Source organism: Smaragdicoccus niigatensis DSM 44881 = NBRC 103563 (assembly GCF_000380645.1).
Lineage (GTDB): Bacteria > Actinomycetota > Actinomycetes > Mycobacteriales > Mycobacteriaceae > Smaragdicoccus > Smaragdicoccus niigatensis.
Genome location: NZ_AQXZ01000018.1, coordinates 735,003 through 850,345, shown reverse-complemented (window position 1 = coordinate 850,345; position 115,343 = coordinate 735,003). Strand labels below are relative to the sequence as shown.

110 protein-coding genes (1 of these 110 only partly in view) are annotated in these 115,343 nt (G+C 64.8%); 58 read left to right on the top strand and 52 right to left on the bottom strand.

Annotated features, from left to right (window positions below; genetic code table 11):
- Positions 1 to 3: 3 nt before the first annotated feature.
- On the top strand, positions 4 to 1,431 hold the full coding sequence (locus tag F600_RS0120335) for a DUF1254 domain-containing protein (protein ID WP_018162494.1): 1,428 nt from the start codon (positions 4 to 6) through the stop codon (positions 1,429 to 1,431).
- A gap of 4 nt (positions 1,432 to 1,435) precedes the next feature.
- Here the strand turns inward: F600_RS0120335 and F600_RS0120330 are convergent, their stop codons facing one another.
- The 9 genes from F600_RS0120330 to F600_RS0120290 all read right to left on the bottom strand — a co-directional run bounded on the left by F600_RS0120330 (position 1,436) and on the right by F600_RS0120290 (position 9,598).
- Positions 1,436 to 2,527, bottom strand: a complete 1,092-nt coding sequence (locus tag F600_RS0120330; RefSeq protein ID WP_018162493.1) for an MSMEG_0565 family glycosyltransferase — start codon at positions 2,525 to 2,527, stop codon at positions 1,436 to 1,438.
- A 3-nt stretch (positions 2,528 to 2,530) separates the two neighbouring features.
- Positions 2,531 to 3,364, bottom strand: coding sequence for a carbon-nitrogen hydrolase family protein (locus tag F600_RS0120325; RefSeq protein WP_018162492.1), 834 nt, complete (start codon positions 3,362 to 3,364; stop codon positions 2,531 to 2,533).
- Between the two features lie 11 nt (positions 3,365 to 3,375).
- Entirely contained in the window at positions 3,376 to 4,797 is a 1,422-nt protein-coding gene (locus tag F600_RS0120320; RefSeq protein ID WP_040632174.1) for an MSMEG_0567/sll0787 family protein, read from the bottom strand.
- 1 nt (position 4,798) lies between these two features.
- Positions 4,799 to 5,854, bottom strand: coding sequence for an MSMEG_0568 family radical SAM protein (locus tag F600_RS0120315; RefSeq protein WP_018162490.1), 1,056 nt, complete (start codon positions 5,852 to 5,854; stop codon positions 4,799 to 4,801).
- Entirely contained in the window at positions 5,854 to 7,113 is a 1,260-nt protein-coding gene (locus F600_RS0120310) for an MSMEG_0569 family flavin-dependent oxidoreductase (RefSeq protein ID WP_018162489.1), read from the bottom strand. Before F600_RS0120310 ends, F600_RS0120315 begins: the two co-directional genes overlap by 1 nt.
- Positions 7,110 to 7,406: an MSMEG_0570 family nitrogen starvation response protein gene (locus F600_RS0120305; protein WP_026306765.1), complete on the bottom strand. Its 297-nt coding sequence runs from the start codon at positions 7,404 to 7,406 to the stop codon at positions 7,110 to 7,112. The genes F600_RS0120310 and F600_RS0120305 overlap by 4 nt, the downstream gene beginning before the upstream one ends.
- Complete coding sequence (locus F600_RS0120300) at positions 7,399 to 8,295, bottom strand: carbon-nitrogen hydrolase family protein (protein WP_026306764.1); 897 nt, start codon at positions 8,293 to 8,295, stop codon at positions 7,399 to 7,401. Before F600_RS0120300 ends, F600_RS0120305 begins: the two co-directional genes overlap by 8 nt.
- Positions 8,296 to 8,300: 5 nt before the next feature.
- Positions 8,301 to 8,825 (bottom strand): MSMEG_0572/Sll0783 family nitrogen starvation response protein, encoded by a 525-nt coding sequence (locus tag F600_RS0120295; protein ID WP_018162486.1) that lies wholly within the window; start codon positions 8,823 to 8,825, stop codon positions 8,301 to 8,303.
- 293 nt (positions 8,826 to 9,118) lie between these two features.
- Positions 9,119 to 9,598: a hypothetical protein gene (locus F600_RS0120290; protein WP_018162485.1), complete on the bottom strand. Its 480-nt coding sequence runs from the start codon at positions 9,596 to 9,598 to the stop codon at positions 9,119 to 9,121.
- Positions 9,599 to 9,697: 99 nt separating this feature from the next.
- On the opposite strand from F600_RS0120290, the gene F600_RS29195 reads away from it, so the two are divergent.
- Entirely contained in the window at positions 9,698 to 10,423 is a 726-nt protein-coding gene (locus tag F600_RS29195) for an SDR family NAD(P)-dependent oxidoreductase (RefSeq protein ID WP_018162484.1), read from the top strand.
- On the opposite strand, the gene F600_RS0120280 is transcribed toward F600_RS29195, so the two are convergent.
- The gene (locus F600_RS0120280; RefSeq protein ID WP_018162483.1) at positions 10,420 to 10,734 is read right to left on the bottom strand and encodes a DUF6191 domain-containing protein; all 315 of its coding nucleotides are present in this window, start codon (positions 10,732 to 10,734) and stop codon (positions 10,420 to 10,422) included. The two genes, F600_RS29195 and F600_RS0120280, sit on opposite strands and share 4 nt — an antisense overlap.
- 36 nt (positions 10,735 to 10,770) lie before the next feature.
- On the opposite strand from F600_RS0120280, the gene F600_RS0120275 reads away from it, so the two are divergent.
- Positions 10,771 to 11,463 (top strand): type 1 glutamine amidotransferase domain-containing protein, encoded by a 693-nt coding sequence (locus tag F600_RS0120275; RefSeq protein WP_018162482.1) that lies wholly within the window; start codon positions 10,771 to 10,773, stop codon positions 11,461 to 11,463.
- 9 nt (positions 11,464 to 11,472) lie between these two features.
- On the opposite strand, the gene F600_RS29190 is transcribed toward F600_RS0120275, so the two are convergent.
- From F600_RS29190 to F600_RS0120250, 5 genes are all read right to left on the bottom strand, one after another.
- A complete protein-coding gene (locus tag F600_RS29190; RefSeq protein ID WP_156024698.1) occupies positions 11,473 to 12,225 on the bottom strand; it encodes a hypothetical protein in 753 nt (250 codons plus the stop codon).
- Between the two features lie 431 nt (positions 12,226 to 12,656).
- On the bottom strand, positions 12,657 to 13,790 hold the full coding sequence (locus F600_RS0120265) for a lanthionine synthetase LanC family protein (protein ID WP_026306763.1): 1,134 nt from the start codon (positions 13,788 to 13,790) through the stop codon (positions 12,657 to 12,659).
- On the bottom strand, positions 13,787 to 16,843 hold the full coding sequence (locus tag F600_RS0120260) for a lantibiotic dehydratase (RefSeq protein ID WP_018162479.1): 3,057 nt from the start codon (positions 16,841 to 16,843) through the stop codon (positions 13,787 to 13,789). The genes F600_RS0120265 and F600_RS0120260 overlap by 4 nt, the downstream gene beginning before the upstream one ends.
- Positions 16,844 to 16,861: 18 nt before the next feature.
- A complete protein-coding gene (locus F600_RS0120255; RefSeq protein WP_018162478.1) occupies positions 16,862 to 19,009 on the bottom strand; it encodes a peptidase domain-containing ABC transporter in 2,148 nt (715 codons plus the stop codon).
- 10 nt (positions 19,010 to 19,019) lie between these two features.
- On the bottom strand, positions 19,020 to 19,460 hold the full coding sequence (locus F600_RS0120250; RefSeq protein WP_018162477.1) for a hypothetical protein: 441 nt from the start codon (positions 19,458 to 19,460) through the stop codon (positions 19,020 to 19,022).
- Positions 19,461 to 19,555: 95 nt separating this feature from the next.
- Here F600_RS0120250 and F600_RS0120245 point away from each other — a divergent pair, with 95 nt between their 5' ends.
- The gene (locus F600_RS0120245; protein WP_162141455.1) at positions 19,556 to 21,058 is read left to right on the top strand and encodes an FAD-binding oxidoreductase; all 1,503 of its coding nucleotides are present in this window, start codon (positions 19,556 to 19,558) and stop codon (positions 21,056 to 21,058) included.
- Positions 21,059 to 21,122: 64 nt separating this feature from the next.
- Positions 21,123 to 21,953 (top strand): DUF3097 domain-containing protein, encoded by an 831-nt coding sequence (locus F600_RS0120240; protein WP_026306761.1) that lies wholly within the window; start codon positions 21,123 to 21,125, stop codon positions 21,951 to 21,953.
- Here the strand turns inward: F600_RS0120240 and F600_RS29185 are convergent.
- On the bottom strand, positions 21,950 to 22,708 hold the full coding sequence (locus tag F600_RS29185; RefSeq protein ID WP_018162474.1) for an SPFH domain-containing protein: 759 nt from the start codon (positions 22,706 to 22,708) through the stop codon (positions 21,950 to 21,952). The genes F600_RS0120240 and F600_RS29185 overlap by 4 nt on opposite strands.
- Positions 22,709 to 22,824: 116 nt before the next feature.
- On the opposite strand from F600_RS29185, the gene F600_RS0120230 reads away from it, so the two are divergent.
- The 16 genes from F600_RS0120230 to F600_RS30725 all read left to right on the top strand — a co-directional run bounded on the left by F600_RS0120230 (position 22,825) and on the right by F600_RS30725 (position 39,869).
- Entirely contained in the window at positions 22,825 to 23,253 is a 429-nt protein-coding gene (locus F600_RS0120230; protein WP_018162473.1) for an NfeD family protein, read from the top strand.
- Positions 23,253 to 24,389 carry an SPFH domain-containing protein gene (locus F600_RS0120225; RefSeq protein ID WP_018162472.1) on the top strand — a complete coding sequence of 379 codons (1,137 nt, stop codon included), beginning with the start codon at positions 23,253 to 23,255 and terminating at the stop codon, positions 24,387 to 24,389. Before F600_RS0120230 ends, F600_RS0120225 begins: the two co-directional genes overlap by 1 nt.
- 43 nt (positions 24,390 to 24,432) lie before the next feature.
- Positions 24,433 to 26,274 carry a methylmalonyl-CoA mutase family protein gene (locus F600_RS0120220; protein ID WP_026306760.1) on the top strand — a complete coding sequence of 614 codons (1,842 nt, stop codon included), beginning with the start codon at positions 24,433 to 24,435 and terminating at the stop codon, positions 26,272 to 26,274.
- A complete protein-coding gene (gene scpA / locus F600_RS0120215) occupies positions 26,267 to 28,507 on the top strand; it encodes a methylmalonyl-CoA mutase (RefSeq protein WP_018162470.1) in 2,241 nt (746 codons plus the stop codon). The genes F600_RS0120220 and scpA overlap by 8 nt, the downstream gene beginning before the upstream one ends.
- Entirely contained in the window at positions 28,500 to 29,495 is a 996-nt protein-coding gene (meaB, locus tag F600_RS0120210) for a methylmalonyl Co-A mutase-associated GTPase MeaB (protein ID WP_018162469.1), read from the top strand. Before scpA ends, meaB begins: the two co-directional genes overlap by 8 nt.
- 44 nt (positions 29,496 to 29,539) lie before the next feature.
- Positions 29,540 to 30,226 carry a hypothetical protein gene (locus tag F600_RS29180; protein WP_018162468.1) on the top strand — a complete coding sequence of 229 codons (687 nt, stop codon included), beginning with the start codon at positions 29,540 to 29,542 and terminating at the stop codon, positions 30,224 to 30,226.
- A 75-nt stretch (positions 30,227 to 30,301) separates the two neighbouring features.
- Positions 30,302 to 31,528, top strand: a complete 1,227-nt coding sequence (locus F600_RS29175) for a diguanylate cyclase domain-containing protein (protein WP_018162467.1) — start codon at positions 30,302 to 30,304, stop codon at positions 31,526 to 31,528.
- Positions 31,525 to 32,259, top strand: coding sequence for an SIR2 family NAD-dependent protein deacylase (locus F600_RS0120195; RefSeq protein ID WP_018162466.1), 735 nt, complete (start codon positions 31,525 to 31,527; stop codon positions 32,257 to 32,259). The genes F600_RS29175 and F600_RS0120195 overlap by 4 nt, the downstream gene beginning before the upstream one ends.
- Before the next feature lie 75 nt (positions 32,260 to 32,334).
- Positions 32,335 to 33,498 (top strand): NAD(P)/FAD-dependent oxidoreductase, encoded by a 1,164-nt coding sequence (locus F600_RS0120190; RefSeq protein ID WP_018162465.1) that lies wholly within the window; start codon positions 32,335 to 32,337, stop codon positions 33,496 to 33,498.
- A complete protein-coding gene (locus F600_RS0120185; protein WP_018162464.1) occupies positions 33,495 to 34,379 on the top strand; it encodes an RNA polymerase sigma-70 factor in 885 nt (294 codons plus the stop codon). The genes F600_RS0120190 and F600_RS0120185 overlap by 4 nt, the downstream gene beginning before the upstream one ends.
- Positions 34,380 to 34,406: 27 nt before the next feature.
- Positions 34,407 to 35,312, top strand: a complete 906-nt coding sequence (locus F600_RS0120180) for a patatin-like phospholipase family protein (protein WP_018162463.1) — start codon at positions 34,407 to 34,409, stop codon at positions 35,310 to 35,312.
- An 8-nt stretch (positions 35,313 to 35,320) separates the two neighbouring features.
- Complete coding sequence (locus tag F600_RS0120175; protein WP_040631885.1) at positions 35,321 to 35,914, top strand: acyltransferase; 594 nt, start codon at positions 35,321 to 35,323, stop codon at positions 35,912 to 35,914.
- An 8-nt stretch (positions 35,915 to 35,922) separates the two neighbouring features.
- Positions 35,923 to 37,008, top strand: coding sequence for a glycosyltransferase family protein (locus F600_RS29170; protein ID WP_040632163.1), 1,086 nt, complete (start codon positions 35,923 to 35,925; stop codon positions 37,006 to 37,008).
- Entirely contained in the window at positions 37,005 to 38,213 is a 1,209-nt protein-coding gene (locus tag F600_RS29165) for a lipopolysaccharide biosynthesis protein (protein WP_156024696.1), read from the top strand. Before F600_RS29170 ends, F600_RS29165 begins: the two co-directional genes overlap by 4 nt.
- A complete protein-coding gene (locus tag F600_RS0120160) occupies positions 38,206 to 39,303 on the top strand; it encodes a glycosyltransferase (RefSeq protein ID WP_018162459.1) in 1,098 nt (365 codons plus the stop codon). The genes F600_RS29165 and F600_RS0120160 overlap by 8 nt, the downstream gene beginning before the upstream one ends.
- Entirely contained in the window at positions 39,300 to 39,869 is a 570-nt protein-coding gene (locus tag F600_RS30725) for a Wzz/FepE/Etk N-terminal domain-containing protein (RefSeq protein WP_018162458.1), read from the top strand. The genes F600_RS0120160 and F600_RS30725 overlap by 4 nt, the downstream gene beginning before the upstream one ends.
- On the opposite strand, the gene F600_RS31930 is transcribed toward F600_RS30725, so the two are convergent.
- Positions 39,789 to 41,084 carry an O-antigen ligase family protein gene (locus F600_RS31930; RefSeq protein ID WP_018162457.1) on the bottom strand — a complete coding sequence of 432 codons (1,296 nt, stop codon included), beginning with the start codon at positions 41,082 to 41,084 and terminating at the stop codon, positions 39,789 to 39,791. The two genes, F600_RS30725 and F600_RS31930, sit on opposite strands and share 81 nt — an antisense overlap.
- Before the next feature lie 66 nt (positions 41,085 to 41,150).
- Here F600_RS31930 and F600_RS31925 point away from each other — a divergent pair, with 66 nt between their 5' ends.
- Complete coding sequence (locus tag F600_RS31925) at positions 41,151 to 42,113, top strand: class I SAM-dependent methyltransferase (RefSeq protein WP_040631880.1); 963 nt, start codon at positions 41,151 to 41,153, stop codon at positions 42,111 to 42,113.
- A 1-nt stretch (position 42,114) separates the two neighbouring features.
- Here the strand turns inward: F600_RS31925 and F600_RS0120140 are convergent, their stop codons facing one another.
- Genes F600_RS0120140 through F600_RS0120130 form a run of 3 tightly spaced genes read right to left on the bottom strand, consistent with a single transcriptional unit; the run spans position 42,115 to position 44,640 of the window.
- Complete coding sequence (locus F600_RS0120140; RefSeq protein ID WP_040632157.1) at positions 42,115 to 42,771, bottom strand: TVP38/TMEM64 family protein; 657 nt, start codon at positions 42,769 to 42,771, stop codon at positions 42,115 to 42,117.
- Between the two features lie 10 nt (positions 42,772 to 42,781).
- Positions 42,782 to 43,147: a DUF2784 domain-containing protein gene (locus F600_RS0120135; RefSeq protein ID WP_018162454.1), complete on the bottom strand. Its 366-nt coding sequence runs from the start codon at positions 43,145 to 43,147 to the stop codon at positions 42,782 to 42,784.
- Entirely contained in the window at positions 43,147 to 44,640 is a 1,494-nt protein-coding gene (locus tag F600_RS0120130) for a glutamate-cysteine ligase family protein (protein WP_018162453.1), read from the bottom strand. The genes F600_RS0120135 and F600_RS0120130 overlap by 1 nt, the downstream gene beginning before the upstream one ends.
- Positions 44,641 to 44,830: 190 nt before the next feature.
- On the opposite strand from F600_RS0120130, the gene F600_RS0120125 reads away from it, so the two are divergent.
- From F600_RS0120125 to F600_RS0120115, 3 genes are read left to right on the top strand one after another with little or no spacing between them, the layout of a single operon-like run.
- Positions 44,831 to 45,697: a neutral zinc metallopeptidase gene (locus tag F600_RS0120125; RefSeq protein ID WP_156024695.1), complete on the top strand. Its 867-nt coding sequence runs from the start codon at positions 44,831 to 44,833 to the stop codon at positions 45,695 to 45,697.
- Between the two features lie 35 nt (positions 45,698 to 45,732).
- Positions 45,733 to 46,488: an NRDE family protein gene (locus tag F600_RS0120120; RefSeq protein ID WP_018162451.1), complete on the top strand. Its 756-nt coding sequence runs from the start codon at positions 45,733 to 45,735 to the stop codon at positions 46,486 to 46,488.
- A complete protein-coding gene (locus F600_RS0120115) occupies positions 46,485 to 47,999 on the top strand; it encodes an HD domain-containing phosphohydrolase (protein WP_018162450.1) in 1,515 nt (504 codons plus the stop codon). Before F600_RS0120120 ends, F600_RS0120115 begins: the two co-directional genes overlap by 4 nt.
- Here F600_RS0120115 and F600_RS0120110 read toward each other — a convergent pair.
- The 9 genes from F600_RS0120110 to F600_RS0120070 all read right to left on the bottom strand — a co-directional run bounded on the left by F600_RS0120110 (position 47,989) and on the right by F600_RS0120070 (position 56,148).
- Entirely contained in the window at positions 47,989 to 49,212 is a 1,224-nt protein-coding gene (locus F600_RS0120110; RefSeq protein ID WP_018162449.1) for a cytochrome P450 family protein, read from the bottom strand. The genes F600_RS0120115 and F600_RS0120110 overlap by 11 nt on opposite strands.
- A gap of 20 nt (positions 49,213 to 49,232) precedes the next feature.
- Positions 49,233 to 50,000: a DUF1295 domain-containing protein gene (locus tag F600_RS0120105; protein WP_156024694.1), complete on the bottom strand. Its 768-nt coding sequence runs from the start codon at positions 49,998 to 50,000 to the stop codon at positions 49,233 to 49,235.
- Positions 49,997 to 51,253: an SAM-dependent methyltransferase gene (locus F600_RS0120100; protein WP_018162447.1), complete on the bottom strand. Its 1,257-nt coding sequence runs from the start codon at positions 51,251 to 51,253 to the stop codon at positions 49,997 to 49,999. Before F600_RS0120100 ends, F600_RS0120105 begins: the two co-directional genes overlap by 4 nt.
- Positions 51,250 to 52,521: an SAM-dependent methyltransferase gene (locus F600_RS0120095; protein ID WP_018162446.1), complete on the bottom strand. Its 1,272-nt coding sequence runs from the start codon at positions 52,519 to 52,521 to the stop codon at positions 51,250 to 51,252. Before F600_RS0120095 ends, F600_RS0120100 begins: the two co-directional genes overlap by 4 nt.
- Positions 52,518 to 53,237, bottom strand: coding sequence for a DUF1365 domain-containing protein (locus F600_RS29145; RefSeq protein ID WP_040631878.1), 720 nt, complete (start codon positions 53,235 to 53,237; stop codon positions 52,518 to 52,520). The genes F600_RS0120095 and F600_RS29145 overlap by 4 nt, the downstream gene beginning before the upstream one ends.
- The gene (locus F600_RS0120085; RefSeq protein WP_018162444.1) at positions 53,231 to 54,490 is read right to left on the bottom strand and encodes an NAD(P)/FAD-dependent oxidoreductase; all 1,260 of its coding nucleotides are present in this window, start codon (positions 54,488 to 54,490) and stop codon (positions 53,231 to 53,233) included. Before F600_RS0120085 ends, F600_RS29145 begins: the two co-directional genes overlap by 7 nt.
- 227 nt (positions 54,491 to 54,717) lie before the next feature.
- Positions 54,718 to 55,074: a hypothetical protein gene (locus F600_RS0120080; protein ID WP_018162443.1), complete on the bottom strand. Its 357-nt coding sequence runs from the start codon at positions 55,072 to 55,074 to the stop codon at positions 54,718 to 54,720.
- Between the two features lie 27 nt (positions 55,075 to 55,101).
- Positions 55,102 to 55,530, bottom strand: a complete 429-nt coding sequence (locus F600_RS0120075) for a DUF1622 domain-containing protein (protein WP_018162442.1) — start codon at positions 55,528 to 55,530, stop codon at positions 55,102 to 55,104.
- An 87-nt stretch (positions 55,531 to 55,617) separates the two neighbouring features.
- Positions 55,618 to 56,148 carry a potassium channel family protein gene (locus F600_RS0120070; protein ID WP_156024692.1) on the bottom strand — a complete coding sequence of 177 codons (531 nt, stop codon included), beginning with the start codon at positions 56,146 to 56,148 and terminating at the stop codon, positions 55,618 to 55,620.
- Between the two features lie 197 nt (positions 56,149 to 56,345).
- On the opposite strand from F600_RS0120070, the gene F600_RS0120065 reads away from it, so the two are divergent.
- Positions 56,346 to 57,671 carry an amidase gene (locus tag F600_RS0120065; RefSeq protein ID WP_018162440.1) on the top strand — a complete coding sequence of 442 codons (1,326 nt, stop codon included), beginning with the start codon at positions 56,346 to 56,348 and terminating at the stop codon, positions 57,669 to 57,671.
- Positions 57,672 to 57,726: 55 nt separating this feature from the next.
- Positions 57,727 to 58,170 (top strand): DUF4396 domain-containing protein, encoded by a 444-nt coding sequence (locus F600_RS0120060; RefSeq protein ID WP_040632155.1) that lies wholly within the window; start codon positions 57,727 to 57,729, stop codon positions 58,168 to 58,170.
- Here F600_RS0120060 and F600_RS0120055 read toward each other — a convergent pair.
- The gene (locus F600_RS0120055; protein WP_162141454.1) at positions 58,157 to 59,479 is read right to left on the bottom strand and encodes a wax ester/triacylglycerol synthase domain-containing protein; all 1,323 of its coding nucleotides are present in this window, start codon (positions 59,477 to 59,479) and stop codon (positions 58,157 to 58,159) included. The genes F600_RS0120060 and F600_RS0120055 overlap by 14 nt on opposite strands.
- 119 nt (positions 59,480 to 59,598) lie before the next feature.
- Between F600_RS0120055 and F600_RS32580 the strand changes: the two genes are divergently transcribed.
- From F600_RS32580 to F600_RS0120010, 11 genes are all read left to right on the top strand, one after another.
- Positions 59,599 to 59,730 carry a hypothetical protein gene (locus tag F600_RS32580; protein WP_255222417.1) on the top strand — a complete coding sequence of 44 codons (132 nt, stop codon included), beginning with the start codon at positions 59,599 to 59,601 and terminating at the stop codon, positions 59,728 to 59,730.
- 476 nt (positions 59,731 to 60,206) lie between these two features.
- Entirely contained in the window at positions 60,207 to 60,827 is a 621-nt protein-coding gene (locus F600_RS29140; RefSeq protein ID WP_156024691.1) for a hypothetical protein, read from the top strand.
- A complete protein-coding gene (locus tag F600_RS29135) occupies positions 60,824 to 62,272 on the top strand; it encodes a RyR domain-containing protein (RefSeq protein WP_156024690.1) in 1,449 nt (482 codons plus the stop codon). Before F600_RS29140 ends, F600_RS29135 begins: the two co-directional genes overlap by 4 nt.
- A gap of 194 nt (positions 62,273 to 62,466) precedes the next feature.
- On the top strand, positions 62,467 to 64,776 hold the full coding sequence (locus F600_RS0120045) for a TIR domain-containing protein (RefSeq protein ID WP_081628928.1): 2,310 nt from the start codon (positions 62,467 to 62,469) through the stop codon (positions 64,774 to 64,776).
- An 84-nt stretch (positions 64,777 to 64,860) separates the two neighbouring features.
- On the top strand, positions 64,861 to 65,652 hold the full coding sequence (locus tag F600_RS0120040) for a TIGR03084 family metal-binding protein (protein WP_018162436.1): 792 nt from the start codon (positions 64,861 to 64,863) through the stop codon (positions 65,650 to 65,652).
- Positions 65,653 to 65,660: 8 nt separating this feature from the next.
- Positions 65,661 to 67,376, top strand: a complete 1,716-nt coding sequence (locus tag F600_RS0120035) for an acyclic terpene utilization AtuA family protein (protein WP_018162435.1) — start codon at positions 65,661 to 65,663, stop codon at positions 67,374 to 67,376.
- Positions 67,373 to 68,518, top strand: a complete 1,146-nt coding sequence (locus tag F600_RS0120030) for an acyl-CoA dehydrogenase family protein (protein ID WP_018162434.1) — start codon at positions 67,373 to 67,375, stop codon at positions 68,516 to 68,518. The genes F600_RS0120035 and F600_RS0120030 overlap by 4 nt, the downstream gene beginning before the upstream one ends.
- Entirely contained in the window at positions 68,515 to 70,122 is a 1,608-nt protein-coding gene (locus F600_RS0120025) for an acyl-CoA carboxylase subunit beta (RefSeq protein WP_018162433.1), read from the top strand. Before F600_RS0120030 ends, F600_RS0120025 begins: the two co-directional genes overlap by 4 nt.
- Positions 70,123 to 70,129: 7 nt before the next feature.
- Positions 70,130 to 72,106: an acetyl/propionyl/methylcrotonyl-CoA carboxylase subunit alpha gene (locus F600_RS0120020; protein WP_018162432.1), complete on the top strand. Its 1,977-nt coding sequence runs from the start codon at positions 70,130 to 70,132 to the stop codon at positions 72,104 to 72,106.
- A gap of 141 nt (positions 72,107 to 72,247) precedes the next feature.
- Positions 72,248 to 73,252 (top strand): YdcF family protein, encoded by a 1,005-nt coding sequence (locus F600_RS29130; RefSeq protein WP_018162431.1) that lies wholly within the window; start codon positions 72,248 to 72,250, stop codon positions 73,250 to 73,252.
- Positions 73,253 to 73,439: 187 nt separating this feature from the next.
- A complete protein-coding gene (locus F600_RS0120010; protein WP_026306752.1) occupies positions 73,440 to 74,876 on the top strand; it encodes a glyceraldehyde-3-phosphate dehydrogenase in 1,437 nt (478 codons plus the stop codon).
- 163 nt (positions 74,877 to 75,039) lie between these two features.
- Here F600_RS0120010 and rimK read toward each other — a convergent pair whose 3' ends face one another.
- Complete coding sequence (gene rimK / locus F600_RS0120005; protein WP_018162429.1) at positions 75,040 to 76,230, bottom strand: 30S ribosomal protein S6--L-glutamate ligase; 1,191 nt, start codon at positions 76,228 to 76,230, stop codon at positions 75,040 to 75,042.
- Positions 76,231 to 76,264: 34 nt separating this feature from the next.
- On the opposite strand from rimK, the gene F600_RS0120000 reads away from it, so the two are divergent.
- The 3 genes from F600_RS0120000 to F600_RS0119990 are packed head-to-tail and all read left to right on the top strand — an operon-like array spanning position 76,265 to position 78,633.
- A complete protein-coding gene (locus F600_RS0120000) occupies positions 76,265 to 76,735 on the top strand; it encodes an ATP-dependent zinc protease family protein (RefSeq protein ID WP_018162428.1) in 471 nt (156 codons plus the stop codon).
- Positions 76,735 to 77,691: a succinylglutamate desuccinylase/aspartoacylase family protein gene (locus tag F600_RS0119995; RefSeq protein ID WP_018162427.1), complete on the top strand. Its 957-nt coding sequence runs from the start codon at positions 76,735 to 76,737 to the stop codon at positions 77,689 to 77,691. The genes F600_RS0120000 and F600_RS0119995 overlap by 1 nt, the downstream gene beginning before the upstream one ends.
- A 24-nt stretch (positions 77,692 to 77,715) precedes the next feature.
- Positions 77,716 to 78,633 carry an HpcH/HpaI aldolase/citrate lyase family protein gene (locus F600_RS0119990; protein WP_018162426.1) on the top strand — a complete coding sequence of 306 codons (918 nt, stop codon included), beginning with the start codon at positions 77,716 to 77,718 and terminating at the stop codon, positions 78,631 to 78,633.
- Here F600_RS0119990 and F600_RS0119985 read toward each other — a convergent pair.
- The 3 genes from F600_RS0119985 to F600_RS0119975 all read right to left on the bottom strand — a co-directional run bounded on the left by F600_RS0119985 (position 78,630) and on the right by F600_RS0119975 (position 81,043).
- A complete protein-coding gene (locus F600_RS0119985) occupies positions 78,630 to 79,916 on the bottom strand; it encodes a type I glutamate--ammonia ligase (protein WP_018162425.1) in 1,287 nt (428 codons plus the stop codon). The two genes, F600_RS0119990 and F600_RS0119985, sit on opposite strands and share 4 nt — an antisense overlap.
- A 76-nt stretch (positions 79,917 to 79,992) precedes the next feature.
- Complete coding sequence (locus F600_RS30720; protein WP_018162424.1) at positions 79,993 to 80,673, bottom strand: class F sortase; 681 nt, start codon at positions 80,671 to 80,673, stop codon at positions 79,993 to 79,995.
- Positions 80,612 to 81,043 carry a hypothetical protein gene (locus F600_RS0119975; protein WP_018162423.1) on the bottom strand — a complete coding sequence of 144 codons (432 nt, stop codon included), beginning with the start codon at positions 81,041 to 81,043 and terminating at the stop codon, positions 80,612 to 80,614. The genes F600_RS30720 and F600_RS0119975 overlap by 62 nt, the downstream gene beginning before the upstream one ends.
- 280 nt (positions 81,044 to 81,323) lie before the next feature.
- Here F600_RS0119975 and F600_RS30715 point away from each other — a divergent pair, with 280 nt between their 5' ends.
- Positions 81,324 to 82,100, top strand: coding sequence for a nuclear transport factor 2 family protein (locus F600_RS30715; protein ID WP_018162422.1), 777 nt, complete (start codon positions 81,324 to 81,326; stop codon positions 82,098 to 82,100).
- Here F600_RS30715 and F600_RS29110 read toward each other — a convergent pair.
- Positions 82,097 to 82,603: a DUF3291 domain-containing protein gene (locus F600_RS29110; RefSeq protein ID WP_162141453.1), complete on the bottom strand. Its 507-nt coding sequence runs from the start codon at positions 82,601 to 82,603 to the stop codon at positions 82,097 to 82,099. The two genes, F600_RS30715 and F600_RS29110, sit on opposite strands and share 4 nt — an antisense overlap.
- Before the next feature lie 47 nt (positions 82,604 to 82,650).
- Between F600_RS29110 and F600_RS0119955 the strand changes: the two genes are divergently transcribed.
- Positions 82,651 to 83,079 carry a nitroreductase family deazaflavin-dependent oxidoreductase gene (locus F600_RS0119955; RefSeq protein ID WP_018162420.1) on the top strand — a complete coding sequence of 143 codons (429 nt, stop codon included), beginning with the start codon at positions 82,651 to 82,653 and terminating at the stop codon, positions 83,077 to 83,079.
- Here F600_RS0119955 and F600_RS0119950 read toward each other — a convergent pair.
- From F600_RS0119950 to F600_RS30710, 4 genes are all read right to left on the bottom strand, one after another.
- Positions 83,060 to 83,743 (bottom strand): winged helix-turn-helix transcriptional regulator, encoded by a 684-nt coding sequence (locus tag F600_RS0119950; RefSeq protein WP_018162419.1) that lies wholly within the window; start codon positions 83,741 to 83,743, stop codon positions 83,060 to 83,062. The two genes, F600_RS0119955 and F600_RS0119950, sit on opposite strands and share 20 nt — an antisense overlap.
- Positions 83,744 to 84,184, bottom strand: coding sequence for a VOC family protein (locus F600_RS0119945; protein ID WP_018162418.1), 441 nt, complete (start codon positions 84,182 to 84,184; stop codon positions 83,744 to 83,746).
- Between the two features lie 127 nt (positions 84,185 to 84,311).
- The gene (locus F600_RS29105; protein ID WP_018162417.1) at positions 84,312 to 86,627 is read right to left on the bottom strand and encodes an MMPL family transporter; all 2,316 of its coding nucleotides are present in this window, start codon (positions 86,625 to 86,627) and stop codon (positions 84,312 to 84,314) included.
- 49 nt (positions 86,628 to 86,676) lie between these two features.
- Positions 86,677 to 87,261 carry a TetR/AcrR family transcriptional regulator gene (locus F600_RS30710; protein WP_018162416.1) on the bottom strand — a complete coding sequence of 195 codons (585 nt, stop codon included), beginning with the start codon at positions 87,259 to 87,261 and terminating at the stop codon, positions 86,677 to 86,679.
- A gap of 100 nt (positions 87,262 to 87,361) precedes the next feature.
- Here F600_RS30710 and F600_RS0119930 point away from each other — a divergent pair, with 100 nt between their 5' ends.
- Together F600_RS0119930 and F600_RS30705 are read left to right on the top strand one after the other, a co-directional pair.
- Complete coding sequence (locus tag F600_RS0119930; protein WP_018162415.1) at positions 87,362 to 87,586, top strand: hypothetical protein; 225 nt, start codon at positions 87,362 to 87,364, stop codon at positions 87,584 to 87,586.
- On the top strand, positions 87,583 to 89,061 hold the full coding sequence (locus tag F600_RS30705; protein ID WP_018162414.1) for a hypothetical protein: 1,479 nt from the start codon (positions 87,583 to 87,585) through the stop codon (positions 89,059 to 89,061). Before F600_RS0119930 ends, F600_RS30705 begins: the two co-directional genes overlap by 4 nt.
- On the opposite strand, the gene F600_RS0119920 is transcribed toward F600_RS30705, so the two are convergent.
- On the bottom strand, positions 89,052 to 90,020 hold the full coding sequence (locus tag F600_RS0119920; protein ID WP_040632132.1) for a glutathione S-transferase family protein: 969 nt from the start codon (positions 90,018 to 90,020) through the stop codon (positions 89,052 to 89,054). The two genes, F600_RS30705 and F600_RS0119920, sit on opposite strands and share 10 nt — an antisense overlap.
- Positions 90,021 to 90,182: 162 nt before the next feature.
- Here F600_RS0119920 and F600_RS0119915 point away from each other — a divergent pair, with 162 nt between their 5' ends.
- The 6 genes from F600_RS0119915 (at position 90,183) to F600_RS0119890 (ending at position 96,083) form a co-directional block, all read left to right on the top strand.
- Positions 90,183 to 91,355: an acyl-CoA dehydrogenase family protein gene (locus F600_RS0119915; protein WP_018162412.1), complete on the top strand. Its 1,173-nt coding sequence runs from the start codon at positions 90,183 to 90,185 to the stop codon at positions 91,353 to 91,355.
- A 1-nt stretch (position 91,356) separates the two neighbouring features.
- Complete coding sequence (locus F600_RS0119910; RefSeq protein WP_018162411.1) at positions 91,357 to 92,124, top strand: enoyl-CoA hydratase family protein; 768 nt, start codon at positions 91,357 to 91,359, stop codon at positions 92,122 to 92,124.
- A gap of 11 nt (positions 92,125 to 92,135) precedes the next feature.
- Positions 92,136 to 92,741 (top strand): TetR/AcrR family transcriptional regulator, encoded by a 606-nt coding sequence (locus F600_RS0119905; protein ID WP_018162410.1) that lies wholly within the window; start codon positions 92,136 to 92,138, stop codon positions 92,739 to 92,741.
- Positions 92,742 to 92,836: 95 nt separating this feature from the next.
- Complete coding sequence (locus F600_RS0119900; protein WP_245541576.1) at positions 92,837 to 94,024, top strand: PP2C family protein-serine/threonine phosphatase; 1,188 nt, start codon at positions 92,837 to 92,839, stop codon at positions 94,022 to 94,024.
- Complete coding sequence (locus F600_RS0119895) at positions 94,021 to 95,646, top strand: sensor histidine kinase (protein WP_018162408.1); 1,626 nt, start codon at positions 94,021 to 94,023, stop codon at positions 95,644 to 95,646. The genes F600_RS0119900 and F600_RS0119895 overlap by 4 nt, the downstream gene beginning before the upstream one ends.
- Positions 95,643 to 96,083: a response regulator gene (locus tag F600_RS0119890; RefSeq protein WP_018162407.1), complete on the top strand. Its 441-nt coding sequence runs from the start codon at positions 95,643 to 95,645 to the stop codon at positions 96,081 to 96,083. Before F600_RS0119895 ends, F600_RS0119890 begins: the two co-directional genes overlap by 4 nt.
- Before the next feature lie 3 nt (positions 96,084 to 96,086).
- Here F600_RS0119890 and F600_RS29090 read toward each other — a convergent pair whose 3' ends face one another.
- From F600_RS29090 to F600_RS0119870, 4 genes are all read right to left on the bottom strand, one after another.
- Positions 96,087 to 96,479: a hypothetical protein gene (locus tag F600_RS29090; protein ID WP_018162406.1), complete on the bottom strand. Its 393-nt coding sequence runs from the start codon at positions 96,477 to 96,479 to the stop codon at positions 96,087 to 96,089.
- A gap of 95 nt (positions 96,480 to 96,574) precedes the next feature.
- Entirely contained in the window at positions 96,575 to 97,060 is a 486-nt protein-coding gene (gene bfr / locus F600_RS0119880) for a bacterioferritin (RefSeq protein ID WP_018162405.1), read from the bottom strand.
- 60 nt (positions 97,061 to 97,120) lie between these two features.
- Entirely contained in the window at positions 97,121 to 97,318 is a 198-nt protein-coding gene (locus F600_RS0119875) for a (2Fe-2S)-binding protein (RefSeq protein WP_018162404.1), read from the bottom strand.
- 41 nt (positions 97,319 to 97,359) lie between these two features.
- Positions 97,360 to 98,718, bottom strand: a complete 1,359-nt coding sequence (locus F600_RS0119870) for a cytochrome P450 (protein WP_051090881.1) — start codon at positions 98,716 to 98,718, stop codon at positions 97,360 to 97,362.
- A 110-nt stretch (positions 98,719 to 98,828) separates the two neighbouring features.
- Here F600_RS0119870 and F600_RS0119865 point away from each other — a divergent pair, with 110 nt between their 5' ends.
- Positions 98,829 to 99,431: a TetR/AcrR family transcriptional regulator gene (locus F600_RS0119865; protein WP_018162402.1), complete on the top strand. Its 603-nt coding sequence runs from the start codon at positions 98,829 to 98,831 to the stop codon at positions 99,429 to 99,431.
- Between the two features lies 1 nt (position 99,432).
- Here the strand turns inward: F600_RS0119865 and F600_RS0119860 are convergent, their stop codons facing one another.
- Positions 99,433 to 99,885 carry a GNAT family N-acetyltransferase gene (locus F600_RS0119860; RefSeq protein WP_156024689.1) on the bottom strand — a complete coding sequence of 151 codons (453 nt, stop codon included), beginning with the start codon at positions 99,883 to 99,885 and terminating at the stop codon, positions 99,433 to 99,435.
- A 40-nt stretch (positions 99,886 to 99,925) separates the two neighbouring features.
- Between F600_RS0119860 and F600_RS0119855 the strand changes: the two genes are divergently transcribed.
- The gene (locus F600_RS0119855) at positions 99,926 to 101,599 is read left to right on the top strand and encodes a fumarate hydratase (RefSeq protein WP_018162400.1); all 1,674 of its coding nucleotides are present in this window, start codon (positions 99,926 to 99,928) and stop codon (positions 101,597 to 101,599) included.
- Here the strand turns inward: F600_RS0119855 and F600_RS29085 are convergent.
- The 3 genes from F600_RS29085 to F600_RS0119840 are packed head-to-tail and all read right to left on the bottom strand — an operon-like array spanning position 101,550 to position 105,443.
- Entirely contained in the window at positions 101,550 to 102,956 is a 1,407-nt protein-coding gene (locus F600_RS29085; protein ID WP_018162399.1) for an MFS transporter, read from the bottom strand. The genes F600_RS0119855 and F600_RS29085 overlap by 50 nt on opposite strands.
- Positions 102,949 to 103,752: a PEP/pyruvate-binding domain-containing protein gene (locus tag F600_RS0119845; RefSeq protein ID WP_018162398.1), complete on the bottom strand. Its 804-nt coding sequence runs from the start codon at positions 103,750 to 103,752 to the stop codon at positions 102,949 to 102,951. The genes F600_RS29085 and F600_RS0119845 overlap by 8 nt, the downstream gene beginning before the upstream one ends.
- A gap of 5 nt (positions 103,753 to 103,757) precedes the next feature.
- Positions 103,758 to 105,443, bottom strand: coding sequence for a PEP-utilizing enzyme (locus F600_RS0119840; protein ID WP_162141452.1), 1,686 nt, complete (start codon positions 105,441 to 105,443; stop codon positions 103,758 to 103,760).
- 222 nt (positions 105,444 to 105,665) lie between these two features.
- Here F600_RS0119840 and F600_RS0119835 point away from each other — a divergent pair, with 222 nt between their 5' ends.
- Together F600_RS0119835 and F600_RS0119830 are read left to right on the top strand one after the other, a co-directional pair.
- Positions 105,666 to 106,871, top strand: coding sequence for a wax ester/triacylglycerol synthase domain-containing protein (locus F600_RS0119835; protein WP_156024688.1), 1,206 nt, complete (start codon positions 105,666 to 105,668; stop codon positions 106,869 to 106,871).
- Between the two features lie 20 nt (positions 106,872 to 106,891).
- A complete protein-coding gene (locus F600_RS0119830; protein WP_018162395.1) occupies positions 106,892 to 107,728 on the top strand; it encodes an alpha/beta hydrolase in 837 nt (278 codons plus the stop codon).
- Here the strand turns inward: F600_RS0119830 and F600_RS0119825 are convergent.
- The 4 genes from F600_RS0119825 to F600_RS0119810 form a co-directional block, all read right to left on the bottom strand.
- A complete protein-coding gene (locus tag F600_RS0119825) occupies positions 107,716 to 109,107 on the bottom strand; it encodes a WS/DGAT/MGAT family O-acyltransferase (RefSeq protein ID WP_018162394.1) in 1,392 nt (463 codons plus the stop codon). The genes F600_RS0119830 and F600_RS0119825 overlap by 13 nt on opposite strands.
- Before the next feature lie 178 nt (positions 109,108 to 109,285).
- A complete protein-coding gene (gene ligD, locus F600_RS0119820; RefSeq protein WP_018162393.1) occupies positions 109,286 to 110,266 on the bottom strand; it encodes a non-homologous end-joining DNA ligase in 981 nt (326 codons plus the stop codon).
- On the bottom strand, positions 110,263 to 111,342 hold the full coding sequence (locus F600_RS0119815; protein WP_026306747.1) for an ATP-dependent DNA ligase: 1,080 nt from the start codon (positions 111,340 to 111,342) through the stop codon (positions 110,263 to 110,265). The genes ligD and F600_RS0119815 overlap by 4 nt, the downstream gene beginning before the upstream one ends.
- 45 nt (positions 111,343 to 111,387) lie before the next feature.
- On the bottom strand, positions 111,388 to 112,752 hold the full coding sequence (locus tag F600_RS0119810; protein WP_018162391.1) for a cytochrome P450: 1,365 nt from the start codon (positions 112,750 to 112,752) through the stop codon (positions 111,388 to 111,390).
- 123 nt (positions 112,753 to 112,875) lie between these two features.
- Between F600_RS0119810 and F600_RS29080 the strand changes: the two genes are divergently transcribed.
- The 3 genes in view from F600_RS29080 to F600_RS29075 are tightly spaced (at most 34 nt apart) and all read left to right on the top strand, a layout consistent with a single transcriptional unit that may run on beyond the window.
- Positions 112,876 to 114,222: an allophanate hydrolase gene (locus tag F600_RS29080; RefSeq protein ID WP_051090856.1), complete on the top strand. Its 1,347-nt coding sequence runs from the start codon at positions 112,876 to 112,878 to the stop codon at positions 114,220 to 114,222.
- 34 nt (positions 114,223 to 114,256) lie between these two features.
- A complete protein-coding gene (locus F600_RS0119800) occupies positions 114,257 to 114,937 on the top strand; it encodes a cysteine hydrolase family protein (RefSeq protein WP_018162389.1) in 681 nt (226 codons plus the stop codon).
- Positions 114,934 to 115,343 carry the beginning of a SulP family inorganic anion transporter gene (locus F600_RS29075; protein WP_018162388.1) on the top strand. Its footprint extends 1,147 nt past the window's final position, so only the first 410 of its 1,557 coding nucleotides appear in the window; it begins with the start codon at positions 114,934 to 114,936; its stop codon lies beyond the right edge, outside the window. The genes F600_RS0119800 and F600_RS29075 overlap by 4 nt, the downstream gene beginning before the upstream one ends.

Here is a 115,343-nt window from a genome sequence, read left to right as displayed (position 1 = left end):
ATCATGTCGCCTGCGAAAATCTCCCCGATTCCCTCCGGTATCGCGATACCGGACGAGGTCCGCACCCGATACGGCACGCTGCGGTTTTTCGACGGAATGCCCGACGAGGCCACGGCGAAGACGCTGTTCGACAACCTCGACTTTCAGCGGGCCTCGCAGGCCTACCAGCTGGGGCTGGCGCCGGTAGCGATCGCGGCGATGCGCGATGCGCTGCTGGAGTGGGGCCCGGCCAACGGCACGCTTGTGATCTGGGAAGACCTCGTCTATCCACGGTTCATCGGCCCGGTGTACAACACCAGCACCTCGTACAGCTATGCGTGGCTCGACCTGCATGACGGGCCTGTCGTGGTCGAAGTACCCGCGAAGGTGTACGGGTTCGTCAACGACTCGTGGTGCCGGTGGGTCGTCGACGTCGGCATCACGGGACCGGACGAGGGTCGCGGCGGCCGCTATCTGTTCGTGCCGCCCGATCACACTGGCGAGGTTCCGGACGGATTTCTGGTGGTGCGTTCTCGCACGTTCGGCATCTGGGTGGGCTGGAGGGGTTTCCGGGACGAGCATGGTGATCCGCACCCGGCCGTGGAGATGATCAAGGCCCACACCCGGATCCACCTTCTCTCGCAAGCCGCCGACCCGCCGCCGACGCGGTTCGTCAACGCCTCGCCCGCGCCAATGTGCGCGACCGCCCCGGCAGACGACCGATTCTGGGAGATGCTGCACGAGGTGGTGGAGTTCGAGCCGCCGGAATCGGCGGACCCCCTCACCTTGGGAATGTTCGCTTCGGTCGGGATTCAGCGCGGAAAACCGTTCAATCCGGACGAGCGGATGCGCGCAATCCTGTCCGAGGCTGCCACGATCGGGGACGCGACCGCCCGCGCGGTGACCTACCGGTACCGTGCGCCGGAGGCGTACTGCTACCCAGGCAGCGCCTGGCGCTTGGGCATCCTCGGCGGCTATAGCTGCACGGAGAACGGGGTGTTGCTGCTCGACTCCGCCACCGCCCTCTACTTTCTGGTAGCCGGCACGAGCCCGTCCTGGGATCAGAAGATGGTCGGGACCGGGTCGCAGTACGCCGTTGCCAACGTCGACGCCACCGGTGCGCCGTTCGACGGTGCCCGGAACTACCGGCTGCACGTGCTTCCGAACGTGCCGGCCGCCAACTTCTGGTCGATCCTGGTTTACGACACCCAGACCCGATCGATGCTGCAGACCGATCAGCAATGGCCGTCGGTGACCAGTCAGGACGCTGATCTGACCACCAACGAGGACGGCTCGGTCGACATCTACTTCGGACCCGAGCCGCCCACAGAGGGTCGGAACTGGATCCAGACGCTCCCCGGCAAGGGTTGGTTCGCGATGTTCCGTTTGTACGCGCCCCTGGAGCCATGGTTCGACAAGACTTGGCGGCTGTCGGAGATCGAGAGCGCGTAATGACCTATCGATACAGATGCGCGGCGTAGAAGCGGAGATGTTCAGCGGCCGCATCCTGCCACGTCATCGACATGGCAAGGCGGCGTCCGACGTCGGCCTGAGTGGTATCGGTCAGAGCACTGGCAAGTTGCGCGGCCAGCGATTCGACATCGGACGCGTACCGGACCGTCTCACCGAACACTTCGCGTAAGACCGGGAGGTCTCGGGTGACGACGGGCCGACCCGCGGCGAGTGCTTCCATCGCGGCCAGGCCGAAGCCTTCCTTGACGGATGGGAACGCGAAAACGTCGGCCGCGGCAACCAGACTCGGCAGGTCATCATCGGCAATCGCACCCAGAACCACCGGTTCGACAGCAAGCTCCTCGGCCAAGCGCTCGAACTCCGCTCGATAGTCGCGGTAGTCGAAGAGCGTCTCGCCACCCGCGAACACGAGCTGCACGTCGGGGTGCAGGCGGCGAAGCGTCGCGTAGGCCGCGAGGAGGTCGATGCTGCCCTTGCGCGGTTCGATTCCGCCCACCGCGAGGACGAACGTTCCGAACTCGTCGCGCCACCGCTTTCGCGCGGCGCTCGCGTCCTGGGTGTCGGCCGCGGCCGCGGCGAACCGGCTGGCCTGGACTCCGTTTGGGATCACGGTCGGCTGGAAGCCCCACTTGTGCTCGACTTCCGCCGCGACCGCGCGGGACACGCAGATTCGGGCGTAGGGCTGAACCACTGCACGCTCATGGCACTCGGCAAGTACGGGAGTGGTGAATTCGTCGAGATGATGAATCGTCCGAATGCAGCGACCGACGGCGCTGGCACTGATGCAGTCCTGCGCGTGCACGATGTCGAAATCCGCCGGATCGAAGTTCACACGCATCGTTTCGATCGATCGGAGAATGCGGTCGGTGACGGATTCGTCCGGGACATCTGGAAATGCGATCAGCTGCAACGTGACTCGTGGGTCGACCGCCCGAAAGAAGCCTTCGTCACCGCCGCGCGCCAGCGTCCACACGGTGACCGCCGCCCCGAGTTCGGCGAGCGCTTCGGCCAGATTGAGCGTGTGGACGACACCTCCGCGAGGTTTCGTCGAATACGTGAGCAGGGCGATTCGCACTCTTCACTCCGACAGTCGGTAGGTCTCGGGGCGGCGTTCGGCAAGATGGTTAAGCACGCTGCGGGCGCGGGTGATCTCGGCTTCGGCATCGATCTCGACGCGTGCCAGTCCGCCCACGGAGCGAGTGGTGGCGAGCACGTCGCCACCGGGCCCGACGACCTTCGCCTGCCCGAGGAACCGCAACGAGCCGGTCACTCCGGTCTGGTTTGACGACACCACGACGACTTGGTTCTCAGCGGCCCGCGCACAGTCGTACAGATCGAACAAGCGCGACTGACGGTCCGCGGGCAGACGTGACGCGCGGTCGGTCACGCTGGCCGGCCACGCGGACAGCGTCGCAATGATGTGGGCGCCCTGTAGTGCCAGGCTGCGGGCCGCTTCGGGAAACGTCTTGTCGTAGTCGATGAGCATTCCCAGGCGGCCGACCGGAGTGTCGAACGCGTCGAACCGATCGCCGCCGGTGAAGACATCGGACTCGTGCACCGGAAGATGCACCTTCCGGTGCACGCCGAGCACTCCGTCGCCAGTGATGCACGCGGCCGTGTTGTATCGCTTACCGTCCCGCATCTCCGCGAACCCGAAACAGACGGTCAGGTCGCCGGAAGCCTCGGCAAGCGCTGCGATTTCGGGTCCGTCGAGCTCGATGGACGGGGGCAGATCATCGGGATCCGGGGTTCTCAGGTCGCCGATATAGCCGCCCAGGACGGCGTGAGGGAGGGCCAGCAACTGCACGCCGTCGCGGCGCGCCGATTCGATGATGCCGAGCGCCTTCTCCACGGACCTGTCGAGATCGCGGCCGAAATGTGCTGCGACGGCGCCGATCGTCACCACTGCCATGTTTGCGGAGCCTAGCTGACGCGAGCAGCGCCGAGCCCGGTCACCGACGAGGGCACGGCCGTGGTGACGAGTCCGTCCGGCCAGCGGAGATGAACGCCCGCACCGGGGACGAGTTCACCGCACTCTGCGCTGGTCACGCCGTCCGGGAGCGGTTGCGGCTCACCGGCGACGGTCAGCATCCCGAAACCAGGGAAACAGGTGAGCCAGGACGCCATGTCGGCCGCCGCCGGGCGAGGTACGGATGCCACGTCGAGCACCACCCCGGTCCCCGAGGCTTCGGCGAGCATTCCGGCGGTGCCGGCGATTCCGGCCATGCTCACGTCCTTCGCGGCGGCCGGTTGCATCCGGGCCACGAGAGAGTTCATCGCCCGGAGGTCCTCGGTACTACGGAGACTGGTCGAATCCCATTGCCTGCCGCTGTGGCCGGGACGCCACCGGCCCGAGACGTCGGCCGTGAGGCGAAGCCGATCTCCCGGCCGGCCGCCGCCGGAACGAATCGGCGAATTCGTGAAACCGAGAGCTGTCACGGCAAGGCTCGCCGGAACACCGACTTGCGTGTGACCGCCGAGAACCGGCACACCCCACGCCTCCGCCGCGCGCGCGATTCCACGCACGATGCGGGTGAGGTGGGACGTCGTCGGCGCGCCGATCGCGTCGAGAAGTCCGGTCGGCGCGGCGCCCATCGCGGCGAGGTCATTCAGATTCACCAGCACCGAGCACCAACCCGCCCATTCCGGGTCCCGCTCGACCATCGACGGGATGATCGCGTCGCACGCGGCGATCATCCCGTGGCTGCCCGGCACGGGCACCCCGTCATCGCCGCGGAACTCGCTCGGTCCCAGGCCGCCGGGCATTCCCCGGAAGGGCTCGAGAACGGGTGCGAGCATCGCCTTGGTGGAGTGGGCCAGCCGGCGGATCCGGCCGATCGGCCATTGCATCCGGGTGTGGCGGACACCGCGAAAAATGTTCGTGTCCAACGTTTCCCAACCGAGGCGAGCAAAGGCGTGCGCGTGCCGGGATTGAACGTTCGCATCGAACCGAAGGACGCCGTGGGACTCTGCGTACGCACACGCCGCGCGGATCAGGGCAGGTCCGACGCCGCTGTTTCGTGCCCGCGCACTCACGGTCAGTCGACCACCAACCCACCAGCCGATGTCCGGTGACTGCATGGGCGACAGTCGCACCCCGCCCAGCACCTCTCGGTCGGCACCTACGGCGACCAGGACCACGGTTCGCACATCGTCGTCGACATCGTCGTGATCGGTCCCGGCGAACAACTGCTGGCGCTCGACGAACTCTTCGTGCCGCAGCCTTCGGTAGGCGGCGAGCGCTGCACCCGACTCCGCGCGCTGGATCAGGAAGCCGGCCCGATCCGGTACCGGCTCTCCCGCCAGCAATGCCATCGCACCGTAGGTTTCGAACCCGTCGTACATCTCAACCTCCGACCGCTTGAAGAATCCCGCAGGCACCGCACGCAGCACATCCGGCCTTCTGGTCCGTGCCCTGCATCGACGCATGAGCCAACTGTCGCGCGACCTCGCGCGACACCTTTTCCAGGACGTCCGGGGCCGGTCCGGACGCTCCGTCGACGTCGACCGCCAACGTTCCCGCGACCGGCCGGAACGGAACCACGAAGGGGTAGACGCCCATCTCGATGAGCTCCCGGGCCCCGGCGACGAGCTCATCCGGATCTTCCCCAAGGCCGACGAGGAGATACGTCGACACCTGGTTTCGACCGAACACCCGGACTGCCTCCCGCCACGCTGCTCGGTACTCGTCGAGCGACACTGTCGACTTGCCCGGCATCCAGCGCTGACGGACGGCGTCGTCCAGCGACTCGACGTGGATCCCGATCGAGTCCGCGCCGGCCGCCTTGAGTTCGGCGATGGTCTCCAGGTCCGCTGGGGGTTCGATCTGCACTTGGATGGGTAGTTGCGGAACCGCCTCTTTGACCGCCTTGACACATCGCGCGACATGCCGAGCGCCCCGGTCCTTGCCGGCGGACGTGCCGGTCGTCATCACCATGTTGGTGACGCCGTCGAGGCGCACTGCCGCCGCAGCGACCTCGGCGAGCTGGTCGGGCCGTTTGACTGCGATGGTGGCGCCCGAGCGCAGGGACTCCTCGATCGAGCAGAACCGGCACCGCTGGGATTCCTCGTAGCGGATGCACGTCTGCACCACCGTCGTGGCGAGCACGTTGGTGCCGTGCAGGCGTGCGATCTTCTCGTAGCTCACGCCGTCGACGGTCTCCAGGTCGTAGAACCGCGGTCGCGAGACGGTGCGCAGATCGATGCCAGTGTCTTTGCCGTCGAAGAGGATGCGGTCGCCGTCATAGACGTACGGACTCAGCGGGTTGCGGGGGAGCGCGGCCGCCAGTCCGTCCAGGACCACGTGCCCGTCGTCGCTCGGTCCGGCACCTGCGGATCGGTTGACCGGGGGCGTGCCGCGTACCCCGAGAAGTGTCAGGTCAACCCGCGTGGAGATGGACATCAGGTCCCCGCAGTCGCCAGTGACCGCGCGATGATCGCGTCTGCGATGTGCTTGGCGTCGCGGTCGATACCGAGGAACCGGCCTGACCCCCAGGTGTGCATCCACGGCAATCCCACGAAACTGAGTCCGGGAACGCTGGTCAGGCCGCGGTTCTGCAGCGGGCGCCCGGCGCCGTCGAACGCGCTCGCCTCGATCCACCGGTAATCGGGTCGATAGCCGATCGCCCACACGATGCTCGTGACACCTTCGGCCGCGAGGTCGAGCAGCAGCGGGTCTTCGTCCGGTGTCCAGACCGGTTCGTAGCGCGATGGTGCACCGGCCTTGACGCCGGTCCGCGCGATGTACGCATCGATGTCGGAGCAGATCGAGTTGTAGACCGAGTCGGCCTTGTCGAGGGCACTTGTGAGCGTCGGCTTGAAGTCAAGGGATGAGTCCTTGCCGTTGACGAGCAGCCCGTACAACTTCATGCCCTCGAGCGCGAATTGCCGCAGATCGATGTCCCGTCCACCGTCGCGGCCAGTGACGTAGTGGTTCGTCTTCTCGCGAGCGGCCTTACCACCGGGGTAGACACCCGCCGGAATGTCGTACAAACCCATCTCCGCGAGCCAGGTCATCACGTCCTTGCCGCGATAGAAGCGCGCGACCCGTGGTGCGTCGCCGCAGGCCAGGTGCACTTGGCGACCAGCGAGATGTAGATCCTCCGCGATCTGGGCACCAGACTGCCCAGTCCCCACCACGAGGACCGCTCCATCGGGGAGTTGTTCGGGATTGCGGTACAGCTCGGAGTGGATCTGGACGATCGACGGATCCAGCGAACCTGCCCAGGGCGGCATGATCGGCAAAGGGTATCCGCCGGTCGCGATCACGACCTCTTCCGCGACGACAGTTGCGTCAACACCGTTGTGAACGTAGGTCAGCTCGAATCCGCCCGCCTCGGCAACCCGCAGCCGGCTGACTGTGGTGTGGGTCTGAATCGGCGGGTCGAAGGTGTCGAGCCAGCCCGCGAGCCATTCGACTACCTCGTCCCGCTTCATGAACCCGTCGGGGTCCGGTCCGGCGTAGGCGTAGCCCGGAAGCTTGCAATGCCAGTTGGGCGTGACGAGCGTGAAGTTGTCCCAGCGCGTCGAGGCCCACGCATGGGTCGGAGTCTTCGCCTCGAAAACGATGTGCTCGACTCCGGCGCGCCCGAGGTACCAGGAAACGGACAGGCCGGCCTGGCCACCGCCGATGATCGCGACCGGGATTCTGTTCTCGGTCATGACGTCACCAACGGGGGATGCATCGATACGACGGTGACTTCGGCATGCGGCGGAAAGTTGGCCGCAGCGGCGGTGATCTGACTGGTCGTTTCCGCGGCCGACGTGCAGTAGAAGCCGAACTTCGCCTTCACGCGTTCCGCCGCTTCTCCCAATGCCGTTGTCGACCGGGCGACGAACTCCGAGACGGTATAAGTGGCGCCGGTCTGCAGATGGTCGTGCATGACCAGACTCGGTGAGTAGCAACTCGCGGTCGTGCCGTCCGGCCAGCGGACGTCGAAGGTCATTTCAGGCATGAGCCAACTCCTTCCATGCGGTGGACAGTCCGTCCGTCTGGGTGAGGGCGCCATAGACGTCGGGCCGGCGGTCGCGGAGGTGGAACATGCCGGCCCGCATGGTCCGGAATGTCTCGTCGATGTCGACGTCGGCGACCGCCATGCCACTGCCCAGCAGCGTGGTGGCGAGGACGTTGCCACCCGGGTCGACGACTTTCGCGTTGCCTACGTAGCGCAGCGAGCCGAACGTTCCGGACTGGTTCGCCGCCACCCAGAAGATCTGGTTGTCGAGAGCGCGGGCGATGTCGAACTGGTTGAAGCGGTAGGTCCACCGGTCGGCCTGCAGGTCCTCGGCAGTCGCGGTTCGGGCGGCCGGCCAGGCCGACAGGCTCGCCACGATCTCTGCACCGCGCAGCGCCATGGTGCGCGCCGCCTCGGGGAATGCCTTGTCGTAGCAGATCTGCAGGCCGACCCGGCCGACCGGAGTGTCGAAGACGCCGTAGTCGTGGCCCGCGGAATACGACATCGCCTCCCCAAGTGGCTGGTGGACCTTGCGGTAGGAGCCGTAGATCTGCCCCCCGTCGAGGACGGCAGCGGCGTTGTACCGGGTTTCGCCGTCATCAGCGAGTTCGCAGAAGCCGATCGCGACGACCAGATCTCCGACGAGGCTCTGCACCTTTTTTAATTCCGGCCCGTCCAAGGAAATTGCGGGCGGAAGGGATCGCTTTGTGGTCTTGAGGGAATCGCCATGATTTCCCAAGGACGAAAGATAACCCCCGATCGCGGCTTCCGGAAAAGCGACGAAATCGACTTTCCGTTCCCTGGCTTCGCGCACGAATTCACTGATCACCGCGTAGTTCTGATCGAGGTCGCGGGTGAAATTCGCGGACACTGCACCTAATGTCGTCATCAGGGTCACACCATGTAGGTCGAATTGATGATGGCACCCTTGCGGGCGTAGTGGATGAGCGCGTCCTGGACGTCGAGCGGGTGCGCCGGAATGACACCCGCGATCAGGTCTTCCTCGCGCCCGCCGTGCAACGCCAGGCCGAATCGGCAGCAGAACACCGTCCCGCCTTCTTTGATGAACGTTTCGAGTGCGTTGTTGATGTTCTGCTCGCCCGGGAAGCCCGAGTCGCCGGTGGTCGGAAAACCGCGTGTGGCCAGGCAGTTGATGGCGCCGGGGCCGTAGAAGTACATGGCCGACTCGAAACCCTTGCGGAGCGCTCGGGTGGCCTGCAGAACGGCGACGAAGCTGACCGACGATTCGTGCGCGATGCCATGAACGAGGGTGAAATACGATTCGCCGTTCTCGGCCTTGTAGTCCGGGAAGATCTTCGTCCCGCCGTAGATGTTGCTGCCTTTGGGCAGTGCGGGGTGCGGAATCTCGGCGAGCGAGGTCTTGATGTTCTCGGAAATGGCGTCGTCGAATTCAGGCATGGTAATCTCCTCTGTGGGAATGAATTCCGCGAACTGTGGCGGTGGGCGGATTCATTGCGAATCTCGAACTGATGTGTCAGACCCATCGCTGACACTTCATAGTTCACTCCCGAATTGTTTCGCGGTGGTTGCCGTTGTAATAATTGGCGCCCGGTAATGTTTCGGATGATTAACCCGCACGAAACAACAATTCCGTGTCGTCCGTTTGACGGAACGACTCGGACCACTTATGCACGGACAAAACCGCCGACCCCGGAGTGGGGTCGGCGGTGGGTGCAGGCGTGAACGCGAGGCTAGCGTCGGAAGCGGAAGGGCAGGTTCGCTCCGCCTTCTCGTGCGGCCACCGCGGCGAAATACGTCATTGCGCCGGTCGCGATCAGGGCGAGGAAGAGTCCGAACGACGGTCCCGATGACGCCAGGGTGTCGCCACCGCCAAGCGGGCCGGAGTCACCCAGCCGCACTGCGTCGGTGCCTTCGACCAAGATGTCGATCAGGATGATCAGAGTCAGCACGAAACTGATCAGGGCTGCGATCGGCAATGCCATGCGCGGCAGCCGCGTTCCATTGAGCGCGCCGAGAAGGTAGACAACCGCGACTCCGATGGCCACGACGATCGGCAGCCACCAGAAGCTGTTCCACGCGTTGGCCGTCGCGGTGAGGCCGAAAATCGTGATCGAGTACCACGGCAACAAGCTGGCCACGACGGTCACTGCCACGGCGCCGAGCAAGCACCACCCGGCGACGGTGATTCCCTTGGTTGTTGTTATCGACATTGTCGTCCACCTTCTCGATGCGAAAACTCAGCGAATGAGCGCACGCTGAGAATTCCCACGCAGTGACCTTTCAAACTGTGTGGCAGTACTTTTGAGCCCGTGACGGATTCACTGAGAGGCCGCGTCGGCATCGTGACGGGAGCCGGTCGGGGTATTGGGCGTGCGATCGCAGCGAACCTGGCTGCCGAGGGAATGGCTCTTGTGCTCATCTCGCGGACCGGTGCCCAGGTCCGCCAACTCGCCGACGAACTCGCTGAGCAGTTCGGCACTCGGTGTCTGCCGGCCGCGATCGATGTCACCGATCACGCCGCGATCGAGCGAGTGATGATGCACGCGGAACAACAGCTAGGCGCCATTGATCTACTGGTCAACAGTGCGGGGATCGTGGAGGAAGCTCCGACCCCGCTGTGGCTGACCGACCCGGACGTGACGTGGCGCGTTGTCGAGACCAACCTCCGCGGGCCCATGCTCATGGCACACGCCGTCTTGCCGGCGATGATCGCTCGGGGTCGCGGTCACATCGTCAATCTCGGCAGCCGAACTCGGGCCGCCACGCTGACCGGCGGCTACACCGGATACGCGGTGTCGAAAAGAGCGCTCACCGCGCTCACGGAGTCACTGGCGCCGGCACTGCAGAACACTGGGGTCGTCGTCGTCGACGTGCTTCCCGGGCTGGTCCGGACTGGCCTGACGACGTCAATGCCGGTGTGGGACAACGTCACCGAATGGAACTCAGGGAGCGACACCGCACGTGTGGTCGCTGATGTCGCCCGCGGGTGCTACGACGAACGATCTGGCGAGGTCATCGACGCGACTCAGAATTAGAACGAGGTCCGGTCGACGAGCCGGGCTGCTCCGGTTCGAAGGTCGACCTCGTCTCTGGGCGGTGCTCCGGTTTCCGCGTCGTCTCGGTGCATGAGTGTGGTCAGCCGTTGCTCGAACTCAATGTTCTTGCTGCCTTGGAAGAATGCGGTGATCTGCTCGAAGCCCGCAGCCGAGACGGGTGAACCGGATCGGTGCCGCTGCCAGGGCAGGACCCGTCTGCCGCTGAGTCGATTGAAGCCCACTTCCACGAAAGCCAGGGAGATCAGCAGCAAGACCAAACCCGGAATCGTGAGAAAGACCAGCGTGCCCATCTTCTCGATTCTAGGGAATTGGGTAAGCCTGAGAACATGACCAAGCGAATCCTGCACGTCGTCACCAACGTCGACCACTACGACGACCCATCGCACCCGACCGGCCTGTGGCTGTCGGAGCTGACGCACGCCTGGCACGTCTTCGAGAAGGCGGGTTACGAGCAGCACATCGTCAGTCCCAAGGGCGGGCTGTCCCCGCTCGAGCCGCGATCGCTGAAGTTCCCGAACGTCGACAAGACGGCGAAGGAATGGGAGGCCGATCCCGCCCGGATGGCGCTGCTCGAGAACACCAAGTCGCCCGACGAGATCAATCCGGCGGACTACGACGCGATCTACTTCACCGGGGGTCACGCCGTCATGTACGACTTCCCGGACAGCGAAGGCCTGCAGCGCATCACGCGCGAAATCTGGGAGAACGGCGGTGTCGTGTCCTCGGTGTGCCACGGCTACTGCGGTTTGCTCAACACCCAGCTTTCCGATGGAAACCTGCTCGTGGCGGGGCGCAAGCTGACCGGGTTCGCGTGGACCGAGGAAGTGGTGGCCCGCGTCGACAAGCTCGTGCCGTACAACGTCGAGGAAGAGATGAAAAAGCGCGGTGCCCTGTACGAGAAGGCCCTCGTGCCGTTCGTCCCCAATGTCGTCGTCGACGGCCGTCTCGTGACCGGCCAGAACCCGCAGTCGGCGAAGGCGACCGCCAAGAAGGTCGTGTCGGTGCTCGAAGGCAGCTAGCCAGCTCGGCTAAGGCGACCCGGCCAGCGCGGTGTGAATGGCGACCAGTTGAGCGACTCTCACCTGCGTCCGCAGATCCTGAATCGGGACGGCGAACAGTTCGGGGAAGTGGTTCTGCGCAACAGTCAGGATCGCGGCGACGTGATCGGCCTTGCGCAGAATCCGCTGGGCGCGCACGGGCATCGACGGCGGTAGGTCGTGCATGGTCGACTCGGCCAATTCCGACTGGACGAGGTCGCGCACATTCGACGTCGTGCGCCAGTCCCGCGCGGCCATGGTCTTCGCCATGGCGACAGTCGTCGCTGAAATTGCCTCGTCCATGCGGACTTCGGCGTCCAGCAGGCTGTCATTGGACAGGAAATCCGGGACGGCCACATCGCCCACGTAGTAGACCCGCCACGCGATCGAGTCAGTCGACACGACGGGCACGGTGCCGACGTCGCCGGCGATGAGTCCCTCGCCGATTTCCATCGCCGCGACCGCGAAATCACCACCCGGCGGAAGTCCGCGCGGATCGCCGGGAACGGGACGCACGTACCGGACCGGCTTACCCGCGCGCAGAATCTTGAGCAGCATGGGGAGAGCGGGGTCGATGGTGTCGACCATCGGCAGGCCGAACTCGGTCGTCGCGTTGCGATGACCGGCCAGGATCGTGTGTCGGGGCGTCCAGGCCCGCATCGCATCGACGACGTCATCGGGCGCACAGCGACCGGACCGCCACTCGGCGGTCCAGAGAGCTAATGACGCAGCAGGCGTAACCATAGAACTCGAATGTAGCGCGTTCGGAGCTTGCTGCCGCGGCGTTGGCATGCAGCCCCCGCAGGGTGGGCAAGACCTAACCCCAGGGTCCCTGGCAGGGGGTTCCGCCACGCCACACCATTGCGTGTAGGCGCTTCCGACGATTGGCAGCGTCGACTTGGCCCCCACAAGGAGACACTCATGAACACCAACAAAGACACCAAACTGGCCCTGCGTCGCAGCAGCATCCGCACCCTGACGGCTGACGAGCTGAAGACCGCGCACGGTGGCCGGGCATTCTCGGACCACGGCTCCGGCTGTGCGACTTCGGACAGGTGCGCAACCTACGCGTGTCCTCGGTCGTCGTCTTCTTGGTAAGAGTGACACCGTCTCCGACTACCGCCGTCCATGACCACCGCTGAAGGTTGTGGGCGGCGGTTTCTTGTCGAAACCCTTTAACCAGACGACAGCAACAAGCACCGATCCCAGCCGGGGTCCTCGTCCGCGGCGGCGGCGAGGAGGGCAAGAGCGACACCCGCCTGGCCGGTGAGGAATCCCGGCTCCCCGGGCAACTTTCCCGCCTCGGCTTCACCCAACAATCGGACCGCCCAGGCTCGCGCAGCGGGTGCGACGGACTCGTCGAGGCAGGCCAGACGGCCCATCGTTTGTGCGACCCCTGCGGTTCCGTGGCACAGGCCCAGATCAACGACTCCCGACTGTTCGAACGTCCGGGCCGCTGCTGCCTTCGCGGCACGAGTGGCGGCTTCCGACAGCACTGCCCCTCCGGCGGCAAGTGCTACCGCCACGCTCGCGTCCCCGTAGCACCACGCCAGATGGGTCGGCCTCGGAGTCTCGCCCGGTTCGACCACCGCCGGGTAGCGACTCAACGGGTCAGGCGGAAACTCGTGAGCGAGCAGGCACTTTGCCGCCGATTCAGCCAGCAGGGCTCCCCGGGCACTTCCAAGACCGGCCGCCGCACTGCACAACGCAAGGGCGCCGGGCACGCCATGCGCCATCCCGAGGTCGAGGTATCGCGGGGGCCGACCGGATTCCGGCCCAAACAGCCGGACAGTGTCGGTGACCCACTCGCCGTCTTCATCGGGAACCTCAGCCAGTCGTTCGAGCACCCGAGCAAGGCAGCTCGAACTGCCCGCTTCCAGCGCATACGCCCCGACGCCGATCAAGCCATAGAACAGTTCCCACGGTCCGGGCCACGCACCTTCTTCGAGCACGGGGAGCAGGAGATGATCCATGTCGCCGCCGGATTCCGCCGGGGTCCCCGCCAACCGGTCGAAATGCGCTCCGACCCAGCCGATTCCGGATATCCCGTTCGCGAGGCCGGCTCCTACGGAACCAGGATTCGCGCTGACGGATTCGTAGGCCGCGCCCAGAAACTCGTCAGCGTCCGAACCATCACCGCCACTAACTCGGTCCAAATACATGAGCGCAAGTGCGATCCCGGCTGATCCTTCGCAGAGCCCCGGATTCAGCTCATTCATATTCAGCGCTCGTAACCGCGCACCGATATCGGCGGCGACTCCAACCGCTCGTTGCCGTTCCTCACCGCGCAGCAAGCCACGCCAAGTCATGGTGAGACTCGCGTTCGGGCGATCAGACTGCCGTAGTGGCGATCGAGGAAGTTCAGGAGAACCAGCTCGTGGGTGCGCGCGGCCGACCGCAGTAGGCGAATCGCGTTGAGGTGGCTGAAGCTGCGCACGATGTCCTGGAATGGCGCCGTCAACAACCCGCTCCGGGCGCGCTCGGACAGCTCGGCAAGCAACGGCGCAAGCCGCGCAGATCGCTGACGGAAGACTTCGCGACCCGCTTCGTAGGGATGCGGGGTTGCGTCGTCGAGCAGCCGGGTGAGGTCTGCGCGCTCGACGCGCCAGCGCTGCCCGATACTCGGGTCCAGGTTGGGGGCTTCGGGGTATTCCGTGCGGTATCCGGCGGCACCGGTTCTCGCCCACTCACGCCGCGCCGGTAGATCGAACCCAGCGTCGGCCAATAACCGATCGGTCGCGTACAGGCACAGCTTCCAGCGGGCGTCCGCCGCTTCGTCGCCTTCGAGCATGCCCAGCACCTGCACCTCCGCATCGCTGTCGACGCCGTGAATCTGCTCAGCCAGTGCAATGCCGGCGTCGCCGCCGTAGCGCTCGACCTCGCGGTGGTACGTGTCGACCACGACGTTCCACACCGTTCGATCGTCGAGCCGCGGCGCGAGAGCGTCCGTCAACGCTGGCAGGGCCTCGCTCTGCAGTGCAGAAGGGTTGCCGTGCAATCTGATTCGAAGATGGTGCTCGGGGTCGGCGTAGCGCAGGAAAAACCAGTGATCGATCACTCCGGACTCGCGAAGCCGGGCGATCACAGGTCCCATGGTGTCGGTCAGGATTCTGTCGGCCGACGCAGTGCCCGTGTAGATCTTGAGATACAGCCACTCGGAGCCGGGGGCGAAGCTCCGACGGATCTCGACGTGAACGTTTGGCCGGGGGAGTGAAGCAGGTTCTCGGCGGCGAACAAACGGGACGATCAATTCGTGTGCGAAATGTCCTTGCGGACCGACCGCGACGCGTGAGGAAAGAACCTCCTCGAGAACTGCTGTCTTTCGTCCGCGCAACGTCTTGGCCGCCATCGCGGTGAGCGACGCGCTGGTCGTGTCGACATAGAGGCGGTTGTCATTGTCGACGACGAGCAGTTCGCGCGGGACACCACGGCTGCGGGCGAGCGCAGACCATCCGGCCATGGGCTCTGGTCCCGTCACGCTGCCGATTTCCTCGGCAGATAGTCGCCAGCGGGCCCGGGCGAACACGACGTCACCGGCGCTGACCCGAGGCAGCGTCGGCGACGTCGACAGCGCACCCCAATCCCAACTACTCCAGGCCGCTACTCCCTGGTTCCGCAGCGCGGTGAGGAACCGATACACGCCGAAGCCACGCCACGCCGGATTGTGCGCAGTGGTGAGCCGTGGCCGGACTTCGGCGTTGAGCCGCGGGCTGAACAGGACTACCCGGTCGCCGTCGAGGCGGACCGTCAACTCATCAACGCTGATCTGGTGATCCGCCGGCGCACCGGAACGACCCAGCAGGATCAATTCATAGTCACGCAAGACGGGTCGGGCCAGTACGTTGCCGACGCGTCCTTCCGGCAGGTGAATGATTTCCGGAAACACGACACCGGGCGCAAGCGTCTCCTCCGCGCGCAGATGGCTTTTCACCGCCTCGGCCAGCCGCGGATCACCATGGCAGAAACGTCCCAGAAGCTCAGCGCCGGACGGGCCCCGGACGCCCTCGATTTCCACTGCGTCGTCGAGCAGATTGGCGAAGACCGCGAACGCGTCGGGCAGCGGCAACGAGCTCTCGGCTGTCTCGAGTCGTGCGACTGTCGGTGGGTCCAGCTCGAGGCGGCCCGTGTCGCTCGCAAGTGTGCGGATCAACAGGTCGAGCAGAACTGAGTCACGCGCGGTGAACGACGACTCGGCGGCATCACCGCCCAGGTCGATCCCGGCCAACAGCGGGGATTCGTCGGCCGCGGGATGCGCCGACCGGTCGAACCCGACTCCCATCTCCTCGTCGAGCGCCTCCATCAGCGGGACTTCGCGACTTTCATAGCGAGCTGCGAATTCGGTCGTGAATCGGGCCAGCGCGGCATCCTCACGCCTCGGGGACACCCGGTGGAGCAGCTCCGCGCCTTCCGTGAGACGTCGCATGGTGTCCGGCCCGAGCGTCAAACCAGATCCCGCCCGGTGCAGATCCACCTGGATCAGCCGAGCGTCGTCGCCACCACCCGCCAGTTCGAGGAGAGTCGCCGTCGGGGCTTCGTAGACCTCGATCGGGTTGCCGATTCCGGCGGCATCGAGATCAGCGAGCTCGTTCGATATCCGCTCCAATGCCTCGGTCGTTTCCGTGAAGCCGTTCTCTCGGAGAGACGCCAGCACGTGCGTCAGCGGTTCGGGTCCCGTCACTGCCGGCTCGGCCACCGGGGTCAGTACCTTGGCGTCGATCAGGGCGTCGACGTAGTCGCGCGCCTCGTCGACATCCACCTCGGCGTGCCGCATGACCGCGTCGACAACCTTTTCCACCAAACACCCATCCGCAGCGGCTTCCAGCGCACATTGCAAGGCCGTGTCCTCCTCGACGACCACCAGATGGTGCGTGCGGCGTCCGTCTCGAAGCCGGCTTTCGATGAGCCGCAAGCCACCCGCCGTGTGATAGCGACTCGAGTTGGGTTCCACTTCCATCAGCGGTCGCGTCGAGGCGTCCGCGATCAGCCTCTCGACGAGCAGCGTCAGAACCTCAGTGTCTGGTCGACTGTGTCGGTTTGTGCCCTCCGGACCGTCGACCGCCAATGCCGTCTCGTCTCCCGTCACGCCCAATGAGCAGCCCGCGAACAGTCCGAACGGCGTTGAGCGGGTGCACATCCGGACCAGATACGCCGTCACCGAGGCGATCATCCGGTCGTCGGGCTCGCCCGCCGCCACGCGCCGCATCAATCCGGGCGAGGCAAGGTACAGCGCTTCACGGACCGCGGGCCGCGACACCAGCGTGCGCCAATACGTCGGATCTGTGCGCAGCCCTTCTAATTCTTCCAGCGGCAGCAGTGGAGCACGCATGACGAAGAATTGACTCGCGGTCAGCAACTGGCGCATTCCCGATCCCTCACCTCGTTATTCGCTCACGACTTGGCTGGCAATGAGTTTCGAATATTGACCGCCGGCTGCCATCAGATCGGCGTGACGGCCGGACTCGACTACTCGCCCCGCGTCCAGAACCACAATGTGGTCGGCGCCGATCACCGTGGCGAGCCGATGCGCGATGAGAATGACGGTGCACCCGAGGCGCGCGATATTGGCGTGAACTCTGGCCTCGGTGACGGTGTCGAGATTGCTCGTCGCTTCGTCGAGAAGCAGGATTCGTGGCTCCGGGGCGAGCGCACGCGCCAGGGCAAGCCGCTGGCGTTGGCCACCCGACAAGGACGCGCCCGCATCGACGAGAGGGGTTTCCCAACCCATCGGCATCGCCCGGATCTCGGCAGCGATTTCGGCGGCCTCGGCGGCGGCTTCGAGCCGGTCCATCGACAGGTTGGGGTCCGCCACCAGCAGATTGTCGCGAACCGACAGCCCGAAGATGTAAGGGTCTTGAGTGACGACCCCGATCTGGGAGCGCACACTGCGCGGGTACAGCGTGGCGAGGTCTAGGTCGTCCAGCAGCACGCGCCCGCTCGACGGTGTATACAGGCCGAGCAGCAGGCGACCGAGAGTGGACTTACCCGAACCCGAGCGTCCGACGATGGCCAGAACCTGGCCGGGCTCCACCGTGAGGTCGACGCCGTCGACGATCAACGGACCGTGCGGGTGGTAGCGGAAGTCGAGTCCTTCGGCGCGCATCGCTCCGGTGAGCTTCGGCGCATGCCGCAGGTCACGGCCCTCCGTTTCCGTCGCCGTATCGAAGACATCGTTGAGCCGCGCGAGGTAACTGCCGAGCAATTGAAGCTGCAGCGCGGTCCCGATCAAAACCCCCAGCGGTTCGAGGAATCCGGCCGCGAGAGCGGCGAGGGCAAGCATCGAACCGAGTGACAGCGAACCACTATCCACCAAGTACGCCCCGACCAGGAGAACAGAGATCGGGGAGAGCAACGCCAGTCCGTGGATCGCCGTCTCGACCACGGCTTCGAGGCGGCCGCGACGGACCGAGACGTTGAGTTCGGCGACGAACAAGTTGGTCCAGTGCGATACCGCGCGCCGCTCGGCACCGGCGGCCTTGAGCGTTTCGACGGCGGCGAACATCTCATAGGCGTAGGACTGCGCCTTGGCCTCGGTGGCGAGTGCCTCGCCCATGAGCTGCTGGTTCCGGCGTCGAGCCGCCAGGAGCACCATGACCTGCGCAGCTCCGAGGACGATGACCAGAAGCCCGAGCGTGGGCGACAACGCAAACAGGATGACCAAATACAACGTGGCCAGCGCGCCGTCGAGGAGCGCTGCGATGGTGCCGGTGGTCAGGATCTCGCGCACGGTCGAATTGCTGTTCAAACGCATCATGAGGTCGCCCGACGAGCGCTTGAGAAAGAACGCATACGGCAGGTCGACCAGGTGCTCGAGGAAGTCCAACGTCATGTTGACGTCTAACTGGCTCCGCAGTCGCAGCAGGAGTTGAGCGCGCAGAAAACTCGCAAGAACGGAATATGCGATCAGGGCAGCCATCACGGCCGCCAGGACTTTGAGCAGGTGCCCATCGCCGTTGGGCACCACCTGATCGACCACGACGCCCGTCAGCACCGGGACGGCCAGGGCCATGAACCGGACCACCACGGACGTGGCGAGCACCGGACCGATTCCACTCGATCGGGTGATCAGCCGGCGCGCGTGGTGCACGGCGCCGGGAGCCCGACGGCCACCCGCGGAAAATGACTCGGTCGGTTCGAACATGATCGCGACACCGCTGTACAGGTCGCTGGCGGCTCCCCAGGTCACGGTGTAGCGGCCGACGACGGGATCGACGATGGTGACGCCGCGCCGGGACGTCGTGTCGAGAACGACGAAATGAGACTCGCCCCAATGCAATACGGATCCGCGGGGGAGCGCGCGGAGGTCACCGAGTTCCGTGGAGACCCCGCGGGCGCGCAATCCGTAGGTGGTCGCCGCTTCGGCCAGTCGCAGTGCGTCGATCCCATCGCGCCCGGTGCCGGTCGCCTCATGCATCTCGGCGAGCGACACATGTCGACCGTGATAGCCCAGCGTCATCGCCAGTGCGGCGGCACCGCAGTCGGCCATCTCGGCCTGACCGATGAAGGGAATCGTGCGCCGGCGGAGCTTCATGGATGGAGCCTCACAGCAGCCTCGACAGCAGGACATCGATCAGTCGTTGACGCCCCGACGGCACGACGAGCACGCCGGCCGGTGACGAACTCGGGTGCTCCAACTGCGCAAGTACCTCGGTAGCCGTCACCTCGCTGACGGTCGCATTGATCGTCACCCCGGAAGCATCGCGGAACTGAGCCACCGTCCCCGGATCGGGCGCCGAGTCGCCGGACCGCACGGCCGTCACCGAAGTACTTTGTACCGCTGCGGGCAGCGCCGCGGTCTGCGCGATGGTGATCGTGAAGCCTGCAGTGAGTCCGGCGGCGATCAACAATCCCAGCGCGAGAACACCCGCGGTGATCCATCTCGGCTGCTTGACCAGTTCGCCAAACGGTGACGACGCGGACCGTCGTTCTCGCCAGCGATCGCGAAACACCGACTCGGAACGGAGATCGCCATCGTCAGTCACCGCCTCACCTCCACCCTGGCAGCAACAAGACCAGCGTAGGACGCCCTCACTCGATCCGAGCCTCAACCAGCATCTTTCGGGCATACCCTCAAATGATGTTGGATGCCGCGGTCGCCCGGTGGCGTGCGCTGATCGGCGACGAACACGTCTGGACCGACGACGAGCGGCTGCGCGCTACGGGCACAGCGACATTCGCGACCAAGCAGCGAGTCCTCGCGGTCATCCGCCCCGCCAACCGCGAACAAGTGCAGGCCTGCGTGAAGGTCGCGCATGAGCTGCGCGTGCCGCTGCATCCCACGAGTCGCGGCCGGAACTGGGGCTACGGCTCGCGCGTGCCGCATCGCGATGCCGTCGTCCTCGATCTCGCACGCCTCGACCGCATCGTCGACTTCGACGAGCGCATGTCCTACGTGACCGTCGAGCCGGGCGTCACCTTTCGGCAACTGGCGACGTTCCTACGCTCCACTGGCGCCCGCGTCTTCGCGAGCGTGACCGGCGGCACCGGCGGCGGCAGCGTCATCGCGAACGCGCTCGAACGTGGCGACGGCACCGGCCCGCTTGGCGATCGCTTCGGCTACATCTGCGCGCTCGAAGTCGTGCTGCCCGACGGTGACGTCATCCATACGGGCTTCGCACGATTCGGCGACGCGCCCATCGCACCGCTGGCGCGCTGGGGAGTCGGTCCGTATCTGGACGGTCTGTTCTCCCAGTCGACGTTCGGCGTGGTCACCCGCGCCACGATCTGGCTTGCGCCGTACCCCGCCCGCTTCGTGCTGGCTCTTTTCAGCGGTCCTGAACTACCTCCTCTGGTCGACGAATTGCGCAAGCTCAAGCTCGCGGGTGTCACGACTGCAACGACTCCGGTGTGGAACGACATCAAAGCGCTGTCGTTCTACTTCGGTCAGTACCCGTGGAGCGACACCGACATCACGCCACTGCCGGCGGACATGCGCGAGATGATGCGCGAGGGCGTCGGGCTCGGTCGCTGGAATGGCACAGTCTCGCTCTACGGTGCGAGTTCAGCGCACGGCGATGCCCTGCGGGACCTGGTTCAGGACGCACTCGCACCAATCGCCGACGTCCGATTTCGGGAAGGCCCGGACGATCCGCTCGAGGCCGACGAAGAACTGTGCGCTCCCAATCTCGGCGTCCCACACGATTTCAGCGCCGCCACGACCTACTGGCGCAAGACGAATCCGATCCCGGCAGACCTCGATCCCGACCGCGATCGCTGCGGCTTCATCTGGCTTTCACACGCGGTGCCGTTCGACGGCGCGCACGCCTACGTCGTTGATGAGATCGTCGAACGCGAATTCTCGAGCGCCGGTTTCGAACCGAACCTTGCGTTACTCGGAGTGACCGAACGGGCGTTGTCGGCGGTCGCCGCGATCGTGTACGACCGTGACGTCGACGGTGAAGACGAGCGCGCAATGAAGTGCCATGATCGCGTGCATTCGTTGCTCGTCGAGCGCGGCTACCCGCCGTTCCGCCGCGGCGTGCAAACACCGGCACCGGTCGGCGAACCGCGATACGCGCAGCTCGTCGACGACATCGCCAGGGTTATCGACCCGCATGGCGTCTTCGGCACCCGTGGGTAGCGGTTCGGCATAGTTGCGCGTGTTGCGTTCGTGGCATCTGGCCGACCTTCCTAGCGTCGAAGCCATGACCACACGGAACATGTACGGCGGCGACATCTACGCAGGTCACGTGCGGAAGCAGAAGCAAAAAGCACCCGAGATCGCGGCCGACAAAGACCTCGTCGTCGAAGACGCGGCGACCGGATTCTGCGGTGCCGTGGTCGGCTTCGAGAAAACCTACGACGGGCTCTTCGTGCGCCTCGAGGACGGTCGCGGCAACCGGCGGATCTTCGCCATGCGCGAAGCCGCCTTCCTGATCGACGGAAAGCCGGTGACGCTCGTCCGGCCCACGGTCGAAGGTCCGAAGAAGCCGACGCAGTCGGCATCCGGTTCGGTGCGCGTCGAGAACCTCAAAGCCAAGGTCGCGCGGGGCTCTCGCATCTGGGTCGAAGGTATTCACGACGCGGCGCTCGTCGAACGCGTGTGGGGCCACGACCTCCGCGTCGAGGGTGTGGTCGTCGAGCAGTTGGAAGGTCTGGACAACCTCGCCGACCGGCTCGCGGTCTTCGGCCCGAGCCGTCAGCAGCGAGTGGGGGTACTCGCCGACCACCTTGTCGAAGGGTCGAAGGAGACGCGCATGGTGCAGGGCCTCGGCCCGCATGTGCTCGTCACCGGTCACCCTTACATCGACATCTGGCAGGCGGTGCGCCCAGCGGCCGTGAAGATCAAAGAGTGGCCGACGGTGCCGCGCGGCGAGGACTGGAAGACCGGTGTCTGCAAGCGCCTCGGATGGGGTACGCCGCAAGACGGTTGGCGCCGGGTGTACTCGGCGGTCACCTCGTTCCGCGACCTCGAAGCACCGCTCATCGGTGCGGTGGAGCGGCTCGTGGACTTCGTGACCGAACCGGAGGGCTAGTCCGGCGTCGACTTGTCCAGGAAGCGCAGCAGCTCGATCGGGAACGGCAGCACGAGCGTCGAGTTCTTCTCCGAGGCAACCTGAACGACCGTCTCGAGTAGCCGGAGCTGAAGCGCGCCGGGAGCGTCCGCCATCGTCTGGGCAGCGGCCGCCAGCTTGTTCGAGGCCGCGAGTTCGCCGTCCGCCGAGATCACCCGCGCACGCCGTTCGCGCTCGGCCTCGGCCTGGCGTGACATCGAGCGTTTCATCGTCTCGGGCAGGGCAACGTCCTTGATCTCCACGCGGTCGATCTCGATGCCCCACTCGAGCGCCGGACTGTCGATCATGATCTCGAGGCCCTTGTTGAGCTGCTCGCGATTCGACAGCAGGTCGTCGAGATCGCTCTTGCCGATGATCGACCGCAGTGAGGTCTGCGCAACCTGTCCCATCGCGAACCGGTAGTCCTCGACTTTGATGACCGCCGCAATCGGGTCGCTGACCCGGAAGTAGACGACGGCATCGACCCGCACGGTGACGTTGTCGCGGGTGATTCCGTCCTGGCCCGGCACCGGCATCGTGACGATCTGCATGTTGACCTTCTGCAGTCGATCGACGACCGGAATGATCATCGCGAGCCCGGGTCCGCGCACCGCGGATCGCACTTTGCCGAAACGGAACACCAGTCCCCGTTCGAATTGCTGAACGACCCGAAGACTGGTTGCGGCACACGCCGCCAGAGCGCCAGTTGCGCCGAGAAGTATGTAGAGCACGTCCATGACGATCGCCCCCGCTATCGATGCTAGTCACGGCGCGGGGAAGTTGCCGGTCAAGAAGCCCTGGGGGTGGAACTTCGACCCCCACGGAGATCAAAATCTCGTCTACATTTGGTGGCGTGGCTCCGCTCATCTGGCTTGTTGCAGCAATTTTGCTGGTGGCCGCCGAGGCTGCCAGCGGTGATTTCTTCCTGCTGATGCTCGGCGGCGGTGCGTTGGGTGCGGCGGGGGTGTCGCTGGTCGGCACTCCGGTGTGGGTCGACGGCATTGTGTTCGCCGTTGTCTCGATCCTGCTGATCTTCCTCGTGCGGCCGGCGCTGCTGCGCCGCTTCGCCAGGACGCCGATTCATGCGACGAACGTCGAAGCATTGCCGGGTAAGCACGCCCTCGTACTCGAGGAAGTCAACGAACATGCCGGGCAGGTCAAACTCGCCGGCGAGGTATGGACCGCGCGTCCTGCGGACCCGGAACAGGTATACGAGCCGGGAACCAAAGTCACTGTCGTAGAAATCAGTGGCGCGACCGCCATTGTCGGGAAGGAAGCGTAATGACCGCTGGGCTTGTCGTATTGCTGGTGCTCGTCCTGCTGGCCGCAGTTGTGGTCTTCAAATCGGTGGCACTCGTGCCACAGGCGGAAGCCGCCGTGATCGAGCGGCTGGGTCGCTATCAGCGGACCGTTTCGGGTCAGCTGACGTTCCTCGTGCCATTCGTGGACGTCGTCCGCGCCAAGGTCGACCTGCGGGAGCGCGTCGTGTCGTTCGCGCCGCAGTCGGTCATCACCCAGGACAACCTGACCCTCCTGATCGACACCGTCGTCTACTTCCAGGTGACGACTCCGCAGGCTGCGGTGTATGAGATTAGTAACTACATCGCCGCCGTCGAACAGCTCACGGTGACCACTCTCCGCAACGTCGTCGGTGGCATGACGCTCGAGGAAACGCTCACCTCGCGAGACCAGATCAACCGCCAGTTGCGCGGTGTTCTCGACGAAGCGACCGGGCGCTGGGGCCTTCGCGTGGCGCGTGTCGAACTCAAGAGCATCGACCCGCCGCCGTCGATCCAGGAGTCGATGGAAAAGCAGATGAAGGCCGACCGCGAGAAGCGCGCGATCATCCTCAGTGCTGAAGGCCACCGGGAAGCCGCCATCAAAACGGCCGAGGGTAATAAGGCCGCGCAAGTGCTCGCGGCCGAAGGTGCGAAGACGTCGGCGATCCTCGCCGCCGAGGCCGAACGCCAGTCCCGAATCCTCCGAGCTCAGGGTGAGCGCGCCGCGAAATACCTTCAGGCACAAGGTCAAGCGAAAGCGATCGAGAAGGTGTTCGCCGCGATCAAGGCCGGCAAGCCGACTCCGGAATTGCTCGCCTACCAGTACATGCAGACGCTGCCGCAGATGGCGCAGGGTGACGCGAACAAGATGTGGATCGTCCCGAGCGACTTCGGTGAGGCGTTGAAGGGCTTCGCGAAGCAGTTCGGCACCCAGGGATCAGATGGAGTCTTCCGTTACGAATCGAGCTCGAACAACGACGACGTCGCCACGGCAGATGACGATGCGGATGATGTCTCAGGTTGGTTCGATGTCCCTGCGCAGCCTGCTGATTATGGGACAACCCTCCCGGCTGCCGGCGATGGCGACACGACTTCTGCGCTTCCCGGTTTTCCGCCTCCTCCGCCACTTCAGCAGTAGCCGATGGTCCGCGGGGATGGGTGCGCCAGTTAGCATCCATGGTGTGACTCAACGTGGAGAAACCGCGTCGCCCGACCAATGGCGAAAAGCGGTTGCAAGCGTGTTGGCAAAGTCGCGTCGGGTAGATCCCTCGACGCTTGGAGCCGCACCAGAAGATCTCCTGGCCACCCACACGGTGGACGGGCTCGATATTGCCGCGCTCTATACGAGCGCCGACGAACTGCCGGAACCACCTCTCCCCGGGGCGTTTCCGTATGTTCGGGGCCGCGACGCGAATCGTGACGTCTCGCGCGGCTGGCTGGTCAACGAATACGTTGTCGCGCCAGACGCCAAGACAGCCAACGAACGCATCATCGACGCGCTCAACAACGGCGCCGGCGCGATCACCCTGCAGGTCGGTGCTGGTGGAGTGCCCGCCTCCGGAGTGGGGCGCGCGCTCGAAGGAGTGCTCGTCGACCTCGCGCCGATCAGTCTCTATGCCGGTGAAAGTGCGCTCGACGCCAGCGTCCAGATCCTCAACGTCATCGGTTCCCTGGGCCAGTCGCCGATGTCGATCTGCCTCGGCGTCTCGCCGCTGACCAGCGAGTTCAGCGGACGCCCGGACGTTTCGTTTGTCGCAGCGCTCGAGATCGCCTCGCGTGCCAAGGAGCGGTTCGACACGGTTCGCGCGATCCTCGTCGACGGATTGGCGTTCCATAACGCCGGTGCCGGCGATGCCGAGGAAATCGGCGCGAGCATCGCGGCCGGACTCGCCTACGTTCGTGCACTCACCGAGGTCGGTTTCGACATCGACGCGGCGTTTCGGCAGATCGAGTTCTGTTTCGCCGCCACGGACGACCAGTTCGCGACGATCGCCAAGTTCCGCGCTGCCCGCCAGCTGTGGGCCCGCGTCTGCGAGGTCGCGGGAGTTCCGGAACTCGGCGGAGTCGTCCAGCGCGCGGTCACGTCCCCGGCGATGATGACGCAGCGCGACCCGTGGGTGAACCTCCTGCGTACGACGGTGGCATCGTTTGCGGCCGGCGTCGGCGGTGCCGACATCGTCACCACGCTGCCGTTCGATTCGGCGCTCGCACCCGGCGCTTTGGGCCTGCCCGAGGGATTCTCGGCACGGCTCGCGCGCAACCTCCAGCTGATTCTGCTCGAAGAGTCGAACCTCGGCCGGGTCATGGACCCAGGCGCGGGCTCGTGGTTCCTCGAGAAGCTGACGTCCGACATCGCCGAGCAGGCGTGGGCCTTCTTCCAGGAGACCGAAAAGGTCGGCGGCTACCAGGCGGCGTTCCGCGACGGCCTGATCAGAGACCGGATCGCGGAGACCAAAGCCAAGCGCGACGCGGCGATTGCGAAGCGCAAGATTCCGATCACGGGTGTCAGCGAGTTCCCGAACCTCAGTGAAGAGCCGCTTGCGGGGCGCACCGGGTCGAAGGTTGCCCGCTATGCCCAGCAGTTCGAGTCGTTGCGCGATCGTTCGGACGCGTACCTCGCGGCCAACGGTGTGCGCCCGAAGGTGTTCCTCGCGCCGCTCGGTCCGGTCGCTGAGCACAACACGCGTGGAATGTGGATCACGAACCTGCTGGCGGCCGGCGGTATCGCCGTCGACAACCCCGGCGTGACCACAGTCGAGGGGCTCCGACATGCCGCCACGGCGTCGCGCTCACCGATCGCGGTGATCGTGGGTACCGATGCCCGGTACGCCGAGTGTGTCGAGAAGGCCGTGGCCGGATTGCGTGCCGCGGGTGTGAAGGAAGTCCTGCTGGCCGGGCCGGAGACGGCCGTGTCCGAGATCCCCGAGAAGAAGCGGCCCGACGGCTACGTCACGGCGAAGATCAACGCCGCCGCCGAGTTGGACCGACTGCTGACCGTGCTGGGGGCTGGTGCAAATGCGTGAGATCCGTCATGTGATCGGCAGCTTCGCCGAAGTGTCGCTTGAAGGTGACGACCCGGCGGGTCCGACTCTGGCCGAAGCGCAGGCTCTCGGTGTCGCCGCCGCAGAGGCCAACGGCTACTCCGAGCACGATGCCGTGTGGACGACGCCCGAGGGCATCGACGTGAAGTCGGTGTACGTCAAGGAAGACCGCGATGCCGCGGCCGCCGCCGGCTACCCGGTGGACAGCTTCCCGGGGCTCGCTCCGTTCATCCGCGGCCCGTACCCGACGATGTACGTCAACCAGCCGTGGACGATCCGTCAGTACGCCGGATTCTCGACCGCTGCCGATTCGAACGCCTTCTACCGCCGCAACCTCGCGGCCGGGCAAAAGGGTCTGTCGGTTGCGTTCGACCTCGCCACCCACCGCGGTTACGACTCGGACCACCCGCGTGTGCAGGGCGACGTCGGTATGGCGGGTGTCGCGATCGACTCGATCCTGGACATGCGTCAGCTGTTTGACCACATCCCGCTCGACCAGGTCAGCGTCTCGATGACGATGAACGGTGCCGTGCTCCCGATCCTCGCGCTCTACATCGTGGCCGCCGAGGAACAGGGCGTTGCGCCCGAGCAGCTGGCCGGAACGATTCAGAACGACATTCTGAAAGAGTTCATGGTCCGCAACACCTACATCTATCCGCCGAAGCCGTCGATGCGAATCATCTCCGACATCTTCGCGTTCACCAGCGCAAAGATGCCGCGATTCAACTCGATCTCCATCTCCGGCTACCACATCCAGGAAGCCGGCGCGACGGCCGATCTCGAGCTCGCGTACACGCTTGCCGACGGTGTCGAGTACATCAAGGCGGGCCTCGATGCGGGCATGGACATCGACTCGTTCGCGCCGCGTCTGAGCTTCTTCTGGGGCATCGGCATGAACTTCTTCATGGAGGTCGCGAAGCTGCGGGCGGGTCGCCTGCTGTGGAGCGAGCTGGTGAGCAAGTTCGACCCGAAGTCGGCGAAATCGCTGTCGCTGCGTGCACATTCGCAGACGTCCGGATGGTCGCTGACCGCGCAGGACGCCTACAACAACGTCGCTCGCACGTGCATCGAGGCGATGGCCGCAACCCAGGGTCACACGCAGTCGCTGCACACGAACGCCCTCGACGAGGCGCTCGCGCTGCCGACCGACTTCAGTGCGCGTATTGCCCGTAACACCCAGCTGCTGCTGCAGCAGGAATCGGGCACGACGCGCCCGATCGACCCGTGGGGTGGTTCGTACTACGTCGAGACGCTGACGCACCTGCTCGCCGAGCGGGCCCGTCAGCACATCGCGGAGATCGAAGCGCACGGCGGAATGGCCCAGGCCATCAACGACGGCATCCCGAAGCTGCGGATCGAAGAGGCCGCCGCGCGTACACAGGCACGTATCGACTCGGGACGTCAGCCGCTCATCGGCGTGAACAAGTACCAGCCGGAGCACGACCACGCGGTCGAGGTTCTCAAGGTTGACAACACGCGGGTGCGCGCCGAACAGATCGACAAGCTGAACCGTTTGCGCGCGGACCGCGACCAGGCCGACGTCGAGAAGGCGCTGGCTGAGCTGACCCGAGCGGCCGGTTCGAGCGAGGGCGGGATGGACAACAACCTCCTCGCGCTCGCGGTGAACGCGGCTCGCGCCAAGGCAACGGTCGGCGAGATCTCCGATGCTCTCGAGAAGGTCTTCGGCCGCCACCAGGCCGAAATCCGTACGCTTTCAGGCGTGTACCGAGAAGAGTCCGGAAAGTCGGACAAGGTCGCCGAGGCGATCGCTATCGTCGACAAGTTCGCCGAAGCGGACGGTCGCCGTCCCCGCGTGCTCGTCGCGAAGATGGGCCAGGACGGACACGACCGCGGCCAGAAGGTCATCGCGACCGCCTTTGCCGACCTCGGCTTCGACGTCGACGTGGGCCCGCTGTTCTCCACGCCCGAGGAGGTCGCCCAGCAGGCGGCCGACAACGACGTGCATGTCGTCGGAGCTTCGTCGCTCGCGGCTGGTCACCTCACCCTCGTCCCCGCCCTGCGCGAGGCACTGGCGAAAGAGGGCCGCTCCGACATCATGATCGTCGTGGGTGGAGTCATCCCGCCGGGTGACTTCGACGAACTGTACGAAGCGGGTGCCGCCGCGATCTTCCCGCCGGGAACGGTCATCGCGGACGCGGCAGTCGGCCTCATCCAGAAGCTCGCCGACAAGTTGGGCTACCAACTCGATGCCTGAGAGTCCTCAAACGGGCTCTAGTCTCGCGCAGGAGATTCTCGCGGGGAACCGCGCGGCTCTCTCTCGCGGGATCACTCTCGTCGAGTCGACGCGCGCCGATCATCGCGAGCAGGCGCAGGAACTGCTGCTCGAATTGCTGCCGCATTCGGGCAAGGCGAATCGGATCGGTATCACGGGCGTGCCGGGCGTCGGGAAGTCGACGTTTATCGACGCGTTCGGCATGTTTTTGCTGGAGAAGGGCCACCGGGTCGCGGTGCTGGCGGTTGACCCGTCGTCCACGCGCACCGGCGGCTCGATCCTCGGCGACAAGACCCGGATGACCCATCTGGCCGCGGACCGCCGGTCGTACATCCGCCCGTCACCGACTGCCGGGACCCTCGGCGGTGTCGCGAAGGCGACCCGGGAAACGATGGTGCTGCTCGAAGCGGCCGGGTACGACGTGATCCTGATCGAAACGGTCGGTGTTGGGCAGTCCGAGGTGACGGTCGCGGGCATGGTCGACGTGTTCTGCTTCCTGACGTTGGCCCGGACCGGTGACCAACTCCAAGGCATCAAGAAGGGTGTTCTCGAGCTCGCGGACCTGGTGGCGGTCAACAAGGCCGACGGCCAGTACGCGACCCAGGCGAAGGCTGCCGCGAAGGAACTCGCGGGTGCATTGCGCCTCATTCATCCGCGCGATTCGTTGTGGCGTCCGCCGGTCATCACGATGAGCGGGCTCGAAGGGGTCGGCCTCGACACGTTCTGGGACACGATCGTCAAGCACCGGCAGGTGTTGACCGATGCGGGCCAGTTCGACGAGAACCGCCGACGCCAGCAGGTCGAGTGGATGTGGTCGATGGTGCATGACCAGCTCCTGCGGCGATTGGCGAGCAACCCGAACGTCAAGAAGATCCGTCGCGAGGTTGAGCAATCGGTTCGCGACGGCGGCCTCACGGCAGCGCTGGCCGCGCAGCGGATTCTGGACGCGTTCGACGGGCAGAAGGAATAGCGTCGGTCTGAAGGCTTCAACCCGCGTTTGGTAGGAGGCGGCAGGTGGCCGAAATTCCGGAGCCAACCCGTCGGTCGGTGCTTCAGATCCTCGCCATCGGTACCGCCGGTGCGGTGCTGGCCGGATGCAGCGAGTCCAAGTCGACGGGCCCTGATCAATCGACAGCTCCGGCGACGGGCGACGCGGCGGGTGTCCAACGGATCATGATCATCCGGCATGCCGAGAAGCAAGACGCGGCTCCGGGCCCGGGTTTGACTCAGGACGGTGTGCCCAACGACAAAGCTCTGACCATCCGCGGATGGACCCGGGCCGGCGGACTGGCACAGCTTTTCGCACCCAGTTACGGTCAGCCGCCTGAGGGGTTGCAGCGGCCCGACCGGGTGTGGTCACCCACACCGCAAGACAACAGCGGGGTTCGCTGCACCGAAACTGTCATGCCGGTTGCCGCCAAACTCGGCCTGAAGATCAACGACACGCATCCGCTCGGTGACGAGGCCGGGGTCGCAGCCGAACTGGTCGGTCTGCCGGGTGTCACGCTGGTGGCGTGGGAGCACAACCACATCCCGGCCCTCGTCCACGCGCTTGGTCACATCACGCCCGAACCGCCGAAACTATGGGCGGACAATGTGTTCGACATCGTTTTCGTCTTCACACGCAGCGGTGATGGATGGACGTACCGCCAAGTTCCGCAACTACTTCTGGCGGGCGACCGCCGCGAACCGATGCTGTGACTGTGCTGGCAAATCGCCAGTGAACCATAGCGGCCCTTTAGAATTGATTCCGCAGGGCTGGTTCGAGGAGGTCGATTGGACGGCAACGAAGCCGCACAGCGCGCAACCACATGGTGGGAGTCGCTGAGTTCCGATGCGGCGTGGGCTGGTCCGGACATTCTCGCGGGCCTCATCACCGACTTGGCGCAGGCGGTCGAGGACGGTTCCGAACACCCCGTCGTAAAGGTGACTGGACTTCTCTCCGGCCTGGGTGGATTGGTGCAATCGCGGGCGCAGGGGTTCATCGACACTGCTGCGGTGCCGGTGCAGACCATCGCTCACGAACTCGGTTCGATGGCAAAGACCAACCGGCAATCGTTGCTGCGCGTCGCGGACGCGTTGCGCCACAAGACCGACGGCGAAACGGTCGACAGCGAATCCGTGGACCGCTTCCGGATGGTGTTCGACAACACCGCGGTGGCGATCGCCGTCGCGACCGGTGCGGTCGACGGCAAGATCGTCGAGGTCAACCGAGCGTTTGCGGATATGTTCTCCACGACCGTCGAGCGCCTTCGCGGGGTGTCGATCTCGCAGTTCGCCGACGTCGAGAAGATCGGCGCCGACATTCGCGAATGGGTCAGCCTGCTGCGTTCGGGCGGTGGTTCCCGACGTTTCGAAGCCCCCTACCGCCTCCCGGACGGCACCTTACGCTGGGCGTTGTTCATCATGACGTTCGTATCGCATGGCGACCACGAGGATGACTACGTTCTCGCTGTCGCCGAAGACATCACCGCGCAGCGCACCCGTGCCGAGGAGTTGCAGTGGCAGGCCCAGCATGACCCGCTGACGGGTCTTCCGAACCGGCGCTACCTACAGGAACAGCTGCGTTCGGCAGCCGACGAGGCGAGTGCGGGGGACGTCGCCGGACTGTGCTTTGTGGACGTCGACGCGTTCAAGGCTGTCAACGATGCGCATGGGCACGCCACCGGCGACCTCGTGCTGCGGACCATCGCCGAGCGACTGCAGGAGGCGGCCCGGTCGACTGGGAATGCCGTTGTTCGCGTCGGTGGCGATGAGTTCATCACCTTCGTTCGCCCGCCGACATCTCGCCAGGCCGTCCTCGAACTGGCGCACCGACTTCTCGCGACGTTCGACGATCCGATCTCCGTCGATGGTCAGTCGCTCCATGTCCGGGCCAGCATTGGAGTGGACGTCGTCGACCTCGCCGATACCGACCCGACCGAATTGCTCGATGGTGCCGATCGCGCTCTGTACGAGACGAAGGCCGAAGGTCGCGGCGTGGTGGTATACCAGCGTTCGTGACCGTCCCGGCTGAACTTCTCGAGCGGGCCCGTGCGGCCCGTTCCATCACCGTCCTGACCGGCGCCGGCATGTCCGCCGAAAGTGGAGTGCCGACCTTCCGGGACGTGCAGACCGGACTCTGGGCCAAGTACGACCCGATGACGCTGGCGACGCCTGAAGCATGGCGCGAAGACCCGGCGCTGGTGTGGGCGTGGTACCAGCGGCGGTGCGCGATGCTCTTGGCCGTCCAGCCCAATGCCGGCCATCGTGCACTAGCCGATTGGGGACAGAAAGCCGACGTCCGGATCGTCACCCAGAACGTCGACGATCTACACGAGCGGGCGGGCAGTTCCGGCGTCGTCCACGTGCACGGAAGTCTGCGCACTCCACGATGTGACACGTGCTGGACCGTGCACACGGTCGAGGTCGTCGAGCCCGACTCCGAACGCGTCCAGCCGTCGTCGTGCGAATGCGGGGGACTCGTCCGCCCCGGTGTCGTCTGGTTCGGAGAGGCCCTGCCCGAGGACGCGTGGAACGCCGCCGCCGATGCGGCCGCGTCGTGCGACCTCATGCTCGTCGTCGGAACCTCGTCGATCGTCTATCCGGCGGCCGGATTGCCCAGGATCGCAATGGAATTCGGAGTCTTCGTGGCGGAGATCAATCCGGAACGGACCGACCTTTCGCGGGCCGTCGACGTCCATTGGGAGTCCACCGCGGCGACGGGTCTGCCGCGGCTGCTCGAAGCAATCTGAAAGTTTTTTCGCCCGGATGTCACACATCCCCCTCCGCTGGTGTCTTGATTCCGACACCTCGAGAAAGGGAGTGCTGTGAACACCTCAAACCGTGTGAAAACCGAAAACCGCCCACACGTCATCATCGTCGGCGCCGGATATGCGGGAACGATCGCGGCCAACAAGCTCGCGTCGAGTGGCGACGTCACCGTCACGGTCATCAACCCGCGGCCGGACTTCGTCGAGCGCATCCGACTGCACCAGTTCGTCGCCGCGACTCACCCGGCCGTCCGTCCGCTGGCGGACGTGCTGTTGCCCGACGTCGAGCTCGTGATCGATTCCGTCGCTCGGATCGGCACCGACTCGGTCGACCTCAAGAGCGGGGGACGACGCACGTTCGACTACCTGATCTACGCCGTCGGATCGCATTCGAGGTACCTCGCCGGGTCGGAGGCGGCCTACTCGGTCGCCGACTTCACGGCCGCGACCGCGCTCCGCAAGCGCATCGACGAGCTCGGCGAGGGTGCCCGAGTGAGCGTCATCGGCGGCGGCCTCACCGCGATCGAGGCGGCCAGCGAACTCGCGGAAGCCAAGCCCGGACTTCGGGTTTCGCTGTTCTCGGATCGCCCGATTGTCGAGTCCTACCCCGAGCGCAGCCGTCGGTATGTCGAGCAGACGCTCGTGCGCCTCGGCGTCACGATTCAAATCGGTTCGTCGGTCGAACGCGTCCACGCCGACCGCGTCGTGCTGAGCGACGGCACCGAGCACGCGAGCGATTGCACGATCCTCGCCGCGGGCATGACCACTCCGGACCTCGCGCGGGACAGCGGCTTCACCGTCGACGACATCGGCCGGGTGCGGACCGACGCGTCGCTGCGGTCGATCGACAACCCGCGGGTGTTCGCGGTCGGCGATGCTGCCGCACTCCCGGTGGAGGTCGGGACCCACATCCGGATGGCGTGTGCGACCGCGATTCCGACCGGTGCGCACGCCGCCGACTCGATCCTCGCGCAGATCGCGGGCGACGACACCGACGTGTTCTCGCTCGGCTACCTCGGCCAGTGCGTCAGCCTGGGACGGCACGCGGGAATCCTGCAGCTCTCGCATCGCGATGAAACGGCGAGCGGGTTCGCGTTCAAGCGCGGCACCGCGGCGAAGATCAAGGAGTCGATCTGCAAGGGCACGGTCACGTTCCTCACCAAGCCGCGCTTCGTGGCGTGGGTGCGCGGGCCGAAGACGGGGGAGATGATCAACGCATGAGCGACGACTCCGCTGCGACCTTCGCGCGGTACCGGCCCCTGCTGTTCTCGATCGCCTACGAGATGCTCGGATCGGCCGCTGATGCCGAGGACGTCGTCCAGGAAAGCTACCTGCGCTGGGCGAACACCGATCGGTCGACCATCGAGAACGAGAAGTCGTACCTCACGCAGATCGTCACGCGGCAGTCGCTCAATCACATGCGGACGCTGGCCCGGCGTAAGGAGACCTACCTCGGGCCCTGGTTGCCCGAGCCGATCGGCACGCAGGACGACGCGAGCACCGATGTCATCCTCGCCGAGTCGTTGTCGTTCGCGATGCTGCTGGTCCTGGAGTCACTGTCCCCAGCCGAGCGCGCGGTTTTCGTGCTTCGGGAGGTGTTCGATTACCCGCATTCGGACATCGCCGAGATGCTCGGGAAATCGGATGCGGCAGTTCGGCAGCTTGCGAGCCGCGCGCGCGAGCACGTGACGCAGCGACGGAAGCGCTTCGACGCGGACCAACAGGTCGCGCAGAACGTGCTGGGTGAGTTTCTGACGTCGGCGGCAACCGGCGACGTCGATCGCCTCGTTGAGATGCTGACCGAAGACGTCGTCGCGTACTCCGATGGTGGTGGTCTGGTGAGCGCGGCCCGGCGCCCGATCCATGGCGCCGACAAGGTCTCCCGGTGGATGGCGGGTGCAGCCCGAAAGGGCGGCGCGGCGGCCACGATCGAATTCGCGCACGTCAATGCGCTGCCGGCGGCGTTGGTGAAGATCGACGGGCAGATTGTGTCGGCGATCCTGGCCGACGTCGAAGACGGCAAGATCAGCGCGCTGTACTTCGTGGCCAACCCCGAGAAGCTGTCCTTCGCTGACGCCTTACAGCCGGTCTCCCGAGTCTGAGGAACTCCGCGGAACTAGGCTCGGTCCGTGGAATCTGTCATCGAGGTGTTGGGGACCCGGGCGCACCGGGTCCCGGACCGCTTTCGCGTCGTCCTCATCATCGAGGGTGGCGGAGCACGCGGAATGTTCACTGCGGGAATGTGTCTGGGTCTGGAGGAAGTCGGGCTGCAGAACGCTTTCGATGCGGTCTACGCCACGTCGGCGGGTGCACTGAACGGTGCGTGGTTCCTGTCCGGGCAAGCCGTCGACCGGATGCCGCTCATGGCCGACGAGAACATCCTGGCGCGCGTGATCGACCCGCGCCGAATGCTGTGGGGGAAGCCCGTCTTCGACACGTATCACCTGATCCATGAGGTGTATGACAAGACCTGGCGGCTCGACACCAACGCGATCCTGTCGCACCGGACGTCGTTCCATCCGATCGCCACGAACGCGAAGACCGGCAAGCCCGTGGACCTGCACACCAAGATCAAAGACAAGAAGACCCTGCTCCACGCCCTGCGGGCCGCCTGCAACATCCCGCTTCTCGCCGGTGCTCCGCTGAAGTTCGCGGGCGAGAAGTACGTCGACGGCGGCATGAGCGAGTCCGTTCCGATTCGCACGGCGATGATCGGCGGCGCGACCCACGCGCTGGTGTTGCGCACACTCAAGGACGGCGAGATCGAGGCACCGGGTCCGTGGCTGCAACAGAAGATCGGCGACACCTACATGCGCTGGAAGGCTCCGGGCGCGTACCGAACGTGGCAGCACAAGCCGGAGATCAATGCGCTCGAAGAGCAGTACTTGGTCGACCTGGGGCCCGCGGTGAAGCAGGTCCGACCGCCCGCCGACGCACTGTTCGTCGACAGTGCCGAACGGAATCCGGAGGTCCTCACCCAAGCGCTCGAGGTTGGGCGGAAGACCGTCGTCGAACTTTTGGGCGGTCTGATCTAATAGGCGACATGTTCGAGGGGCACCCTAACCGCGAGTTATGGGCGCCTCGACGAGGTGGATTCCGGGACCTCATTGCGCGCAAGTGGCAGGGCATCGGAATGGTTCTGTTCAATTCCATCTGGACGTTCATTCCCTCGCACGCTTTTCGCCAGGCGATGCTGCGACTGTGGGGCGCCACGATCGGACGCGGTTCGTCGATCCTGCGGGGCACGACCGTGCTGGGAATCAGCAACCTCGTCATCGGCAACAACACGACGATTGGCTTTCGGTGCGTGCTCGACGCGCGCCGCAGCGTGGTGATCGGAGACAACGTCGTAATCGCCAGCGATGTCCATCTCATCGGCGGTGGACACGACATCAACTCACCCGATTTCGCAGCCTGGGCGGTGCCGATCCGAATCGAGGATTATGCGTGGCTGGCCGTCCGGTCGACGGTCGTCGCCGCCACGATCGGACGCGGAGCAGTGGTCGCTGCGTGTGCGCTCGTGCTGGAGGATGTCCCGCCGCTCGCGGTTGTCGGCGGTGTTCCCGCCAAGCAGATATCGACCCGCGATGGTGACGCTCTCCAGTACACCGTCGATTACCGCCCCCTCTTCCAGTGAGTGCGTGGGTGACTGAGTCGGCGCTGCGTGAGCACACCCTCGTCTACATCGCGCCGCACGTCGGGTCCGGGGGACCCGGGGACTACGCAACGGGCTTCGTCGAAGCGGCCCGTCCCTACTTCGGCGACGTCGTCGAAATTCGGCATCGGGGTCCAGGCGGAGACACCGTGCGTGATGTCCGGAAGGCTCGAGCCCAGATCCGCGACGTCGTCGCCGCTTTTGGTACGGACCGGACCATCGTGCACGGCGAACTGAGCGGCGGGTCACTCGTGCCGTTCTGGGCGCTCCCGACCGACCCGGACATCCGAGTCACCGCGACACTTCACGACGCGCCGCGCCCGGTGTGGCAACCCTTCCGGACGCCGGCGGTCGCTCGAACTCGGGGCGCGTTTCACCTCGTGCAATTCCCCGTGGACCGCTGGGTTCGGCAGCTCGAGAGTCGCCGAATGCGGAACACGTCGGTGTTCGTGCTGAGTACGTGTGGCAGCCGAAGTGCGCAAGCGATGTTTCCCGACTGGCGAGTCATCGCCACGGAAATCTACGTTCCGCCGCGCGGTGACCTGCCGCCGCCGAGCCAGCGCCCGCTCGCGGTGGGCATGTTCGGCTACGTCTACCGGGGTAAGGGCTTCGACGAGCTCACGCGTCTGCGCGAGTTGATCGATCCGGCGGTCGAAATTCGGATCGCAGGGCGCGGGACCGAGGCACTGCCCCCGATGGACGGAGTCCGTGTCCTCGGGGCCGTCGAAGGAGCGGCCGAAGACGAATTCTTCGGTTCGATCCGGATGCTTCTGGCACCCTACGGAGCACGCAGCCTTTACGGCGGCTATGCGGTGCCCGCGTCGGCCACGGCAGCGCGCAGCCTGGCCTATCTGACGCCGGTCGCCGCCTACGCCGAGGGGGCCCTCGCCGAGCTCGCCGCCACCGGCGCCGCGCAGGTCGTGCCGCCCAAGCCCGAGAACCTCGCTGCGTGGGTGAACGCTTCGATCGCCAACGGGCGGCTTCTCGACGAGATGTCGCAGGCAGCCCGCACAACGCGAACCGTTCGCGCCCCGGACCGCGTGATCGGCGACTTCGTGCGCGAATGGTCGCGGTGAGTACGCCGCCGCGGGCAAGCCTCCGCGATCGCATCACCGCGGCTCCCGACTTCGGCAACCTCGCCAAGACCGGGGTGTCGATGGCGTGGATGGTTTCCGGCCGCGGACTGGGCCTGGTGTGGACCGCGGCCATGTTGGCGTTTCTCGGTCTGAACGACTACGGCCGCTACACGATCGCCACCGCGCTCAGCGTGATCATTGCGCTGACTGTCGATCATCCGTTCAACGTCCGGGCCGTCCGGGTCGACGAAGAAGCCTTCGTCCGAGAACGCGCGACTCGAGCGCTCGTCGGTGTGGCGCTGGGCGCGGCCTCGATCGGGTCCTACCTGCTGGGTGGCGGCTATGTCGTGACGTTCGGTCTGGCGTTTGCCGGGGTGGAGATCCTGCTGGTCAGCGTCATGAGCCGCGCGACCCGAAGGGGTGACCCGCGGCGGCTGACGCGGGCGACGGCCCTCCGGCAGGCGGCATCCGTGGCCTCCGGCCTCGCGGTGCTGGTCGGGGTGCCCGAAGCGACCCTCGAGCAGGTGACCCTTGCCTATCTGATGCCGATGGTGGTCGCTGCGTGCTGGGCGATTCCGCTGGTCAGGGGAGTCAAACCGGCCTGGCCGGGCCCATTCCGAACCGCGGCGATGATGTCGTTCGAGAACTTCGCGAACGGCGTCTACCTGCAGGGCGACGTGCTGCTCGTCGGTGCACTCGCCGGGGACCGCAGCGCGGGAATCTATGCCCTCGCGAGCACGATCGCATGGGCACCGACCGCCATCGGACAGTTCTTCGGGCAGACCTACCACGAATCGCTGCGCAACAGTCGAGGCCATCTCGCCGGCGGTCCCTCGATTCGGACGACGGCTCTGCTGGCCTTCGGCGCGGGAGCGCTGGTCCTCGGTGTCGCCGGAGTCATGGCCGCGTACTCGGCCGAGCGATCGCTCGTGGACGCGACGGCGATCATGGCCGTCTTCACGGCTTTGCGCGTGGTCTCGTGGGTGCGCACGGTGGCGCTTTTCATCCAGGAACGGGATGGCACGCGAGCGTTGTCGAGCGCCGTTGGTGCGGCGCTGAAGCTGGGTGCGATCGCTGTTTTGGTGTGCTGGGTCTTTCCCACGGGCTGGTCGGCTCCCGCAGCCGCGCTCGGCGCGGTCATCGCCGAGTCGGTGGTCTTCGTGTGGCTCGTCCGGGCATCGCGGGGAGTGCGTGCGGATGGCTGACCGGACCGCGGTTTTTCTGCTCTCTAAAGACCCCGAGAACGACCACGGCGGCGATGTCACGCTGTCCCGGGCGTTGGTCCGGCTCGCGCGCGAGGTGACCGCCGTCCGCGTCATCTGCCTGTCCCGAACGGACGGCTCGACCGACGGTGTCCTCCGAGTTCGCAAACCGGCCGTCCAGACACCATCGTTGGTGTGGCAGAGCCTGCGAACGCGTCGCTCGCTGATCCACACCCGTTTTGATCTGCCGCAATTGCGTGCAGCGGTCGAATCGACGCACGCCGACGTCTACGTCACCGACCACAGTTACATGGCGGAGTCTTACCTCGCGTCCGGGCGACGAGCGACGGGGCGACTGGTCGTCACGACCGGAGTCTCCGAAGCCGACGTGTGGCGAGCCACCCGCCACCTCGCCCTCGCGCCCGAGGCACTGCGCCTCGCTCGTGACGAAGTCCGGGTCGCGCGTGCGGCGAACATCGTCGGGACGTTCGACGCCGAGGAAGCGGTGCGATACCGCGCCGCCGGAATCCGCGACGCACGCTGGCTGGACGTGACTCTGGCACCGGGCAAGAAACTCGACCTGACACACAGCGGACCACGGCTCGTGTTCATGGGCTCGCGGGACTGGCGCCCGAATGCCGAGGCTCTCGACGTTCTCCTCGACGCGTGGCCGAAGATCTCGCACGGTATTCCGGGTGCGGAACTGACGATCATCGGTCCTGGGAGCTCGGACGGCAGAATGCTTTCGGACGGCGTCGTCGATGGAGGTTTCGTCAGCGATCTACCGGCGTTCTTGAGTACGTGCCGCGGTTTGGTCGCGCCGATCGTCACCGGTGGCGGAGTTCGGGTGAAGATGCTCGAAGCGGCCAGTCACGGTCTACCGGTGATCGGCACGTCGGCTGCACTTGGATCGCACGGCGGCTTGCTGGGGCTCGCACCGCGGGACGCTAGCGAGGAGTTCATTGCGGGGTGTCGGTTGCTGCTGATGGACCGAAGCGCGGCGGTGACGGCCGGTGCGGAGATTCATGCCCGTAATGCCGAACGATGGCATTCCGGGATTCCGCACCGAGCCGTCGAGGGGCTGGTCACATGAGCTTGGCGGTCACTGACTACGCCCGCCTGCTTCGCGACCGATGGCGGATGGTCGCACTGGTGACCCTCGTCGGGATAATTGCCGGGATCGCCGTGGCGATGATCCGCGATCGACCGGTGTCGGCGTCGGTGGATATCCAGGTTCCGTTGTATTCGGCGGGCGGCAGTCCGTCCGCGGTCGAGTTGGCCGAGGAACGGCAACGGGTGCGCAAGTACGTCGAATTGGCCCGCAGCGAGCAGGTGGCCACGCCGGTGGCGCGGCAATTCGGGATGAGTGCGGAGGATGTCCGGTCCGCAGTGGCCGCGTTGTCCGCGCCTGATGCGGCGATGTTCCGGCTCACCGCCTCCGATCCAGACCCGGTTCGGGCCGTCGCCATCGCGCAGGCCGTGTCGTTCAAGGTGGTCGCTGCGGGACGGGCGGACCACCTGTGGGCGACCTTCGTCAAACTCGACGAGCGGCCGCCGGCGCGTGTGGTCGTGCTCGGCTCAGCGGGTGTGGCCGGCGGGATCGCGGGCTTGATCGCGAGCGTCTTCGTCGTCGCCTGGAGTGACCAGCGCCGGAAGTGACTCGTCGTCGCCTCTCCGCGACAGGTCGGCGACGAATGCGAGGAGCAGTGCGAACGCGGACACACTGACCGGGTGGGTGACGATCGGGTGATCGAGTTCTGCGCCGACGACGATGAATCCGATGAAGCCGGCGCCCAGGATCGCGGCATCCCACTGTCCAGACCGAATCGCTCGGTAGCTGATGACCAACGCGAAGGCCAGGACCACGCAGAACGCCAGCCCGACGACGATCCCACCGCGGTACGCCGCGACCAGGGGAGCGTTCGCCACGTAGTTGGTGATGTAACCAGTCGTCGGATCCCAGAACTGTTTGCGACCCCAGCCGACGCCGAACAGCCAATGGCCGTTCATGACCTGGGGGTAGTCGACGAGCGCCTGCCAGCGCGCGGACGATCCAACATCGCTCGACGTGAACGAGCCGAGGATGCGCGCGCGGACTGCGGGGACCGCGAAGGCGGCGGCCGCGCCAGCGAGGAGCGTTCCACCAATGGCGAGTCGTGCCGTTCGGCCGCGGCTTTGGAACACGATGAGGACGATCGCTGCCGCGATTAGCGACAAGCCGATCGCCCGGCTCACTGTCAGGCCCGTTGCGGCGAGCAGGAACACCACCAGACCGGCACGAAGCCAGCCCGTGTAGGCGACGACGGCGATGAGCAGCGCCACGAGCAGCAGAACGGCCGCGGAGTTCGGATGGCCGAACGGCCCGGTCAGCCGGTGGATGCCACGATCGGCGCCCGTCGCATAGATCTCGCTCGAGAAGACGCTGGCCGGGTAACCCAGGATTTCGAACGCTCGGACGACCACGGCTGGCAGCGCGGAGAACATCTGCAGCAGGCCGACCGCGGCGCCGACCGTGGCACCGCCGACGAACCATCGACCGCACTGCATCAAGCGTTCTCGGCTGAGCCGCAGCAGGATCACCGTGATCGACGTCGCGGCGTCCCATTGCACAAAGAGTCGCAGGTCCATCAGGCCGCCGATGTTCGCTGCCGCCGAGAACGCGGAAACTCCGATGAGCGCGACGATCGCGACCTCGATCGGGAGCACCCGGTCGACATCAGGTCTGCGGGTCAGGGCGGCCAGTGCGATGGCTGCGGTCAAACCCAGGACGACGGGGACACCCAACCCGGGCACCTTGGCGAGCGGAAACGCGCCAAGCGCGAAACCGAGGCCATTACTCAACCACCATGGCCGCCGGAACCGCTGCATGGCCATGAGTATGCTCCAACAAAATCAGTGAGCGACGACGGGTCGGGAGCGAATGATTTCACCGGAGATGGCATGAAGGCGGTCCTACGCCGACTCATCCCTGCATTCGACCTGGTCCTGTGGCTTCCCGCGTTGCTGAGCGCGCTGGTGATGCGAGTGGTCCGTCGGATCGGCCTCGGGCGGATGCCGCTGGTCGGACGAGCGTTGTCGTCGGTCGGCGTGACGCCGGCAGTGCGCCGATACTACGACCCGTTCTTCGACGAACGACAGGCGATCTATCCGCTGGGCACGGTTCGCGAACTCCCGGGAATCGATCTCGCGACCGAGCGGCAACTCGGGTTGCTCGCTGAGTTGGACTACGCGGACGAGTTCGTGGCTGCGCTCGCCAACCAGGACGCGCACGCTCGCATGTTCAGCTTTGACAACGACTTCTACGGAGCGGGCGACGCCGAACTGCTGTACGCGATGATTCGGCGGTTGCGCCCGCGAACCATCATCGAGGTCGGCAGCGGCAACTCCACGCTGATCGTTCGCCTCGCGCTGGCGGCGAACGAGCGCGACGACGCCGGTTACCGGTGCCGTCACGTGTGCATCGAGCCGTTCGAAGCTCGGTGGCTTCCCGAAACGGGCGCCGAGGTCATTCGCGAACGGGTCGAATCCGTCGATCGCGGGTTGTTCGACCAACTCGGCCCCAACGACCTTCTCTTCATCGATTCGTCCCACACGATTCGCCCGCAAGGCGACGTCGTCGTCGAGTATCTGGAGATTCTTCCGCGACTCGCTCCCGGGGTCATCGTGCACATCCACGACATCTTCACCCCGCGCGACTATCCGCGGGAGTGGGTCGTCGGGCGGCGCGACATGTGGGACGAGCAGTACCTCGTCGAGGCGTTCCTGACCCACAACTTGCACTGGGAAGTCGTGCTCGCGACGAACCATCTCTACCGCGATCACCACGCAGCGCTCGCCCGGGTGTGCCCGTATCTGCGGCCCGGCGAACACCCGTCGTCGATGTACCTGCGGCGAACCAGCTGAACTATTCCTCGTGCACCGGCGTCTTCGCGTCGACCACGAGGCCGATGACGCCGACGATCGTGCACACGGCAACCGCGGCGAACATCTTGAGGCTGAACCCGGTGAGGATCGAGTCGCCGACGATGACCCCGGCGACCGTCGTGGGGATGACTCCGAAGAACGTCGCCACGGTGTACGGGACGCCGTGCAGACCGGACAGTCCGCACAAGTAATTGACCGGCGCGAATGGCAGAGCGGTGAGGCGAATCGATAGGACCGCGAGCCAGCCTCGACGCTCGAGGTGATGGTCGATCGCGGTCATCGTCTTGTGGTCGGGCAGGTGTTCGACGACCCATTCGCGGCCGAGGTAGCGCACGAGCAGGAAGGCCAGCGCGGCGGCAACGGTCGTGGCGGTGACGGCGAGACAGACGCCGAGAACCGGTCCGAACAGTAGGCCGGCCGACACGGTGAAGGCCGTCCGGGGGATTGGCGGGACGGTCAGGATCGCGTAGGCGAGAAAGAACAGGACGGGACCGACAGGCCCCAACTCCTCGACTCTGGCGTGCAGGTCGGCGGGCTTCGGCAGATCCACGAACAGCACCAGAAGGACGAATCCGGCGAAGATCGCGCCGAGGGCGAGCAGTCGCCGATTCGCGCTACTCGACCGCTGCTTCGCCACGCCGATCACACTAGCTTCCGGCCACACGCTTTCGCCGATAGACGAATCCGACCCACGACACCACGACCACGACGAAGACCAGAATGCGAACTTCGACGAGCATGCTCTCGGGGTAGATGACGCCGGTCAGGTAGTGATCGATGAACCCCGAGGGCGGCAGTCGCTGTTCGCCGGCCTTGTGGCGCGACCAGTTCTCCAGACCCGTGAGTGGGCAGTCGATGCCGATGAGTACGGTCGAGAATCCCCACGCGGCCGCGATGAGGTGCAGCCAGATGGTTCGCCGCCACCGCCAGGCCAGATATCCACCGACGACGACATACGCCACGAAAGTCAGGTGAACGACCACCGTGGCGTCGGCCAGCAGCCGATAGCCCATCACCAGGTCCAGGTGTGCACGGGTTCTCCGGCGTGCATGAGTTCCATGTAGGCACGGAGCATTGCCGTCAGTGCTTGGTCACGCGTGTCGCCGGCAGCCTCGCGGGCGACGACGGCGCCGCGCTGCCAGGTCGCGCCACACTTCTGGGCGATGCAGCGCTTTTCGATGATGCCGAGGTAGCGGTCGCGAACCTCCGGATCGACTCCGTACGCGTCGAGCCCGGCGTGCGCGAGTGGAAGCAGCTTGCGCAGCACGAGTTCCTGCGGACTGACCCATCCGAAGTCGGGCCAGTACAGCTGCGAGTCGAATCCCCGCTGCGCACCGGACCGCAGGTTGTCCGCGGCGGCGTCGAACGACATCCTCGCCCAGATCGGTTGCTCCGCGTGGACCAGGCTGCGGAGGACGCCGTAGTAGAACGCCGTGTCGGCGAGGATGTCGACGACCGTGGGTCCCGCGGGCAACACGCGATTCTCCAGGCGCAGGTGGTGCCGCCCATTGGCGATGTCGTACACCGGCCGGTTCCAGCGGTAGATCGTCCCGTTGTGCAGTTTCAGTTCGGCGAGCGATGGCGGTTCACCCCGGGACAACATCTCGCGCGGGTCTTCGTCCGTGCACACCGGAAGCAGCGCGGGGAAGTAGCGGGAGTTTTCTTCGAACAGATCGAAGATCGAGGTGATCCAGCGTTCGCCGAACCACACCCGCGGCCGGACGCCCTGATTCATCAATTCCGGCGGTCGGGTATCGGTCGCCTGCTCGAACAGGGGAATACGAGTCTCATGCCACAGTGCGCGACCGAGCAGGAACGGCGAGTTCGAGGAGATCGCGACCTGCACGCCCGCGATCGCCTGTGCGGCGTTCCAGTAGGCAGCGAACTGATCGGGTGCGATCTGCAGGTGCAGCTGCGTCGATGTGCACGCGGCCTCGGGCAGGATCGTTTCGCAGATGGTGTTCAGATGTTCCGGTGCGGATCCCGGGAGTGCGACGCCCGCGATCCGGAGTTCGATGTCCTCGCCGCGTGCGGCCAGGATCTGTTCGCTGAGGAGGTCGTACCGCGGGTTGGTCGAAATCCACTGCTGCTCGAAGTTGGACTGCTTGAGAGTCGGCAGCATTCCGATGATCGCGAGGTGCCCGCCGACCGTCCGCGCTTTGGAATCGGCCGCATTGAGCGAGCCACGCAGCGATTCCTCCACCGTGCGGAGATTGTCGCCGCGAATCGGGGTCGGCGGGAGGTTGATCTCGATGTTGAACTGACCGAGTTCGGTCTGGAAGTCCGGGTCCGCAATCGCGCTGAGCACCCGCTCATTCGCCATCGCCGGCGCCATGTCCGAACCAACGATGTTGAGCTCGACCTCCATGCCGACCTGCGGCTCGCCGGCTTCGAACTGGCCCTCGGCGAGCATCGTGCCGAGGGCGTCGAGGCAGTCCCGGACCTTCGCGCGGAACTGCTGTCGGTCCCGTCGGGTGAAGGTGCGCTGTTCGACCTTTTCGCCCATATCTTCGACGGTACTGGGGGATTGGCGGGTAGTTACCACTTCGGCACCAAGCGCCCCGAATATCGGTCGGGGCGTAACGATCCGGCATATTCGCGGGGCGTTGGGTTGCGATAGAGGAACTTTCGGCCGGGCTGCGCGGCGGGTTGAACACGATGTGCTGAACCAACCGACCCAACCGAACGAGGGAACGATGAGGACGTTAGGAACGGCCGCCGCCTTAGCTGTCGCTATTGGCATCGCTTCGTCCGGAGTCGCACACGCCGCCGCCAGCAGCGGCGATGTCAACACGGTGGCGAAGGCGGCCGAGGATGTGGTCAACAAATACTGGGCGGCCAACTTCACCGCACTGTTCGGGGGGACTTACTCGCCGCCGAAGGTCATCGGACCGGGCAATGGCGGGAGCACGGTGTGCGGAAACGCCGGTTCGAATGACGCGATGTATTGCGACGGCGACGACACGATCTCGTTGGGCGCCCAGTTCCTGAGCAAGGCGGACACTCTCGGCGACATCTGGATCTACGACGTCGTAGCGCACGAGACCGGACACGCGATTCAGCAACGCACCAACAAGGTGTTCAGCGAACTCGGCGCGGAATGTTTTTCGGGCGCGGCGCTCGGCGGGAGCGCGAAGACCACCCCGGCGATCGCGAATGGTTGGGATGACATCGTGGCCGTCGAGAAGACGGTGGGGGACAGCCACGCCGCCACCCGGCCCGGCGATCACGGCACCGCCGAGCAGCAGTTGAATGCGTTCCGCCTGGGCTGGAGCCAGGGTCCGAAGGCGTGCACGGACGCGGCCGCGCTGTATAACGCCCCGCCGAGCACGAAGCCCGCGCCGGATGCCACGACCGATCCGACCCCCGTGCCGACCAAGCCGCCGGTGACGGACCCGGCTCCGCAACCGTCGACGGACCCGGCACCGAAACCTGAGCCTCCGCAACCGGCGCCCGTAGCGCAGCCGAGCGTCGTGCCGACCCAGCAGCAGGTCCAGCAGCCGACGGTCACCACCGCGGTCGAACCCAATCCGATCCTCGAGGTCTTCAACTCGTTGAGCTGACGTCGGGCCGTCCCGCCGTAGCGCACAATCGGGGTATGTGCCTCATTCTGACGGCGTGGGATGCACACCCCGAGTACCAGCTCGTGGTGGCGGCCAACCGGGACGAGTTCTTCGCGCGCGAGTCCGCGCCGATGGCGTGGTGGGAGGATCAGCCGATCCTCGCTGGTCGCGATCTCTCGGTGCCCAACGGCGGCACGTGGTTGGCGCTGGCCCGGACTGGACGCTTCGCGGCAGTGACGAATGTGCGGGACTTCGAGCGTCAGGTCCCGGGCGCACGGACGCGCGGTCAGTTGCCGGTGCGCTACGTCGTCGGTGACGATTCGCCCGGTGCGTACCTCCACAGCATCGAGGGCGAGCACTTCAACGGCTACAACCTCCTGGTCAGCGACCTGAACGAACTCTGGTGGGCGAGTAACTGGTGGGGCGAACCGACCAAGCTCGACTCCGGCATCTACGGTCTCTCGAACGCCGCGCTCGATACACCGTGGCCCAAGGTGACCGAGGGCAAGCGCATGTTCACCGACGCGCTCGAGGCAGACGATGTCGAGGCTTTCTTCGCGTCGCTCGCCAACGACACCCAAGCGCCCGACGACCAACTGCCGGACACCGGAATTCCCCTCGAACTCGAACGTCTCGCGTCGTCCGCGTTCATCGTGTCGCCGGACTACGGCACCAACGCGAGCACTCTGCTGCGCGTCCGCCACGATGGCACGTTCGACGTCGAGGAGCGGCGCTTCGCGGTCGGACAGGAAACCGGTCGGGTGCGATTCGAAGGCCGGGTGCCCGCGTGACCGTTCGCCTCGCGGAGTTGGTCGCCGGGTTGAGTGTGGCCAGCGATCTGGGAAAGGGCCTGACCGACGGTCAGGGCTTGCGATCGACGATCCTGGCGATGCAACTGGCGGACGAGATCGCGCTCCCCGAAGCCGATCGTGAAGCGTTGTACTGGGTCGGACTGCTGCGGTTCGTCGGCTGTACCGCCACGGCGAGCGAAATGGCCGAAGGGCTCGGCGACGAGATCGCCGTCAGCGCTGCCTTTGCGGCGGCCGACACCAAAGACATCCGAGACGCTCTGCGACGCGTGGTCGGGCTCGTCGGCAAGCGGCCCGACAAGGTAGCGAGTTTCGTCGCGAAGGTCCCGAGCATCATTGCCGAGCACGAGACTGCGAGTTGCGAAGTCGCGCAGGTGATTGCCACACAGCTGGGACTGCCCGAAACGGTGTCGGACGCGTTGGCTGCGGTGTTCGAGCGCTACGACGGAAAGGGAACCCCGGGCCGGCGCAGTGGCAACGACATCCCGCTCGCCACCCGGGTCTGGCAATTGGCGCACACGATCGACGTCCTGGCCGAGACCGAGAGTGCCGGTGAGATCGCGAAGCAGTTGATCCACCGGGCCGGTTCGGCGCTCGATCCGCACCTGGCCCGCGGAGTCGCGGCTCGACTCGAGTGGCTCGAAGGGCCGCGGCCAGCGGCAACGATCGCGGCGGTGCTCGATGTCGAGCCGACCCCGCATCGCACGGTCGAGGACGCCGGTCTGGACTCGGTGCTCGCGGTATTCGGCGAGATCGCGGATCTGAAGTCGCCCTATTTCCGCGGGCACTGCGGGCGGGTGTCGGAACTGGCCGCGCGGGCGGCGGCTGCGGCTGGCTTCTCCGGCGCCGACATCACGCGGGTCCGCCGCGCCGGTCTGGTCCAGGACGTGGGCCGGGTGGCGGTGTCGTCGCGTATCTGGAACCAGGAGCGGCCGCTGAGCGAGGGCGAACGCGTGCACGTCGAGTCCCACAGTTACTACACGCAGCGCATTCTCGGTCGGGTTCCCGCGCTGTCCGAACTGGCCGACCTGGCCTGCGGACACCATGAGCGCAGTGATGGCAGCGGCTACCATCGACAGCTGTCCGGAACAGCGTTGTCGCCGCTGGCGGCATTGCTCGCGGCCGCCGAAACGTACGTGACGTGGGGCGAGGAACGCCCGCATCGAGTGCCCCTCACGACCGCGGACCGGCATCGACAACTGCGCGAACTTGCGCGCTCGGGTGCGCTACCTGAGGACGCGGTCGACGCCGTCCTGGCGGGTGCTGGCGAGACTCCATTGCCCACGCGCCCGAAGGCCGGGTTGACCGATCGCGAACGCGAGGTTCTCGAGGTCGTGGCGCAAGGCCTGACGAACGCGGCGGCCGCGCGCCGGCTCGGTATCTCGGCGAAGACGGTGAACACGCACCTCGAGCACGTGTACTCGAAGCTCGGCGTCTCGACCCGGGCATCAGCGGTCGTCGCCGCGACTCAGCGCGGCTGGATCAGCGTTTAGTCAGTCGCACGGGCAGGTTCTCCATGCCGTGAATGAGGAATCCCGGCCGCCACTGCGGTTCGAAGGCCGGCTCCGCGAGAGTGATGTCGGGGAAGCGCTCAAGGAGCGCGGTGAACGCGATCTGGCCTTCGAGTCGCGCGAGCGGCGCCCCGAGGCAGTAGTGAATGCCGTGGCCGAAGGCCAGGTGGCCGCCGGTGTCTCGATCGATCTCCACGATAGCGGGCGAGGCAAACCGGTCCGGATCGCGATTCGCGGCCGAGAGGGCGATGAACACGATTTCGCCGGCCGGGATTTCCTTGTCGCCGATTGTCAGCGGTGCGGTGGTCACTCGGGTGAGTGCCCAGTTGACCGGCCCGCTGTGGCGAAGCAGTTCTTCGACCGCGGCCGACGCGTGAGCCGCTGGGGCAGAGAGCAGTTCGGCGTACCGGTCTCGATCGCGCAGCAGGGCGTACGTACCGTTGGCGATGAGGTTGACGGTGGTCTCGTGGCCGGCGACGAGCAGGAGGAAGGCCATCGAGAGAAGTTCGAGTTCGGTGAGACGGTCCCCGTCGCTCTGCACGGCCAACGCGGAGAGAAGATCGCTGCCGGGGTTGGCGCGTTTCGCCGCGATGAGTTCCTGCAGGAAGGTCGCCATCGCGAACCCGGCGGCCTGCCGGTCTTCGATGGTGCCCGGCCCGCCGACGAGCGTGTGACTCCAGGCGCGGAACCGGTCCCGGTCCGCGTAGGGGACTCCCAGCAGTTCGCAGATCACTGAGACCGGCAAGGGGAAGGCGAACTCTTCGATCAGATCGATGGGTTCATCAGCGCGGCTGGCCATCGCGTCCACGAGTCCCGCGGTGATCTGTTCGATCCGCGGACGCAATGCCGCGATGCGCCGACTGGTGAATTCCTTGCTGACCAGATGCCGTAGTCGCGTGTGGTCCGGCGGATCGCTGGCCAGCATGTGGGCCGTGAGGATGTTGTTGGCGTCTCCGACGTACGCGGTACCGCCCTTTGCCTCGACCGCGTCCTTGATGAGCGCCGGTGACCGAGACAGCCGCGGGTCGGACAATGCGGCGCGGGCTTCGGAGTACCCGATGATCACCCAGCCTGCCCAGCCTTCGGGTAGCAGGACGCGATGAACGGGCCCACCCGCCCGCCAGCGTTCGTGGTACGTGTGCGGATCGGTGAAGAAATCCTCCCCGACAACCTCAATCGCATCGGCAGCGGTCACAATTCTGACCGTACTCGCAGTTACCGCGGTCTTCCCGGGATGAAGCCGGGCGTCCGGCGGATGTATTCCGCGTAACCCGGCCGGTCCGCGAGATGCCGTTCGAGCAGATCCTTTCCCGACACTCGAACGAGCAGGACGGTCAGGACGATCGGCGAGGCGATCGCCAGAAGAACCGTGGGACCCGCCGTGACCGCGATGACAAACAGGCCCCACCACATGCACGCCTCGCCGAAGTAGTTCGGGTGCCGGGTATATCGCCACAGTCCGCGGTCCATGACCTGGCCGGCATTGGCGCGGTCGAGTTTGAACGCACGAAGCTGTGCGTCGCCGACGGCCTCGAAGAAGAACCCGACGAGCCACAACCCGACGCCGATCACCGACCACCACGGCAACCCTCGCGTGCTGCTCGCACTCAGCTGAATCGGCAGGGAGATGAACCAGATCAGAAGCCCTTGCAAGAGATAGACGCGCGAGATGATGGCGACCACCCGCGAGCGCCGCGATTTTGCGAGAAGTGCTTCATAGCGGGGGTCTTCGCCGTGACCCCGAGATCGGACGCCCAGGTAGACCGAAAGGCGCAATCCCCAGGCCGCGACCAGCACCGCGATCAGCCAATTCCGCGCACTGTCGCCGTCGCCGAGCAGCGCCGATGTGACGGCCACCAAGGCGAATGCCACACCCCACGCGACGTCGACCACGTTGTGGCGTCGCAGCCGTTCCCCGACGAGGAACGTCACACCGAGGACGATCGCCACGACGGCGAGGTTGGTCAAGAGCACGACAGTCATCGCACGTGCCATTCCGGAGTCGGGGGCGGCGTTCCGCCGGGCTTGACGGACAGGATCTGGTCAACGCCCATGCGGCCGTCTTCGAAGGCGAGCGATCCGCCGACGAGGTAGAGCCGCCACACGCGGGCGACCTCCTCGCCGACCAGTCCTACGACTCGGTCCCAGTTGCGTTCGAAGGTGTCGTACCAGGCATCCGCCGTGCGCGCGTAGTGCTCACGAAGAGCCTGCACGTCTCGAACTTCGAGGCCGGCGTCTTCGATCATGGCCACCGTCTCACCGACCGGCCGCATGTCCATGTCCGGTGCGATGAACGCTTCGATGAACGGTCCGCCGCCCGGTTTCGAGCGACGGGACATCTGCTGGATGAGAACCCGGCCGCCCGGCTTCAGGAGGTCCGCGATGCGCGAGGTGAAGGCAGGGTAGTTACCGGCGCCAACGTGCTCGCCCATCTCGATTGAGGACACCGAGTCGAACTGACCATCGGGAATGTCGCGGTAATCCTGGCGCCGCACCTCGACGAGCCCCTGCAGGCCTCGTTCGCGGATGCGGGCCTGCACGTACTCCTGCTGCTGTTCGGACAGCGTCACCGCCAGAACGTTTGCACCGAAGTGCTCGGCTGCGTGCAGTGACAACGAGCCCCACCCACACCCGATGTCGAGGTGCCGGGTACCCCGGCGCATACCGAGCTTGCGGCAGATGAGATCAAGCTTGTCGCGCTGCGCGTCGGCGAGTGAGTAATCCGGATCGTCGGACCGCCAGTAACCGCATGAGTACGCCATGGATTCGTCGAGGATCAGTGAGTAGAACTCGTTCGACAGGTCGTAGTGGTGAGCGATGACCGCAGCGTCGCGGCGCTTGCTGTGCAGTCGTCCGCGAAGATGAGCCTGACTCACGGGCGGTTCAGGCCGCGGTCCGATCGCGCCCCACATCATGAGTTGCGCGAGTAGACGGGCAATCGGCGGCTTCTGCTGGATTGCCCCGCGGATGAGCCGAAGTCCGCCGCGCAAGTCGCCGTGGAAGTCGATCTCACCGGTCACGTACGCCTGCGCGACAGCGAGTTCGGGTGGTGCCCAAAGTAACCGGCGGAGCGCTTGGCGGTTGGCGAGGACGAGCGTCGGCGCGATGTCGGGTCCGGCGATGGCGCCGTCCCAGGTTTGAATCCGGATGGGCAACTGCCCGCCGAAGGTCGGTGCGAGCAGAGCCGCGATGGTGTGCGCCGCACCGCCCGCCGGGCGTGTACCGAGGTCGGTCATCGGGTGCCTTCCAAGAGGAACTGCTGGACGTCGAGGTACCCGGATTCGAATCCGGCGCGGGCGTAGCACAGGTAGAACTGCCACATCCGGCGGAACACCTCGTCGCCGAAGACCGTCGAATCGGCAGCGTCGAAGCGTTCTCGCCACAGTCGGAGCGTGGCCGCGTAGTGCGGGCCGAACTCCAGACGATCGGTGATCCAAAGACTGGTGTGACTGCGGAGGGTGCGCGCGATCGCCTCGGTCGACAGCAGCAGTCCGCCGGGGAAGATGTATTTCTGAATCCAGGTGTAGGTGTGGCGGGTGGCTTCGAGCCGGTCATCCGGCATGGTGATGGCCTGCAGCCCGATCTTGCCGCCGGGCGCGAGCAGGCGATCGAGAGTCGAGAAGTACGTGGGCCATTGGTCGTAGCCGACGGCTTCGACCATCTCGACCGAGACGATCGCATCGAATTGACCAGCCACGTCGCGGTAATCCTGCAGTCGGACCTCGACGCGGTCGCCGACGCCAGCCTCCGTGATCCGCTGGCGGGCCAACGACGCCTGCTCCGCAGAGAGCGTCACGGTCGTCACGTGTGCTCCGCGCTGAGCGGCCCGAAGCGCGAGTTCGCCCCAGCCCGTTCCGATTTCGAGCAAGCGAGTGCCAGCGCCGACCACGGCTCCGTCGAGGAGGCGGTCGATCTTCGCGTGCTGCGCCGGGATGAGATCGCTCCAGGAGGCCGCCAACGGATCGTCGAACAGCGCCGACGAATAGGTCATCGTCGAATCGAGAAACGACGCAAACATGTCATTGGACAGGTCGTAATGTGCCGCGATGTCCTCTCTCGCCGCGCGCCGCCAGTCGCGGGTCTCGAGCGGACTGTGTCGTACCGCGAAACGGCGCAGCCGCTGCCACGAAGCGGGAACGAGCGTCGCCACGTTGGACGCGAGAATCGTCAGCACCGCAGTCAGGCTCTCCGCATCAGCCGTGTACCACTCGCCGGCCATGAATGACTCTCCGAATCCGATGAGTCCATCGCGACCAAGACGTGCGTAGAACGCCTCGGGGTTGGTTACGAAAATCGTGGGGGAGTCCGACGATCCGCCGCCCAAGATCTCACCTCCAGGCAGTTCGATGCGCAGCGGCAGGCCCTGGACCGCGTGGCGGACCAGTATCCGCGCGATGGAACTCCGCCAGGTGTAGCGCGGAACCCTGGAGACGTCGGGCCAGTTGGTCGTCGCGGCGACCGGGTCCGATGGCCGGCTGGTCGTCGTTACGGCGAGGTCGGTCACGGGCGGACTCCTTCGGATCGTCGGGATCGGGGGTGGATTTCAAGGCCCTTGCGCCACAGGGTGATTCCTTGACGTCGAATGCGTGCACTGGTCAGCAGTGCCGTGCCGATCGCAAGGGCCGCAGCGATGTTGCGCGTGGTGATCGGGACGCGTTCGCCCGTGACGACGGCGACGAATGGCGGTTCGCCGCGGCGATGCAGATTGACGCTCAACAGCAGCGATGCGGTAGGCAACGGCGAGTGGATGCGGTACTCACCGGAGATGTCGTAGAACGGCGAGACGTAGAGACGCTTGCTCGTCTCCGACTGGTCGTTCGCGTCGGGGCGTAGCAAGTACCGCTGCCGGTCGCCGTAGGTGTTGTGTACTTCGGCGATGACGGCGACCGGATCGTCGCCGCGGTGGCAGTAGAACACCGTGATCGGATTGAACGAGTAGCCCAACTGGCGCGGAGTGGTGAGCATTCGGATGGTCAATCCGGTCGCATCGATACCGGAGTGGCGCAGAAACTCGCGCACATTGGTGCTGATCGACGCGTTCGGGTCGCCGCAATAGTCGCGAGACTCGAACCGGACCACCGATCGGGCTGGCGGCGGTAGTTCGTCGAGGTGGTCGACGTCGACCAGCCACCAATAGCCGCGATAGCTGAATTCGTGCTCCACAGGGTGCCTCCGACGATGGCGAATACGGGTGCGGTACAGCGCGATCGAGCTCACCATCGGGCCCCCAAGGCGCGGGCGGCAGCCAATCCGGAGCGCGCTCCGTCTTCGTGGAAACCCCAGCCGTGGTACGCGCCCGCGAACACCGTCCGTCCGGTGTTCAGCTCGGGCAGTCGCCGCTGCGCGGCAACCGAGCCGGGAGTGTATTGCGGATGTGCATACGACATTTCGTCGTAAACGGACGTTGGGTCAACCGCATCGTCGGCGGCGTTGAGGCTCACGAGGAAGCGGTTCGGAGATTCGATCCGCTGGAGACGATTCATGTCATAGGTGATGACCGGCGGCTCGTTCACCGCGCCACAGCTCGAACTCCAGTAGTTCCAGGACGCGCGCGCCTTACCGATCATCGGAAGCACGCTTTCGTCGGAGTGAAGCCGCACGGAGTTCGGTGAGTATTCGAATGCCCCGAGGACGTCGTGTTCGAGTTCGGTCGGATCGGCGAGCATCGAGAGTGCTTGGTCGGGATGGGTGGCGATGACGACGGCGTCGAAGCTTTCCGGCGGTAGGTCCGCAGTGCGGATCTCGACCCCGTCCTCCTTGCGGATCACGGTCGCGACCGGGCTGTTCAGCCGGATGTCCGGTAGGACGCCGGCAATCCGGTTGACGTACTCGCGGGAGCCGCCGACCACCGTCTGCCACTGCGGTGATCCCCAGATCCGCAGCATGCCGTGGTTGTCCAGGAACGAGAACAGGTAGGCGGCGGGGTAGTCGAGCGCGATCGATTCCGGGCATGACCAGACGCACGAGACGAGGGGGATGGCGAAGTGGTCGACGAAGTACGGGCTGAATCGGTGCTCGTCGAGGAATTCGCGCAACGTCTGAGTCGGTGCGATCGGCGCGGCCACCAGTGCCCGCGCCGCGCGATGGAAGCGGGGAATCTCGGGAAGCATCCGGAGGTAGCGACGGTTTCGCCGCGTGCGTGAGCTGGGAAAGAGTCCACCGATTTTGCGGGCGCCGGCGTACTCGAGCCCGCAGCCGCTGCACGTCACCGACATCGACATCTCGGTCGGTTGGGTACGGACGCCCAACTCGTTGAACAGCCGCACGAGCGTCGGGTAGGTCGTTTCGTTCATGACGATGAAGCCTGTGTCGACGACGTCGGTACCCCCGTCCGGGCGCTCGATGACGTGGGAGTGTGCGTGTCCACCGAGGCGGCCGTCCGCTTCGAAAACGGTCACATCGGCGGTGCTGCGCAACGCCCAAGCGGCGGTGAGTCCGGAGACTCCGCTGCCGATGACGGCGATTCGTGTCATGCCGATTGCCTTTCTGTTGGAAGAAGCCCGGCTGCTCCCCTCGACCAGCCGGGCCCGGTCCAACCGCTTGAGCCGGAGCTCATGCTTCAAACCTATGCAAAACCTATGCAGAGCGAAAGGGCGAATTTTTCCAGCCGGGCCCGGAAGGCATGCCGAAGGTGCCAGAGGGCAGGTCGAATCAGCTCTGGATCGTCAAAGACGGAGCACAGCTTGGAGGGCGGGCGGGCTTACCCGAGAAGTGCGAAAGAACCGGCGACGGCGTAGATTGCCGCGATGCCTCCGATGACGAGCGCGCCCTTACCGGCTCCGTGCCGGCTCCCGAACACGAGGGAGATCACGTCGACTGAGTCGACGAATATTCCGGTGGCCACCCCGAATTGGCGTCCCATGGGGTCCGATTGCAAAGCCGACGCGGCCACTGCGACCTCGCGGATGGCGAACAGTCGTGCCACTGCGTCGCCGTCGTCGGCTGCGCCGACTCCGAGGCACCGATACACCAGCCGAGGACGAACGAGGATTCCGAAACCCGCGGCCGCACGGGTGACGCCGAGGAACCGAACCAGACGATCGTGGGTTGGATTCATGACGCCTTTCCGTTCACCCGACCTGGGCTAGTTCGGCGTCGAGGATTCGGCGGTGACCGTTGGCTGCTGCGACGATTTGCGCGCGGCCTGTGCAAGGACCTGGGGGCCGGTGACGAGCGCCTTCTTCCAGGGTGTGACGCCGTCGATCTCCGTTTCGATGGACACGCTCAGAACGGTCCGGATGAGCACGATCAACCCCAGGATTGCGGCATCGGTGAGCGACGGTGTGGAGGTGATGGTCTTGACAATGTCTGCCGCGACCAGCAGTTCGAGCCCGAGCAGGATCGCCCCGCCGAGCGAATGACGCAGCACGTCGAAGGCCCCGGCGCCGTCGCCTGTTCGCTTCCAGGTCTGCGCCGCGAGAACGAAAGCAAAGAGAAATCCGATAACCATCGACAGGACGCCGAGCACTTCGAAGGATTCTGTCGTCAACTCGAAGAATCTGGGAGTTTCCATGACGGGTTCCTGTCCGGAATTGGTTTCCACAGGGGATACCTATGGAGAACATTTCCGCAGTGTGGCCGCAGTCGTCAAGTAGCCATATCAGCTGCGTTCGAGACCGGTCCGTGCGGCTCCGAGGAGGACTTTCACCACGGACCCGAGGAGGACAAGATCGAGGAGCATCTGCACACTGACCAGGATTCGCGCCGGGTTGGTGCCCGGGATGATGTCACCGAATCCGGCGGTCGAGAAGATCGAGATGGTGAAGTACAAAGCCTGGGTGTGGTCGAGATGCTCGTTGAACGAGACGGGGTTCGTGTGTGATAGCGCCAGATATGTGGTGGAGAAGAGGATCAGGAAGAGGGCGATGACCGCGCCGAGAGCTTCGATCGCGCGCAGCTCCGGCAGTGGGGCCCGCACGATCCGGCGGATCTGCCACGCCAGCACGCCGATGAGGAGCGCGCCGCCGGTCACCAGGCGGATGGCGGCGCCACCTTCGAGGTAGTCCTTGGCCGGCACCAGGTAATAGATTGCGCCGAGCAGCGTCCAGGTTGCAGCCACCGCCAGCGCGGTCCGCAGTACGGCCCGCCGCCAGCTGCGATGATCCAGGTCGGACAATCGCCGGGCTGTCACCGCGGGGCTCGATCCAGATCGCGTCGTCCGTAAACGATGGAACTGAGCACCCCGCTGTGCGGGTCCGCCATAGGCCAATTATGGGCCGAAGTCGGGTGTGAGAGCCAGCAGGCTCGGCACCCATATGCAACACCGACCGTGGCGCCTCGGGAGAACGCCCGATACCGCCCGGCATCGAAAAGCGAGACGGTGGAGGTATGAGAAAAACACTGTCTGCTGTCGAGATCGCCGCAAACGTCCGCGCTGGTCGCGTCCGCGCGGCGGACGTCGCGCGAGCCTCGCTGGACCGGATTGCCGAACTCGACGGAACGCTCAACGCCTTCCAGACCGTCCTTGCCGACCAGGCGATCGCGGACGCACAGGCCGTCGATGCGCATCCAGATCGAGCGAACCTGCCACTGGCCGGCGTGCCCGTCGCCGTGAAGGACAACTTCGCGGTTGCGGGTGCACCGCTGCGCAATGGCAGCGCGGCCACGAATGGTGCGCCCCGCACCACCGATGACCTCCTCGTTCAGCGCCTGCGGGAAGCGGGTGCGGTCATCGTCGGCACGACGCGCATGCCTGAACTCGCAGCGTGGGCGTTCACGAGTTCGACCGCCTTCGGCGTGACGAGAAACCCGCTCGATGAGCGACTCGACCCGGGTGGTTCGAGCGGCGGGTCCGCGGTAGCGGTGGCGTCGGGGATGGCGGCTCTCGCGTTGGGCACCGACGGCGGCGGCTCGATTCGGGTGCCGTCAGCCTTCTGCGGACTCACGGGACTCAAGCCCACGCGCGGCCGGTTGCCGTTGCCGGGCAAGGCCGACGAGCACTGGTTCGGGATGACCGTCTCGGGGCCCATCGCCTCGAACGCGACCGACGCGGCGCTCGCGCTTTCGGTGCTGGCCGCTGAGCCTGGCTTGGCGACGCTTCCCGCTCTGGGAAGACTCCGCATCGCGACGTCCACGCATGCGGTCACTCCGTTGGCACTGCCGGATTCCCCTCAACGACGAGCGGTCGAACTGGCCGCCAAGCAGTTCGTCGCCGCGGGCCACAGCGTTGATTCCAAGAAGCCCCCCTACCCGATGACACTCATCCAGCACTGGGCCCGGTTCTGGCTGGCGGGTATCGCGCAGGACGTCGACGACCTGGGACTAGACGTTTCGAAGCTCGAGTCGCGCACGGCGGAGATGGCGAAACAAGGGAGGAAAATCCTGCGCAAGGGCGGACCGAAACCGTCATCCGACACGTGGCGCGACCGCGCACTCGATTGGTTCAGAGACATCGACGTCTTGGTTCAGCCGGTGACGGCGAAAGGACCTGGACCTGCAGGTTCTCTCAACGGCGCGGGGTACTGGAAGACCTACTTGGCGTCCGCCCGCTCGATCGCCTACACGCAGGCCTGGAACCTCGCGGGCTTCCCAGCGGTCACCGCAATGGTGGGCGAGTCGAACGGTCTGCCGCTGGCTGTCCAGCTCGTGGGGAAGCCGGGTTCGGAGTCGATGTTGTTGGCCGCGGCGCACGAGATCGAGCAGACAAAGTCTTGACCGGTATACCCCATAGGGGTATACCGAGACCATGGACCACGAACACCATCACGAGATGTCGACTTCTGGGTGGCGGACCGCCATGAGCGCCACGCAACACTGTCTGACCGGTTGTGCGATCGGTGAGGTGCTGGGCATGGTGATCGGTACTGCGCTCGGTCTGCACGGTGCGATCACTGTCGTGCTGGCGATCGCCTTGGCATTCTTCTGCGGTTACCTGTTGACGATTCGCTCGGTGCTGCGGTCGGGCGCCGGGCTGGCCGCCGCACTGCGCATCGCGCTGGTCGCTGACACCGTTTCGATCACGGTCATGGAGATCGTCGACAACACGATCGTCGTGGGCATTCCAGGGGCGATGAACGCAGGCCTGACGAGCGCACTGTTCTGGGGCTCACTGGTGTTGTCGCTGGCGATCGCGTTCGTCGTGACGGTGCCGGTCAACAAGTGGATGATCGATCGCGGCCTCGGCCACGCGAAGGTGCACGCTATAGCGCACTGATCGTGGCGATTGCCTCGTGCAGCAGATCGGCGAAGCTCTGCGGATCAGGCATGCTGCTGTCCGCGGCGACGCTGACCGCCGTGACGTCACCCAGTCCGTTGACCTGGACCGTCAGGGAGACGCGTGGATTGACGATGGCTGCGGCACCGATGTAGCGAACGGCGTCGCCGCACAGCGTCAAAGTCGCCGGGCCGCGATGGTATGAGTTCACGTTCACGCTCGCGGATGGCTTTGTGGGACTTCGCTTCGCCGAGGCCTTCGCAGACAGCGCCAACAGGAATGGTGGCGTGGCCTCGAAGCCGTACCGCACGGCGATGACTTCTTCGCTTTCGCACATCACGAGTTGATTCCGCAGATCCGCCTTGATCTGCTCTGCACGCTCGTGTGGATCATCGATCGTCAGGTGGAGTCCGACGATCGCGCGCGCACCGGCGGTATTCGCGGCCGGGACCGGAAGCTTGACGCCGCGAAAGGATTTCGGCGCGACGGGGAGTACCGCGGTGATGCCTTCCACGGCTTCGCCTTGTTCGATCAGGTAACGCGACAAGGCGATGGATACTGCGACCAAGGTGGATTCGGTGACGCCGCCGACGGTCTTCAGCTGAGCTGTCGAAACCGGACGTATGTCGATGAAGTTCCGACCGGTCCCCAGCGTGTTGAGGGCGGGGCTTACTCGTGGCTCGGGGGCGTCATTCATCTGCCGGAGGCGCCGGCCGGCCGGGGTCGCCTTCGCTGCCGTGCGCAGATCGCGGGGGAGTCGGCGCAGTCCGTGCAGCGCGGCGCGGAATCCGACCTTGTCGCTGGGGTTGCCATGGCCGGGGATTCGCGCGAGCGCGTCGTCGTCGCCGAACAGTGCGCGCATCACCTGCGAGCTGCCGCCGCCGGCGGTGATGGCGTGGTTGGCCTGGTGCATCACGACCGTCGCGGTGCCCTTGATGTCGGGAGCGCCGGTCACGTTGCGGAACACCACGAGCCGCCAACCGGTCTGGTCGGCGTCGACGCCCTCGAGCGACAGTTCGGTGATCGCAGCGAGAACGTCGGTCCACGTGTTGGCGGGGTGTTCGAGAATCAGCCGTTCGACGGGCCGCTCGTCGCGAACCCAGTGCGGGTAGTCGAGGTTCAGTGGCACGGTCTGCGCCAGTTCGCGCAGGGTGGGAATGCGTTCGGCGCGCGCCGCGATGACGTCGCGGATCTGCTCGAACGACGGCGATCCGTTGGGGGAGTCGATGACTGCCACCGGCACGACGTCACCGGGATAATCCGGAATCTCACCAAAGAAGTGCAGTGCGTCAATCGCAGCCATCCGCATGTCGACAGCGTCCCATGTTCGGCGAGAACGTGCCGAGATGGGGGTCACGATGATTCGAATCACATGCGCCAACACAGGGCCGCGAACTCTCACCACCCTCGACTGGGACATGGAGGAAAGTGGCCGCATTCGATCCGCTCAATGCCCTTCCGTACGCGCACTGGTTTATTACCGCGTGGGAGTCCGCGGACTCCGGCGATCCCGACGAGCGTCCCGCGCTATCGTGTCCGGCGTCGTGGGACATGTGCTGACCGCGGTCAGCTTCGAAGTCGTACCGCGGTTGCGTTTGGTGCGGTATGCCTTAGTCATGGCGCCGTCAAAGGCTGCTTCCGGCAAACGATTTAGACCGGTGGTGGACCGGCTCCGGGCATGGTTGAAACACCCGGGGACGACGGTCGTGTTTCGGCGAGTGATCCTCCTGGTTGCGGTGTTCGAGATCGGTTACCTGTCGTTCCTCGCACTGAATACGCCACCTGATGACCGGACGCGCAACAATCGTTTTCGCGATGGGCTCTGGGATTGGGTCCGTTGGTTCGGAGAGCCGAATTCGCTCCCGAGCACGTTGGTGGTCGTCGCAACCATAGTGCTTGCCTGTGTACTGGCGTATCGAGCGCGTGCGGTCACCCGCGACAAAACAGTTCCGATAGTCGTCGTGGTCGGGTTGTTGGGCGTCTGCGCGGTTCTTGGCTTCAGTTCGTTTTTTCGATGTGGAAACAAGGCCACCTCAGTGTTCTCGCCCATTCTGTGGACGACGTGGCTCATGAAGGGCAACATCGACGATCGAACCTTCGAGAACGGTGCCCGGTGTCCCGCCGCGACGCCAGTGGCGCTTGATGTCGCCAGGTTTGCGGCAGTCGGAGCCCTCGCCGTCGCGGTTGTCAGCGCCGCGTTGATCACGATTCTGCAGGTGCAGGCCGACAAGTTCAGCGTTTTCTTCGCCAAGAGGCTGACCATCGTGATCGGTATCGACGATGACACCGAGTCGATCATCAGGCAGGTGGCAAGTTCGTTAGAAGGCCGCAGCAGACTCCTCCTCCTGACGTCGGTACCGGACCGTCCGTGTGTCAAGAAGGCCCGGGCCGCTGGAGCCCGTGTGATTGCGGCAGACCTGGACCTTCAAGACCTTCGGCGAATGCGGTGCTGGAAGAAGATTGAATCGCTGTACATCCTGTCGCCCGACCCGGCCGCGAACCTCGCGCGGCTAAGCGAATCACCCCCGTCGTCCGGGAGTTACAAAGGAAGCGCCGGTTACCGCTGGTCCTCCGGATCGATGACCCGTGGCAGGCGGAGGCGATTCGCACCGAACATCGTGGCCGCGATGATGACGACCAGTGGGCTGCCGATGTGATTGGCAAGTACGGCGTTACAGCACGGCGACTGGTCGACGACATCGTCGCCCTGGGCAATGTTGGTCGAGTCATTGTCTGTGGCATGTCGCCGCTCACGCTCGCGCTTTGCTCTGAATTCAGCCACCGACAGATCGAGCGCGAGTTTTGTTCTGCGCCGGATTCGCCACACCTTCCCCGCGTTGTCCTTGTGGGTAAAGGTGCCACGGAATTTCACGAGGATCATCGGCTACATCAGTTGCGCACCGGATCTGGGTCGGAGCCTCTTTCCATTGAGCCGGAGGACGAGCCGCCAAGTTTGCGTGTGTTGCATCGGGTTCTGGCGCCTGCGGACAACAGCATAAATACGAACGATGTTGTAGTTCTGGTCGACGACTTGGTTCGCCGGGACGCCACTTTGGGTACGCGGTTGGCAGCACGCCATCCACAGGTGACGATCTTTGCCTGGGATCCGTCCGTCGAAGTTGCGGAGCGCGCACCGGTCGTTGGTCGGCTGCACAGTTTCGCACTGACGTTGGAACTCCTGGGGGGAGTCGAACCCGACGTATGGAGTAGGGCTGCGCGACTGATTCATGAGCGGTACCGGATTGCGTATCCGGGCGATCAAGACAGCCGTAAGCCCTGGTCGCAGCTAGACAAGTTCTACAAAGGGTCGAATTACCGGCAGGTCAAGATGGCCCTCTGGATGGTCGAGGTGATGGGCGATCACACGCTCAGCGCGTTCGATGGAACGGTGCCGGGCATCAAACGGAGAAGCGGTGGCACGCCGATTGAACGACTCGCTGCTCTTGGCTTCGATGAACCCGCAGCGATGGAGATGGCAAAGGCTGAACACGAGGACTGGTGCCGGTATTACGAAGACGCTGACTGGTCGTTCGGAGTAGAGCGAGACGAGAAGGCGAAGAAGAACGAGAACCTTGTGCCGTGGAAAGAGGTTCTGGATAGCAGAAAGCGCCAGGACCGAGCTCTCGACAGCGTCGCCGGAACGCTTGAGGCTCTTCGTGACCTCGGGTATCGATCACGTCCACACGTTTGGTCGTGGTATCGAAATGTAGGAGAGGTTACAGCCGTGCGCCAAAAAGAAACGTGGACGTGGACGAGCGGGACGGGTGCACTGATGGAAGGCATGGCGGGTGACTGGGACGTCACCGATCCCGCAAGTGGCAGGCGATCAGCAGACGACGCTGCCTTTCATAAGAATTACCAGCAGATTGACGACAAGCGGTGGCGGGGAAACAGCGACGTTGAGGCGCGTCGGGCGCGAACAGGCGAGGCGATCAAGCTGCACTGCGGAATCGAACGTGCAGCCGAGGGGTCGTGGGTTATTCGGGGTGCTGACCGAGAACGGTGGATTGTGCCAGGCGATTTGTTCGAGTCGGCATTCATTGGCCCGATCGCCCCCGATGCCCGCAGGCGAGCAAGGAACGACGGTTCTCTGGGTCTGTAATCGTGAATTGAGACGTCGCCGCGACAGCCCGAACTCCCGATTTGGCGTGATTTCGGTTCGGCATTGCCCTGAAGTTCAACGCTGCATGATGGACGAGTGGGGTGCGTGGCGTTCGACCGAACGACGTCTCTGCGATTGACTTTCGATCGACAGACCGTGGACATGCGGATCCCCCAGATATCTGGCTGCCTCTAATGACCCAACCCGTCGCATGTCCTTCCTGTGGGTCGGAGCGGATCCGGTTTCGCAACCACCGCGGGGATTGGTTCTGCGACGACTGCGACCAACGGTGGGTGGTCGGGCCAGACGTTGGTACGCAGCCTCTGGTGTTCCTCAGCTATGCCCGCCGCGATGCGAGCGACTTGGCGACCCGCCTCGCTGCCGATCTGGAACGACATGGCTACCGAATCTGGCTCGATCGGCCAAAGATTGTCGCCGGTAGCGACTGGGAGGTGAAGATCCGCGACGGCTTGCGAAGCTCTCAACTGGTGGTCGCAGTGCTGACCCCTTCAGCGGTGCGGACGACTAACAACCCGGTGGCCGATGCGGCGGGCGACAGCGTCTGCCTTGATGAGATCAGCTTTGCGCGGTTCGCTGAACCGCCCACCGCGATTGTTCCGGTGATGGCCGAGATGTGCGAGCCGCCGTTCAGTATCTTCCGGCTCGACTATGTCGACATGTGCCGGTGGCGTGACTCGCAGGAGCACTACGAAGGCGGTCTCAGGCGGCTCCTTCGTGGTATCGCCGACGCGCTCGCTGGCAAGGTCGCATATCGCACCGACGTCACCAACTTGAAGCCGTGGGACTTCGCGGCGTTCCTTTACGAGAAACACCGAGACTTCTGTGGCCGGGAATGGCTGTTAACCGAGATCGAGTTGTGGCTCAGGACGAGCCGTGAGCCCGCGCTATTGGTTGCCGGTGACCCGGGTGTGGGAAAGTCTGCACTGGTCGCAGAACTGGTTCATCGAAATCCGGGTGGTCGAGTACTCGCCTACCACTGCTGTCAGGCCGACGTGCGGGCAACATTGGAGACGGCTGGATTCGTCCGAAGCATCGCCGCGATGATCGCAAGCCAGCTACCCGAATACGCGGCATTTCTCACCGAGTTGGCCGTCCGGTCGGCGCTGGACTGGGACTCATGCCGTGCGGATCCCGTTGGCTCGTTCGACATCGGTGTGGTCGCGCCACTGCAAAGACTTCGCGCGCCCGACGGGAAAGTGCGTTTCTTGCTAGTGGACGCACTGGACGAAGCCTTGCCGTTTGGAGTGCAAAGTGCAGGCGGAACCATCGTGGACTTGCTGGCGACGTTTGTCGAGCGTCTGCCGCCGTGGTTACGACTTGTCGCGACGACGCGAAATGAGCCGGGAGTGATCCAGCGGATGTCGGGTCTCCGCGCTTACCGGCTGGACGTCTCGGATCGGCGGAACGTCGCCGACATCCGGAAGTTTCTGCGGCAGCAGTTCCATACGCCCAATCTCAGCCAGTGGGCGGCTATGGAGGGACTCTCGGTCGACGACTGTATCGACGAAATAGCACCACACTGCGGTGGAAATTTCCTCTACGCACGGCAGCTGTGCGATGGATTGGTCCGCGGCTTGATGAACTATGCCGAACTCGGCACCCGCCCGCCCGGTCTGAATTCATATTATCTACGTTTCTTCCAACGCCAATTCCCGGATTCGCGCTCGTTCGAGGAATTTCGTCCGACGCTTGAGGTGCTGGTCGCAGCAGACCAACCGATTGCCCGCGAAATACTCGATGCGGCGGCGGGCGCCGACGGGGAGCGACACGTCGCAACGGCATTGCGGGCAATCGGCGAATTCGTTGTTTGGGACGCCACCGCGGTGACACCTGGATTTCGGCTGTACCACAAGTCGCTGTCGGACTGGCTGGCAGATCCTGCACGCTGCGGGGATCGCTTCTGGGTAGATGCGGCCAAGGGCAGATCGAGGCTGGCGCAGCAGTTACTCGAACGGCGGGCAACGCCGTCGCTGGCTGCGGAGGCCGAACCCGGTCGAATACTGCAATTGCTGGCCGGGGCTGGAGATTGGAACCAATTCTATGATTTGGTTCGAACCTTTGAATTCATTCAGCCGATCGATTCTTCCCAGTGGGCCTCGCTCTACCCGGTTCTCATTCAGAACGCGATTCCTGCGGAGCGATATCGGCTGCAGCGACTACCGAGCGAACTCGTCGCCGTCGGGCAGACGTTGTCCGACGTCCAATGGAAGGTTTTTATGTACTACCGTGCCCATTCTGCGATCGTGGGGGCGATGCGGTCCGATTCCGCGACGGCGCCCTGGCTGATCGACTTCTTGGCCGAAGTTGGATGGATGGCGAAGATGCTTGCGCACCCGATTGTTCAGCACTTTAGCGAACGCTCTTCGTACGCCTTTCATATCCAGTCGCTCTGGGATGAAGCGATTCAGCTCCTCGACAACGCGCAGGTCGCCGTGCCCCTGCCCGTCCGGGAGTACAACAGAGTCATGCAGTCGGCCTTCTGATTTTCGCTACGGTGACCTGCGCCACTCCCCAAAAACAATCAAGCGTGCTTGATTTTGTTTCCGAACGCTGGTTTGCTGTGTCGCATGGCTGAGCTCGTAGATGTGCTCGCGGATCTCGCGGCTGAAGGCGCGGATCTCGAGAAGATGGTGACGGGACTGGACTCGACCGGTTGGCAGACGCCGACTCCGGCCGCGGGCTGGACGATCGCGCACCAGATTGGCCACTTGGCCTGGACGGATGACATCGCCTACGTATCGGCGACCGACCCCGAGCTGTTCATGCAAAGGCTGCAGGAGGCGATCGCCGCCGGAGACATCGACAAGTACGTCGACAACGAGGCAACGGCGTGGGCCGCCAAGCCGGACCTGCTGCAGGTCTGGCAGGACGGCCGCGACAAGCTCGTCGAGGCCCTCAAGAACGTCCCGGCTGGGACGAAGCTCACGTGGTTCGGTCCGCCGATGAGCGCGATGTCGATGGCGACCGCTCGAATGATGGAGACCTGGGCGCACGGTCAGGACGTCTTCGACGCACTCGGCATCACGCGCGAGCCGACCGACCGGCTCAAGCACGTCACGCACCTCGCGGTCCGGACACGCAACTTCGCGTACCTGGTTCGCGGCGAGACTGCGCCCGCTGCAGAGTTCCGCATCGAGCTCGCGGCGCCGAGCGGTGAGGTGTGGTCGTGGGGTCCGGAAGATTCCGCCGACAAGCTGACTGGCTCCGCACTCGACTTCTGCCTCCTGGCCACGCAGCGCCGCCACCGCCTCGACACCGATCTCGTCGCGAGCACGGATGCGGTCGAACACTGGCTCTCCATTGCACAGGTTTTCGCTGGCCCGCCCGGTGAGGGTCGTCAGCCCGGACAGTTCTCGTAGGGAGACAGATGCTTTCGAACAATCCTGACGTCATCCGGATCGGAAACTGTTCCGGTTTCTACGGTGACCGCATCTCTGCCATGAAGGAGATGCTCGAGGGCGGCGAACTCGACGTCCTCACCGGTGACTACCTCGCCGAGCTGACGATGCTCATCCTCGGCAAGGACCGTATGCGCGACCCATCGCTCGGGTACGCCAAGACGTTCCTCACGCAGGTCGAGCAGTGCCTCGGTCTCGCGCTCGAGAAGAATGTGCAGATCGTCGCCAACGCCGGTGGCCTCAACACCGCGGGCCTCGCGGCAAAGCTGCAGGAAGTGGCCGACAAGCTCGGACTCGCACCCAAGATCGCGTACGTCGAGGGTGACAACATCATCGACAAGGCCGCCGACCTCGGTTTCGCCGGATCGTTGACCGCCAACGCGTACCTCGGCGGTTGGGGCATCGTCGAGTGCCTCAACGCGGGTGCGGACATCGTCGTGACTGGTCGCGTCACCGACGCGGCTGTCATCGTCGGGCCCGCCGCCGCGCACTTCGGCTGGAGCCGCACCGACTACGACGCCCTCGCGGGTGCCGTCGTCGCCGGCCACATCATCGAATGCGGCACGCAGGCGACCGGTGGAAACTACTCGTTCTTCACCGAGATCAACGGCGGCATGATCGGCCGCCCCGGATTTCCGTACGCCGACATCCGCCGCGACGGATCGTTCGTCATCGGTAAGCACGAAGGAACGGGCGGCGCGGTCACGGTCGATACCGTGAAGTCGCAGCTGATGTACGAAATCCAGGGCACGCGCTACGCGAACCCGGACGTCACGACGCGTCTCGACAGCTTCACGGTGAGCCAAGAAGGTGAAGACCGCGTTCTGGTCGAGGGCGTCAAGGGTGAGGCTCCGCCGCCGCAACTCAAGGTTTCGCTCAACTCGTTCGGTGGGTTCCGCAACGAGATGACCCTCATCCTCACCGGCCTCGACATTGAGAAGAAGGCCGAACTCGCAATCAGTCAGTTCCGCGAATGGCTGCCGGTGCAGCCGGCGGAATTGTCGACCGAGGTCATCCGGCTGGACCGTCCGAACGCCGAGACCGAGGAGCAGGGTTCCGCGCTCCTGCGCCTGGTCGCCCGTGACCCGGACCCGAACAAGATCGGCAAGCCGTTCTCCGCCGTCGCCGTCGAACTCGCGCTCGCCAGCTACCCGGGCTGCACGTTCACCGCGCCGCCCGGGAACGCCTCGCCGTACGGCTTCTTCACCCCGGGTTATGTCGACCGCGACAAGGTTTCGCACATTGCCGTGCTGCCGGACGGAACGCGCGTCGACGTCGCGAACGTCCAGGACACACAGCCGCTCGAGGATGTCGCTGAGCCGGCACTCCCGCAGTTTTCGTACGAAGGTGCCACCAAGACCGTGCCGCTCGGCACGATCGCGTTGGCTCGCTCGGGCGACAAGGGCGGCAACGCCAACATCGGCGTGTGGGTCCGCACCGACGCGCAGTGGGCCTGGCTCGCGAATGAGCTGACCACCGACAAGCTTCGGGAGCTGCTCCCAGAAGCCAAGTCGCTCAACATCACTCGCACGGTTCTCCCGAACCTGCGAGCGCTCAACTTCGTCATCGAGGGCATTCTCGGCAAGGGCGTTGCCGAGCAGGTCCGGTTCGACCCGCAGGCCAAGGGCCTTGGTGAGTGGCTGCGGTCCCGTCATATCGAGATTCCGGAAGGACTCCTCAAGTGATCAACCCACCTGTTTGGGAGAACAAGGAACTCCGTGCCACGGCACGCGGTTTCGCCGAGCGCGAGATCATGCCCTATATCGACCAGTGGGAGGCCGACGGCCTGCTCCCTCGTGCTCTGCACAAGAAGGCTGGCGAACTGGGCTTACTCGGCATTTCGAAGCCGGAAGCCGTGGGTGGTTCGGGCGGCTCGATGATCGAGGACACGATCATGAGCGAGGAACTCGGCTACGCCGGCGCGCCTGGTGGTCTCTGGGCGTCGCTGTTCACGTGTGCGATCGCGTGCCCGCACATCATCGCTTCGGGCGACCAGCGTCTGATCGACAAGTACGTCAAGCCGACCTTCAATGGCGACATGATCGGTTCGCTCGCGATCACCGAGCCGGGTGGCGGTTCCGACGTCAACAACCTCCGCACAACGGCCAAGCGCGAAGGCGACCACTACATCATCAATGGCTCGAAGACGTTCATCACGTCTGGTGTGCGCGCCGACTACGTGACGACTGCTGTGCGCACCGGCGGTCCTGGTGCGGGCGGAATCTCGCTCATCGTCGTCGACAAAGACACGCCCGGATTCACCGTGTCCCGCAAGCTCGACAAGATGGGCTGGCTGTGCAGCGACACCGCCGAGCTGTCGTACGTCGACGTCAAGGTTCCGGTCGAGAACCTCGTGGGTCCGGAGAACTCAGGATTCGCCGCCATCGCCGGCGCGTTCGTGTCCGAGCGCATTGGACTCGCAGTGCTGGCTTACTCGACCGCCCAGCGCGCACTCGACCTCACCGTCGAGTGGTGCCGCAACCGCGAGACCTTCGGTAAGCCGCTCATCAAGCGTCAGCACGTGCAGATGAAGCTCGCCGACATGCAGCGCAAGATCGACGTCGCCCGGGTTTACACGCGTGCGATCGTCGAGCGGGCGGAAGCGGGCGAGGCGAACCTTCTCGCCGAGGTGTGCTTCGCGAAGAACACCGCCGTCGAGAACGGTGCGTGGGTCGTCAACGAAGCCGTTCAGCTCCACGGCGGTATGGGCTACATGCGCGAGTCCGAAGTCGAGCGCATCTACCGCGACTTCCGCATCATCGGCATCGGTGGCGGCACCGACGAGATCATGACCATGTTGGCTTCGAAGCTCCTGGGGTACGCGTGACCACTCTGAAGACCGCGCTGGACAAGAACAGCGCTGATTACATCGCCAATACGGAGTCGATGAACGAGAAGTTGGCTGCTCTCGACGTCGAGTACCAGAAGAACATCGCCGGTGGCGGTCCGAAGTACGTCGAGCGTCAGCACAAGCGGGGCAAGATGACCGCTCGCGAGCGCATCGAACTCCTCATCGACGAGGACACCCCGTTCCTCGAACTCCTTCCGCTTGCGGGTTGGGGCAGCGAATACCACGTCGGTGGCTCGATCATCGCTGGCATCGGCATCGTCGAGGGCGTCGAGTGCATGGTCATCGCACCCGATTCGACGGTCAAGGGCGGCGCCATGAACGGCTTCTCGCTCAAGAAGTCGCTCCGGATCAACGACATCATCCGCGAGAACCCGATGCCGGTCATCTCGCTCACCGAGTCGGGTGGCGCCGACCTGCCGTCGCAGAAGGACGTGTTCGTGCCGGGTGGTGCGATGTTCCGCGACATCACGCAGGCCTCGGCCAACAAGATCCCGACGATCTCGCTCGTGTTCGGAAACTCCACCGCGGGTGGTGCCTACATCCCGGGCATGTCCGACTACGTCGTCATGGTCAAGGGCGGCGCGAAGGTGTTCCTTGCCGGCCCGCCGTTGGTCAAGATGGCCACGGGTGAAGAGACCGACGACGAGACCCTCGGTGGTGCCGAGATGCACGCCAAGATCTCGGGTCTCGCCGACTACCTCGCGCAGGACGAGCAGGACGCGATCCGCATCGGTCGCAACATCGTCAAGCGCCTGAACTGGCGGAAGAAGGGTCCGGAGCCGCGCGCCGAGGTCATCGAGCCGCTGTACGACCAGGAAGAACTGCTCGGCATCGTCCCGGGCGATCTCAAGATCCCCTTTGACCCGCGCGAGGTCATCGCCCGCGTCGTCGACGGTTCGGACTTCGACGAGTTCAAGCCGCTCTACGGTTCGGCGCTCGCGACCGGTTGGGCCGAGATCCACGGCTACAAGGTCGGCATTCTCGCGAACACCCGCGGCGTGCTGATGAGCGAGGAGTCGCAGAAGGCGACCCAGTTCATCCAGCTGTGCAATCAGATCGACACTCCGCTGATCTTCCTGCACAACACCACCGGCTACATGGTCGGTAAGGAATATGAGCAGAAGGGCATCATCAAGCACGGAGCCCAGATGATCAACGCGGTCGCCAACTCGAAGGTCCCGGCGATCTCGGTGCTCATGGGTGCCTCCTACGGTGCGGGTCACTACGGCATGTGCGGCCGCGCGTTCAACCCGCGGTTCGTGTTTGCGTGGCCGTCTTCGAAGTGCGCGGTCATGGGTGCGGCCCAGCTCGCTGGTGTCGTCAAGATCGTCGCGCGCCAGGCACACGAGGGCCGGGGCAATGTGTGGGACGACCAGGCTGAGGCCTTTGCCTCGATGATCGCGAAGCAGACCGAGGACACCATCGAAAAGGAGTCGACCCCGATGTTCATGTCGGGTCGCCTCATGGACGACGGCATCATCGACCCGCGCGACACCCGCACCGTGCTCGGCATGGCGCTGTCCGCAATCCACGTCAACCCAATCGAGGGCACCGATCGCTTCGGTGTCTTCCGGATGTGAGGCTCTCGTGATTACTTCTGTCCTCGTCGCCAACCGCGGCGAAATTGCACGTCGAGTCTTCGCCACCTGTCGTCGACTCGGTCTTGGCACGGTCGCTGTGTACTCGGACGCCGACGCTCAGGCTCCGTTCGTTTCCGAAGCCGACGCCGCGGTGCGTTTGCCCGGTAACACCCCGGGCGAAACCTACCTGCGCGGTGATCTCATCATCGCTGCAGCTCAGGCTGCCGGCGCCGACGCCATCCACCCCGGGTACGGGTTCCTGTCCGAGAACGCAGAGTTCGCCAAGGCAGTCATCGACGCGGGGCTGACGTGGATCGGCCCGCCGGTCAAGTCCATCGAGCAGATGGGTTCGAAGATCGAGTCGAAGAAGATGATGGACGCCGCCGGCGTTCCCGTCCTCAAGGAACTCTCGCCCGAGGAAGTCACCGAGGACATGCTCCCGGTGCTCGTTAAGGCGTCTGCCGGTGGTGGCGGTCGCGGTATGCGCGTTGTCCGCTCGCTCGATGCGTTGGCGGGCGAGGTCGCGGGCGCATCGCGCGAGGCCGGATCGGCATTCGGTGACGCGACGGTCTTCGTCGAGCGCTACATCGAGACCGGCCGTCACATCGAGGTCCAGGTCATGGCGGACCAGCACGGCACCGTGTGGGCCGTCGGCGAGCGTGAGTGCTCGATTCAGCGCCGGCACCAGAAGGTTGTCGAAGAGGCACCGTCGCCGCTTGTCGAGAAGATCTCGGGCATGCGGGCCGAGCTGTTCAAGGCCGCCAAGCTCGCGACCGAGGCGATCGGTTACGAGGGCGCGGGCACGGTCGAGTTCCTGGCGGACGAGAAGGGCAACTTCTTCTTCCTCGAGATGAACACGCGTCTGCAGGTCGAGCATCCGGTCACCGAAATGACCACGGGTCTCGATCTCGTTCGTACTCAGATCCAGGTCGCCAACGGCGACGAGCTCCCGGCCGAGCCGCCGGCGCTGCGCGGTCACTCGATCGAGGTCCGTCTGTACGCCGAAGACCCGATGCACGATTGGCAGCCGCAGTCGGGCACCGTGCACAAGATCGAGATCCCCGGCACGATCACCGAGTTCGATCTGTTCGACCGTCCGGGCGTGCGCCTGGACACCGGTATCGAAGACGGTTCGGTCGTCGGCGTGCACTACGACCCGATGCTGTCGAAGGTCATCTCGTACGGCGAGACGCGGCGTGAAGCCGCGACCATCCTGGCCAACGCGTTGTCGCGCAGCAAGATTCACGGCCTCATCACCAACCGCGACCTGCTCGTGCGCGTCCTTCGGCATGAGGCGTTCCTCGCGGGGGACACCGACACGGCGTTCTTCAACACACACGGTCTCGACTCGTTGTCGGCGCCTCTGGTCGATGCGGCACAGGAGAAGCTGTCGATTGTCGCGGCTGCTCTGGCCGAGTCGGCGGCGAACCGTGCGGCCTCGAAGTTCGGCGGACGTTTCCCGAACGGCTGGCGAAACCTCCAGTCGCTTCCGCAGGTCAAGAAGTACGACAGCCGCCACACCGGCGAGCACGTGGTCAAGTACAACTTCGACCGCAACGGGAAGATCAGCGTCGAGGGTTTCGAGGGGCTGGAACTGATCTCGCTGTCGCCGTCTCACGTCGTTCTCAATGTGGGCGGCGTGGCCCGGATGTTCGATGTGGCCCGCTACGGTGACGTCGTCTGCGTTGATTCGCCGTTCGGTCCGGTGACTGTCCGTCGTGTCCCGCGCTACGAGGATCCGGCCGACCATGTCGCCGAGGGCTCGCTCCTCGCGCCGATGCCGGGTTCGGTCATTCGCCTCGGTGCTGCTGTCGGTGACACCGTCAAGGCCGGGCAGGCGATCCTCTGGTTGGAGGCCATGAAGATGGAACACACGATCTCGACGCCGACCGCAGGTGTGCTGACCGAGCTCAACGTCGCGGTCGGCCAGCAGGTCGAGGTCGGTGCCGTGCTTGCCGTCGTGGAGGTACCTGAGGCGGAGTAGCTCCGCCTTTCGTTACCGAGCTGGGTTGCGGCCGGGATTGTGACGTAGCTAACACTGCCTACGCTGATCTTGGTGAGGCATCGTCGCCGTGCCACTGCCGGGATCAGGTTCGCCCTGATCCCGGCAGTCGCGTGCGCGGCGGTGATCGGTCTGGTGATCGAGGCTCCGACAACCGGGTCGCTACCCGGGATCTTCGCGGTCGCTGCCGAGGACGATGCTGCTGGTTTGTACAACCAGGCCCAGCAGAAATTCACCAACCGAGAAGCGGCCGGCGGACTGGCGGCGTTGCAGCAGATGCTCGCGCTGACCCCAAATAACGCGGATGCGCTTGCGCTGCAAGCGATCTGGTCCGAGCAACTGGACGACACCGGTACCCGCGATGCCGCTCTCAGTCGCCTCGCGCAGGTGGATTCGGCGAAGGCTCAGACCGCGCGGAACGTCATCGACGGCGTGAACTTCGCCGCGGCGATCGTGCCCTCGACGCAACCGGTTCCCGCTGACTCGTCGATGGCGATCGTCATCCTCGGATTCGGCCTGCTCGACGACGGATCGATGCGTCCCGAACTCGTCAGCCGGTTGAGTACTGGCCTGTTGCAGGCGAATACGGTTCCCGATATTCCCATCGTCGTCACGGGTGGAAACCCGAAGCGAGGCATTTCCGAGGGTGCCGCGATGCAGAAGTGGCTCCTCGACCAGGGCGTACCCGAATCTCGAATTCTCGTCGAGGACAAGGCTCCGTCGACGGTCGGCAATGCGCAGAACTCGACAGCACTTCTTCAACAGCGGGGCATTTCCAAGGTCGTGCTGGTGACGTCGCCGAATCACATTCGGCGTGCGGCCGCGGATTTCGCGGGCGCTGGAACGAAGGTGGTAGGCACAGTCACGACCGACACCGACCTGGCTGCGAGCCTCACTCCGTACACGCGAGAGCAGCAGGCCGGAATTCGACTCGAGGCGACCCGTGCGGCCGCCTTCCCCGTGACGAAGACTGCGGAACAGGTCGTGGAAGCCGCACCAGAATTGCCGACACCCGATGCGGTCAATGCGGCGCCGACCCCCGGTTCGAAGGAGACGACGACGGAAACTGTGCCAGAGAGCAGTCCGGGTCTCCTCGATGATTTGATCGCGACCGGTTCATTGCGCTAACCATCCAGACCGCGGACTTCACACTCGGAAAGTGCGGTTTGTGCGTTTCCTGAGGTCAAAAGGCATTCGCTGTGACGTTGACCTCGCCGAGGCCCAATAAGTCGTGGATTGCTTTGATGCGAAGCGTTTTCCCTGACTAGCATTCAGATTGATCGACGGCGGAACGCCCTTAGCGCTGGAGTCTGGATTGCCTAGTCAAGAGCTGGATAGTTGGAATACACGCGAAGCCATCGCGGAGTCGATGATCCCGATAATCGGGTCGTTGTACCGCGAAAAAGGCGTGACGATTTTGCTGCACAGCCGGTCGTTGGTGAACAAATCAGTGATCAGCATTCTGCAGACGCACCGGTTTACGCGCCAGATCACCGACGAGGTGTCGGTGAACGACTCGTTCCCGTTCCTTCAGGCGCTCACCGAGTTGGACCTGTGCAGCGCGAAGATCGACCTGGGCCGCTTGGTTCTGGCGTACAACGCCGACAACCGTGGACTGTCGATTCCGGAGTTCACCGCACAAGCACTCGCGGACGTGACCGGTGAGAACAAGCCCGCCACGCAGGCCCCGCGTGACGTGGTTTTGTACGGCTTCGGTCGCATCGGACGCCTCGTGACGCGCCTGCTCATCGAGAAGGCGGGCTCGGGGAACGGGCTGAACATCCGCGCGGTCGTGGTCCGCAAGGGCGGCGACGGTGACCTCGCCAAGCGCGCCTCGCTGCTTCGACGCGACTCGGTGCACGGCCACTTCAAGGGCTCGATCACGGTCGACAACGAGGCCAGCACGATCACCGCCAACGGCAACGTGATCAAGTTCATCTACAGCAACTCGCCGGCTGAGATCGACTACACCGAGTACGGGATCAACGACGCGATTCTCATCGACAACACCGGTAAGTGGCGCGACCGCGCCGGCCTCTCGGAGCACCTGCGCCCCGGCATCTCGAAGGTTCTGCTGACGGCACCGGGTAAGGGTGACGTCCCGAACATCGTGCACGGCGTCAACCACCTCGACCAGGACGTCACGCAGCAGATCTTCTCGTGCGCTTCGTGCACGACGAACGCGATCGTCCCGCCGCTCAAGGCGATGGACGACGGGTTCGGCATCATCCGCGGTCACGTCGAGACGGTGCACTCGTTCACCAACGACCAGAACTTGCTGGACAACTATCACAAGGCCGACCGTCGTGGTCGTGCTGCACCGTTCAACCTGGTCCTGACCGAGACCGGTGCCGCATCAGCCGTGGCGAAGGCGCTGCCAGACTTCAAGGCCAAGATCACCGGTAACTCGGTGCGCGTGCCCACGCCGGACGTGTCGATCGCGATCCTGAGCCTCACGCTCAAGCGCGAGACCACCCGCGAAGAAGTTCTGGATTACCTGCGCAAGGCGTCGCTGTTCGGGCCGCTGAGCCGCAACCTCGACTACACCGCGGCAAGCGATGCAGTTTCGAGCGACTTCATCGGTTCGCGTGCGGCCTCGATCATCGACGCCAACGCGGCGATCGTCGACGGCGACCAAGCGATCCTCTACTGCTGGTACGACAACGAGTTCGGTTACTCGTGCCAGGTCGTGCGGACGGTCCAGTTCATCTCCGGCATCGAGTACCCGACGTACCCGAAGGTCGCGGAGTAGACCGGTACAGCTGACGAGGGGCCTCACCGTTTGCGGTGAGGCCCCTCGTCCGTTCGGCAGGTCCGTGGATATCCATCCCGGGCCTAATGTCTCCCATTTCGGGCCTTGTACGAAAGTGGACTTTTGTACAAGCCGCCGTGCGGGAGACTCTTTCCCCGGAAGGTCAGCTCTCCGGAACCGGATGTTTCGGCAGCTTCCGAACCCGCGGTCGCCGTTTCGGTCGGGCCGGGATCATCGACCGCATCTCCTCGAGCTTGCCGAAGCACAGCATGCGGTCCTCGGCTTCGAGGACCTGGGACACCTTGGGATTCGGCATCACCTTGATGCCCCGATGCAGCGTCAGCACGAGGATGTCGCGCTCCAGAAGTCCGGACTCACCGATCGTCGTACCGACGAGTTTGGCATCGCTGTGCACGACGAGCTCGGCGACGCCGTACCCCGTCGACACCGAAAGCCGTTCGCGCACATCGATTTGCGGGAAGGCGACCTGATTGTCGATGTAGTCGACGATGGCCCCGGCGACGTCGAGCTTGGTGGCCGTCTCGATGCCCTCGAGGCCAGGGGAGGAGTTGACCTCCATGACCAGCGGGCCGTGGTTGCCTTCGAGCATGTCGACGCCGGCGACCTTGAGTCCCATGATCTGCGCGGCGCGAACGGCCGTCCGCTCGTACGCCTCATCGAGTCTGACCGCTTCGACGCTGCCGCCGCGGTGCACGTTCGAGCGGAACTCGTCGCCCTTTGCCGTGCGGCGCATCGCCGCGACTACTCGATCACCGACGACGAGCGCGCGGATGTCGCGACCCTTCGACTCCTTGACGAACCGCTGAATCAGCACGTTCTGCCGGGTCGACTGCAGTGTCTCGATGATCGCCTCGGCGACCTTGAGTGACGGCGCGAGGATGACGCCGATACCCTGCGTCCCCTCGAGCAGCTTGATGACGACCGGAGCCCCACCGACCCGCTCGATTGCGGGGATCACGTCGGCGCGGTCGCGCACGAACGTCGTGGCGGGCATGCCGATGTTGTGCCGAGACAGGATCTGGAAGCAACGCAGCTTGTCGCGCGAGTTTCCGATTCCGTTCGCCGTGTTCGGGGTGTAGACGTCCATCTGCTCGAACTGGCGCACCACAGCCGTGCCGAAGTAGGTGATCGAGTTGCCGATCCGCGGCAGGATCGCGTCGTAGTCGGACAGCTGACGACCGCGATACTGCAGGTCAGGCAGGTCGCTCGAGAGGTCAATGCCGAATCGGAGCGTATCGAGGACCTTGACGTTATGCCCTCGGTCGAGGGCTGCAGCACGAAGCCGCTTCGTGCTGTAGGAACCGGGCGCGCGGGAAAGAATCGCGAGCTTCACTGGAGTGCTCTAGCTACTTTCTATGCTGAGGCGTATGGGACTCCATTCAACCTCCGTTGCCGGATGGCGCGAATGGGTGAGCTTGCCGGACGCGGACGTCCGTTGGATCAAGGCGAAGCTCGATTCTGGGGCCCGCACGTCGTCTCTCCATGCTTTCGACATCGAGGAGTTCGAGCGTGACGGCCAGCGTTGGGTGCGGTTCAGTGTGCACCCTTGGCAGCGATCCGCACTGGACTCGCGTGAGCACGAGCTTCCCGTGCACGATATCCGTCCGGTCCGGAGTTCATCCGGGCACACAGAGACACGGTACGTCGTCGTGATGGACATCGCCCTTCTCGATCGGCGCGTGACGGCAGAAGTCACATTAGCGCGCCGCGACGAGATGGGTTTTCGCATGTTGATCGGCCGACAGGCCCTGCGCCAGGGATTCCTGGTGGACTCTGGAAAGTCGTATGTCGGGGGTCGGCCGAAGCGAGTGGTGCGACGGAAGAACCGGGGGGTGTGATGCGGCGGGAATCGTTCCCGATCGGCGGTGTGCGAGTTCGTCCGGGTAAGGCGAAGAACGTCGAATTGCCGATCACCCGCCTGATCACGGGCCAGGATGCATCGCTGCCGGTGCGCGTCGTGCACGGGCGGGAGGACGGGCCGGCGGTGTGGCTCGACGCTGCGATCCATGGCGACGAGATCAATGGAATCGAGGTCATCTCGCAGGTTCTCGCGGGGCTGGACGCGCGGACTCTGCGCGGAACGGTGGTCGCTGTCCCGGTCGTGAACGTGCTCGGCTTCATGATCGGCAGCCGGTACCTGCCGGATCGGCGGGACCTCAATCGGTCGTTCCCCGGATCGGCTCGCGGATCGACCGCCGCACGCATTGCACACCTCTTGATCGAGGAGGTCGTCTCGAAGTGCGAGGTCGGCATCGACCTCCACACCGGATCGGATCGCCGCACGAACCTGCCCCAGATCCGCGGTGATCTGTCCGACCCCCGCACGCGCGAACTCGCGGAAGCCTTCGGTGCGCCAGTCATGCTCGATGCGAAACTTCGCTCCGGCTCACTGCGTGCGGAGGCACGAAAGCGCGGGGCGACGGTGCTGCTGTACGAGGCGGGCGAGGCCGGCCGATTCGACCACTGGGCGATCGATGCCGGGGTGGTGGGCGTCCGCCGTGTTCTCGCCAAACTGGGCATGATCGACGAGGACACCGTCGAGCCCGGAGCCTTGCCGGCAATGTGCACGAACAGTGGCTGGGTGCGCGCGCGACGGACCGGTTTGCTCGCCCTGGACGTCGAATTGGGGGACCTCGTCACCGAGGGTCAGCGCATCGGCGGCCTGTCCGACACGTTCGGACGACGCGTGCGACTGGTGCACGCCGACCGGTCCGGAGTGGTGATCGGCCTGACTCGGCAACCGTCGGTCAATTCCGGAGATGCGCTTGTCCACATCGCTTCGGTACTGGACTGAGCTCACAGCCGTTAACCTCTTTCTGTGACCACCTCAGGCAACGGCGATCATTCCGAAATCCACGGATTCCGGATCGACCCGGTTCTCGCGCGTAGCTGGCTGCTCGTCAACGGAGCGCAGCCGCATCGATTCGATCGCGCGGCGAAGTCCCGTGCAGACATCGTCGTTCTCGACATCGAGGACGCCGTCGCGCCCAGCGGCAAAGCCGAAGCGCGTGCAAACGTGTGCGACTGGCTGTCCGCCGGCAACGACGGCTGGGTGCGCGTCAACGGTTTCGGCACCGAGTGGTGGGCGGGCGACCTCGAGGCGCTGGCGAAGGTCCCGGTCAGCGGCATCATGCTCGCGATGGTCGAGTCGGTCGACCACATCGTCGAGACCGCCAAGCGCCTGCCCGGCGTCAAGATCGTGGCGCTCGTCGAGACCGCGCGCGGCATGGAGCGCATCAGCGAGATCGCTTCGGCGAAAGGCACTTTCCGCCTCGCCTTCGGTATCGGTGACTTCCGCCGCGACACCGGTTTCGGCGGCGACCCGATGACACTGGCCTACGCGCGCTCGCGCTTCACGATCGCCTCAACCGCCGCCGGGCTCCCGCCGGCCATCGACGGCCCCACGGTCGGGTCGTCGGGCCTGTTGCTGTCCGAGGCGACCGCGGTGTCCGGGGAGTTCGGCATGACCGGAAAGATCTGCCTGTCGCCGGACCAGTGCCACCCGGTCAACGAGGGTCTGTCTCCGTCGAAGGACGAGATCGCCTGGGCGGTCGAGTTCCTCGCCGAGTTCGATCGCGACGGTGGAACCATCCGCAACGGTTCGGACCTGCCTCGTATCGCGCGTGCGAACAAGATCCTCGATCTCGCGCGCTCCTACGACCTGCCGATCGAGTACGAGGACGAGACGATCGAGCGCGACCACACCGCCGCGCCGTCGGACACGTACCACTACTAGAAACTCCAGGCCTCACGGAACATCTCCGTGACGTCCTCGAGCGGCAGCCTCGAAAACTGCTCGACCTCGTAGCTGCGCGCGCTCACCAGAGCCTCGACGATCGCCTCGCCGAGAATCTCCTTCGCGACCGGCGAATCGGCAAATGCGGCAATGATGTCCGCTTGAGTTCCGGTGAGGGTCTCGACAGCCTGGGGCGCGGCAGGCTCTTCGGGCGGCAGGGGAGTTTGCTGGCTGATCCCACGCAGCGCCGACCCGAGGAAGGCAGCGATCGCAAGGTAGGGGTTGGCGCTCGGGTCGACCACCTTGAGTTCGATGTTCGCGCCGCGCGGATTACTCGGCGTTGCGGCGACGAACCGGACGGCGGCTTCCCGATTCTCCAGTCCCCAGCAGCGTGCTGCGCCCGACCACTTGCCGGGGCCGATGCGGGCCGGGGACAACACCGACCCGGCGAAAACCGCTTGCAACTCAGGCAGCGACTCGAGGACGCCGCCGATCGCGTTTCCACCCTCGAGAGTGAGCCCGTGCGGACCGTCCCCGCCGGAGAACACCAGCGTTCCGTTCGTCTGAAGCGACATGTGCAGGTGCGCACCGTTTCCGGCGCCACCGGCGAAAGGCAGCGGAGAGAACGAAACGCGCATGCCGTGTTCGGCAGCCGCACGTCCGATGAGAATGCGGGCGAGAACGACCGCGTCGGCGGCCGCAACGGGGTCCGCGGGGGACAGCGAGACCTCGAACTGATCGACACCTGCTTCGGCATGGAACTGTTCGATCCCGAGTCCAGCTCGTTGGGCGCGCCGGAGCAGACTGGCGAAGAATGGTGCTTGTTCAAGCGAGGAACGAGCGCCGTACCCCGTCCACCCCGTCGAGGTGACGGGCTGTCCGTTGGCCCCGAGCAGCGCGAATTCGAGTTCCGCACCGACGGTGGCGCGGAGGCTCGTCCGATTGCAAATGTCGGCCAGTCGAGTGCGTGCGCAGTTCGCGCTCGGCGTCCCGTCCTGATTGAAGAACGATCCCGGCGCCCACGCGACGCCATCGTCGATGACCGCGAGGCGATCGGTGTCGATCCGAATGCGGAGGTCGCCGATGACGTTCAGGTCCTTGGTGAACGCAAGTGTCGAATCGATGCAGAAGACGTTCCAGGACGGGCACGCGCCCATCCCGTTGGCTTGGAAATCGCCGATCCGCGAGACCGGAACCCACTTGGCACGCGCGACTCCGGCCATGTCGACAACCGTGCCGAGAACCATGGTGACGCCTTGTCCACGCAGCTCTGACGCAAGCATCGCGGCCCCTTCCGGTCGACTCAGAAGTCAGTCTAGGAGTGGAGATTTCGCGGCGGAAGGATGCGTGAAACCGAAACTACAGTGACCGCCTGGCGAAAACCACGACGTTCTCGTCGGTCGCCATGGCTGAATAGTCCGCTTCACCACCACACGTGATGAGCGCCAGGTTGGCGTCGGCAGGCGGGTTGGTGAGGACATTTCGCAGTGCGTCGGGGTCGCGTTTGGAGATGTGGTCGATGACCGCGATGACCTGGAAGACCGCGCGTTCGGTGCCCTGCGGGTTCTCGACCGTCACCACGTCTTTGGGCTTCAACTCATGCAACCGGTCGAACACGGCATAGCCTCGGCCGGATTGCGCATGTCCCAACACGATCGCCATGCCATCGCTGCCGATCTGGGGACCGTCCGACCACCACGCGAGCGATGACCGGTCCTTGGGGACGCCGAACGAGGTCATCTCTTTACCGCCGGCGAACGGGTTGGGTTCGGTGACCGTTCCTCGCGCGTGGATTGGTGCATTCACCGCGATCTTCGGAATGTAGAGCTGACCTGCGGCGATCGCCCCATCGATCGACGCCGCTGCAGCGTTCGAGGCACGCGCTGACCCCGCTGGATCGCCGAGCGGAACGGTGCCGCCCGGGTCGCTGTCACCGCACCCGGCGAGGAGGGCCGCGGCGATCAGCGCGATGCCGAAGCTAGCGCTTCCTCGTCCGCCGAACGGCTGCCGTGCCCAGGATCGCTGCCGAAGCGAGTGCAATCGGTACCCCCTGGTTCGGCTGCGGAACCTCTATGGAATCAGTCGCCGCCGTTTGCGGCATCTGAATCGGCTCGCGACCTGACGGGAAGACGGTCGTGATCTCGTTCGACGACTTCTTCTTCTCGTGCTTGAAGTGAATGTGGAAGTCGTCGAAATCCGGAAGATGGCTGAGATCAGGCAGCTTGGCGTGATCGATGTGGATGTCGTCGTTGCCGATCGTCGACTCCGGTGGCCGGTAGACGTGTTCGCCGGGCGGAACCTGGATTGGGTCGCGGGGGATGTCATCTGCAGCGGCGACTGCGGGCGTGAGAATCAGTCCGGAAACTGCCGCAGCGAACGCTGTGGCGGCGACTTTTCGGTTCACCGTCATGGGCTGACTCCTCAATTGACCGGCAATTTCTCCGGTGGCGCAATACGTGAACTAGATCACAAAAGTTATTGATCTTCTGTTGGGCACGCAATGGCTTTTTGAGGCGTGCGGGAATCCCGGTGCAGGAGTTGGTATGGGGACAACAGTGACAAATTGTGATGGTGGGAAGCGGGCGAAATATGTCCATTGAAGAGCGCTTTCGCGACCTCACGGACAGGAGTAGGTTCCGCGATAGGGCACTCGCTCTACCTGCTCTGTTCGTTCCTGAAAGGACCCGACCATGGGCGTATCCGAAAACCTCCGCGTCGTCGAAGATGCGTATGCGGCGTTTGGCCGCGGGGACATTCCAGCTCTTCTCTCGCACCTCACCGACGACATCGACTGGGCCGTCGACACCGAGAGTGCGATCGCGCCGTGGCACGGCGAACGGCACAGCCTCGCCGAGGTCGCCGCGTTCTTCACCGATCTCAACAATTCCCTCGAGTTCGACGAGTTCACACCGACCTCGATGACGGCCAACGACAACGAGGTCATCGCCGTGATCTCCTCGCGTAATCGGTCACGCGAAACCGGACTCGGCGGATCGTCGACGGAGTACCACCACTTCACCCTCCGCGACGGAAAGATCTGCCGGTTCCACTGCTCGGAAGACAGCTTGCAGACCTATCGCACCCTGCCCCGGCAAAGCCTCACGTGGATCGCGCCGATCGTCGCCGGCCAGACCGAGGCGTGGCGCCAGTTCGCGAGCGAACTCAGCGGCGCGCGCCGCGACGAGCACCAGGAAGCGATGCGGCGCTGGGGTATGCGGCACGAAGTGGCGTCGCTCATGAACACGCCGATGGGCGACGTCGTGTGCCTCTACCACGAGTCCGCGGACCTGGCGGCGATGTTCCGCGCGATGGCGGAATCGAACGAACCGCACGACGTGTGGTTCCGGGAACGCGTTTCGGAGATTCACGGCATGACGACCGAGATGCTCGGTTCGGTCCCACCCGCGCAGAAGATCACGGACATGTTCTCCACGAGCAGTGGGCAGAAGAAGTCCCAGCCGGTTTAGTTGGCCCGGAACCGTCCGGTGCGTTCCGGCCGGCCATCCGGCGTATAGCGGCGCAGCAGTGAGAATGCACGAGGGCTGGACCCGTGCTTGCGGAGGTAGGCGAGCCGGGCCCGGCCCTCGGCTGCGGTCGGGCGCGCATCGACTCCGATCCACCACAGCACACTCGACGGCTCTTCGCCTGGTTCGAACCATTCAGCGCGCTCTCGCATCGCCTTCGCGTGGATGCTTCGATTCACGAACGAGTGGAGGCTCGTGTAGTTGAGCCAGCAGGTCAGGCTGATCATCACGAGGCCGCTTTTCGTGCGGATCGTGACGGGCTCACCAGGGTTGTCAGCTGCCAATTGCCAGCAGAAGCCCGGCGCCTGCGCGGCCGCATCGGTGACGAGCGCGCACAGTGCGAGCGCCTGCGTCATCGCCGGGTCACTCGGCGCGACGCGAAGGCGCGATTCGGTCAGGTGTGCGAGGACGACCGCTTGGCGAGCGGACGAATCCCGTCGGTCCACGACGTCCACTCTTGCGCACCGCGGCCCGAAATCACAGACTGACGAGTATGGCTGACCCCTTCATCACGTTGCTGAAAGCGCATCAGGCGGTTTACGAGCGCACCGGCGGACTTTTCGGACATCGACTGCTCTTCGGCATGCCGTCGCTGCTGCTGTATACGGTCGGCCGGAAGACCGGCCAGCCCAGGACATCGGCGCTCATCTACGGCCGCGACGGCGACAGCTACCTCGTGACGGCGTCGAACGGTGGCGCCAAGCGTCCGCCGGGCTGGCTGCCGAACGTCAAGGCGCAGCCGCAATGCGAAATCCAGATCGGCCGCAAGAAGATCCCGGTGACCGCGGAGGCGATCTACTCCGACGACCCGCGCTTTGAGAAACTGTGGGACGAGGTCAATCGCGCCAACCACGGCCAGTACCGCAAATATCAGGAGAACACGACCCGGCGCATTCCGGTCGTCAAGCTGACTCCGCGCTGATCCGAAAGAGGTCCGCGAATCGTTCGAGCAGCGGGAGGTCGCCGCGCAGGATGGTGACCACCCCCTGCTCGACGGCTTCGGCGGCCGTCAGCTTTCCGGCGATCAGGTACCGAATGTCGGGCCCGGAGGCGAACCGAAGTTCGGCCTCCCCGACGGGCAGTGCACCGCCCACCGGGGGTGCCGGGGGAGCGACCTGGACGATCTTCAGCCCGCCGTCGGAAACCTGGGCCCGCAATTCGACCTCACCCACCTGGATCTGGAAGTCCAGTGGCGTGGTAGCGAACTCCGGCCGGAACGCGGTGCGCAGAGCCATCGTCAGCGAGTCGGCGGTGACGATGTCGTCCTCCGCCGGGTCGCCCATCGCCTGGAATCCCCACCGGCCGAGCGCCAACACGATCGGCTCGAGCTCGTGTCCGTATTCGGTGAGCTCGTAGAGAAGTCCGCACCGAGGCAGTGCAACCCGGCGGACGACTCCGCCCTCCTGTAACTCCTTCAGGCGAGCGGAGAGGATGTTGGTCGGAATCTTGGGCAGGCCTTGCTTGAGGTCGGTGTAGCGACGGGGACCGACGAGCAGGTCACGGATGATGAGCAGCGCCCAACGCTCGGTGACCAGCTCGACGGCGGTGGTGATTCCGCAGTACTGCCCGTAGCTGCGGGCAGCCACTCAGACCTGAGCCTGCTCGGCCATGAATGCCTCCGGGCCCTTCTCGACGGCCTCAGGCGCCATCCACAGGAACGACACGACGTTGCCGTCCGGGTCCTCCAGATCGCGGGCGTACATGAATCCATAGTCCTGCGGGGATCCCGCTTCGGTTCCGCCGGCGGCCAGTCCGGCCTCGATCACTGCGTCGACCTCTTCGCGAGAATCGCGCGAAAACGAAATCTGCATCTGCGCAGCTGTTTTGGGGTCGATGATCTGCTTGGTGGTGAAGGTGGCGAAGAACTCGCGCTTGAGAACCATCGTGTAGATGTTGGTGTCCCACACGAAGCACGCAGCGTTGTCGTCCGTGAAGTTCGGATTGAGGGTCGCGCCGAGCGCGGTATAGAAGACCTTGCTGCGCTCGAGGTCGTCGGATGGGTAGTTCACGAAGATGTTGGTCGCCATGACGGTTGCTCCTGGTGCTGATCTGGTCCGGTGAACCGATACTTGCAAAAAGCAAGCAGACTTGTCAATAGCAAGTAGACGACGAAAGTGCTCCCCGAAATAATTCGGGGAGCACTTCGCTGAGAGGTTAGCCTCGGACGAGAACGAGTTCCTTTTCGTCGTCCTTGTCGCCGTCGATGGCGCTGTCGACGACCTTCGCCTTCTGCAGGCTCTCGCCTTCGACGTCGACCTTCGGCAGAATCCGGTCGAGCCACTTTGGCAGGTACCAGGCCTTCTCGCCCATGAGGAACATGAGCGCCGGGATGAGCGCCATGCGGACGATGAAGGCGTCGAAGAAGACTGCCACCGCCAGGGCGAAGCCCATCGACTGGACGATCGGCTCGTCCATCAGCATGAATCCGCTGAAGACGGAGATCATGATGAGCGCGGCCGCCGTGACGACCCGTGCGCTGCTGCGGAAACCGTCGATGACCGCTTCGCGTGCCGACATCCCGTGGACGTGCGCTTCCCGCATCCGGGTCACGAGGAACACCTGGTAGTCCATCGCCAGACCGAACACCAGACCGATGAGGAAGATCGGCATGAAGCTGATGATCGGCTGTCCGTGGAACCAACCGAACGCACCTTCCTGGAAGACCAGGACCGTCGCACCCAGGGTGGCGAGCACCGAGAGCAGGAACCCGAGAGTCGCGGTGAGCGGCACGAGCAGCGAGCGGAACACGACCATGAGCAGAACGAACGCGAGTCCGATGACCACCGCGAGGTAGACCGGGAGCGCGTCGGCGAGCTTCTTCGACACGTCCGTCTGAATCGCGGTCAGGCCGGTGACACCGATCGTGGTGCCGGTCTTGCTTTCGATCGAGGGCTGACCTTCACGCAGGGAGTCGAGCAGCATCTCGGTGGCGACCGACTCCGGCCCGGACTTCGGCGTGATCATGATCTGCGCACCGCTGCCGTCCGCGTTCGATGCGACGATTTGCGCGTTCGCGACATCGTCGTGCAGGTCGATCCAGTTGAGGATCTGACCGTAGGCGCCCGGCCGATCAGCGGCGTTCAGGGCGCGACCATCGACCACGACCAGCATCGGAGCCTGACGGCCCGGACCGAACGACTCGCTGATGAGGTCCGACGCCTTGCGCTGCGTGGTTTGCTCCGAGGCCGTGCTGTCACCCGGCAGGGCGAGGTGCAGGTCCTTGAGCGGCAGTGCAATCGCACCGAGTCCGATGAAGACGATCATCGCGACCGCGATCGGCGCACGGCCAACCAGTCGGGCCCATCGGACACCGTTGGTTTCGCCGCTCGCGTGCTTCGGCTTCTCGCGACGGATGCGGCCGGCGAAGGCCTTCGACTTGAAGATGCCGAGCACAGCCGGCAGCAGCGTCAGCGCGACGAACACGGCGACGGTGACGGTTGCGGCAGCGCCCCAACCCATCGCCGCGAGGAACGGAATGCCCGTGACGCTCAGTGCCGCGAGGGCGATGATGACGGTCGCACCGGCGAACACGACGGCCGAACCGGCGGTACCGACGGCGATGCCGATGGCCTCGGCGCGGTCATCTGTCTTCTCGAGTTCACTCCGGTAGCGGGCGAGGATGAAGAGCGCGTAGTCGATACCGACACCCAAGCCGATCATCGTGGCGAGCATCGGGGTCGAAGCGCCGACCTCGGTGAACGCGGTCATCGCGGTGATGCCGCTGACGCCGAGTCCGACACCGATCAGGGCGGTGATCAGGGGGAGTCCAGCTGCGACCAGCGACCCGAAGGTCAGGGCGAGTACGACGAGCGCAACGGCAACACCGAGCATTTCCGAGCTGGCGCCGGCCTGCTCCTGCGACTGCATGCCGGGTCCGCTGGCCTCGACGGTCAGACCGGTCTTACGGGCGGCGTCCATCGCTGCGGTGACGTCCTTCTGGGCCTCCGGCTTCACGTCGGTGATCGTCGGAACATCGAAGGCAAAGTTGATCGTGCCAACCCGTTCGTCGGGGGACAGCGGCGACATCGCGGCCGCATTCGCCTCGGCGACGTCGGCGGGTGTGCCCCTCGCCTCCGCAGCGGTGACCATCATCTGCTTCTGGCCGGCAGCTGCCTCGACCGGTCCGACAAGCGGGGTCTTCGGCATCTGCGAACCGTCGGCCAGGTCTGTCAGGAGTCCGTTGACTGCGTCGGCGTATTTCGGCTCGGTCAGTGTGTGACCTTCCGGAGCTGCGACGACGAGCGACACCGACGCCTGGTCCATCGCCGACTTCCCGCCGCCGAACAATTCGGACTGCAGGTTGGCGGCCTTCTCGGATTCGATCCCCGGTATCGAGAACGAGTTGGACATCGGATTCGACATCGTGCCGGCGACAGCGCCGACTCCGATGATCGCGATAAGCCAGACGGCGATAGCGATCGGCCAGCGCCGGTAGGCGCCTTTGCCGAGGCGGTAGAGCAAGGTAGCCATGGGTGGACTCGTTTCTTTCTATTGACTCGGCTTGTTTATTCGGGTGGGTTCAGCCGAGAAGTTCTTGGATGGTGCTGAAGGTTCGCGAAAACTGTTCCGCGAGAGTGGCTTCGCCGGGCTGCTCGAGGAAGTCGTCGAGCGCCAGGTCGAACGCCGTGAGAATCAGTCGAACGGCGATGCGCGCTCGGCGCGGGTCTTTGTCGGCGCCCTCGCGCTCTCCGATCAGGGAGACCATGAGCTCGGATTTCTCTTCGAATCGAGCGTGCGCGGCGTGCAGAATGCGCGGTTCGGACTTGAGGAGACGACGGAACCGGGCGAACTCCTGAACGCCGACTTCGGCGCTGGCCAACACATCCAGCGTCAGCTCTTTGATGTCGGCCATGAGATTCCCGGTCGGTCCACCGGCGCGAAAGGTCTCGAGCGCTTCGGTGTTCTGCTCAGGCGGATTGCCGAGGATCGCGTCGATCTTGCCGGGGAAATAGTTGAAGAGCGTGCGTCGGGAGACGCCGGCGGCTTCGGCGAGGGTGTCCATCGTGAAGCCGTCGAGTCCGCGCTCATCAGCGAGCGCCAGCGCAGCGGTGTTGATGGCCAACGCCGTGGCCTCACGCTTGCTGAGTTTTGCACTCTTTGTCATACAGTGCAGTTTTGCACTCTATAAGTAGGAGTGCAATTAGACTTTGGTATGTCTACCGGTAGCCGAAGGTGTTCCAATGGGAACGGCTAGGGGGCATGAGATGAGCGGTGAGCGACGTCGGCAACTGAAGAACGAGCTCCACGGGGACGTGGGGGCGCTATCGGACTTCACCGATGACGAGGTGGAGAAGATGCTGCGGCTCATCAAGGACGCACACACCAAAGAACGCAAGGCCCTTATCCATTCGATCGACGAGACGATCGCTGCGCTGCCCTGGGTGTTCCGTGGACCGGTTCGTTCGGTGCTGTTTGGTGGATTGAAGTGAGCGAACTCGTCGTCCGCGCGCAGATGATGCTGCTCGCCACGTTGCTCCACGTCGACCAGTCGGAGATCGCCGGGCTCGAGCGCCTCGGCGCGGACAAGCTCAATGAGCTGCGGGAACGCATCTCCGGCATCCTCTTCGACGAAAACGCCGACGTCTTCAAGCTGATGAGCATGATGGTGCCGCTCGTGCCGCTGCGCATCGCGCTGCCGATCGTGCAGAAGATCGTGCCGCCGGAGATGGCGGGACGTGCCGCTGGTGCAATCGCCATGGCGCACCCGAAGAAGGTTGCGGTCGCGATGCCGATGCTCAAGCCTGCCTATGCCGCCTCCGCCGCGCCCTATATCGATCCGCGCGCGGTCGATCACGTTGCGCACCTTGCGCCGCCCGGACCGGTCGTCGAGATTGCGCGAGAGATTCTCCGGCGCGGCGACTACACCACGGGCGGACTTTTCGTGGCGTCGGCGACGCACGAGCTGATCCTTGCCGTCGAAGCCGGGATCGACGACGACGAAGCTCTCATCCGGTCGGGTGCGTACGTCTACGACGCGCGCGTGCTCAGCGAGGTCGTCGGCGTGGTTTTGTCGGCATCGAAGGATCGCATTCACCGCATGATCAGGACCGTCGCCAACGGACCGAAAGACCTTCGACTTGCGGCGTTGTCGGTCATGTCGCGGATCGATCCGCCGCTCATCGGCATCGTCGGTGACGTGCTGTTCGGCGAGACCGAACAGGCGGTCGTCACTGATCTCATTCGCACCTTCATCGCCGAGGGCGTGCTCGACGACCTTTTTGTCCTGGTCAAGAGCCTGACGCCATTTGCGATGGATCGAGTTGCCGAGAACCCGATCATCGCCGAGCCGGACTTCCTCGATCTTGCGGTGCGAACGGCGGCGCAGCACACGGACGACAGCATCTGGGGCGGTCTCATTAGCGTTATGTCGCGGACGACGCCGGATCTGCAGCAAGGGGTGCTGGAGCGGGTCCTCGCATTCGGCGGGGGATTGCCGGAGCGCATCGCCGGCTTGGCCACGGAACAGGAATTGTGGGCGCCGTTGCTCAAGATGTTCGCCGGGCAGTCCGTCAAGCTGCAGGAGCGCGTCGCGAAGGCTTGGGCACCGCTGCTGCATGACCGTGAGATCCTCGCCGGTGCGGTCGACGCGATCGCGACCTACCCGAACGACACGGTGTGGAATGGCCTGCTCGCGATCGGGGAGCGGACCGATCCGCAGATCCAGACGTTGATCCTCGAGATGCTGCTCGAGCGAGGCGACGGACTGGCCGTCCGCATTGCGCCGCTGGCGACCGCGGAACAGTTGTGGCCGCCGCTGCTGAGAATGCTCGCGGGCCAGAAAGAGGACCTTCGGCAGCGGGCGGTGGACGCCTGGATGCAGCACCTCATCCCGTCGGATCGGGAGATCGTGCTGGCCACCATCAAGCGCGAAGGGCTTGGGCGGAAGCTGAGTTCCTACTTCTGACCGCGCCGGTGTGGCGTGTGCCAGCCACTCACGTCCGGGCCATCCGGGACGATTCCGCTCGGGTTGATCTCGCTGTGAACGATGTAGTAGTGCTGCTTGATCTGCTCGAAATCGATCGTCTCGCCGAATCCCGGGGTCTGAAACAGATCGCGCGCATAGCCCCAGAGGTTCGGCATTTCGGTCAGCTTGTTCCGATTGCACTTGAAGTGGCCGTGGTAGACCGCGTCAAACCTGGCAAGAGTGGTGAACAACCGCACGTCGGCCTCGGTGATCGCGTCGCCCAGGAGGTACCGCCGATCGGCCAATCGCTCTTCGAGCCAGTCCATCGCCGCCCACAGGCGGTGGAACGCCTCGTCGTATGCCTCTTGTGAGCCTGCGAATCCGCACCGGTAGACACCGTTGTTGACCTCGGTGAACACCCGTTCCATGACCTGATCCATCTCCTCGCGGCAGTCGTCGGGCCAGAGGCTCGGGGCGGTTGGGGAGTGGTGATCGCGCCACTCGAAGAACATGTCGTGTGTGATCCACGGAAAGTCGTTGGTGACGACCGAACGCGTCGGGATGTCGACGATGGCCGGCACCGTGATGCCCCGCGGATAGTCCGGGATGCGCGCGAAATACGCCTCCTGGAGGCGTTCGTAACCGAGAACCGGATCGACGTTGCCGGGGTCCAGGCCGAAGTTCCAGCTTCGGTCGTCATGCGTGGGCGCGCACAGGCCCATCGAGATCGCATCTTCGAGTCCCAGAAGTTTGCGCACGATGATGGCACGGTTGGCCCACGGACAGGCGCGCGCGGCAATCAGCCGATACCGGTCCGGTTCGACCGGCCAGGTCGGCGCGTGCACTTCGGGATGAAACGGATCTGCCGAGCATCCCTTGTGTGCGGTGATCCGATCCGGGATGTACTTCATATCCCGTTCGAAGCCACGCCCCTTGGTCACGAACGTCGCCTGTGCCATGACTTCGAGCGTACGGATCAAGAGATTTGTCGACCGGCGCCGCAAAAAACAATCAAGCATGCTTGATTTTCTTTCGAGCGAGTGGTTGGCTCATCGTCGAGCCGGTCCGTGTGTCTGACGACCGTGCCGGCGAGGCTGACGCACCGACGAAAGTGACGAGCAATGACGCAGACGTTCATCGAGACGCAAGAGCAGAAGGACCTCCGCGAGGCGGTCCGTTCGCTGGCCAAGAAGTACACCTTCGAGGACTATGTCCGGGCGAAGGTCAAGGCCCATGAGCCGCTCACCGAGCTGTGGAAGGACGCTGGTCAGGCCGGTTTCCTTGGTGTCAACCTGCCCGAGGAGTACGGCGGCGGTGGCGCAGGGCTCTATGAACTCGCGCTCGTCGAGGAGGAACTCGCCACGCAGACCGGCGCTGGTCTGCTCATGATGGTCGTGTCCCCGGCGATCGTCGGCACGATCCTCGCGAAGTACGGCACCGAGGAGCAGAAGAAGGAGTGGCTGCCGGGTATGGCCGACGGCTCCAAGATCTGTGCCTTCGGTATCACCGAACCCGATGCCGGCTCGAACAGCCACAAGATCACCACCACCGCGACCCGCGACGGCTCGGACTGGATTCTGCGCGGGCAGAAGATCTACATCACCGGGGTCGACCAGTCGGATGCTGTCCTCATCGTCTCGCGCACCGCGGACAACAAGACCGGGCACCTCAAGCCGGCACTGTTCCTCGTCGACCCGAACCTGCCGGGCTTCAACAAGACCGTGCAGGAGCTCGACATCTGGGAGCCGGACAACCAGTTCACTCTCTTCCTCGACGACGTCCGAGTTCCGGCCGATGCTCTCGTCGGTCAGGAAGATGCTGCGCTGATGCAGCTGTTCGCGGGGCTGAACCCGGAGCGCGTCATGGGTGCGGCGTTCGGCATCGGTCTCGGTAACTTCGCCGTCAATCGCGCCGTGCAGTACGCGAAGGAGCGCACGGTGTGGAAGGGGCAGCCGATCGGTTCGCACCAGGGCATCTCGCACCCGCTTGCGCAGAACAAGATCGAGCTCGAACTCGCCAAGCTGATGATGCAGAAGGCGGCCTCGCTGTACGACGCGGGCGACGACTTCGGCGCGGCCGAGTGCGCGAACATGGCGAAGTATGCCGGCGCGGAAGCCGCCATCTCGGCCCTCGACCGGGCGATTCAGACGCACGGTGGTTCGGGTCTGACCAGCGACGTCGGCCTCGCCTCGCTGCTCGGTGCACTCCGCATCATGCGGGTTGCTCCGGTCAGCCGCGAGATGATCCTGAACTTCGTCTCGATGCACACGCTCGGCCTGCCGAAGAGCTACTGACATGGGCGACCGCGTCAAGCTGGCGATCGAGGGTGGCATCGCGACCATCACCCTCGATTCGCCGCAGAATCGCAACGCGTTGTCGTCGGTGCTGGTCCGCGAACTCCTCGAGTTCATCGAGACCGCCAACGCCGACGACTCGGCCCGCGTGATCGTGCTGACCCACACGGGAAACACGTTCTGCGCCGGTGCTGACCTCAAGGAGGCCGTCGGCAGCGATCCGGCGTCGGCGGCCGACACCCGAGTGCGCTGGATGATCGACATCCTGCGGGCGATCGTGGCCTCGCCGAAGCCGGTCGTGGCTGTGATCGACGGCAACGTTCGCGCAGGTGGGATGGGCATTGTCGGTGCGTGCGACCTTGTCGTCGCGGGTCCGCAGAGTACCTTCGCTCTCACCGAGGTCCGGATCGGCGTCGTCGTGTTCATGATCTCGCTGACGCTCAAGCCCCGCCTGACGTCACGGGCGTGGACGCGGTATGTCCTGACCGGAGAGAAGTTCGACGCGGCGACGGCCGAGCAGATCGGGCTCATCACGGCTGCGGTCGACGACCCGCAGACCGAAGCGAAGAAGCTCTGCGACGAACTCCGGCAGGGTGGCCCGATCGCGCTCGCTGAGGCGAAGAAGCTCGTCAACGGGCCGATTCTCGCCGAGATCGACAGCACGGCTGAGGACCTTGCACGCAAATCGGCGGCGTTCTTCGGCAGCCCGGAGTCCATCGAGGGCATCACCGCCTTCTTCCAGAAGCGGCCGCCGAGCTGGGCACAGTAGGGTCAGTTGTCGTGACCCAAACTCGTGAGCCGAAGCAGGACCGCAGCCGGGCGACCCGGCAGCGGCTCCTCGAGGCCACGATCGAGTCGTTGGCCGACCAGGGATGGGGTCCGACGACGGTGGCAGTGGTGGCTGAGCGCGCCGGCGTTTCGCGCGGCGCGGCTCAGCATCACTTTCCGACGAGGGAAGACCTCATCACGGCCGCGCTCGAGTACATGTTCGAGATCCGAATGGGCCAGGCGATGGCCGAAGCTCAAAGCCTGCCCGTGGGTACTAACAAGACCGAGGCTGTCGTGCGCGCGATCATCGAGTACTACACGAGTCCAATGTTCAAAGCGGCGCTGCACGTCTGGACCGCCGCGGCCGCCGACCCGGCGCTCAAGGAGCGCATCGTCCCCCTTGAGGCGAAGTTCGGACGGGTTGCGCACAAGATGACGGCTACCGCTCTTGGCGTCGCCAAGGACGACCGCGTTGGTCATGAACTCGTTCAAGCGACCCTCGACCTCGCGCGCGGTCTTGGGCTGGCCGACATGCTCACCGATGACTCGGTCCGTCGAGGTCAGGTCACGCGTCGGTGGGCAAAGACGGTCGATCAGGCGTTGACGCTGCGGGATTGATGTTCGTCTTTGGATTTTGGTAGAGCCTTTCCCGCATACTGAGTTTCGCTCTCAAGCAGTCGGGGGCATCATTTCGTCTGCGCAAAGGAGTGGTGGTGGCACCAACCAGCGATAGCGGTGCCCGGCCGCCGCTTATCTCGGTTCTGTTGGTCGAGGACGACGAAGGCGACGCCATCCTCGCCGAAGACCTGATCGCCGATGTCGCTCCCGAAATCCGCATCGAGTGGGTTGCCTCTGCCGGTGCGGCGCGCGATCGTCTCGCGGTAACCATTCCCGATTGCGTTCTCCTCGATCTGCACCTTCCGGACGCGGATGGCATCGGCGCCTTGAAGCTCATCCAGGAGTCGGCTCCGCAAGTGCCCGTGGTGGTGTTCACGGGGCTTGCAGACCAGGGCTTCGGTGCCAGCGCGGTCGCTGCGGGTGCGCAAGACTACTTGGTCAAGGGCCGCGTCGAGGCCGATGGTCTGCGCCGCGCGTTGCACTACGCGATCGAGCGCAAGAACGCCGAAAAGACGGCGGCGGCACTGCAGGCGAGCCAACTCCGTGCCGAGGAGAACGCACGGCTCGAACGCGGTCTGCTCCCGACGCCGTGTATCAACTCTGGTGTCGAGGTCGTGGCTCGCTATCGGCCAGGCGCGGCCAGTGCCCTGCTTGGCGGTGACTTCTACGACGTCGTGCAGACCGATGATGGCCTGGTGCACGTGATCATCGGAGACGTGTGCGGCCACGGGCCGGACGCCGCCGCACTCGGTGTCGCCCTTCGCATCGGTTGGCGGGCGCTCGTCATCGCCAATGTCATCGGTGCGCCGTGCCTGCGGCACCTGGATCGGCTCCTCGAAGCGGAACGGTCCGGCAGGTTCACGTTCGCGACGGTGATGACGTTGACGATCGATCCGCGCACGGGGTGGGTTGACGCCGTCCGTGCGGGGCATCCCCCGATGATGATGCATGGACCCACAACCGTCGATTGGTTGGAGACGGCAAGGGGGCGGGCGCTCGGCATTCCGGGTACCTCCGAGCGTCCGGTTCATCGCCTGCAATTACGCGCGGACCAAGCGCTCGTTCTGCTCACCGACGGCGTCTTCGAGGGCCATTCCGGTCCGCGTGAGCGCCTGGGCGAAGCGGGATTGCTTTGTCTTGCTCAGCCGCTGGCGTCGTTGGGCGGCAGCGCCTTCGTCGATGAACTCATCTCCGCGGCAGAGGCGGTCGCTGCCCCTTACGGCGGATTCGGCGATGATGTCGCCGTCCTGCGGCTGCAAATCAAGGAGGACGGCGCGCGATGACCGACATGTCGGACCTGATCGACCGCAAGCGTCGCAAGCGCTCGCGGCTCTCCGTCCAGGGCTGGCTCTATGTGGTGCTGGGGATCATGGGCGCTGTCGTGTTGGTCGGCATGGTGGCCGGGATCGCGCTTCTCCAGCAGTCGAACGACCGGTCCAATGCATTGGTTCTCACCGTTCAACCGGCGCGAATCGCGGCCCTCCAACTCCAAAGCGCGCTGATCGACCAGGAGACGGCCACTCGCGGCTACGCCATCACCGCTGATCCGCAATTCCTCGAACCGTACGAGACCGGCCGCAAAACCGAGGACACGCATGTCCGAGAACTCGAGCAGTTACTCGTCGACGACCCGGGACTCGTGAAGTCGGTCATCGAGGTCGAGCGCGCGGCCGACACCTGGCGTGCCGATTATGTCGATCCGGTGCTTGCCAACGTCGTGCCGGGTTCGCCGAAACTCATCGACGCCCAGCTCGCAATGGCCGGCAAGTCGGCGTTCGACACGGTGCGGGCGAAGATGGATCAGCTGAACGCCCAGATCAGCGACGTACGCGCCGTCCGCATCGGTGAGCTCACGCAGACCCGGCACCTTCGAGACAGTGTCTTGGCGGCGACGGTCGGGGTGTTCTTCGCGACGTCGATACTGCTGGCGGTCCTGGTTCGCGTTGCGGTGACGCGGCCACTGGCCAATCTCGCGGCCGCGTGTCGACGGACGACGGAGGGAAACTTCGACGAGTCCATCGATCCGCAGGGTCCACGGGACATCTTCGACATCGGGGTGGCGGTCGAAGCCATGCGCGGCCGCTTGGTCGCCGCGCTTCAGCTTTCGCAAGAGCAGCATCGAACCGTCGAGCGGCAGGCGCGATTCCTCGATGCGCAATCCGTCGAGCTACGACGGTCGAACGCCGAACTCGAACAGTTCGCCTTCACCGCGTCGCATGACCTGCAGGAACCACTGCGCAAAGTGGCATCGTTCTGCCAGCTGTTGCAGAAGCGGTACGCGGACAAACTCGACGAGCGGGGAATCCAGTACATCGACTTCGCCGTCGATGGTGCCCGCCGGATGCAGACGCTGATCAATGATCTGCTCTCGTTCTCCCGTGTCGGTCGGCAGTCGGTCACCTCGGAAGACGTCGCCCTCGACGCAACCGTCGACGATGCGATGCGAAATCTGTCGACGGCGATCCGCGAGAACGACGCCACAATCGTTTGTAGTCATCGACCGCTGCCGCATGTGACCGGCGACCCCACGCTCCTTACGATGCTGTGGCAGAACCTCATCGCCAATGGCATGAAGTTCCATCGGCCAGGCACCGCGCCGACCATCGTGATCGACTGGCACGCCGGCGAAGGCCCGGATGATTCACTCGTGCTGATGGTGTCCGACAATGGAATCGGTATCGCGGAAGAGTTCAGCGACAAGGTTTTCATCATCTTCCAGCGCCTGCACAGCCGCGAGGCATACCCAGGCACGGGAATCGGTCTGGCAATGTGCAAGAAGATCGTCGAGCATCACGGCGGCCGAATCTGGATCGACAACGAGCACACCGACGGCACCCGCTTCTGCTTCACCCTCCCCGGGGCTAGTTACACCTCCCTCGAAATGATGAAAGGAATTGCCCCGTGATTTCCTCTGGCAAGCCGATCGACATCCTGTTGGTCGAAGACGATGCCGGCGATGAGCTCATCACGCGAGAAGCTTTCGCGGACAACAAGATAAAGAACACCCTGCACGTCGCGCGGGATGGCGAAGAGGGACTGGACTTTCTCTTTCGACGCGGACAATTCGCCGACGCACCACGCCCGGACCTGGTTTTACTGGATTTGAACCTGCCCAAGTACGACGGGCGCGAACTGCTGGAGAGGATCAAATCCAACCCGGAACTCTGCGACATTCCGGTCGTCATTCTCACGACCTCGTCAGCCGAGGAAGACATCGTGCGCAGCTACAAATTGCACGCCAACGCCTACGTCACCAAGCCGGTCGATCTGGATCAGTTCATCAACGCGGTTCGTCAGATCGACGAGTTCTTCGTGCAAGTGGTGCGGTTGCCGTCGCGCTAGGTGCTACGCCGCTTGGGCCGCCTGCTGCCGGCAGGCCGGCTTCTTCGGCCTCGGCTTCGCGTCACTGGACACCGATCGAACGGCAGCGGCGATGACGACAACCGGTGGAATCGACGGCGGTTCGGCGTCGGCAAGAACGGCCGCTGCGGGGAACGGCAAGCGGTCGCCGTTGGCGTGGATGATGGCACCAAATTCACGCAGAGCCTCAATCGCGCGCTTGGCGCGGCGGTGGCCCTGGGCGACGTGAATCTGGCGTCCGTTGTCGAGCTCGATCATCAGTCCGTCGAGTTCGTTCGTGCGTAGAAAGGCGGTGACCGCCGGCGCCAGGTGCTGGGGGAGCTCGATACCGCAAACGACGTCGTTGGTGACCAGGTACTCCGAGGTCAGGGCGTTCATGCGAGAGGTCCTATCTAGGTGGATGTGCCTCTACTTTTGATCATGAACTCCTGATCTTGAAGCCACCCTAGGGGTGGTGTCTTGTCACCCTTTTGTTATCCCGCAGTCGGTGGCTGCTCGACGCACTGCGCGAAATAGAGCTGTTCCCCAAGTCGATCCATGAGTTCGAGCTGGGTCTCGAGGTAGTCGATGTGGTGCTCCTCATCGGCGAGAATCTTCTCGAAGAGCGCAGCGCTGATGTGGTCGCCCTTCTCGCGGCACATCGTGATCCCCGGACGCAGGCGCTCGACGACCTCGACTTCGATCGCGAGGTCGGATTCGAACTGCTCTTTCAGGTTCTGGCCGATCCGCAGGGGGAGAAGACGCTGGTAGTTCGGCAGTCCCTCGAGCAGCAGGATTCGATCGGTGATGATCTCCGCGTGAGTCATTTCTTCGATCGACTCAGCGCGGGTGTGCGCGGCGAGCTTGGTGAGACCCCAGTTGGCCTGCATCTTCGCGTGCAGGAAGTACTGGTTGATGGCGGTCAGTTCACTGGTGAGCTGCTCGTTGAGCAGGGCGATAACCTCGGCGTCTCCGCGCATGTTGAGTTCTCCGAAGGCTGGGCTGACGGGTCGCGTCCAGCCTAGTGAGGCTGTTCGGAGCTAGCCGGTCATTCCCAAAGATGCCGTGTCGGCGGCACGATGCGCCAGGAGCATGGCCTGAAGGCGGTCGTGGCAGGTACCGCAACCGGTTCCTGCGCCGCACTTCTCACCGATGTCGTCAACGGTCGTGGCGCCGTCGTGAACGATGCATGCGCGCACCTCGGTCTGCGTGACCCCTCGACAGATGCAGGCGTACATCGAACCCCTTCCCGGCATCGTTGACTTAGGTAAGGGTACCTTTAATGCGCAGTTTGTCGAGACCCCTGAGATTCAGTCCACATGGTTGGTCGGGTGACTGCAGTCTTGCGGCTGACCTTGAGCTTTCCGCCGTCTGCCGGTGAGTACGCAACGCCGCGGAAGTGGGACCGTTCGCTGGGTGCGGTCGTTGTCGCGACATCAAAGTCCCGCAAGAGGTTCCGCAGCACCACGTCCATCTCCATGCTGGCGAAGGCGGCACCGATGCACCGGCGAGTTCCGCCACCAAACGGAATGAGCGCTGCCGTGTTCGCTTTCCCGGTGAGGAATCGGTCTGGGTCGAAGCGATGCGGGTCGGGAAAGTATTCGGGGTTGCTCTGGGCCAAGCGGATGGCGCAGATGATGTTCGTGCCGTGTGGAATCGTCCACTCGCCCAGCGTCAGTGATGGAGCGAGGACGTTCCGTCCGGCGAAGTCGATCACGGTCCGAGTGCGCTGAACTTCCCAAATCGTCGCTTGGCGCAATTCCGAACCGCCTTCGTTTGCTTCTTCCACGAGGCGTTCAAGAAGTGCAGGATGCCGCCGCAGTCGTTCGACGGCCCACGCGAGCGTCGAGGCGGTGGTTTCATGGCCGGCAGCCAAGAGGGCGGCGAGCTCGTCGGCGATGTCGCTCCGCGCCATGGGCTCACCGTTGTCGTATCGGCTTTGCAGCATGAGCGCGAGGATGTCTTCGCGTTCGGACAGGTTCGGGTCGGCAAGTGCCTTCTCCACGAGCCGATCGATGATTCCTTCGTACGCGCGTCGCGCCTTCTTGAATCGACCCCACGGGCTCCACGGGCCGAGATCGACGGGCGGTTCCGGAAGCGCGGCCAGCCTCGACGCCAAGGCGACCCACGGCGGCAGGAGTTTGCGCAGTTCCTCGAACTCAGCACCCTCGGCGCCGAAGACGGCGCGCAGGATCGCGTTCAGCGTGATGCGGGTCATCGGCCCGATTGAGTCGAATTCCCGTCCGACCGGCCAGGTTGCGCTTTCCCGGCGGAATTCTTCCTCGATGACGGCCTCGTAGTTGTGCATACGTTTGCCGTGAAAGGGCGGCGTGAGCAGCTTCCGCTGCTGACGGTGCGCTTCGCCCTCCAGGTTGAACATCGAGCCCTTGCCGACGACGCGGCCGAGGTTTGGCTTGATATTGCCGGCGACGGCCGGGCTGGTCTGGAACAGCTGCTTGATCAGCGCCGGGTCCGAGAGGACGACCGTTTGTCCGAAGACAGGGATGTGAAGCGTGAACTCCGAGCCATATCGGTCTTGCAGGAACTGCAGCGATCGGGGCCTGGCACCCAGGAATGCGATTCCCTGAACGAACGTGGGCAGGTTTGGTCCGGGCGGAAGTTTCGTTTCGACGCTCATCGTGCCGCTCACTCCTATGTGATGGTAATCACGCGTACCACTCGGACGGTACTCGCGATTACCGCGGTGCTGCAAGCATCCACGGGCGGAAATTGATTAAGGTTCCGAAGATGACGAATGAACCGGTGAGCGCGTTCCGGCAGCGACTGCTGGACGGTCTCGCCGCGTCCATCGAGGAGCGCGGGTACACCGCCACGAAGATCGACGACATCGTCCGATTCGCAAAGACCTCCAAGCGCACTTTCTACGCCGAGTTCGGCAGCAAAAGGGAGTGCTATCTCGAAGTGCTCGCCGCTTCGCAAGAAGGCATGCGCCTGTCGATCGAGCAGGCTGTCGACGCAGAAGCGCCGTGGCCGGAGCAGGTTCGGCAGGGGGTGACGGCCTGGCTGGAGTCTGTTCGGCCGCACCCGAGACTCACATTGAGCGGTATTCGCGACCTGCCGACCATCGACGAGCATGGTCTCGAAATGCAGCGGCGGACGACTCAGTCGATGACGGAAGCGATCCTTCGGATCGTCGATGTCGGCATCCTGCGCGAGGCGGGAATCGAGCCAAGCTCGCGGCCGGTGGCGATCATTCTGATCGGTGGCTTGCGCGAACTGGTGGCCACGGCGATCGAGGATGGCACTGATGTCATGTCTCTGGCCGACGTGAGCGTCGATGTCTGCCTCGCGCTGGTAGAACTACTGCACTCATCGCGCGTTCAAAGCTGACTCAGCCCAGCGACTTCGCGAACCAATGCGTCGGGTTCGGGTTGTCGTTGTAGGGCGGCACGGATTCGTACCCCAGCGCGACGTACATCTTCATCGCCGCCTCGAGGACCTCATGGGTATCGAGCACGATCTCCCGCGCGCCCAAGCCCACGGCCCGCACCTCGAGTTCTGCCATGAGTCTTCGACCGAGACCTTGCCCACGGATCGACGAGTCGACCCACACGTCCTTCGCCTCGTACCGGACGAGGCCGGCCGGCGAATCCGGAATTCGGCGAATCCCGCCGCATGCGACAACCGCATCATCGATCTCGCCGACGACGAATTCCCCACCCGGAGGCGTGAATTCGCTCGTCGGTGGAAATGGAATGTCCGTTGGCATCCACGGCATGAAGGCTGCGCGATCGGAAAAGTAGCGACTCAATGCATAACGAGCTGCCGGACTTTCTACGTCCACCGCACGAAATGTCAGCACCCTCAAACGATACGATGAGCCCGTGGCCGCACCGGACTTCAACTACTCAGACCTGCTTCCGATCGGTAAGGACGACACCCCTTACCGGCTGATCACCAAGGAAGGCGTCAGCACCGTTGAAGTCAACGGCCGGACGTTCCTTCAGGTCGAGCCGTGGGTGCTGCAGAAGCTCACCGAAGAGGCGATGCACGACATCAGCCACTACCTGCGGCCGGCTCACCTCGCACAGCTGCGCAAGATCATCGACGACCCGGAGTCGAGCGGCAACGACCGCTTCGTCGCGCTCGACCTGCTCAAGAACGTGAACATCTCGGCCGGCGGCATCCTGCCGATGTGTCAGGACACCGGCACGGCGATCGTCATGGGCAAGAAGTCCGAGGGCGTGCTGACTGGCGTCGACGACGCCGAGTGGATCAGCAAGGGTGTCTTCGACGCCTACACCAAGCTCAACCTGCGCTACTCACAGCTCGCACCGATCACGATGTGGGACGAGAAGAACACCGGCACCAACTTGCCCGCGCAGATCGAGCTCTACGCGACTGAACAGCACGGACAGCCCGAGTACAAGTTCCTCTTCATGGCCAAGGGCGGCGGCTCGGCCAACAAGTCGTTCCTGTACCAGGAGACCAAGGCCGTCCTGAACCCCGACTCGATGCTGAACTTCCTCGACGAGAAGCTTCGCTCGCTCGGAACCGCGGCCTGCCCGCCGTACCACTTGGCCGTCGTCATCGGTGGTACGAGCGCGGAGTTCGCTCTCAAGACCGCGAAGTACGCCTCGGCGCACTACCTCGACACGCTCCCGACCGAGGGTTCGATGGCGGCGCACGCCTTCCGTGACGTCGAGCTGGAGAAGGAAGTCTTCAAGCTCACGCAGGAATTCGGCATCGGCGCCCAGTTCGGTGGCAAGTACTTCTGTCACGATGTTCGCGTCATCCGGCTCCCGCGCCACGGTGCCTCGTGCCCGGTCGCGATCGCCGTCTCGTGTTCGGCCGACCGCCAGGCGCTCGCCAAGATCACGCCCGAAGGCGTATTCCTCGAGCAGCTCGAGACCGAGCCCGGCCACTACCTGCCCGAGCAGACCGACGAGATCCTCGGCGGCGACGTCGTGAACATCGACCTCAACCAGCCGATGGACGACATCCGCGCCGAGCTGTCGAAGTACCCGGTCAAGACGCGTCTGGCGCTCACCGGAACGCTTGTCGTCGCGCGCGACATCGCGCACGCGAAGATCAAGGAACTCCTTGACTCCGGCCAGCCGATGCCCGAGTACATGAAGAACCACCCCGTCTACTACGCGGGTCCGGCGAAGACCCCGGACGGTTACGCATCGGGTTCCTTCGGTCCGACCACCGCGGGCCGCATGGACTCCTACGTCGATGAGTTCCAAGCCGCCGGCGGCTCGCTGGTCATGCTGGCCAAGGGCAACCGGTCCGCGCAGGTCACGCGCGCGTGCAACGACCACGGCGGTTTCTACCTCGGCTCGATCGGTGGTCCGGCCGCCTCTCTCGCGCTGAACTGCATCAAGCATGTCGAGGTCCTCGAATACCCCGAGCTCGGGATGGAAGCCGTCTGGCGCATCGAGGTCGAGAACTTCCCGGCCTTCATCGTCGTCGACGACAAGGGCAACGACTTCTTCGCCGAGACCGTTAAGCCGATCGCCCTTCGGGTGCGGGTTCGTTCGAAGGAACGCGTGTAGGACTCACGGGCTCGGGCGCCTTGGCCGGTAATGCCAGGGCGCTCAGCCCACTGAGCACGACGGACGCGCAGTAGAACCCGAGCAATATGCGGTGGTCGTTGAGCACCGCAACGGGTCCCGCGGTGTCGTTGAGGAACAGACCGAGAATCGCGATGCCGACGACGCCACCGAGATACCGCAGTGTCGAGGTCGCTCCCGCGGCCATCCCTGCTTGCTTTCCCGGGGCGGCCGCTTGGGCTGCCGCCTGTGCGGGTCCCGCGGAAAGTCCGAACCCGGCTCCGGCGATGGCAAACGGCACGGCGATCGTGAAAACGTTGCTGTGCGGTCCGAGGGTCCAGAGCAGCGCGACCCCGATAAAGCCGAGCACCGCCCCGCCGAGGACGGCGAGCCGCGGGCCGACCGCGCGAGACACTCGACCCGACACGAGCGACACGAGAACCATCGGCAGGATCATCATGATCAGCAGCCGGCCGGCGGTGTCTTCCTTCATGCCCAGGACGACGTGGACAACGATCGGCACATGGAAGATGAGCGAGTACATCGCCAGGTTCTGTAGTGCGATGACGGCGCTTCCGGCCGAGAACGCCTTTCGGCGGAACAGACTGAAATCGATGACCGGGTCCGCGGCTCGCTGCTCGGCCTGCCAGAAGCCCACGAAGATGATCACCGAACCGGCGAGCATCGCGAGCCCCCGCCAGCCGTCGCTCTGCAAACCGATGACCATGAGGCACAGGCCTGCGCCCAGCATGATCGTGCCGGGGAAGTCGAATCTTGGATGTTCGAGCACATCCTGTTTGGGTCGCTGCCGCTGTACCAGGAAGATCACCAGCGCGGCCGCTACGACGATGGGGAAGTTCGCCAGGAAGAGGCTTCGCCAGCCGAACAACGAGGACAGTTCGCCACCGACGAGCGGTCCCAGTGCGGCGGCGAGCGCCATGAGCGCCCCCATCCGTCCGAATGCCGTGGCACGGTGTTCGGGAGCGAGTTCGAGGCGCATGAGTGCGAAGGTCGCTGGGACCAGAGCCGCACCGCCGACTGCCATCAGGATTCGCGCGAGACCGAGAACCTCGATGTTCGGCGCGAACCATCCGACAACAGCACCAACGAGAACGGCGATCTGACCGACGCGCAGAAGCTCCCAGTGACCGATTCGATCGCCGAGCTTTCCGCCCGGGCTCTGCAGCACGATCGCCGTCACGAGGTAGGCACTCACCAGGATCTGCGTGGCAGACGCGGCCGTCCCACCCAGGTCGGTTGCGATGGCGGGGATCGCGACGGCGATCATCGTCGAGTTCAACGGCATGAGCGCGGCGCAAACGGCGGCCGCGCCGAGTTCGATCGCGTTGCGGTTAGCCACGAGTGATCGGCCGGCGCTGGAGCAGGAAGAGGCGCTTTCCGTGGAATGCGAACTCGACGTCATGGTGGGTGTCTCCGTAGACCGAATCGCAGGCCGTGGCCAGTTCGTCGAGCCGCCGCAGCTTCTTCTTCGACAAGCAGAACTTGTGCACGCGATCGTCGTCGACCTCGGTCGTTCCGCCGTCGGGGTCCATCCGGATCGCCATGTCCTTCTCGCCGAGGATGCGCTCGAGGCGCTCGCCGCCCGGCGCGACGCGGTAGTTGTCGGGGGTGACGAGGCCGGCAACCACAGATTCGCCTAGGCCCCACGTCGCCTCGATGACTCGCTCGCACGCACCGGTCATCGGGTTGCGGGTGAACATGACGCCGGCGATGTCGGCGGGAACCATCTCTTGGATGACGATCGCCATGGCTGCCTTCTCCGCGAGACCCAGTCCCGAGCGGTAGGCCATCGCCCCCGCCGTCGACCCCGAATTCTCCACCTGGGCAACGGCTTCCCGGATCATCGCGGTGCCACGCTGGCCGAGAAGGCTTTCGTGCGCCCCCGCAAAACTGGCACTCGCGCCGTCCTCATCGAGGCACGAAGACCGGACGGCGACCGGACAGTCGCCGAACCGGTTCTCGATCAGTTCCAGCGCGGCGGGATCGCCGGCAAGAACCGCGGCGACACCGTCCGCGCTCAACGCCAGTCCGTCCGGAACGGGTAGACCGGCGGTGAGTGCGTGTGCCAACGCCGAGGCCTTCCCGCCGAAGCGGGAACGGTCCGCGGCGTCGCGGAGTGCGACGATCCCATCCATCGCGCTTACTTCACCAACTCGCTGGCCTGGATGCGCACCTCACCGGACACCGAGTCAACCTCGATCGTGGCACCGTCGGTGATCTTCGCGGTGGCCTCACGGGTGCCGACGACCGCTGGGATGCCGAACTCGCGGGCGACGATCGCAGCGTGGCACAACTGCCCGCCACGGTCGGTGACGATCGCTCCGAGGAGCGGCAGGATGACGTTGAAGTACGGCGATGTGGCGCGCGTGACCAGGATGTCGCCCTGTTGGATCTTGCCGAAGTCGGCCGGACTGTCGACGATGCGTGCGGTGCCGACGTAGGTGCCCGGGCTGACGGGGAGACCGCGCAGAACCGTCGCTTCGTTGGGCTTGTCCGAGGGCACGAAGAGGTTCGAGATCATCGCGTCGACCGCAATCGCGAGGCGCCGCGCGTCCTTGGGCAGCAGGTGCGCCGGCGGCGGGGGAGACGGCATCGCGTTGAGGAACGCGGGGACATCCTCGATCTTTGCCGTCGTGCGGTAGAGGTAGCGCGCTTCGACGTCGACCACGCTGGGGCCTTCGCCGGTGAGCAGGAGAGAACGGAGTTCGTCACACGTCAGGTCCGGCGCGTGCAGGGCACTGTTGAGCAGTTCACGCTGTTCGAGGCGCTTGCCGGCCTCGAGAATCGCACGACGCGCCAGCCCGGTGCCCCAGCCGTCGGAGTACTGACCGCGCTCGTCGCGCAGGCGGTTGATGAACTGCAGCTCGGCGAGGCGCTCGTCGAAATCCACGCGGTGTTCGGCCGGCACGCGGTTCCGGATCGCCGTCGGATCGGCCGGCTTGCGGCGCCCGATCTCCTCCGTCGCGGCTTGCTTGAGCGTCGCGACCAACTGTTCAGGCATCTCGCCGGCGGTCGGGTCGCCGACGTCGTATCCCACCGAGCGGTACTGGACGGCATCGATGTACGCGCTGACCGCAGGACCCGCGGACTCATCAGCCTGGAGCGCGAGAAGAATCTGCGCCGGATCACGGTCCTTGTGGAGGGCCTTCATCGCAGCCTTGCTTGCGCGGATGGCCGAACCCGCGGTGTCGAGTTCATCGGCGGCAAAGCCGAGCGAGATCGGCGACGTGCCGCCGACGAGTTCGAGCAGTTCACCCACGCTGGCGCCGGTCCATTCCTGACCGCCGGCAATGTAGTCGCCGTTCGGCACGATGACCGTCGCCGTGTGCTTGTGGTGCAGCGCGATCATCTCGTTGACGTGGGTTTCCACGCGCAGAAGATGCTCGGCGAGTGCCGCGTCGTCGAGTGCGGCCACATCTACGGACTGGATCGCGCGGTGCTTGGCGATCGCGGCCGGCTTGTCGACGGTGTCCCACTGCTCGAGGTCGCGACGCCACTGCTTGGTGTCGATCGCCTTCTTGCCGACTGCGATCCGGGCGCGCATCTTCGGGTGCAGGCGGGTCAGCAGCCACAGAACCGGTGCCGGCGGAGGACCCATGGCTCCGGCGGGAGCCAGGTACGCGCGCGGTTGCTGGTAGGTCCACCCGTTGACGACCGCCGGGTGCATGTGGTCGAGCAAGGTACCGTAGCGAGCCATCGTGTCGGTGAATCCACGGATGAATCCATTAACCAACGGTTCCTGCATGAAGGCGCTGAGCGGCCGTGGGAAGTGCGCCGTCTCCAGCTCCCAAGGGCCCTTTCCAGGTGCTTCGAACTGCTTAGTCATGCCAGCTCCCGTTCCGGAAACAGAGGGTGAATATGTGATGAACGTCATTTGTTGACGTGACTATAACCCCAGCTTGTCGATCGTTCATCGGTCGGTCGACCTATATCTCGATCACATCCAGGGCGCGGCTAGGCGAACGTCTGGGATATCGCCGTCAACGCTCATCGCAAGCACAGGTATGTTGGGCGCGACGTGGTAACCGCGGGGGTGATCGTGATCGAGATGAGCGAGGCCCAGCTGCTCTGGTGGCGGGCTGGCGCGTCGTCAACGGTGACGATCGTCATGGTGCTGGACGATGGTCCGAGCTGGGAGCGCGTGTGGGCTGCACACGAATGGGCTCTCACCGTCGCGCCGCGTCTGTCGGAGCGAGTCGTCGAGTCCAAGCTGACGACCGCAGTTCCAGTGTGGAGTGCCGCCGGGACGTTTCGGCTTGCCGATCATCTGACGCGCACCACGGTCGAAGGTGGACTTCCCGAGCTGCTGGCACTGGCGCAGTCGATATCGACGTTTCCGATCGATGTCTCGAAGCCGTTGTGGGAAGCGACCCTGGTCGAGGGCTGCAACGCCTACATCCTGCGGTTTCATCGCGCACTGATGGAGAGCGTCGGCGGGCTTGCCCTGCTCGAACGACTCATGAGTGGACGTCCCACCGGTCGCAATGGCGGCCTACCTGCGCGGCGGCGGGAGTACCTGCCATCGCTTCTCGACAACCTGATCGAGCAGACGAGACGTCTGCCGCTGGACGTGACGACGCTGCTGCGATCGTCGATCCGAACATCGGTCGAGACGTCGCTTCGCATCGCGATTCACCCCCGCCGAACCGCGGGTGAGAGCCTTCGCTATGTCGGCTCGATCATCGGACTGTCGACCGTGCGGCGATCGCCGCTGTGGACCGCTCGGCGCGGAATCCGGCCAAGGCTCGGTGTCGTCTCCTGCAGTGCGTCAGCTCTCGCGCGCGCCGCCGCCACCGCCGGCGGAACGATCGAAGACGCTTACCTGGCCGCCGTCCTCGGCGGCATCGACCAGTATCACCAGCGGTATTGGGTGACCCTGGAATCGTTGCCGGTATCGATTCGTGGAGAGGTTCGCGACGCTCCGATCGGACTCCAGAATCCGGCCGAGCGCATCGCTGCGTTAGCCGACGGCTCATCGTCTTCGCGCGGACCTGCCGACCTCATCTCGACGGTAGTCGGGGAACTGACGACCCCGGCATTCATCGCGGGCGCCCGGGTCAAGGAGCTGTTCGCGTTCCAGGCGCTCGACTCTGCGGCCCTGACGACAACGCTCGCGATTCAGGGCGACACCTGCTGTGTCGCTGTGACGTGTGACGGCGACGCTGTCTCTCAGCCTGCTTTGCTGGTGGAATGCCTACAGAATGGCTTCGATGAGGTTCTCGCGCTTGGCGTGCGGGGACAGTCGGCGAACTGACCGAAACTAAGGAGACACCGATGGCTGGACACACGGAGGGAACTCTCGCCGGTGCCGAAGGTCGCAACCTGTACTGGCAGGCGTGGGAGCCCGAGGGCGCGCTGAAGGGCGTGGTCGTCGTCGTGCACGGTCTCCACGAACACAGCGCTCGCTACGACTGGGTCGCCGAGCAGTTGAACGGCGCCGGGTACGCGGTGTACGCACTCGACCACTCCGGTCACGGTCGCTCCGACGGCGTCCGCGGCCAGCTCTACCGCTGGTCCCAGGTGCTGGACGGTGTCGGTTCGCTCGTGCGGAAAGCGCGCGAGGCGCACCCTGACCTCCCGCTGTTCGTTCTCGGGCACAGCATGGGCGGACTCGTTTCCCTGTCGTACGTCATTCGCGACAAGCCGGACATCCGCGGCCTCATCGTGTCGGCACCGGCGCTCGTCCAGACGGTCGCCGGCCCGGCGCTGATCGCCGCTGGCAAGGTGTTGTCGGTCGTCGCGCCGAACCTCGGGGCAGTCGCGCTCGATTCGGAGCATGTGAGCCGCGACCCCGCGATCGTCGAGTACCACCGAACCAACCCGCTCATGTTCACCGGGAAGGTCCGGTCGCGCACGGCCGCCGAAATCCTCAAGGCCGCAGACGACGTCGTCGCCAACCTCGGCTCACTGACGGTGCCGCTTCTCGTCGCCAGCGGCACGGCGGACAAGATCGTCTCGCCGGCCGGTGCCGACCTCGCCTACGAGAAGGCTGGTTCCGCGGACAAGACGCTCAAGACGTACGACGGGCTGTACCACGAGATCCTCAACGAGCCAGAAAAGGACGTCGTCATGAACGACGTCCTGTCCTGGATCGCGGCTCACTCGGCGTAGGTAAGCCAGGCGGTCGAGAGTCCGCTCGCGCGCTCGAGTTCCTCGAGGCTCTCCTCCATGTACGCGAGGATGCGGCCCATGTGCGGCACGCCGGACCGGCAGCCGACCAGCCCGAATCCGATCATCCCGTTGTAGCTGACCACCGTGATGTTGAGGGCCTGTCCTTCGAGCGCCAGTGACATCGGGTACACGCGCTCGACCAAGCAGCCGTTCCAGTAGGCGGCGTTCTTGGGACCGGGCACATTGCTGATGATCAGGTTGTACGGGGGACGCGCCTTCGTCATGCCGGGGACGAGATTCAGCACGGCCGGGCCGCCCACGACGACGCCGCTGAAGGCCATCGCCTGCACGGCATCGGCACCCTTGAGCGTTTGCTTGGCGGCGCCGATCGACATCTTGATGGCGTCGAGGCGTTCCTTAGGCTCTTCGATGTTGGTGCCGAGTTCGCACAAGATCAACGAGATGAGGTTGCCTTCGCCGGCGTCGTTCTTGTCCTTCAGCGATACCGGGACCGCGGCGGTCAACGACTGTTCGGGGAGCCCGTCCTTGTCCTCGAGGTAGCGGCGCAGTCCTCCGGAGCTCATCGCGAGGACGATGTCGTTCACGGTCGCGCCGTGTGCAACCGCGACGTCCTTGAGACGCTGGAGCGGGAAGCCGCGATAGGCGACCCGTCGGGCACCCGTGATCGGAACGTTGAACATCGTGCGTGGTGCCGCATACGGCGTGACCAGGGCGTCGTCACGGAGCATCTGAGTGCCGGACTTGGCGAAGGTCTTGACCGTGCCCGCGACGCCGTTCGCAACCATCTTCGCGGTGTCCCATGGCGATCGAATGGGTGCCCGGCGGGTCTTCGGGGGCGCGCTGCCATCCTGAGCCCAGAACGGCAGGGTGCTCTTGATATCCGGCGTCTCGGAGAGCCCGCGCTTGACGATGCTCACTCCGCCCACGCCGTCGACGAGCGCGTGGTGCAGCTTGATGTAGATGGCGAAGCGGTCGCCCATCAGGCCGTCGATCAGGTGGAATTCCCACAACGGACGATGGCGGTCGAGCAATGTGCTGTGCATCCGGCCGATGAGGTCGAGCAGTTGGCCCTCGTTACCGGGGTACGGCAGCGCGGACATCCGGACGTGGTACTCCATATCGACCTCGCGCTCCTCGGTCCACATGAGCAGACCAGCGCTGTTGACCGGCGACTTCGGGTGCTTGCGGAACATAGGCCGCAGCTTGTCGAAGGTCAGCAGATGGCGATGGAGGTCCCCGAGATACCCAGGTCCTGCGTCCTCGGGCTTGCGCAGGATCATCACTGAGCCGACGTGCATGGGGTGTTCGCGCGACTCGATCAGCAGAAATGGTGAATCAGCCAAACTCATGAAGCTCATCGCAGTGCTCCTCGAAACAAGGGGGTAACCGAGACTGCGCTGCCTCGTCGAATGTCGACCGGTGCCGACTGCATTCGAGGTTAGTCTGCGATTGTGAAAGATCGCCACTCGAAATTGTTTCCCTTGGTTTCACCTATGTGAATCTTTTATGGGTGAATAAGGGTTGGTAACGTAATTCTTACGTTTGCTTCTTTGCCCTGCTCGGAGCCACTCTCGGTGGTTCGTTGGGCATCTTCGGGTACACGGGCGGCCATGGTGCGTCCATCATCCCCGAAGCAAGATCACGCTCACTCATCTCGAGGAGGGCTTCGATCGACTGTGGAACGGCGTTTGCCCACGGGTCGCCAGAAGTGGCGAAGCGCTCCGGCACCGTCTTGATCGTCAGCGCTTTCGGGTCTATCTCGTCGAGTTCGTCCCACGACAGCGGCGTCGACACCTGGCCGCCGACGACCGGTCGCGCACACCACGCGCCGAACACCGTTTTATGCGGCGCATTCTGGTTGAAGTCCACGAAGACGCGTTGTCCGCGTTCCTCTTTCCACCACTGCGCGGTCATCTTCTCGGGGTGTCGCCGCTCGAGTTCCCGGGCGAGCGCGACGGCGGCGGCCCGAACCTGAAAGCTGTCCCACCTGGGGTCCAGCGGCGCGTAGATGTGCAATCCGCGAGATCCGGACGTTTTCACCTGCGCCGCGATGCCGAGTTCGTCGAGGAGTTCCTTTGTGAGGACAGCACCCTCGCGCAACTGAGCGAAGGTGATGCCGGGCGAGGGGTCGAGGTCGATCCGCAACTGGTCCGCGAACTCCGGTTCGGCCGCGTGGTAGGGCCACACGTGGAACCCGATACAGCCCAAGTTCACTCCCCAGATGATGTGCGCAAGATCGGCGACGACGAGTGCTTCGCTGGTCGTTCCGTTGGGGGTGGAGACGACGGCGGTCGTCAGCCAGTCGGGCGAATTTTTCGGAACTCTTTTTTGAAAGAACGACGGCCCGCCGGCGCCCTCGGGGTAGCGCTCCATCATGACGGGACGCCCGCCGAGTGCCTCGAGCAGTGGCTCGGCGACCGCCTCGTAATACTGCGCGAGCTCGAGCTTGGTCCAGCCGGTCGCGGGGAAGTAGATCTTCTCCGGACTCGACACCGTGACGCCGGCGATCTCGGTCATTTTGCTTCCTGGAAGATCTCACCGAGCTCCGCGGGCGCGGCTTCGTCGAGCTGCGCATAGGTGCACGACTCGGGCGTGCGGTCAGAGCGGAAGTGGACGAGGCGAGCCCCATGCCGGAACCTTCCGGACTGCAAGTGCTCGTAGCGCACCTCGGCGACGAGTTCGGTCCGCAGCGGCTCCCAGCTCAGATCCTTGCCGTTGTTCCACCGGCTCAGGCCGCCCGGCATTCGTCCGCCCGCCTGCTGGGCCATGAAGTCCGCCCACTCGCGCCACGGATGCGACTCCAGCGCGTTCTCGCGCAGCGGCGCCAGCTCAGTGACGAGTGACTTTCGTTTGGCCGCAGTGAAACTCGCGGCAACGCCGACATGATGCAGCGTGCCTTCGTCGTCGAACAGGCCGAGCAACAACGACCCGACGCCCTCGCCGTCCTTGTGCCAGCGGAAGCCGGCGACGACGCAGTCTGCCGTCCTCTCGTGCTTGATCTTGAGCATGACGCGCTTGTCTTGCTGGTAGGACAAGTCGGCCGACTTGGCCATCACGCCATCGAAACCAGCGCCCTCGAATCGGGTGAACCAATCCTGCGCGACATCGGGATCGTCGGTCAGGGGAGTGAGGTGCACGCGCTGGAGCTCACTGGCGTCGAGCATCGATTCGAGCAGAGCCCGTCGCTCGCGGAACGGCTTGCCGGTGACGTCCTCGTCGCCGAGCGCGAGCAGGTCGAACGCGACGAAACTCGCGGGCGTCTCCTTCGCGAGCTTGCGCACCCGGGACTCGGCGGGGTGCAGGCGATTCTGAAGGGTGTCGAAATCGAGCCCCTGACCAGTCACGATGACGATCTCGCCGTCGACGACACAGCGTTCGGGCAGCGCCTCCTTGAGGAGATCGACGAGTTCGGGGAAGTAGCGCGTGAGCGGTCGATCGTTGCGGGAACCGAGTTCGACGGTGTCGCCGTCGCGGAACACGATGCAGCGGAAGCCATCCCACTTCGGTTCGAACAAGAGGCCGGGGTCACGCGGTACTCCGGCGTGCGTTTTCGCGAGCATCGGCTTGACGGGCGGCATGACAGGTAGCTGCACGGGTCCCAGTCTGCCGAATACCTACGACAAGTTCGCGCAGACTCCTCAGGTTCGCCGGGTGACCTTGGCGTCGACCCGGCCGGCGACGGTCATCGTGAAGGGCAGTGCGGGCGTGATCTCCGTACTCACGGATTCGAACTTCGCCGCCCGCACTACGGTCGCCAGCGCGAGCGCGGCTTCGAGCATCGCGAAATGGTCGCCGATGCACGTTCGCGGACCCCCGCCGAAGGGAATGAACTGCCAGCGGTCCCGGTCAGCTCCGTTACCTGGCATGAACCGGTCCGGTTCGAACGCGTCCGGATTCGACCACAGTGCCGGATCTCGATGCAACGCAATCGCGCCGACCATGACGTTGGTCCCGGCGGGGATGCGGAACCCGTCGACCACCGCATCGCGCATGGCCATCCGGCCGATGAGCGGCGCCGGCGGGAACATCCGCAACGCCTCGTGGATGACCGCGACGGTGAGCGGGAGGTCCGCCACATCGGCTGCCGTGAGCGGCCGATCGCCCAACGCTTTCACCTCGGCCGCGATGCGATTCTGCAGGTCGACGTCGCGACCGACCTGCCACAGCGCGTAGGTCAAGGTGGTAGCGGTCGTGTCGTGTCCCGCGAAGGCGAAGGCGAAGAGCTCCTGTGCGACCTCCGCGCGCGTGAGGCCGCGCCCCGTCTCGGGATCCTTGGCGTCGAGGACCTCACGAATGAGCGGTGCGTTGCGGGTTGGATCCGCGATCGCGTCGTCCACCGCTTGGTTGATGATGCGCATCGTCACCGCCTGGGCCCTACGGAACCGCCGGCGGTACGGGGTCGGCAGCCAGTACGGAGCGCGGATGGGCCGAAGGGCGCGATTGGTGACGAATCGGACTTGCTGTTCCAGAGAACGACCGAGTTCCATGTCGTGCGAGCCGAGGTCGGTGCCGAATACCGACAACCCGACCACTTGCAGGGTCAGGCGCCGAATTTCGGCGTTGAGGTCGACCGTTCCGCGTTGCGCCCAGTCGTCGGCCGCGGACTGCGCCGACGCGACCATCTGACCCGCATAGTTGCGCACATTCTGCTTCGTGAACGCCGGCTGCAAGGCGCGGCGTCGCGGAACCCACGGGGTGTGGGTCTGCGAAAAGACGTTCTCGCCGAGCCAGTGCCGGCCTTCGACGTGCACGACCATCCACTTGTCGAAGGTCTCGTCCGACCCCGCCAGGACATGGCGTGCCCCCTGCGGGGACGTCACCATCGCGAACGTCGGAACCAGGAACTTCGGGCCGAAGGGAATGATGACGACCGGTCCGCCCGCGTCGCGAAATCTCTGCGGGGCAGTGTTGAACGCACGCATTGTCCGAACCCGGTCGAGCCAGGACATGTCCACAGTCGGCGCGAGCGGAAACTGTGCAGCATCTGCGATGACGCGTTCCATAGAGCCAGTATCGGCGACCTCACGGTCCAGAACCAGCGCCTGTGAAGCATGAAGTTCACATGGGCAACACGATGGACACAGCGCCTTTCCACAGCCGCCACACGCTGGGAAAAGACTCTCCTCATGCCCCGCCCAGACACGACGCCCGGGCCCCAGGTCGGCCCCTCGATCGCCGACGTGCTGGCCGAGCACCGCGGCGCCGGTTCACCACGGAAGACCGCGGCGCGGGTCGCCGAGGTCATCGAGGCGCGCGGTGACGACGGCACGTGGATCACCTATGTCGGGCGGGACGCGCTGCTCGGACAGGCCGGGGTCTCGTGGTCGCCGGACGTGCCGTTGTACGGAGTTCCCTTCGCCGTCAAAGACAGCATCGACGTCGCGGGACAGCCGACCACACTGGCCTGCCCCGACTTCGCGTATGTCGCCGAGACCACGGCTCCCGCGGTTCAGCGGTTGCTCGATGCGGGCGCCCTATACGTCGGAAAGACGAACCTCGATCAGCTCGCGACCGGACTGAACGGGACGCGGACCGCGTACACGATTCCCCGGAGCGTTTACGGCAATGACCTGATCTCCGGAGGTTCCAGCTCGGGGTCCGCGCTCGCTGTCGCGCTCGGTGAGGTGCCCTTCGCCGTCGCCACCGATACCGCGGGTTCGGGACGGGTTCCGGCCGCGCTCAACGGAATTGTGGGATTCAAGCCGTCCCGCGGGGTGATCAGCGCGGTCGGGCTCGTGCCGGCCTGCAAGTCACTCGACTGCGTCACGTTGATGGCGGGCACCGTCGCCGATATTCGTACGGTTTTCGATGTCATCGCGGCGCCGGACGACGGCTACGAGTGGAGCCGCGCCCGCGGGCCGGCCTATGACGGCCGGGAGTTGCGCATCGGCCTTCCTCCCGGCGACCAGCTGAGTTTCTTCGGCGACGAACCCATGCGAATCGCCCACACCCGGGCCCGGGAAACGATCGCCGACGACTTCAAGACCGTCGAGGTTTCGTTGCGGCCGTTCCTCGCCGCCGGCGAACTGCTTTATCAGGGTCCGTGGGTCGCCGAGCGTCTCGTCGAGTTCGAGGATCTCCTGACCGAATCACCCGAATCCATCCATCCGGTGGTGCGCGAAATCCTGCGCAGTGGATACAAATTCACGGCGATCGAGGCGTTCCGCGCCCAGCAACAGTTGCAGGTCCTCAAGTTCGAGGTAGCCCGTCTGTGGCGCGACATGGATGTGATGGTCGTGCCCACGATCGGCACGACGTTCACCGTCGAGGAGGTGTTGGCCAACCCCATCGGGTGCAACACGATGCTCGGGCATTACACACACTTCGGAAATCTGCTGGACCTGGTCGGGATTTCGGTCCCCGCAGGACTCACCGAAGACGGCCGTCCGGCGAGCGTCATGGTCCTCGGGCCCGCTTTGTCGGACGACACCGTTCTCCATGTCGCAGCCGCGCTTCAAGCGTCTCTGCAATGACATCCCTGTCACTCCGCTCGCCCTAGGAGCCCGCATGATCCCAGCACAACCCTCGCCCTTTCCGTTCGACGTCGAGACGACCGCACTTGTCATCATCGATATGCAACGCGATTTCCTCCTGCCCGGCGGCTTCGGCGAATCCTTGGGCAACGACGTCTATCAGTTGCGCAAGGTCGTTGGTCCGCTGCGCGGACTGCTCGATGACTGCCGCGCGGCGGGAATGACGATCATTCATACGCGTGAGGGACACAGACCGGATTTGTCGGACTGTCCACCTGCGAAACTTCGGCGCGGAAATCCGTCCCAGCGCATTGGCGACTCGGGTCGCTTCGGCCGCATTCTCATCCGGGGTGAGTACGGCCACGACTTCATCGACGAACTCCAGCCGGCGCGCGGTGAGTACATCGTCGACAAACCCGGCAAGGGCGCCTTCTACGGCACCGATTTCGAAACCATCCTCGAGGCCGAGCGGATCGAGCAGCTCATCGTCACGGGCGTGACGACGGAAGTCTGCGTGCACACGACCGTGCGCGAGGCCAACGACCGCGGATACGACTGCCTGGTCGTATCCGATTGTGTCGGTTCATATTTCCCCGAATTCCAGCGGGTCGGCCTGGAAATGGTCGCCGCGCAGGGTGGCATTTTCGGTTGGGTCGCGCCCAGTTCGGCGGTTCGCGGTGCGATCACCAGCGAGTTCGTCGAGGTGGCAGGATGAGCGCCCCGACGAAGCTCCCGCTCTGGACCCGCGGTGACGTGAACGCCTCGTTCGGCCTCGGGTTCAACATTCTGGTCAACGTCCTCACCTTGACGACGCTGATGATCTTCGTCATCAAGGTCCCGAGTTCGGACGTGCTCGGCACCATCCTGCCGGCTCTTGGCGTCGCGTTGGTGCTCGGCAATCTGTACTACACGGTCCTGGCCCGAAACCTCGCCAAGCGGGAGAACCGCAGCGACGTCACCGGTCTGCCCTACGGGCCGAGCGTGCCGCACATGTTCATCGTGGTGTTCGTCGTCATGCTGCCGGTGTATCTGTCCACCAAGGACCCGATGCAGGCCTGGCAGGCGGGTTTGGCCTGGGCGTTCCTCATCGGTGTCATCGTCATGATCGGCGCGTTCGTCGG

Coding starts and splice junctions, on each gene's coding strand:
- F600_RS0120085 (WP_018162444.1), bottom strand. CDS start 54,490: ATGACACGAATCGCCGTCATCGGCAGCGGAGTCTCCGGACTCACCGCC.
- F600_RS0119800 (WP_018162389.1), top strand. CDS start 114,257: ATGATCCCAGCACAACCCTCGCCCTTTCCGTTCGACGTCGAGACGACC.
- F600_RS0119835 (WP_156024688.1), top strand. CDS start 105,666: ATGAGCGAGGCCCAGCTGCTCTGGTGGCGGGCTGGCGCGTCGTCAACG.
- F600_RS0119930 (WP_018162415.1), top strand. CDS start 87,362: ATGAGCGGTGAGCGACGTCGGCAACTGAAGAACGAGCTCCACGGGGAC.
- F600_RS0120060 (WP_040632155.1), top strand. CDS start 57,727: ATGTCGACTTCTGGGTGGCGGACCGCCATGAGCGCCACGCAACACTGT.
- bfr (WP_018162405.1), bottom strand. CDS start 97,060: ATGCGCGGAGACGCCGAGGTTATCGCCCTGCTCAACGAGCAGCTCACC.
- F600_RS0119895 (WP_018162408.1), top strand. CDS start 94,021: ATGACCGACATGTCGGACCTGATCGACCGCAAGCGTCGCAAGCGCTCG.
- F600_RS30715 (WP_018162422.1), top strand. CDS start 81,324: ATGGGCGTATCCGAAAACCTCCGCGTCGTCGAAGATGCGTATGCGGCG.
- F600_RS0120295 (WP_018162486.1), bottom strand. CDS start 8,825: ATGCCTGAATTCGACGACGCCATTTCCGAGAACATCAAGACCTCGCTC.
- F600_RS0119840 (WP_162141452.1), bottom strand. CDS start 105,443: ATGACTAAGCAGTTCGAAGCACCTGGAAAGGGCCCTTGGGAGCTGGAG.
- F600_RS31925 (WP_040631880.1), top strand. CDS start 41,151: ATGAAGGCGGTCCTACGCCGACTCATCCCTGCATTCGACCTGGTCCTG.
- F600_RS0120105 (WP_156024694.1), bottom strand. CDS start 50,000: ATGACTGTCGTGCTCTTGACCAACCTCGCCGTCGTGGCGATCGTCCTC.
- F600_RS0120275 (WP_018162482.1), top strand. CDS start 10,771: ATGACCAAGCGAATCCTGCACGTCGTCACCAACGTCGACCACTACGAC.
- F600_RS30725 (WP_018162458.1), top strand. CDS start 39,300: ATGAGCTTGGCGGTCACTGACTACGCCCGCCTGCTTCGCGACCGATGG.
- F600_RS0120260 (WP_018162479.1), bottom strand. CDS start 16,843: ATGCGCCAGTTGCTGACCGCGAGTCAATTCTTCGTCATGCGTGCTCCA.
- F600_RS29105 (WP_018162417.1), bottom strand. CDS start 86,627: ATGGCTACCTTGCTCTACCGCCTCGGCAAAGGCGCCTACCGGCGCTGG.
- F600_RS0120035 (WP_018162435.1), top strand. CDS start 65,661: ATGCTTTCGAACAATCCTGACGTCATCCGGATCGGAAACTGTTCCGGT.
- F600_RS0119955 (WP_018162420.1), top strand. CDS start 82,651: ATGGCTGACCCCTTCATCACGTTGCTGAAAGCGCATCAGGCGGTTTAC.
- meaB (WP_018162469.1), top strand. CDS start 28,500: ATGCCTGAGAGTCCTCAAACGGGCTCTAGTCTCGCGCAGGAGATTCTC.
- F600_RS0120225 (WP_018162472.1), top strand. CDS start 23,253: ATGACCGCTGGGCTTGTCGTATTGCTGGTGCTCGTCCTGCTGGCCGCA.
- scpA (WP_018162470.1), top strand. CDS start 26,267: ATGCGTGAGATCCGTCATGTGATCGGCAGCTTCGCCGAAGTGTCGCTT.
- F600_RS0120080 (WP_018162443.1), bottom strand. CDS start 55,074: ATGAATCCAACCCACGATCGTCTGGTTCGGTTCCTCGGCGTCACCCGT.
- F600_RS0119870 (WP_051090881.1), bottom strand. CDS start 98,718: ATGAGCGTCGAAACGAAACTTCCGCCCGGACCAAACCTGCCCACGTTC.
- F600_RS0120240 (WP_026306761.1), top strand. CDS start 21,123: ATGACCACACGGAACATGTACGGCGGCGACATCTACGCAGGTCACGTG.
- F600_RS0120000 (WP_018162428.1), top strand. CDS start 76,265: ATGGGACTCCATTCAACCTCCGTTGCCGGATGGCGCGAATGGGTGAGC.
- F600_RS0120160 (WP_018162459.1), top strand. CDS start 38,206: ATGGCTGACCGGACCGCGGTTTTTCTGCTCTCTAAAGACCCCGAGAAC.
- F600_RS29185 (WP_018162474.1), bottom strand. CDS start 22,708: ATGGACGTGCTCTACATACTTCTCGGCGCAACTGGCGCTCTGGCGGCG.
- F600_RS31930 (WP_018162457.1), bottom strand. CDS start 41,084: ATGGCCATGCAGCGGTTCCGGCGGCCATGGTGGTTGAGTAATGGCCTC.
- F600_RS0119920 (WP_040632132.1), bottom strand. CDS start 90,020: ATGGCACAGGCGACGTTCGTGACCAAGGGGCGTGGCTTCGAACGGGAT.
- F600_RS0120040 (WP_018162436.1), top strand. CDS start 64,861: ATGGCTGAGCTCGTAGATGTGCTCGCGGATCTCGCGGCTGAAGGCGCG.
- F600_RS0120075 (WP_018162442.1), bottom strand. CDS start 55,530: ATGGAAACTCCCAGATTCTTCGAGTTGACGACAGAATCCTTCGAAGTG.
- ligD (WP_018162393.1), bottom strand. CDS start 110,266: ATGACCGAGATCGCCGGCGTCACGGTGTCGAGTCCGGAGAAGATCTAC.
- F600_RS0119945 (WP_018162418.1), bottom strand. CDS start 84,184: ATGGCGACCAACATCTTCGTGAACTACCCATCCGACGACCTCGAGCGC.
- F600_RS0120305 (WP_026306765.1), bottom strand. CDS start 7,406: ATGCCTGAAATGACCTTCGACGTCCGCTGGCCGGACGGCACGACCGCG.
- F600_RS0120325 (WP_018162492.1), bottom strand. CDS start 3,364: ATGGCAGTGGTGACGATCGGCGCCGTCGCAGCACATTTCGGCCGCGAT.
- F600_RS0119875 (WP_018162404.1), bottom strand. CDS start 97,318: ATGTACGCCTGCATCTGTCGAGGGGTCACGCAGACCGAGGTGCGCGCA.
- F600_RS0120175 (WP_040631885.1), top strand. CDS start 35,321: ATGTTCGAGGGGCACCCTAACCGCGAGTTATGGGCGCCTCGACGAGGT.
- F600_RS0120265 (WP_026306763.1), bottom strand. CDS start 13,790: ATGACTTGGCGTGGCTTGCTGCGCGGTGAGGAACGGCAACGAGCGGTT.
- F600_RS0120065 (WP_018162440.1), top strand. CDS start 56,346: ATGAGAAAAACACTGTCTGCTGTCGAGATCGCCGCAAACGTCCGCGCT.
- F600_RS0120320 (WP_040632174.1), bottom strand. CDS start 4,797: ATGTACGACGGGTTCGAAACCTACGGTGCGATGGCATTGCTGGCGGGA.
- F600_RS0119915 (WP_018162412.1), top strand. CDS start 90,183: ATGACGCAGACGTTCATCGAGACGCAAGAGCAGAAGGACCTCCGCGAG.
- F600_RS0120130 (WP_018162453.1), bottom strand. CDS start 44,640: ATGGGCGAAAAGGTCGAACAGCGCACCTTCACCCGACGGGACCGACAG.
- F600_RS0119975 (WP_018162423.1), bottom strand. CDS start 81,043: ATGACGGTGAACCGAAAAGTCGCCGCCACAGCGTTCGCTGCGGCAGTT.
- F600_RS0119825 (WP_018162394.1), bottom strand. CDS start 109,107: ATGAGCTTCATGAGTTTGGCTGATTCACCATTTCTGCTGATCGAGTCG.
- F600_RS0120280 (WP_018162483.1), bottom strand. CDS start 10,734: ATGGGCACGCTGGTCTTTCTCACGATTCCGGGTTTGGTCTTGCTGCTG.
- F600_RS0120185 (WP_018162464.1), top strand. CDS start 33,495: ATGAGCGACGACTCCGCTGCGACCTTCGCGCGGTACCGGCCCCTGCTG.
- F600_RS0119985 (WP_018162425.1), bottom strand. CDS start 79,916: ATGCTTGCGTCAGAGCTGCGTGGACAAGGCGTCACCATGGTTCTCGGC.
- F600_RS0119830 (WP_018162395.1), top strand. CDS start 106,892: ATGGCTGGACACACGGAGGGAACTCTCGCCGGTGCCGAAGGTCGCAAC.
- F600_RS0119995 (WP_018162427.1), top strand. CDS start 76,735: ATGCGGCGGGAATCGTTCCCGATCGGCGGTGTGCGAGTTCGTCCGGGT.
- F600_RS0120310 (WP_018162489.1), bottom strand. CDS start 7,113: ATGACCGAGAACAGAATCCCGGTCGCGATCATCGGCGGTGGCCAGGCC.
- F600_RS0120045 (WP_081628928.1), top strand. CDS start 62,467: ATGACCCAACCCGTCGCATGTCCTTCCTGTGGGTCGGAGCGGATCCGG.
- F600_RS0120135 (WP_018162454.1), bottom strand. CDS start 43,147: ATGGGCTATCGGCTGCTGGCCGACGCCACGGTGGTCGTTCACCTGACT.
- F600_RS0120245 (WP_162141455.1), top strand. CDS start 19,556: ATGTTGGATGCCGCGGTCGCCCGGTGGCGTGCGCTGATCGGCGACGAA.
- F600_RS0120335 (WP_018162494.1), top strand. CDS start 4: ATGTCGCCTGCGAAAATCTCCCCGATTCCCTCCGGTATCGCGATACCG.
- F600_RS0120315 (WP_018162490.1), bottom strand. CDS start 5,854: ATGTCCATCTCCACGCGGGTTGACCTGACACTTCTCGGGGTACGCGGC.
- F600_RS29090 (WP_018162406.1), bottom strand. CDS start 96,479: ATGAACGCCCTGACCTCGGAGTACCTGGTCACCAACGACGTCGTTTGC.
- F600_RS0120055 (WP_162141454.1), bottom strand. CDS start 59,479: ATGCGGATGGCTGCGATTGACGCACTGCACTTCTTTGGTGAGATTCCG.
- F600_RS29145 (WP_040631878.1), bottom strand. CDS start 53,237: ATGGTGAGCTCGATCGCGCTGTACCGCACCCGTATTCGCCATCGTCGG.
- F600_RS0120290 (WP_018162485.1), bottom strand. CDS start 9,598: ATGTCGATAACAACAACCAAGGGAATCACCGTCGCCGGGTGGTGCTTG.
- F600_RS29190 (WP_156024698.1), bottom strand. CDS start 12,225: ATGGTTACGCCTGCTGCGTCATTAGCTCTCTGGACCGCCGAGTGGCGG.
- F600_RS0120255 (WP_018162478.1), bottom strand. CDS start 19,009: ATGAAGCTCCGCCGGCGCACGATTCCCTTCATCGGTCAGGCCGAGATG.
- F600_RS0120100 (WP_018162447.1), bottom strand. CDS start 51,253: ATGACCGACCTCGGTACACGCCCGGCGGGCGGTGCGGCGCACACCATC.
- F600_RS0120125 (WP_156024695.1), top strand. CDS start 44,831: ATGAGGACGTTAGGAACGGCCGCCGCCTTAGCTGTCGCTATTGGCATC.
- F600_RS0120120 (WP_018162451.1), top strand. CDS start 45,733: ATGTGCCTCATTCTGACGGCGTGGGATGCACACCCCGAGTACCAGCTC.
- F600_RS30710 (WP_018162416.1), bottom strand. CDS start 87,261: ATGACAAAGAGTGCAAAACTCAGCAAGCGTGAGGCCACGGCGTTGGCC.
- F600_RS0119845 (WP_018162398.1), bottom strand. CDS start 103,752: ATGGATGGGATCGTCGCACTCCGCGACGCCGCGGACCGTTCCCGCTTC.
- F600_RS0120300 (WP_026306764.1), bottom strand. CDS start 8,295: ATGACGACATTAGGTGCAGTGTCCGCGAATTTCACCCGCGACCTCGAT.
- F600_RS29080 (WP_051090856.1), top strand. CDS start 112,876: ATGCCCCGCCCAGACACGACGCCCGGGCCCCAGGTCGGCCCCTCGATC.
- F600_RS0119810 (WP_018162391.1), bottom strand. CDS start 112,752: ATGGAACGCGTCATCGCAGATGCTGCACAGTTTCCGCTCGCGCCGACT.
- F600_RS0119865 (WP_018162402.1), top strand. CDS start 98,829: ATGACGAATGAACCGGTGAGCGCGTTCCGGCAGCGACTGCTGGACGGT.
- F600_RS0119910 (WP_018162411.1), top strand. CDS start 91,357: ATGGGCGACCGCGTCAAGCTGGCGATCGAGGGTGGCATCGCGACCATC.